Raw genomic sequence first — 114485 nt, 5'->3', positions numbered from 1 at the left:
GCCGCCACCCGGTACGATCATGTGCACGTGGGGATGATGGGTTATGGCGGAGCCCCAGGTGTGCAGCACGGAGGTGATGCCAATGCGGGCGCCGAGGTGCTTCGGATCGGCGGTGATCGTCAGCATGGTCTCGGCCGAGACCTTGAACAGCAGATCGTACACCACGGCCTTGTTCTGGTAGGCGATGTCGGCGATCGGCGCTGGCAGCGTGAACACCACGTGATAGTACGGCACCGGCAACAGCTCGGCCGCGCGCTCGGCAAGCCACTGCTTCGCCGCGGCGCCCTGGCACTTCGGGCAGTGCCGATTGCGGCAGGAGTTGTAGGCGATCGTCGTATAGGCGCAGTCCTCGCAGCGCGCGACATGGCCGCCGAGGGCCGCCGTGCGACAGCTCTCGATCGCCGACATCACCTTCAACTGCTGGAGGCTGACATGGCCGGCATTGGTTTGACGCCACGCCGGACCATGGTCGCGGAAGATATCCGCGACCTCCAGTGCCGGACGCGCCACCCGCGTCGTGCTCAGGCGAGTGGCGCGCCTCTGGGCTCATTCTTCTTGGGTGTCAGCGGCGTGAGGCGATCCAGCGGGCTCATGACCTCGCGGATGGTGTTGGTGGCGACGCGGGTGTAGAGCGCCGTTGTCTCGAGCTTGGCGTGACCCAACAGGACCTGGATCACCCGAATATCGATGTTCTGCTCGAGCAGGTGGGTGGCGAAGCTGTGGCGCAATGTGTGCGGCGTCACCCGCTTGGTAATCTCGGCCATGTGGGCTGCCGCGTGGCAGGCGCGCGTGAGCTGGCGTGTCGTCATCGGGCTGGCCGGCTTCAGTCCCGGAAACAGCCAGCCCTGCGGGCGGGAAATACGATACCAATCGCGCAGAAGTTCGAGCAGCACCGGAGAAAGCATCGCGTGGCGATCCTTGCGGCCTTTGCCCTGCTCGATGCGCAGCATCATGCGCTCGGAGTCGACATCGGATACCTTCAGTGAGACGACCTCGGAAACACGCAGCCCCGCACCGTAGGCGACACTCAGCGCCGCCTTGTACTTGACGCTCGGCGCCGCCTCCAGAAAGCGTGCAACCTCTTCGGGGCTCAACACCACAGGTACCTTGCGCGGCTCGTGCATGAACGTCAGGTGCTTGGCGAGGTCGGGGCGATCCAGCGTCACATTGAAGAAGAACCGCAGCGCCGAGACGGTGGCGTTGATCTTGGGCGCGCCGGCGCCGCTCGACGCCAGATGCAGCCGAAAGCCGCGCACGTCCTCCGACTGGACCAGGTCGGGAGAGCGGCCGAGAAACGCCGCGAAGTCCTTGACCCTTTGCACGTAGTAAGGCGGCCTTACAGCACGAACCCGGGCCATCTCATCGTACTAGGGTTGACGGGTTCTGCGGCCGAGGAAAGTGTCGTCGGCTTTCCCGTACTTGATGACATGCTCAAGCTGGCCCGCCAGCACCCTGAAGTGCTCAGCCATCCTGCTGAATGTGTCGCGCTTTAGGGGATCAGTAGCAAGATCGCGGATCAATTCGCATTCCGCGATTTGGGCGCGCAATTTTTCTAAGTGCGCTTGTACGTCTTTCATCAAACGCCTCCCGCTGTGGTTAGGCGGGAGCGCAACGGTCTCTCAGTCACCGATAGTGGCCACGGTTCGGGCGGTGATGTTAGTACAATGCATCTTCCGGAACTTGGCAGTCAAGCGACGGAATGCCAAAGCCGCCATCCTTACCAGGACCTCGGGGGTAAACACGGACAGTACCCCGCGCACAATCGGAGCATTCCACAACCAACTATTTCTCGGCCTACTTCAGTTTTTCGTCTCGGGGAGCGAGTGGCCCGCCTTTTGGACGGTAGCGTTCAAGAGCTGCGATACTGCCGTGACGAGTTGTGCGGGCGCGAATGGCTTTTGCAACAGCACGCTCTCTGGAACGCCTTGGGACACCCACTGGTCTGCCGCAGCGCCGGTGATGTAGATCACCGGAATTGTCGGATCAATCTGCCGCGCTTGCCTCGCCAAATCCCACCCATTCATTTCACCGTCTATGTGGATGTCGGTTACAAGGGCGCGGTATTTCACCACGCCGCCCCCGAGCAGGGTAAGGGCCTCGCTGGCTGACGTCGATACTGTCAAGTCGTAGCCGCCCTCGTGCAATGCGTCCTTGACGAACTCTTGCACCGATGGCTCGTCCTCAACGAATAGGATCACCGGCATCTCATCCAAGGCGTTACTCCACATCCTCGGCGGGCCTTGCTGCACCGCGCGGAAGCCAGGTTCCGGGAAGGGAACGCGGTGGCTGCCATGTCGTTCCCGCATGTCCGTGCAAAAGTGAACATTGGAAACCGGGAAGAGGGTTTGTGCGTTTGTGGGTTGCTGGGGCGGCGGAGGCGCCTCGTGGGCAGCGCACTAGATCCGAAACACAATCAGGCTATTCGGCGAGAGGTAGGGGAGCGCCTGAGCTTCATTCTATCGTCGATGCCAAATGAGCTGCCCATTCGGCTGCGCAATCTGGTTCAGCAGATCGAGCGGCAGGAGCATCGGGCAAAAGGGTTCATTCCCAATCACCCGATAGCATCGGCATACTTTACCGTTGGGCTCGCGCTATTTCATCGAAGATCCAGGGTGACTACGGCCAAGCGGCTTCTTGCACAAAAGCAGCAGATCATTGAGCGGCTACACCAGCTTTATCTCGTCGCGCTGCCAGCCGCAGAACCGAAGGATCGCCCTTCTTTCCGTCCATGTCGCGAATCAGGAGATTGGCCGCGCATAGACTGACTAAACAGTCGATGCGCCATTCTTCTCTCGGATTCTCCCTGATGGTCCGGACGAGTTCCTCGGGATTGAAAGGCTTCTTCACGATGCGGCTGCCCGGGACCGGGCGTGGCGTCGTTGGCGAGAAGCCGGTTGCGTAGATGACCGGCAGCCCCGGATCCTGCTCCCGGTATCGCTCCGCGATCTGCCACCCGTCGATCTGTCCCGGCAGCGTGACGTCCGTGACCAGCACATCCGCGACGCGGCGCTTGCACCAGGCCAGTGCCTCCTCGCCATTGCTCGCGTGGATCACGTGATAGCCTGCCTCGCGTAGCGCCTCGACGACGAATTCGCGGATCAAAGGGTCGTCCTCAACAAGAAGTACGCTCACTGCTGGCTCTTGAAATAGCTTGCGTTATCAAGCAATCGAACGGCGCAACATGTGGGTCGTTCCTCAGCCAAGGAGGGCTTGCAGGAGAGCCGCCGGCCCGATGGCTGGACCTGGTCCGCCAAGGCGAGGAACGGCTATCAGGGACAGGCGTTTTTCCGATTTATGAACAGGCTCTATCCGCTCGTTCTGGAGCACCGGCTTTCGACTCCCGCCCGGTACGGCGTCTCGGCGACAATGATGCTGGGCTGTGCCGTACTGCAGATGGTCTTGCAGATGCAGACAGGCTCGCCGGGGTATTTCCTGCTGCTCCCCGGCGTGTTTCTCTCGGGCCTGATCTTCGATCGCGGGTCCGGAATATTCGCCGCGATCATCGCCGTCGCCGTCGGCGCCTATCTCAGCTATGCCGGCAGCAACGGCATCGACTATTTCGCGCCCAATGCGCTCTTCGCGATCACAGCAGCCGGGACCGCCGCTGTCGCCGAATTCCAGCGCGCCGAACTGCGGCGGGTCATGCTGGCGGACAAGACCAAGGCCTTGCTCCTGCAGGAGATGGCCCACCGGACCAAGAACAATTTGGCGATCCTCGGCGGGATGATCAGGATGCAGGCAAGGCACGGCGGTCCCGACGTCGAGGCCGCCCTGGAAGCCACTGCCCGGCGGTTGCAGGTGATGGCGGAGGTCTACGACCACCTTTCGCCCAAACGAGATTCCCGCTCGGTGAACATGCGCTATTTCCTGAACGACGTCGTCGAGAAGGTCTTCCAGTCCCTGGCTCCTTCCGGACCGGTCGCTTTCCAGGTTGTCTGCGAGGACGTCGACCTCGCCAGCAACCACGCGCTCGCGATCGGCATGATCACGAACGAGCTTGTGACGAACGCGATCAAGTATGCCTTTCCCGGCGACAGACCCGGCCACATCGCGGTCGCGTTCTCGACTGGCAGCGGCATCGAGCTCTCCGTCTCCGACAACGGCGTAGGCCTACGGGAGGGGCAAGAGCCGGGCGGATTGGGGTCGCGTATCGTTCAACTGCTGGCCCAACAGCTCGAAGGCGAAACGTCCCACGAACGGCTCGATCCCGGCCTCAGGGTTCGGGTGCGGGCGCATCCTCGATAGTTCGGAACAGAAGCGAGCGTTAGCTCCGCCAGGGCTGGGCGGCGCGTGCGGCCACACTTACGCGCCATCGGCACCAACCCACGACGTCTCCCCCGTTCCTGTTGAGAGAAGCCTCGACGCCGGCAAGCCCAATCCCGATGCGGCAAACCGCCGAGAACCCACTTGCTCTTCGTTCGGTATTTTCCCGGGGGGTGCATTTCATGAGCTTTAATAATTTCTGAGAATGATCGCGCTCATGATGCGGGAATCTGACCAACAAGCCGAAGCCCTCGCTGCAATGAGGAAAGCCATTGCCGCGAGTTGCCCGGCTGAACGCCAGAAGTGACTTCGGATTGCTTTGGCCTGGGCTGACCTCGCCCGACACGCCAAGGGCCACCTGGCCGCTTAGAGACAGCCCTGATCGCGACGGTTTGCCCCGGAAGTCGGAGATTTTTGATGATTGCGCCTGAAGAAGAGAGGATGCTGAAAACGCTCTTGGTCGAGATGTTCGGCCAAATGAGCAGCATGCGACGGGAATTTGCCGCTCTTCAGGGCGACAGCAAGGGCAGTTTCGCGAGGATGACCGACACCCTCGACGCGATCGTCGAGAACACGGAGGCAGCTGGGAACGCGATCCTCGAAAGCATGGAGGCGATCGGCGCCAGCGTCGCGAAGTTGCAGAGCATCAACGATCCAACTGCAGTGTCGGTATGCGATGAGATCGCCAATAGCACAAACAATGTGTTCGAGGCTTGCGCGTTTCAGGACCTCACAGGGCAGCGGATCACGCGCGTGATCAAGTCGCTGCAGTTCATGGAGGACCACATCAACAGGCTGGTCCGCATGTGGGGAAAAGAGGAGCTGGCACGGCTCGCCGCCGAGCTTGCTGTCCAAAGCGTGCCAGATTTGATGCAAGGCCCTCAGCGGCCGGGCGCGGCGATTTCCCAGGAGGATATCGACAAGCTGTTCGCGCAAACTGCCTCGAACCGGATGCCCATATTCGGGTAACGTTGCAGAAGGAACCGCGGCATCCTAACACGTAAAGGATTGATTTGCCGGGCGCGACTTCCGGTTTGGGTCAACAGCGCCGCTTTGACCAGCGATGGGGGAGTCTCCACACGCCCCCGATCCCGGACATCTCGCCGCAACGCCCTAACGGGAGCGAAGGGCCAACAGGTGACGAAAGCTATCCTAGCTGTACTCGGTAGGCTGTACTGGGTAGGTCCTAGCCGCAGCACGCGGATTTGCCATTTTCTTGAATAGGCGGACACGCCACGCTGCCATAGGAGCAAAACACGCAACAGTCCCCCGCGTTAGGCTTCAGCCTAGTGCCGCAGCCCTTGCAGTCGTAGAAGAACTGACAGCCGTCAGTCGGCATGGTCTCTGTGGTCTTGTGGCCACAGGCGGGGCAGGTCAGTGTCGATTGTAATTGCATTGCCGGGTTGTCCTAATGACCTTCAAAAGTAGGCGTTCCAGATGGTCCCATGCTGCCGCTGTCCCTACAAGTACGGTCGCAACGGACAGCGCGCTGATGAGGCTTAACTAGTATGGCGCCCAGCCATGGGCACGGCTCTCTTGGCGCCGCGATTGGGGAGCGTCACCTTGCCCAGCCGGAGCAGCTGATCGCGAAACTGGACCGGAGATGGGCCATGACAACAGGCGCATGAGCGTGCTCGCTAGGTTGAGACGTAGGCAAGAACTGCACGAGCTAGATATGGAGCGCCTGCTAGGTGCATTGGCAAGGTAGAGCCACCTCAGTTGGCCGCCGTAGTTCTTCGCCCAGAGAACAAAACCAGGCCACCCGTGGTTGGGCGATCAAGACCGTTCGTCGCCGTATGGCGAGGCCGCCTTAGTTGGTCCTCTCAATAATTTCAGTGGCCTTTCCGCCACACGCAGAAAGCCCCAGCTCCCGGGCCAATAGGGAGCCAGCGGTCTACCTGTCTTGTGCCTGCGGAGGAAACGCAATGGGAAGACCCAGTAAGTGCACGAAAGTCCCGCAGGGTGGCGGGGCAATGTCCTTTAGCTGCCCCTCTCTAAGTAGAATTGCGGAGTGTCCGAAACCGCCGATTAACCAAGAGATGACACAAGGGGTAAATGAACGATAAGCGGACTCAAGATTGGACGCCTGTAGAGGCCAACCGTCTTTTGCAATTAGCCAAGGGCAGAACAAGTGCCGCACGCGCTGCCAAGCTGCTAGGGCGAAGGGTCTCCTCGGTTAGACGGCAGGCTAAAGCTCTCAGCATCATTCTCTATAAGAAGTAAGTTCGCCTCAATTGGCGGCCTCTTTCATTTGAAGCGATACGGCCGCGCTTTCTCCCGCACCAGCAACGGCCATACCGGGGACGTGCCATCCCAACGTCGCAGCCGTCCATAAAGCGGAACCCTCAGTCCCACCGACACGATGCGCTCCATTACGAGATGCAGCGCGATCACGTCACCCTCCGACAGCTCCGCACATCCACGCTTGCGCGACCACACTGCCTCGGGGAAGTGAAATAGGTTGGCTTTGAGCCAACGTCCGACGCGCCCTGACAGCAGTTGCAAGTCCACCTGTGCGCCCTCCCGCGGCCGCACGCCGATATCGGGTGGGAGGAGAAACGGACGCCGGGCCGCCTAACCGAGACCGCGGCATCGGGCAGTTGCTATCGGTTACGTAGCCGCTCGGACGAAGCCATAACATAATAGACGAGGACTATGTCGCGAAGGCCGAAGTGGAGGCCGAGACGGAAATGTTCAAGGAGGTACTTGATCCTCCCGGTGTGAACGGCGAGGCGAACGTGCTGTGCGCCGAGCCAAGTTATTTCCCTCGGCGCCTCGAGGCGCTGGCTCGATCCAGATTCATCGTCGCGAGGCGCGCTGTTCAGTGCAAAAGTGAACACAATTGACTGATGAAGCCGTCTCAGCACCAGTGCCGCAAACCGATTACTGTTTGGCTGCGTAGTCTGGTCGCAGCAGTCGATAGTTTCGCTTCCGGACGAAGGCGGACAAAGCCCGAAGAGGACTGCGTCTAGGATCACGTCTTAGGCCATGCTGGCTGAAAGAGACCACAGTTACTGGCTTCGTGTGATCCATACCAGATATCTGAGGATGCTTCTTTACCGCCTGGCGACAGGGTTGCGGAACCACGAGCACCTAGGTTGGGTTAATCACGCCCAGAACTGGGATAGTAAAATTTCAATTTCACATCAGACGCAACAAGGATCGAATTCGTCCGAGCGCATGCTATGCTTCGGAACGTAGCCATAGGACGTTTAAGGTCGAGCAGTCATGGGTCAAGCAGGGACCGGTATAGAGGGGCTAAACCACGTACTTGGTGGAGGGTTCGAGCGGGGGCGCGTCTTCCTTCTTGAAGGCGCTCCAGGCACCGGCAAGACAACGTTGGCGATGCAATTCCTGATCGCAGGAGCTGAAGCCGGGGAGCGGTGCCTCTACATCACTCTCTCCGAAACTGAGCAAGAATTGCGCGCTAGCGCCGCATCGCATGAATGGGATCTGACGGGGGTGGAGATTTTTGAGCTTATCCCGCCGGAGAACCTACTTGATGAAGACCAACAGCAGAGCCTGCTCTATTCCTCCGACCTGGAACTAGGCGAGACGACGAAGCGTATCTTCGAGGCGTTCGAGAAAGTGAAGCCGCAGCGCGTCGTTCTTGATAGTCTCTCGGAGATCAGGTTGCTTGCTCAGAGCTCGCTGCGGTACCGCCGACAGATTCTCAGTCTCAAACATTATTTCGCGGTGGCGGGCACCACCGTTGTTTTGCTCGACGACCTCACTGCCGAGCTCAACGACAAGACGGTTCACTCGGTCGCACATGGTGTTATTCGCTTGGAAGAAGTCGCGCCTGAATACGGTGGCGAGCGGCGGCGGCTACGGATCATCAAGTACCGCGGACGACGGTATCGAGGCGGTTTCCACGATTTTACGATTGCGCCCGGAGGCCTTCAGGTTTTCCCGCGACTCGTATCGGCCGAGCACAAAGTGGTCTACTCCCGAGAGGTTGTCAGGACCGAATCCAGTGAACTCGATGCTCTACTTGGCGGTGGGGTCGAACGGGGCTCGAGCGTCCTCATTCTCGGCCCGGCCGGAGCGGGCAAGTCGATACTCGCGTTGACCTTCGTACGAAGCGCCACACAGCGCGGCGAGCGCGCGGCAATGTTCATCTTCGACGAAGAACTTGGGCTCCTGTTCGAGCGCGCGAAAGGCTTGAACATCGACCTGCAAGCGATGGTCAAGGCCGAACAGCTCGTCATCGAGCAGGTGGATGCTGCCGAATTGGCCCCCGGCGAATTTTCTGCTCGTGTGCGGCATTGCGTCGAGACCCACGGCGCACAGACTGTGGTGATCGACAGCCTCAATGGTTACCAGGCTGCCATGCCCGGTGAACACGCGCTGGTGCTCCACATGCATGAGATCCTTCAATACTTGAACCGGCAAGGCGCCACGACTTTCCTGATCGTCGCTCAGCACGGGCTTGTTGGTGACATGCAGGCGCCTGTGGACGTCACTTACCTCGCCGACACGGTCATCCTCTTGCGCTACTTTGAGGCGCTTGGCCGCGTGCGTCGCGCGATTTCGGTCATTAAGAAACGCACCAGCTCGCACGAGGATACAATTCGAGAGTTCCGCATTGGTGGATTGGGCATCAGGCTAGGCGAGCCGCTCACGAACTTTCAAGGGGTCCTACGTGGCGTACCGACCCTCCTTGGCGGCGGTTCGAAGTTGCTTAACGCGGAGGACACGTGAACCGTAGCACGCTCTCTGAGCGAGCCCTTGTACTTGCCCCACGAGGTCGCGACGCAATTCTTGCGTCGGGGATCCTGCGCGAAGCGGATCTCCTTGCTGACCCCTGTTCCTCGCTCTCGGACCTAATTGCAGAACTCAATGCAGGGGCGGCCTTCGTTGTCGTCACTGAGGAGGCGCTCGCCACGGCCGATCTCAGGCCTCTCAGCGCCTGGCTTGCAGAACAGGAAGATTGGTCGGACCTGCCCTTCGTGCTGCTCACGACCCGTGGTGGGGGATTGGAGCGAAATCCCGCTGCTCAGCGTTTTCTCGATGTGCTCGGCAATGTCACGTTCCTGGAGCGCCCTTTCCACCCCACCACCCTTGTAAGCCTCGCACGCTCTGCGCTGCGGAGCCGCCGCCGGCAGTACGAGGCTCGTGCCAGGCTCCAAGCGCTACGGGCGAGCGAACAGGGACTGCGGCTCGTCATTGAGAGTGCCGCCGACTACGCCATCATCACCACTGACCCGGAGCGACGCGTTACTAGCTGGTCAGTTGGGGCTGAGGCGATCTTCGGCTGGACAGCCGCCGAGATGACAGGTCGCTCCGCCGACGCGATTTTCACACCCGCGGACCGTGCATCCGGGCAGCCGGCAGTCGAGGCTTGCAGCGCGCGCGAGAAGGGCTTTGCGCCTGACGAGCGTTGGCATCAGCGTGCCGACGGGTCCCTCGTGTATCTAAGGGGTTCGATGCGGCCCCTACCGCGGAACGACCAGGGTCACGAGCGGGGCTTTATCAAGATCGCGCGTGACGAAACCGATCGCCAATTCGCCGAAACGCGCCGCATAGCGCTTGTCGAACTCTCGGACCGCATCCGCGACATCGACGATCCCGCCACACTCTCCTATGCAGCAGCCGAAATACTCGGGCGCACATTGGGGGTTAGCCGTGCGGGCTACGGCACGATCGACAAAGCGGCCGAAACGATCACCATCGAGCGGGATTGGAACGCGCCCGGCATCAAGAGTTTGGCCGGCGTCCTGCACTTTCGCGACTACGGGACGTACATCGAGGATTTAAAGCGAGGCGAAACTGTCGTGTTTGCGGATGCAGAAAATGATCCTCGCACGGCCGCGACCGCGAATGCCCTAAAGGCGATAAGCGCCCAATCCGTTGTGAATATGCCGGTCACGGAACAGGGCGGCTTTGTCGCGTTGCTCTACCTCAATCATGCGACTGCTCGGGAGTGGGCGCCGGCAGAGCTCGACCTGATCCGAGAGGTTGCGGATTGCACCCGTACCGCGGTCGAACGAAGACGTGCGGAACGCGAAATTCGAGAACTCGCCGCGACTCTAGAACAGCGCGTCATGGAGCGTACGGCCGAGTTGATGAGGGCAGAGGAAGCGCTGCGTCAGGCACAGAAAATAGAGGCGGTGGGCCAGCTGACCGGAGGCGTAGCACACGATTTCAACAATCTGCTTACAATCATCAAAAGCTCGACGGACCTCCTCCTTCGACCGGGAATTAGCGAAGAGCGCCGACGGCGCTACGTGGATGCCATCTCGGCCACCGTGGACCGCGCCTCCAAGCTAACCGGCCAGCTTCTAGCGTTCGCACGGCGGCAAGCGCTTAAGCCTGAAGTGTTCGATGCGGCCGATCGTGTTCAGGCTATTATCGATATGCTGATCACGATCGTAGGATCTCGAATCCGGATCGAGACAGAAGTCGCGTGCGAGAATTGCTTTGTCGAGGCGGACGTCAGCCAGTTCGAGACGGCGCTTGTCAACATGGCTGTGAATGCCCGCGATGCGATGAATGGCGAGGGGGCGCTGCTCATCAAGATAGAGGAGCTCGCAGGCATGCCAGCCGTTCGCGGGCAAGCCGGCAGCGATCCCTGCGTTGCCGTATCGCTCACCGACACCGGCGCAGGCATCTCGCCGGATAAGCTGACGCATGTCTTCGAACCGTTTTTCACTACGAAAGAGGTAGGCAAGGGTACCGGCCTAGGACTTAGCCAAGTCTACGGCTTCGCTAAGCAATCGGGCGGCGACGTCACGGTTGAGAGCGAGGTAGGCCTGGGCACCACATTTACACTCTATTTGCCCCGAGCCGAGCGTGAGACCATTTCTGATGAAGCTGCCGGCGCGGCGACGCTCGAAAGTCCGCGATCCGATCACGGCCGCGGACGCCGCGTTCTTGTGGTAGAGGACAACGTGGAGGTCGGACGATCTTCGACCCAGATTCTGGAGGACCTCGGCTATGAGACGACACTTGCCGCGAACGCGGACGAGGCGTTGAAGCTCTTAGATGAGGCAAACAGTTATGACGTCGTCTTTTCCGACGTGATCATGCCGGGGATGAATGGGGTGGACCTTGGAAGGGAGATCAGGCGCCGCTACCCCGGCATTCCGGTCGTCCTGACCTCTGGCTATAGTGAAGTCCTTGCTGAAGATGGTCGCCATGGTTTCGATCTCATCCAGAAGCCCTACGCGGCTGAGGAACTTTCGCGCGTGCTGCGGCGGGTGTCGTAAACACGCTTGCTCCTTGAAGCGAGCGTGGCTCGCACTGAACGACCAAGGACCTCTCGGGAAGCGGACAAAGCGGCGCTCTGGCACGTGAGCTACGGGGTGGGGCGAGATAACGACCCCCTCAGGACTGCGCACGTTGCCGCCTGATTGCCCTCTCTACCTCGTCCGCAAGATTGCACAGGTGTTCCGCCAGGAGGGCGTAAAGGGCTTTCTTGTCGGGCTCGGTCGCGAGGTCACGGACCAGAGCCGCTTCTGCTGCATCGGTGCGAAGCTTCTCAAGGCTGGCTTGCATGTCTTTCATCGCGTGTCCTCCGGACTGTGGACGCCTTTATAGAAAGGGGCTCCATGGACGTTAACGAGAAGTCGTCTGCCATCAGAGCTGACCGCAGCGATGATGAGAGATCACACCGTTTTTCGCGTCGAATGTGAGGATCGCCTTTACGACGCCAACAGCGGTTCGGTAAGTGACAGCCACGACATCGTAGCCGCGGTCGGAAGATCGACCACATCTCCGGCGAGCCCGTCGACAAGCCTTGCACCCCAATAGGACTTTCGATCCTGCGAGCCCCATACGGCCTTTTCACCACTGCACCCGCATAGTATCGGCGCATCATCAGTGTACAGATCATCGAGCGAACGACCATTTGCGCGATAAGCATCAAGTCAATCGACCGCAGGAGCCATCGGATCAAAGGAACTCATCGTCCTACCTACTTGCTGGAAAGCAGGCGGATTAAGGCTAGGCCTATGAACCGTTTGTGAATGGCAGGTCGCTCGTCGGGTTAAAGCTGTTAACATGCAGTGCCGAACCCCGCCATTTCGCCCACCCTACTAACCCGTGACGTTCGGCCGTACGCTAATCTGCGAATGCGCGCAGGCTCTATCGGCCTTCGAGCCAGTAGCATCGACCGCCGACATATCGACGTCTTACCCACTTCGTCTTAAAGCCGTTGGTCGGTTAGTGCGGCGCGACGCAGTTAGCCTTGATTGAACTCTGCTATGAATTCCCGCTCGGCACGCTCGAGCAGCTCCAGCGTTTAACTTTGCCGGTCTGTCAATCGGCTTCCAAATTAAATTGACTCCTCGCCGCGTCCAATTTTCCCCCCTCCGTACGGTCGGGGGTTGGCGGTAGCTCTGTCTCGTCGGAGCTCGCCGGGATAGCGGAGGCGAGAGAGCGGGGATGATGTGATCCTCGTCTCGGCTTTCGAACCGCCAACTGTCTTTGCCCGTCTCGACGATGCCACAGTGGTGGGTCAGCCGATCGAGCCGCGCGGTGGCCATCTTTCGCATCGCCGAACACGCTCGGCCATTCGCCGAAGCGGAGATTCGTGGTGACGATGACGGAAGCGTGCTCGTAGAGGCGGCTGACCAGATAGAACAGAAGCTGGCCTCCGGACTGGGCGAAGTGCAGATTTCCGCGCTGCTTCGGGACGACGAAGTCCATCCTCGTCAAATGCTCGGCATGCCGGCGCTGCCGACCGCTGCGGGACTCGGTCTCGAGGCGGTTACGAGGTCGATCACATTATACGAGCGGCCACGGGCCCTCGGATGCAGCTTCTGGCGATGGCAATGGCCAAGTGGGTCGCCGGTGCTCGTGCCGCCGACCAGCACGAAGTTGCGCTCCTGTGCGATGAAGCCACTGCCAGCAAGATCATTAACCAAAGTCTACTTGATCGGCGTACGTTCGGCGCTGCATCCGCTGCGACTATGCAGCCGATATAAAGCCATCGAACTGCAGCATTCGGACAGCGCGCTTACGTGGGGTGCGGAGGCTAGAGAGCCTTTACGCAGAAAAGTATTTCCAACTTCGGAGCAAATAAGTCGCGGGCAACATTCTCTTGTGTGCACTTTGGTACTGTAAGTTCCGGGGCCGGAACGTAAAGCAGGCGCTCACTAGCGGATTAGCGGGTGCAGGTGGATGATTTCTGTGCAAAGAAAAACGGATGGCACGCCAGCAAATGATCTGCTGCGTTCTCTTGCCCCTGAGGACCTCGATATCCTTCGATCGCACCTCGAGGAAATCGTTGGGAGAGCGGGGCAAGCGCTCTATCATCCAGGCGACACAGTCGACAATGTCTATTTCCCTTGTGGTCCCACCTTGGTCTCCTTTGCCGTCGAGGCTGGTGATGATCGAGAGATCGAAGTCCTCCTGATCGGACGCGAAGGCGCCGCGGGCGGCGCAGTCAGTCGCGGGCTTTTGCCAGCCTACTCTCGGATCAAAGTAAAAATGGCCGGTCCATTGGTCAGGCTGCCCGCCCGCAAGCTGCATGAGGCGCGGCAAGAATCTCATGGGCTGCGACAACTGCTCACAAAATATGCCGACTGCTTCGTGGCGCAGTCATTTCAATCAACTGCCTGCAACGCGGCGCATTCCATCGAGCAACGCGCGGCGAAATGGCTAATCGAGCTCGTCGAACATACCGGCGAACTTTTCGTCCCGCTCACCCATGAGCAGTTTGCCGGCATACTTGGAGTGGGTCGAAGCTACGCGAGCCGCGTCCTTCAGGACTTCAAAGCTGCCGACATTCTCGAGACTGCTCGCGGGAGCATTACCGTTCGCAACCTCGAAGCGCTTCATCGCAGATCGTGCTCGTGCAACAGATGGGTCAAAAAGCACTTTGCTGAAGTTTTTGCGGGAGCCAAAAGATGACCCCTCTTGCTAATGGCGGCAGCGTTCTGTTGTCATCCTGAGGATAAACACGGGTCTCTCCTCGCTGAACACGCAAAGTGTCCACTGATCACCTGGTCGTAACCCATTCTCAACATCGCGCACCAGCCGGAGTGCGGCATCCCAGGCCGCTTCATCGCTCTTCAGGAGCTCGCCAGCCTCATCCGTATGGGGGCGACTCCCCTCAAAATGAAAGTAGTACCTCTGCATTGGCCGGCAATGCACTACCGCCGGAGATGTTCCGCAGCAACCGTCGCAGCCCCTCTCTCGGTTCGGTTTGGGAGCTACGGCACCTAAGTCGCCATTGCTCGAGCCATTAGCTCCGGAACAGTTAGGCTGACCTTGGCGTGTTCTTCAGGTGAACGAGGCCGCGACGGCCGACGTAGGTCAGCTCGCCGAGAGAGGTCTTCCCCGCACGCGCCGCCCGGATCAGTTGCTCGGCGATATACTTTCGGCTTTCGTGATCGCCGCCGTTCGGCAATTCAGCGCAGACCTCTTCCAAGACGACGTCCATGTTTGCTTGAACTCGTTCCTCAAACTCGCCCATGCCTGCCTCTCCAGCGACCAGCGGAGAGACGCTATGCCGGTATTCAGCGCGGGTACAGTGCATTGGCTTAAAGGGGTTAAGAGCCTCTTGTGTACAAAAGTGAACACTACGCTCAACATTTGTAGAAGTAAGCCCTGCCAGCGAAACAAGTGGGCGCCATCGTCGTCTTCAACAAAGTAGGACGGGAGCGGCTCAGATGGACGAGCGGGCGAAGCTGGAGCACCAAATCGAGTTGGCCACGAAGGCGGCCGCCTACATTCGGGACGAGAGAACTGCCAGCCGTCTGAGACGGTTTGCCGACGAACTTAGGCAGAGGCTGTTCCCGTCCACTCAAGATCGACAGATCAAGATACGGGCACGTGAGCTCTGGGAGCAGGCCGGGCGCCCTGCGGGGCGTGACCTTGACTTCTGGCTGCAGGCGGAGCGGGAAATCAGGGGGCGATCCGACGAGACATCTGATTAGAGGACCGCGCGCATGGAAGCGTAGAGCTCGAACCCGTGAACGTCTCCGGATCCCAATCTCGCGATGGCCCACCGACCCGATAGATTAACCGCTTTTAACGACCCGTACGTCGAAATTCACAGCACGTTCATCGCCGAGGCACTAACCCTCCTGCTTCCCTACGCAGTGAGGATAACGGGCGCTCTTGACCAAACGGCGTTGGCGCCCGATCCGATGACGAGAAAGCCATGTCTAGTTCGCAATCTCGTCGACGATATTTGACAGCCTTGTCGATCTCATTTGCCCTCGCAGCAAGCTCATTACAGACCAGAGCCGATACAGCGGCGCAATCAGAATGCCTCGCAGCGGCCATCAAGCATTACAAGAGACAGAGCGTTGAACTCTCGAAAAGCCTTGAACAGCAGTCTTCCTTGGAAACGATCGGAAGTGTCCTTATTCGAAGGCGGCTGGAAGAAGCTTACTGCACACGTCTAGTGGAATGCATTGAACCGTCTCCCGCATGGCGGGGGCCGCGATTTTCACGCTGCCTAGATCTTGAGGCAGAAGAACGATTGAGGCATGTCACGAAATAGGTTGTCAGGCTCGTTCGTCTCTCGACCATCATTCGGTACAAGCCTGGCCGAAAGCTCTACGATCTCTTGATGCAAGCACCGCCGTCGAGTCGTCCGTCATGGACAAGGCATCATTGGCCAAGCTCAAGGACACGGTCGGGGTCAAGCCTCGCAAGGTGGGCTCAACGCATGCCACCTGGATCTTGTTGTTCTTAAAAAAAAGGCTCGCGTCAGCCACCAACACCACAGTGGAACGATCGCCAGGGGAGTACGGATCGGCGGACGCGCTGGAGCCGGTGAGTTTTACCATATCTCGCCTTTTCCCAAGATGAGTGAGCCTTAACACTTAGAAGGAAAGTTCGCTGCTACCCTCGCGGTTCATCGACCCCCTTTAACGCCTTCATCGTCGACCAGGCGCCGGAACGCTCTTCACAGCTCGCAAGTTGATGCTGGCGAGGAAGTGCCGTGGTTTTGTCTGACGCAGATCGTTTCAAAAAGAGAGCTGAGGAGTGCGGTCGCTTGGCCGAACAATCTGCGAGTGAGGAGGACAAAGAAGGCTGGCTGCGCCTCGCTCGAGAATGGGAGAAGCTCGCAGCCAGCGCCGCGAAGAAGGACGGCATTTTTCGCCGGCATGAGTGAGTGTACAAACCGAGAAGCCTATCCCTCAGGCTAAGCTCTTCATCCGTTCCCGAAAGGCGGAACCCATAGTGCCTAGCTGCTCCGGACTTCGCAACAGTAACAGTCCGGAGTGTGCACTCATGCCGCCAGCTCCGATTATAGCTTATAGCCGCCGGGCCGGTTCTCCCGAGTCAGGTCATCTTCGCATGGTGAATCGGAGGCGCTTTTGCGCAACGCCTCGCGCTCCGGCGCAGATCGTCCACTCAAGCCGATTTGCGTCAGCGGGCCAGGCTGCATTTTACGGCGCTGGACTCCAAGCAACTTCCCCACCTTTGTGCAAGCCTCCATGGATTCAAGGAACGACCGGCCCGTTTCGCCGTTCGACTGCTTAATTAACGCAAGCGATTTTAAGAGCGAACAGTGAGCATACTTCTTGTCGAGGACGACCCTCTGATCCGCGAATTCCTTTTCGAGGCCTTGCGCGATGCAGGCCATCACGTGATCCACGCGAGCACGGGAGAGGAGGCGCTCGCCTGGTGCAAACGTCGGGTCGCAGACGCGCTAGTCACCGATGTCAGGTTGCCCGGGCAGGTCGATGGATGGCAGATCGCAGAACGATACCGGGAACAGTATCCCGATTTGCCGGTCATCTACGCCACCGGCTTCTCACCCGTCACCCCGCGCCCCGTCCCGGGCAGCCGCATCGTGAAGAAACCCTTCCATCCCGAAGAGATCGTGCGGGCGGTCAAGGAGCTCGTCGAAATCAAGGGGCCAGCCCAGCCCACAGCTCCTCTGGCGGCTGCGCCGCACCGATCGGATCGAAAGCCTCCGCTGCGCTCTTCCTCGGAGGCCGACTAAACCTCTCAGTGACTAGGAACGAGAGCGCCTTTTCCAAGTTTTCCCAGTGCCCCTGCCCCAAGGGGCGACCCCGACTGGTCCCAGCTCATAGCCCCCCTAGCCCCAGAGCTGGGGCCTTCGTCCCCAGCGCAAATTCCTTCAGGACTAGCTTAGAAATCGCTCGCTGTGCGCTATTCGTCGGCTTTGGAAGCGGCGGAATCCTAGGCGCCGAGCAGCTTTAGCGCGGCCTCGATCTTGGCGAGAAGCGCCTGGATTGGCACGCGCTCGCCGGTCCGGATCTCGGTCCGAACGGTGCTGCCGGTCGTGCGACTTTCGCGTTCAACTGGGCGCGCCTTGACATGTTTGCGGACGACCTCGCGATCGCGGTCGCTAAACGTTACCTTGCGCTGCTCAGTGCGCAGCGGGGCCGATGCGGTCGAGCGGACAGAGTACGGTAGGACCGTCACGACCTTCTGGATCGCGGCTCCACGATGACGATTTCGTCCTTCACCAGGGCGAACTTGTAGCCTCGATACTGGGGCACGATCTCGACGACCTCGGCCGGCAACGGCTGCAAGCGTACGTCGCGCGGCTCGACCGTTCCCACCGACAGGGAGAAGTTCACGTTGGTCAGCGGCTGGGCGTTCAAGTGCGAATCGACGCGCTGATGCGCGTCCGCTGCTGATCGTTGATGTTCACCGCGGCTTTCACGTTGGTGTTCGACCAACGATCGGCGGCATTCTGCTAATTGTTCGGCTGCTGCGCGGTGTTGGTCGATCCGCCGCCCGTGGGCGATTCGCTTGGTTGGTGCCCGAGGAGGAGTTGGCGCTCTGCGTCTGATTGTTCGTGCTCGACGGCGAGTTAGTCTGCGCCTGGTTCGAAGGCGTCGCGCTCTGGTTGGAGGGATTCCGAGCCTGGGCGGTCGAATTGTTCGAAGCAGGCGCCTGCAACGTATTGGTGCCGTTGCCGGAATTGAGCGACGAGCCCGCCGCGGTCTGACCGGTCGAGGAGGGAGGCTGGTCTGAGCGGAATTAGTCGGAGGATTGGTCTGCGCGGATCCAGGCGACGTGCCGGTTGACGTGGTCAATGCCGATGGCGACGTGTTCGATGTGGAATCCTGCTGACGCTGCGTCGCCGACGGGTTTGAGCTTGACGTGCTCGGAGAAGACTGCGCGAGCGCCGAAGTCGACGCGGCCTCCGGTTCCAAATCGGGGAATCTCGGCAATTACCTGGGATTGACGCTGGGATTATTTCCAGCGAGCAGGGAATGCTGCTTCGCGGAATGGCAAGCGCGGGTTAATCAACAGGCCGGCTTTGAGTCGCAGCCTGAGTCGAACGGGATAGAGTGCAGTGCCCTACCTGTTGCATGACATCGCGTTCCACCACAGCTTCGGACTGACCGTCGTCGCCGCGTCCCTTCGAAATCCAGCGCATGACTGAAGCTTGTGTATCTTTTGATACGTTCCGGGACTCTGCGAGCTGCTAATGTCGCAACAAACGGGCGGCCCGCGGCGATGAAACGACTAAAGGATTCCTTGGGGCACTTGGACAATCCGAGCTGTCTAAATTGTCGCATAGCCATGAGATGGTTTCGATCCGAACTCGTGCGTGACAATCGTACAACGACGATCGCCCATCTCTTCGTCTGCTCGAATTGCAAGCGCGCGCACCGACAGGACACGGATTTCACGCCGGTTATCGTGCCGCCCGATAAGCTGGCCGGCTCCCGACTTCAGGTAATCGACGGTGGAAAGTGCACGACCTGAAAGCTCGGCGTTTCATCTGGTCGAGCAGCGAGTAACCGCCGGGAAGAAGTGGAACTTTGGCCGACCCCGCCTCGTTAGCAGTGCTACTTACGAACTGCTTTGAGGAGGACACCATGAAGAAGCTGATCGTGTGCGGCGCTCTGGCCGCTTTTGCCCTCGGTACCCAGGCCGCGAGTGCAGCCGAGTTCTACATTGTCCGCGACGCCACTACCAAGAAGTGCACTGTCGTGGACAGCAAGCCGACGACCACGACCACGACCGTCGTCGGGGATGGCGTTTACAAGACCAAGGTGGAAGCCGAATCAGCCGTGAAGACCACCAAGGTCTGCACCGAGCAGTAGTTGCTTAGTAAGACAAGCTACTGGAGGAGAGCATGCCTGTCTTGGTTTTGTGGGCCGTTCCCGCCGTCATGGTAGTCGGTGGCGTCGGCTATTTCCTGGTTCACATGCACTGACCGAATAGATTTTGCAGAATGGCTCGTCCGGCACGCCGGGCGGGTCGCTTGCGTTTCCGGCCCTCCCACTACACGGCCTTCAACTTCGCCCGCGAGCGACCAGCTCGTGATAGCAGCTTTCATACTCTCTCGTCATGCGACTGGCAACGAAACGCTCCTCGAACCGGGTGCGGACCGTTCTTCTCTCCAGCCGCACCGCTTCCTTGACGGCTTCGATTGCCTGCTCCTCACCGTCCACGATGAAGCCGGTGACACCGTCCTCCACGACCTCCGGCACCGATCCGGAGCGATAGGCGATCACGGGCGTTCCGCACGCCATCGCCTCGATCATGACGAGGCCGAAGGGCTCGGGCCAATCGATCGGAAACAGCAAGGCGGCGGCACCCGCGAGGAATGGTTGCTTGCGGACTTCATCAACCTCGCCGACCAGCATGACGTTCTCTCCGTCGATCTCAGGCTCGAGCCTCTTCTTAAAATAGGTCGCCTCCGCGCGGGGAATCTTGGCTGCGATCCGTAGCGGCATCCCGACCGCGCGCGCGATGCGTATGGCGTCTTCAGGTCCCTTCTCTGCCGTTAACCGCCCCAGAAAAGCGAGGTACGAACCGGGTTCGTAGGACGGCCTAAACAGCTCCTGTGGCAGCCCGTGCGCAATAGTCGCGATCCAGTTCGCTTCCGGAAGGGGACGGCGCTGGTTGTCCGAGATGGAGACGAAGGGGGCTTCCGGAAACGCGCCAATCACGTTGGATAATCCCGGAAGGTCGAGCCGGCCGTGCATGGTCGTCAGAAACGGAACGCCGGTCCGGCTCAGCACCGGCAGCGGCAGCCAGTCGACGTGTGAATGAATCACGTCGAATTCGCGTGCGCGCTCTGCGATGACTTCAATCAGCAGCGCGCAGGCGGCATTTGGATCGACTCCCTTCCGTCCCAGCCGCAACGCGCGCGGCCAGACGGCATGGAGCTTCCCCTTCGTCCTGGAATCCCCGCTCGCGAACAAGGTGACGTCGTGCCCGAGTTCGACCAGCTCGTCCACCAGCCAGGCGATCACCCGTTCCGTGCCACCGTACAGCTTCGGAGGAACGCTCTCGGCCAACGGGGCAAGCTGGGCGATCCGCATTGATCAGTCACCAAAGACGGTCCGCCAGCCGATCACGGCGACCGCGGAGATGATAAATGAGATCGCGAGCAGCGTCCAAGAGGGCCTTGTGCTTCCGCGGGCTACGCGCGCGACGAGCATTCTCAGGCTCCTCAACATTCGTCTTGGGGGAGCCGGTCCAGGTAGGCAATCCCGAAGCCGGCGAGTTCTTCGGTATCGCTCTCTCGCTCTTCCCCTCTCATTTGCAGATGGCGTTCGAGAAGGCAGCGTCGGCTGTCCTGCGGGCCAACGTCGGGGTGGCGCGCCCGGTAAACTGTCCAGGCGGTCTCCGTGGCATTCTTCAAGACGGCATCATTGACCATCGTCACGCTCCCGGCGACCGATCCAATCGCTGGCAACTCAAGACGGTCGGCAAAGTTTCCGGTTTCCTGGGCAGGCGAAGTCAGCGGAGACCACGCGCATTCAGCACGCTTTGGCACGGCCCCGCTCACGTGCCGCACGACGACGCTGCAGGCGCCGGCTTCTGCCAGATCGCCTGGCCGCAAGAAGCGGCGACGCCAACGGGGCGGAAGCCGAAGGCTCCGCCCCGGGTGCAGCGTTCTGCGTCCCTATCTCGGCAGGCCTTGCTTCCATCAATTCGAGCACAGCTCGCCCCTTCTCGGTGATACGCCAGCCGCCGTTCAGACGCTCGACCAAACCTTGCGAGAAGATGTCAAGTGCGGGCACGCGAGCGGCGAGTCGCTTGGTCCGCTCGGCCCAGTCGCGCCCGCTCGTTGCCAGGATCGCCATATCGCGCTTGAGGTCCGCCATTATGGCGAACCCGTCGGGATAGCTCACCAGGATCTTGAGCACAGTGACTTGGAAGTTCACCCCGCCCCCCTTTACCTAGCCTTGCATCACCGAAGCGTTTTGAAGAGCCTCGCGTCCAACCTGCTTCAGCCTCTTGGGCGAGGTACCGCCGTTCGTAGCCGCCCCTAGCATCCTTGAGGCCAAGTGGGTGCATGCTCCGGTTTCGTAGCGCGAGACGTTTTCACATACTTCGTGGAAAACGGCGCGCAAGAGCGCGGCTGTGGTCGGATCGAACATGGGCCCCCCAGGCAAGAAGAGTTAACGTACTGCGGAAAGCGGCCCCGCGAATTCAAAAAAGTTAACTCGCCACATCTGGCGATGACATCGAGCGCTTTGGCGGCGCACCATGAACTGAACTAAACCGAACCAGACCTTCCCCAGTAGTCAGATCGATTCTCTCGAGCGAAGCTGCCCCGCGGTGCCGAACATCACTTGCCCGCTCGCCGCCGGGACAGCAGAAACATTTGCTACCTATTCCCGTTGTCGGCGGGGCGCTCGAACTACGAAAGGATACTCGATGAAGAAGATTGTTATGTCGGCGCTGATGGTCGGCGCCCTTGGTCTCGCCTCGGTAGCCACTACGGCTCCTGCCGAAGCTCACTGGCGAGGCGGATGGGGACCAGGCATCGCCGGCGGCTTGGTTGCGGGTGCTGTGATCGGCGGTCTCGCCTCTTCGGCGTACGGCTGGGGACCGGGCTATGGTTACTATGAGGGCCCGGGTTACTATAGCGCCGGCTATTATGGCGGTCCCTACGCCTACGATTACGGGTACGACGAGCCGTATCGGTGGGGCGGAGGCTACACGACGACGTACTACACGGCTCCGGCCTCCTACGGTTATCGCTATCGTCGGGTCGTCCGCCCCGCTTACGCCTATTACCGCGGCTCCTATCCGGTCGTTCGGCACCACTGGCATCGGCACTACCAGCATTGGTGAGAGCATTCGATCCGAATGCAGCAGGGCCGCGCTATCGAACGCGCGGCCTTTTCATTTTCATCACGCGGCAGCATTCCGTCACCACCATCTGCCAGCAAATGGGCCGGGCCCCTCGAAGGCGAGACGTCGGTCAGGTGCCCTTTTCTGTAGTTTTGCCCAGCGCTTCGGATGCGGACGGGGGCCTGAGCGGGCGGGCGCCTCTTTCTTGACCTCGACGGCAGGCGCTGCAGGCATTGCGGCCAGGGCTTCCCGCACTTGCTGCTTGGGTTCTTCGGGGAGCGGATCGGCCTGCGCCATTGTCGGCAAATCGGCGCGCGGACTCGTGTCGAACACGATCTTCTCCGGCAGGCTCCTCGCCGAGGCGATCCGGATGATGGTCCTGTCCGGCTCGGACGGGCCCGCCTGCTCAACCGGCGCCGGCAGATACCGGTCCGCAGCGAAGAGCAGCGCTAACAGCAGTCCGCCGACGAAGACGAAATAACGAATGATCGGCATGAATGGCCGCTCGCAAAAGAGAAATCAGGTATCGGCAGGGGATTGGGGTGGCGGGTCGATTCGTTTAGCGCCCCTACTGCAAGGATTAGTCGATCTCCTGGATAACCGTGCGGGTCGACGGATCGACCAGCATCACGCGCTCGCCCGAGTAGACATAGCGGTACTTGGAGAGCGAGGGGCCCCAGTCGGCAGGCACCGCCTCGAGTTCGACTTCGCGCGGCACCGGCCGGCCGACGACGATCTTCTCGCGGGTCTCCACTGGACGGACCTTGTGCTCGGCGACGTAGGTGTGGATCTTCGTGCGGTATTCGGGCTCTATCTGTAGGGCGGCGGCATGTCCCGTGCCGGTGGTGGTGACGACGGTGGACTGCGCCATGGCGCCCGTCGAGATCATCGCCGCCATCGCAGCCCTCAGCAGAAGCTTGTTCATCATTCTCTCCTCGCCGCCATGTGCGGCATGCAAGAACCCATGAATGATGGCAAGGTTCCGGAAGCGGCAGGATAATTGCCTAGTTTTCCCGAATTTCGGAGGCAAGTGCCGCTGGCTCGGTCAAGAAGGCCTGGTACGAGCCCGAGCGAACTGCGCCAAGCTTTCGGTGCGCGTTCACCCCTTCTGCAACACGGTCGCGAGCGCCGAGCCTTAGTTCAAGATCGAGAAGGCCTCCCCAGAAGATAGATGCCCGGTGGCCCCGCCAGCGGCCCCCGCAAACGGACCGCGGCATCGACCCTGGCGCGTCAGAGGTTTGCGTCGCCCGTGTCGGACCGGGCGCCGCTCTCAGCCGACCGCCGAACTCGCGAGCTCACCCGTTCTGCAACTTGCAACGTGCAACCTGCCTTAGTGGGATGGAATTAAATTGCCGTTTTTTCCCGGAACTTCAGAAGCCTTTCACATTTGACTACTTCGATCGCATGTTGCGTCGATTCGGAGGGAATACGAGATGAACCGACAATTGTTTTATGGGTTTGCTGTCACCGCTCTTTTTCTTTCTTCAGTAGTGTCAGGGTCAGCGATGCCAGTAGCCTCTCCAAGTGCGCTCGGAAGCTCGGACAATGGTGTAATCCAGGTCAAAGGTGGCCATGGTCATGGCGGCGGCCACGGCTGGGGGCATCATGGCGGGCGGGGTCATCACTACGGATGGAGTAGAGGTCGCGGTCATCATTACGGCTGGCGGCATCACCGCTAATACGTAACCAACCGCACCATTCGACGCCGCCTCAGTTGGCGGCGTTTTCTATGAACAAGCCTGCTTTGGGCTCAAGCCCATGGTTTTCAAGCGTGTCCCCTGCATGTCGGCCTGCAGCGCCTGACTGGAATTTGAGTCGCTCCTCTCCCGCAATCCGAGATCCACCAGATACGCCCGCCGGTCGCCTTAACATTTGTTTTGGTCATCAAGCCAAGTCGCCGTGCTTGCCTTCGACAGCCCTCCGAATATTCTGGCGGCATGACGATTTGGACTAGGCATGGATACCGCTCGGCTGTTTTTTTTCGTCCTTTTTTCCTGCTCATGGCTCGCCCTCGGCTCTGCTCAGGCGGAGCATAGAGTTGCGCTGGTGCTCGGCAACTCCGCCTACAAGAGCGTGCCACAGCTAATCAATCCTGTGAACGATGCCGCTCTGGTCGGCGACATGCTCAAGAAGGCCGGATTCGAGTCCGTCGACATCAGGACTGACCTGAACGCTACCGAGATGCGGAAGGCCTTTCGCGATTTTGGTGGACGGGCCCGGGAGGCCGACGTTGCGGTCATCTACTACGCTGGTCATGGCATCGAGCTCGACGGGACCAATTATCTGATCCCGACCGACGCCGCGCTGGAGACCGATAGCGATGTTTTAGACGAGACCGTTGCACTTGATCGTGCTCTGTTTGCCGTCGAACCTGCCAAACAGCTGCGGCTTGTCATCCTTGATGCCTGCCGAGACAATCCATTCGCCAGGTCTATGAAACGGACGGTGGCCTCCCGCGCGATCGGGCGGGGCCTTGCCAAGGTCGAGCCGACCAGCCCGAACACCATGATCGCCTTCGCCGCCAAGGCGGGATCAACCGCATCAGACGGAGATTCAAAGAACAGTCCGTTTGCAACGGCCATAGTCCAACGACTCCCAACGCCTGGCCTCGACTTGCGCAAGGCATTTGGATTTGTCCGCGACGACGTCCTAAAGAAAACCGGCTACAAGCAGGAGCCCTACGTCTATGGCTCCCTCGGGGGCGATGATGTTTCCTTGGTACCGCCAAGTTCCGGGGCTGCACCGCAGCAGGACAATCCACAGACTGCCGCCCGGCGGGACTATGAGCTGGCGCTCCAGGTGGGGACCCGAGCAGTCTGGACTGCGTTTTTAGCTCAATACCCCGACGGCTTTTACGCCAGCCTTGCTCAGGGACAGTTGGATCGGATCGCTGCCGAAGAGGCGCGCGCAACGGCTTCGGAACGAGCCCGGATCGCTGAGCAGAAGAAGGCTCGACTCGCTGCCGACCAAGCCAAGCAGACAGTGCAAGACAAAGCGGAGGCCGCGGCTAAGGCCGCCGAGGATGCCCGGATCGCTGCCGAGAAATTGAAGCAGGAGGTCGAGGCGAAGGCGGCAGCAGCCGAACGAAAGCGGAAGGAAACGGAAGCTGCGGCTGAACAGGGGGTTGCCAAGTCGGACGAGAAGCAGGCAATTAACCAGCAGCTTACCGCCGACGACCAGCAGAAGATGGCCGCTCTTTCGCCGGCAACAGGTCAACCTGACCGCTCTGCCCAGGAGATCAACAAGCTGGTGCAGCAGGAGCTGCGCCGCGTCGGCTGCCTCACTGCGACATCAGATGACGACTGGAGCGTTACGTCACAGCAATCGGTTTCCAACTTCAACAAGTTTGCCGGGACGAAATTCGACATCAAGTCTGCCAGCCTGGACCTGCTCGACGCCATCAAGGCGAGGCGGGACCGCGTCTGCTCGCAGGTTTGCGAGCGCGGTTTTGAGCCGATCGGCGATCACTGCGTCAGGCGCTCATGCCGGCGCGGACTGGCTCTCAACGAAAAGGGCGAGTGCGTCCAAAGCGATAAGACGCCTGCGCGAAAGCCCGAGCGCCCGCTGGCCTCCAGACCGGAGGCAATTGATTCCAAACCGGCCGAACGGCGCTCTTTGAGCGGCGGCCGCTGCATCAGCATCAGTCAGCGGTGCGCGCTCGAAATCGGCGGACGCTGCGATCCCGCGAGCGGAAAATGGGAGTATGGCCGGAATGGCGCCGGAGGGAATACCCAGGCATTCAACGCCTGCCTCGGCCGAATGATGGCGGGAAGGAAGTAAGGGTTGCGCGGGCCCGAGGCGATTTGGTTGAGATCCTGCTCAATGCCGCTACGCCTGGCCCGCGGTTCACCGCTGATCTGCTCTTCGCGATAAAGGGCGGCGTGCAGGGGTGGAGCGGCTCTCACAACTGCTTGGCCTTTTCCTTGGCGGCTTGGCGGCATGTTCCCGCATGTTAGAGCGCTCGCTCTGGACTGGGCATATTGGCTTTTCCGAACCTTCTCGGATTGAAACCTTGAGTCGCTGCGCGCGAAAACCGCCAGAGCTTTGACCCAGCCGCACCTCCTCGGGATGGCTCAAGCACTCGCTCAACGGATCCATCGCACTGTGACAGCGAACCAGATCTGGTGCGCGCGACTGTTACTCCCGCATGCTGTTTCGCAGGACAGCAGCGAAATTTTCCAGACCAGGAAAACTTGGCAGAGACACGAGCGTTATTGAGAATGGGAAAGCCATGGCATCAGAGGTGAGGAGATGAGAAATTTCCCAATTTCCACCATTTTGGGCGCCGGCCTTTTCGTGCTTCTAATCTTTGGCTTTGTCACCTCGGGCCAATGGAAGACCGAAACTCCGAATGCAATCCCCATTCGCAGGATATGCGAGGCGGAAAACGTGACTGATGTCCAAATTCGGGAATGCACGATCAGGCAAAGAATGCAGAGTGCAGTTGAAGCGCGATTAGATCAAAGGTGAGCTTCGCCAGCGTGCCATCGAAGATCGATGTGCCGCTCGCGGATTGGCTAAACCGGGCTTCCTGGTGCGGCGAACCCCGCCACACTTTTACGGTCGTAAAATCGCTGTACTTGAACGTCAGTTATTAGCGCCGGAAAATTTGGCCGCGTTCGGCCGCGAGGGCGAGTTCGGCCCATTCTTTCGCAAGCCTCATCCAGCTATCCCGATCGGCTTGGTTCGAACATCGCTCTGCTTGTGCGCGGCAGGCCGCCGCTTCGTTGTAGAACTGTTGAGCCGACGAGATCATGTTGGCATATCGGAGAATGCTGTCAGGTAACTTATTGCTCATTTCTCTGTCCAACATCTCTATGTTGCTGATGTTCCTGCAGAGGCCTGGCCGCCCTAACTCTCCAAGAACGGAGTTCGGAAGAGCTCTTCTCCTGGCCGCCCCTGGGCTTGAAGCTGACAGGGCTCCGGAAGAGAAGCGGCTTGTCGCTTGAGACATCGGCAAGAGCGACTACGCTCCCGGGGTGAGCAGCGCCTCTCGTGGCTCCGTCGGGTAGCATCAACCCCCAAAAATCAGAGTGTCTTATCGTTGTCGGTCGCAGGAACTCGCGGCCTTAAAAACGATTGGCGTGCCAAAGAGGACTTTAAAGAGGATTTTATGGCCGATACCGAACTCGCTCGCTCTCGTAGGTCGGACTTTGGCGGCTGGAGTTTGGCAGCCGCCCTCGGGCTGGTCGCGGCTGCGTTTCTTTGGGAACGCATTTCACCGCCGGAGAGCGATGGTCTTCCGAGGAGGCGGGAAGAAGGGCGCGACGCATCAGCGAACAGTCTGGCCACCGAACGAGAGGATCGCGGGCGCGATGCCTCGGCGCCTTCCGAGATTCCGGCAAGGGGCTGGAAGGACATCTTACTGCGCGTCTATGACAACATCGGCAAGCATCGTATTCTCGCTTTGGCCGCTGGCATGACCTACTACAGCATACTGGCGATATTCCCCGCGCTGGCGGCGCTGGTTGCCATCTACGGCCTGTTTTCCGACCCAAGCAGCATCGCCAAGCATCTGGACCAGATCTCCGGCTTCGTTCCGGGAGGCGCCATCGAAGTAGCGCGCGAACAGCTCACGCGCGTGTCTTCGCACGGAAACCACGCACTTGGCGTGACGTTCGTCATCGGCCTTGCCGTCTCGCTTTGGAGCGCGAACGCCGCGATGAAATCTCTTTTTGACACCCTGAACATCGTCTACGGCGAGGAAGAGAAGCGCGGTTTCATCAAACTGAATCTTGTATCTCTGTCGTTCACGATAGCGGGTATCGTCTTCGTGCTCGTGGCAATCGGCTCCGTCGTCGCGATACCGGTCGTCCTGAATTATCTCTATCTCTCGAACTTCGCCGATCTCCTCATCCGCATCGCACGATGGCCGGCCATGTTCGTGGCCATCGCGCTTGCGCTCGCCTGCATCTACAGGTTCGGTCCGAGCCGCGAGGCTCCGCGCTGGCGCTGGATCACATGGGGTAGCGTGGTTGCCACCCTGCTCTGGCTGGCGGCCTCCGGGCTGTTCTCCTGGTACGCTGCAAGCTTCGGCAAGTTCAACGAAACCTACGGTTCGCTTGGAGCCATCATAGGTTTCATGACGTGGCTTTGGATCTCCGCCATCGTGATCCTGCTCGGCGCGGAACTGGATGCGGAGATGGAGCACCAAACCTCGCGCGATACCACCACGGGGTCGCCCAAGCCGCTCGGCGCACGAGGAGCCACCATGGCCGACACCGTGGGTGGCCCTCCCGCTTCCTAATCCCGATAGTTTAGGCGGCACCAATGCAGGAAGAGCAGCCAGCCTTGCTTCTGCTTTTAGGTGGGACGCGACAGGCGCTTGTTGATCTTCCTTAAGCGCTACGACTTCCATCGGCCGAGGTCTTTCATATAGATCGCGATAGCTCCTCCCCTCATTGTTGGTCCGCAGGCCAGGAGACAATCATGATCGCTGCGCGGCTCGCCCTGAGCTTCGTTGAGTGGTCCGCCTCAATCGCGAGCAATAGGGGAAGCGGACGAAGTTTGCCGCCTACCGCTGATCTGATTGGGCCAGCGACCACGTCACCCGACGGGAAAAAGCCGCTCTTGGATTCGGCTCCGCATAAGCAAGCTGAGACCTGCATCAATTTACATGGTTCCCAAGGCAACATTTGTTAATCCGAAATGCGTCTTGCAGTGTGTCGTTGCCGCTACAGCGGGTGTGCCGCATGCGAGCTAGGGTGCTCTCAGGGTGGGGACTCTCTAAGGACTTAGGGGACTATTGAGATGAACAAGTTGTTGGCTTCGGCCGCTTTCGGCGCTTTGTTTTTGGGAGCGGCGTCTGCGTCAGCTGCGGATTTGGCTGCGCGCCCGTACACCAAGGCGCCTCCGCAGGCGGTCGTCGCGACCGTGTTTGACTGGAGCGGCTTCTACATCGGCGTCAACGGCGGTTGGGCACAGAGCCATGATCGCCGCGTGTTCGATGCGACCTCAACGCTCTTCGGCAGCTACGATGCGGACGGCGGCACTGTCGGTGGCCAGATCGGCTATCGCTGGCAAACGGCGGGATGGGTTTTCGGCCTCGAGGCTCAAGGCAACTGGGCCGATGTGTCTGGTAGCACCCCCAATCTGGTTGTTCCCGGCGGCGTTGTCCGGTCCCGGATGGACGCGTTCGGCCTATTCACCGGTCAGCTCGGCTACGCCTGGAACAGCGTGCTGCTCTATGTGAAGGGCGGCGCTGCGATCACAGATCGCAACTATCAGTTCCTTGCAGCAAGCGGTGCGCTCGCCTCCGAGACCGGCTACGGCACGCGACTGGGCGGCACAGTCGGTGCTGGGCTCGAGTTCTCGTTCGCTCAGAATTGGTCGCTCGGCGTCGAATACGACCACATCTTCGAGAACCGCCACGGGGCAACGTTTAACGTGCCTGGCGGCGTGGCCGTAACGGGTTTCACGACGGGCGGCGACACCGATATGATCCTCGGCCGCTTGAACTATCGCTTCGGCGGGCCGGTCGTCGCGCGTTATTGATCGACGACCTCACGTTCCAGTCAACTATAGAGCCCCGCGCAAGCGGGGCTTTTTTTGTGCCAGATTCCCAAGCGAGGCTGCTTGGCTGCATGAGAGGGGCCAGCACCCGACCGCCTTTATGCCAGTGGTCGATCGGAGCGCTATCGAGGCTTAGGCCCGATCTCATTCCGAAAAGGCCAAGAAGTCCCGGCGCAATCTGAGGCGAAGACTAAGCCGGCCCGATCAGGAACGCGGGCCCTTGTGGCATTTCGGCCTGCAACATTACCCCTTAGGGTCGGCGTCCGAAATTTGCAAAGCCGAATGACAGCCTTGACGCTTTGATGCGCAAATTGAACCTGCAGCAGACATGCACCCGTTGATTCTTATTGCTGAGGATGCCGAGCGGCGGGGCCGTTTGGCTTGCACTGTGAGGGCGCGTCGACGGGCGATGACAAGCATCATCCCGCTCCCGCTTTGAAGACCTCAGCCGACCGCAAGGCTCCTGTCTGAACTTGTAACAGAGGCCAGAGACATGAGCGCCGGTTTGGCAAAATAGTATCCCTGGAAGAGCGTGATGCCGGCAGCGCGGAGCACAGTGAGTTCGGCTTCGCTTTCGACGCCCTCCGCCAGCACTGTAATGCTAAGCTGGCGCGCAATGGACACCAGACCGGACACGATCACCTGCCTAGACGAACTGAGATGGATGTCTCTCAGGAGCTCCATGTCGATTTTGATCAGATCCGGCTGCAAGCGCGCGAGGAGATTCAGCCCGGCATATCCCGCTCCAAAGTCATCCAGGGCAGTAAGAAACCCAAGCTTCTTGTACGTCGCGACAATATTTTCCACGTGAGCGGGGATCGTTCATCCGCTCATTCTCAGTGAATTCGAACATCAGATTTTGCGATGGAAAGTTTGCCCGCCGCGCCGCCTCCAGCGACTTCTGGATGCAAGCTTTGGGCTCGTACACCGCATTTGGCATGAAGTTGTGATGTGCGGCCATGCCGTGACCGAGCGTCACCGCACGCTGGAAGCCGCGATGAGTTCGGTTGAACACGCCGCCGACCCCCAAACCGACGCGGCCATCAAGATCGTGGCTTGGCTGCAGCATGTTGAAATCGTCGGCAGCCGGTTTCAAGTTGCCGGCAGAGAGCGCCTCCCTGTCTCAGTCGAAGCAACGGTCGGAATCCGGTCGGATTATCGTGGATTCCGTAGTTGCAAGCGCATAAGAGCGTTCAGCCACAGCGAGAGCGTTGAAATCGTTCACTCGGCCTTAACCAACGAGCAGCGGCTGGCACGAGAAATGACGCACATCAGGAGACATGGCGATCACGCCCCCCTGAATGGATCTCGTATTGCTCGTGGTCTAGCTAAGAAGGGCGTTGGCGCCAGCCTGCGCCTGCTTCTCTAATTCGCTGCGCATCAGCCAATACACGAGCGGCAGCACCAAGGGGTTGGCAACCCGGCGCTGGAAAATAGCGTCCTGAAGTTCTCGGGACCGCTTCTCACATTCGGCATCGTCGCAACCGCCCGTCTGCACCGAATCCAGGAACTTTTCGGCTTCGACTTTCAAAATCTGGTTCGTCGTCGCGGAATCCGATTGCCTGAACTGCTCGCGGATGGCCCAGAAGATCGCCGGCGAAATCGTGGCTGCGACCGCTGCGAAATCGATCAGCTTGAGATCTTTCGCCACCGCGCCGACTATCAAGGCCACGAACGAGATGCCGGCGCCGCAGATCAGATAGGTGCCGTACTTCTTCCGAAGCGAGGCATCGTACTGCAGGTTCATCCGTTGGCAGACTAGACGGGCCATCGCATGCCTGGCGGTTGGAACGATCCCCGTGTACCAGCCCGCAATGCTCGATGCATCGTCGTTCCATCGGCGCGCAGCCGCATCGACGACTTCGGCATCTTCGCGCTTGCCGGCGACGAACGAATTCCAAGGCATCTTCAGAAGACCGCAATCGAATTCCTCGCTGATCTTCGCGGCGACCTTCAGCAGCCGGCGCTGCATCCGATCGATCCACATCACGTCCATTGCCGTCGCGATCAGGCCGTAGAGCGCCACGTAGGGCCTGGTCTCCTGATGGGTGAACGCCAGCACTGCGCCAAGGACCGGCAGCGCGACCGTCAGGATGATCTGCAGGATCTGGTAGCGCGTCGCGTCGGAGTAGACGCGCTGGCGGGCTTTGAGCAGCCGCTGGAGCTCTGGCGTGTCCTGATCCTGCGCGATCGTGTTCATCCGCTATTCCCCGCTCATTCGATTACGACGTAGAACGGCTTGCTGAGGCCGACCAGCACGTCGTCGCTGCGTCGGACGACGAACGCCTCGGCCATGTGGATGCCGCGATAAGCCAGCGTTTCCCCTCGGCCGTCCGCCTTGTTCGGAACCTCGAATCCGCCGCGTCCAGCCTTCGCCGACATCGCCACTGCTCCGGTGTTCGTGATCCGCCACTCGACGTAGTATTCCGGCGGCACGGGCGTGCCGTCGACGAGGGTCGCGCGGAAATATAGGCCTCCTTGCGGCTTCAACATCTGGCCGGCGACGACAGGCCGTCCCACCTGCGCGTGACTGGCGGAGCGCCATTCGGCGGAGACCGCGATGTCCGCGGGTTGGGATACGCTGCGCCACCGAGGCGTCTGCATGTGTGCAGGCCGCGCGAAGCTGGCCGGCAGGATCGATATTCCATAGTCCCTGACCATGTCCACAATCCCGTTGAGATGGGCCGCGGTGGAATCGAGGAAGCGGGCGACCAGCGAATTGCCCGTGCTTTCCATCGCTCCGTCCGCTGCGACCTTCACCAGATCGCCTTTGGCGAATTCGGATCCGAACACCTTCTGCCATGCCTTGATGGACTCCTGTCGCCCCTCCGTCGCGTGCGCCTCGTCGATCCATTTCCGATAGCGGGCGATCACCGTGCGGAAGTTCGAATACTGCTCGTCGGTACCGAAGAGCTGCGAGAAATCCTCGCTCGGAAGTTTCGGGTTCGTCACCGCAGGCCTGGAGGGATACATCCGGAGCCAATCGTCCAGACGCCCCATCAGGGTCTTGAGCGTCGTCGGCACGTCCGCAAAGGCATCGTTGCCTTTTTCGAACCATTGGATCTGGTTGCCGAGCAGGGTCGTGAGCAGGACGGAGGGGCAGGTAAAGGTCTCCTTGATGTCGCGCAGATATTTGACCAGGCGCGTCACCTTGCGGAACGAGTTGTTGCCAGAATACGCGTTCCTCTCCTTCATCCATTCGGTGTATTCGACCGGCGCCGTCAGTTCGAAACCGCCCTTCCGGTTGCAGACTTCCATGCTGCCCTCCCAACGCCTGCCGACGACGCAAGGTGCCAGGTCGATCTTGCGGTCGCCGGCATAGGTGATCGTGACGCAGTAGTCCCACGTCTTCGTCTTGTCTTCGTAGGTCTTGCTGCCGGAGAACGCGCGGCCGAGGCTCTCGACGTATTCGGCGGCGGTCCACCCCTCGACGGGATCCACGACGACCAAGAGGTCGGCGTCGAATTCCTTGTTGTCGACGGGACGGATGATCGTCTCGTGCGCCCAGGAGCCCTGCTCTACGAAGGTGCGGACCTTCGGCTTCCAGTCGGACTCGCGCACGAACGACTTGAGCGCAGGAATGCTGGCCTCCAGAAGGTCGATCCTCGTCTTGTTGAGGTTTACCGTCTCCTTCAGGAAGTCGTCGAACAGCGATACTAGCTTCATGACGCGTCCGCCTTCATCGGATAGTACCTCTTGAAATCGTCGTGATGGGCGAGAGGTTCGGGACGGTAGGCCGCCGTTCCCTTCGCGCACTGCACGACGGCCGGTAGCTCGAAGCGTTGGGCGACCGTCGGATGGATCTTGGACTGGGCGCCGACGTCGCGAAGCTTGACCGGCCAGTTCTGACGGGCAAGCAGGCCGCGCAACCACGACCAGTTCGGGAGTGCGTCGGCCAAGGCGTCGATCGTATCCCGCATGCCGGCGACTTCGCAGTGCTGCACGCCGCCGGCATCGGGATTGACGTTCAGCGCCTGCCCAACCTCGCCCGTCCCTTCCATCTTCTTGCCGGCGACGACGATCGGGCCCGTGAGCAGGCCGTCCGGGACGGAAACGGCTTCGCGGCACATCCATTCAAGTGCGATGTCGGACAGGCGGGATTCGGGCTCCGGGTAGGAGCCGCCGACGTCCGAATGGTTGCCGGCGAACCACCATTGGCGGAGCCGTTCGTGCCCGGGAAAATGCGGCGCGCCCTCGTCGCTGCCGCCCCAGCCGACGCGGTCGAAATCCTTCCGCGTCTCGTCGATCGCGTTCGCCGAGCGCGCGAACGCGACGTGACGGCTCAACAGGCGATCAAAGTTCTCGCCCTTCCACACCGCCTTGTGGGAGCGCGATTCTCCGGGCTTGGGGTAATCGAGGATCGTTTTGGTCGTCGACTTGTTCTGCCAGTACCAGAAGGCGCCGAGCGCGCCTGCGACGATGGCGATCTGCGCCAGAAACCCGGTCAGCATGAAGCCTGTACCGAACCACCAGGAGCAGACAAGTGCGATCAGCACCGCGGGAAGGAACCCGCCGACGAATGCCGCGGCCGAGACGCCTGCGGCGAGGCCGGCTTGTATGATGAAATAGCGCAGGCCTCTGGCGCCCAGGGCGGCCACGGTGTCGAAGACGCCGATGAAGTAGGGCGCGACGTTGGAATCGGATCCGTCGCCCGACTCGTACTTGAGCTGGAAGCGCCTGGCCAGTTCAAGTCGCTCGTCCTCGAATTCGGCTCGCGGGTGACCCGCCCCATATTCGAGCACGGTATCGACTGCCTCTTTAGCGATGTCCTTCGCGGCCTTCCGGAACCGTATCGGCAGGCCGGTGGGGTGCTTGGTGGGCACGCCGCAGAGCATCAACAAGTTCGCCAGGCTGCGGACCGTGTAGGCGCCGCGGCTGAAGCCGAACAGGAATATCCTGTCGCCGGGTTCATAGTGGTTCACGATGAATTCGTAGCAGTCGGCGATGTTGCGCTTGATGCCGGCGCCCGTCACGGACCCGAGCAGCTTCTGGACGAAGCGAACTGGTGCGGTTAGCGCCGTGGCGCCGATGTCAGTGCCCAGACCCGCGTCGTAGAACGCCACCTGCCTCGAGGGATCGATGCCCGTCTCGGCATGGTCGCGCGAGACGCGGTACATCTTGTAGATGTTGCTGATGCGTTGCTCTGGCCGGGCGCCGCCGTCCTGGCCGGTTCCGTCCGAGAACACCACGATATTCTTCGCCATGTCGAATCTCCTTGTCGGCAGTCGAAGAATCGCCTTGCATGCACCGACAGATGGTATATACCTAGATTTGGGTATAAAATCAAGTATGGGTTCATGAAGACTGATTTCACCGCATCCGAAACGTCCCGGTTAGACGCGATCTTCAAGGCGCTCTCGAAGTACCAGGCGGAGATCAGCCTGCCGCAGGCACTCGCCTTGATCGCCATCGCCAGAACTCCGGGCCTCTCAGTCAATGAGCTCGCCGAGAGGCTGGACCAGCCGCAGCAGACGGTGAGCCGCCACGTGGCTGTCCTTCTCGGTCGTTATCAGATTTCCGAGACCGTCGTGCCGCGCGCGTTCATCCGGCAGGAGGTCAACGTCAAAGACCCGAGAAGTCGGGCGCTGTTTCTTTCGCCGGAGGGGCAATCGCTCCTCAAAGCGCTCGTCGCGGATTCCAGGACAACGTAGGGTTAGGAGAGGTCTGATGAACGCAGCGGAACAGCTTGTGGGGATGACGCTCGACGGCGGCTGGAAGGTCGTCAGCAAGATCGCGCACGTCCCGAGCTCCGGCGGCATGTTTTCCGTGCCCTATATTGTCGAGGACAAGGAGGGGAAGGAGCATTTCCTCAAGGCCCTCGACTTCTCGGACGCGTTCAACGACCCAGATCCCGCGCGCGCGCTCCAGAACATGACGTCGGCATACAATCATGAGCGGGATGTCCTGGAGCACTGCAAGGATCGCAGGCTCTCGCGGGTCGTTCTCGCCGTGACCCACGGCTACGCGCAGGTTCCGGGATTTAGCACTATCGAGGGGCGGGTCGCCTACCTGATATTCGAACTCGCGGAGAGTGACGTGCGCAAGCAGGTCGATCTCAAAAAGCGCCTCGACTGCCTGATCAGCCTCAGCATCCTGAACGACGTGACCCTCGGCATGATGCAACTGCACAAGGAGACGATCGCGCATCAGGATCTGAAGCCTTCGAACGTCTTGACGTACGGAGATGGTGGCTGCCGCGTCGGTGATTTCGGGCGGTCGTCGCGACGGGGCTATCAGGTGTGGATGGACAATCTCGTCGTGGCCGGCGACCGCACCTATGCTCCGCCGGAGCAGCTATATTCCAATCTCCACGCCGATTTCGTGGTGCGGCGGATCGGTTGCGACCTCTACCTGCTCGGGAATCTCGCTGCATTCCTGTTCTCCGGGATCAACATCACCGCGGCTTTGTTCTCGCGGCTCGACGCGGCCTTCCATCCCAGCAACTGGAGCGGCACCTATGACCAGGTGTTGCCGCATCTCCAGCACGCCTTTTCGCAGGTGCTCGCCGACCTCGACGCCGTGGTCGATCCGCTGGTCCGCACCGAGATATCCACGATCGTGCGGGAGTTGTGCAATCCCGATCTGGCCAAACGCGGCCATCGCAAGGGCATCGGATCGGCAAACCAATATTCTCTCGAACGCTATAAATCCTATACCGACCTTCTGCTGAAACGGACCACCGTCGCGGCGCGCGCGCGAAAAGTCGCATGACAGCACAGGCCTTTCCGAAGAAGAGGGATATCGTTCCCCGGTGGAGACCAGCCGCGCGGGTGGCCGCTTCCGGCGAGTTGGCCATGCCCGGCAGACCCGCGCAGGACTCCAGGATTCCAGAGGAGCTCAAGGCGCGGCTGGAAGCTTGGCGCAGCGGCAACGACGTCATCGCGGCCGCGGAGTTGGTCGAAACCGCCATCGTCGAAGGGCGGGAGAAGGAAGCCGAACGCGCGGCACGCAGCTTGGTACGGGAAGGATCCGAAGCGACCCCGCTCGTCAAGAAGCAGGCGGCTCTCCTGCTCGAAAGGCTGGAGCCGGATGCGTCGAGCCAGACCGGCATCGAGATCGGTCCGCTGCGGCGACACGTGTACCGGTATCCGGAAGATGCGTTGTCGTGGGTCGATTTGGCACTCGGATACGTGACTCATGGCGAGAAGGACAAGGCGAAGCGGGCCATGACCGTCGCGTTGCAACTGGCGCCTGCGGATCGACATGTCCTGCGCAGCGCCGCGCGAATGCACCTGCATCTCGACGACCCCGAGCAGGCGCACGACGTCCTCAAGCGGAACCCAGCGACGAAATTCGATCCGTGGCTGGTCGCCGGCGAGATCGCGCTGTCTTCCGCCGCTGGTCGAAAGCCCCAATTCTTCAAGGTCGGGATCGACATGGTGGAAGACGGTGGATTCCAGCCGCTGCACCTCTCCGAACTCGCATCGGCCATCGGAACCGTTCATCTCCGCGATGGCAACCGCCGCGCGCGCAAGCTGTTCCGGACGAGCCTCGTCGATCCTACAGGGAACTCGCTCGCCCAGGCCGAGTGGGCCAATCCCCATCTGGGCGGTGAACTGGTCACCTCGAAGCAGATTGATCGGGTGCTCGATTCCGGGGAAGCGCGCGCGTTTCACGCGTACTGGCGAGGGGACTTCAATGGCGTGATCAAGGTCTGCGAGCAATGGACGATGGAGGAGCCCTTCGCCTCGAAGCCGTATGCGGTCGGCTCCTCGACGGCGATCACCATCGGCGATTTCGACCTCGGTCTCCGCCTTGCCCAGCGCGGACTGAAGCTGGAGCCGGACTCGCTTCTGTTCCGCAACCACCTCGCCTACGCTCTCATCGAGAAGGGAGAATATCCGCGCGCAGCCCAGATTCTCCGCCAGGCGCTAGTCAAGAAACAAACGGTCGATGAGCCGGCCGAGTACCTCGTCGCGACCGCCAGTATGCTCTCCATGCGGATTGGCGATATCGACGATGGAATCGCGGGGTACAAGGCCGTGATCGCAACGTTCAAGCGGCAGGGAAACAGGAATATGGAAGCGTCGGCGGCTGCCTATCTCGCCCTCGAGGCGGCACGGGCCGGAACCGCGACCGCTTCCGAGTTCATCAAGCAGGCGGAAGACTTGGCGAAGGACCTGCATTACGCGCCGGACTGCAAGGTGGTGCTACAGCGAGCCAAGCGGTGGCAGGCGGCGGTAGAGCATAGACTTCGCGTGACCCGTGGCGAATAGCGGCTGATGCTGTAGCCTCGCCCCGGGGCCGCGATCACGCGTCGCCTCGCTCCCTCTCACCCCACCCGCGCGACAGCCTCTGCTTCACGTCGTGGCGCGCCAGGACTTTCTCGCAGAGATCCCACCGGTCCCCCTTCGGGGTCACGTCGCCGGCGTACCTGAGGTCGAAGGCGTTCGCGCGCTTTCGCCGCTCAGTGTATTCCCTCAGGCGTTCGTCGAGCTTCTCCTCGTCCTCGATCCAGTCGTCCTCGATCACGTCGGGCAGCGTGCCGAAGATGTCGAAGCGGTTTCGCATGCGCTCAGACAGCTTGGCGTACACCTTTTCGTCGACCGTCTGCTGGGCGACGCCGTGAAAGAGCAGGTTCAGCATGTCGACCCGGTCGCGGCGCTGCCCGAAGCGCTTGATCCGGCCGATCCGCTGTTCCAGGCGTGACGGATTCCACGGCAGGTCGATGTTGATCAGGGTGCCCAAGGTCTGGAGGTTCAGGCCCTCATCCATGACAACACTCTTCACTTGACGCGCTCGAACAGCGGAAGCGTCGGACGATCCTCGGGGCGACGGGGATTCTTGGCGCGGATCGCCCCGACCTCATCGCCCGTCGGATTCTCCGTCATGGCGATGCGGATCGCCTTGCGCCAGCCGACATCCACGTCATCGGAGGTGCCGGTCGCCGCCAGGTACCCGAGCGCGAGCATCGAGTGGGTCTTGCCGCCGCCCATCGCCTGTTTGAGCTCGAACACCGCCTGACTGGAGGTGCCGGCGAGCCGTTGCAGGCCTTGCCGCAGCAGGGTCTTCATGCCGCCCGTGATGTAGGTCTTATCGAAGAAGGCCTTCCCGGCCTTCGCGTCGTGGCCGATCAGGTCCTCGAGTTTCTCGATCTGGTCGCTCAGTGCGTAGTCGATCGCCTTCGGGTCGAACTTGCACGCGTCTTTCACCGTCTGAAGCATTTTCGCCAGCCTGCCCCTTATTTCTTCCCCGCGTGATGCCGCTCGAGCCACTCTTTGGCGGCTTCTTCCATAACTTCGGAGGCAGTCCTGTCCTGTCCGATTGCCGCCTGCTTGATCCGTCGAATGACCTCGGGATCCATGGACGTCAGGAATTGCTTTTTGTTGCCTGAAGACGGCTTTCGCCCCTTCCCCGGAGACGGTTTCGCGTCCGCCATCGCCCTGCCCGCGCGTTGTGCAATCCCGAGAACCGTCCCATGGGTTGCAGGCGACGGCAAGGGATCGGGGCGGCCGCCTGGCGATTTTCCCCCACAATCGGCCGCGATTCATCGATTTCAGATCTTTACCATCCCATTGAAACCACGCCAATTTCGGCGGTCGAGATTCTCATATAGATATCTATTTGAAATAGGTCGATATAAGCCTATTGACTCCGAATATTGTTCCTGATTTGTTCTGTTCCTGCCTCCCCGAGAGAGCGACCCGCCCAGCTACGCTGCGGCGCGCACGGTTCGGGGTAGACCTGCTCCGCTATCCGGCACGTCAGCAAAGGAATAGCGATGGCCAGATTTTCGCTGCCGCGCATGCGGCCGGGAAGGCGAGTTCACCTACGATCCGACGCGGCACGAATGCCCGCGCTGCGGCTCGCCCGACGTGCAGTTCGCACTCGGCATAGACGAGATGCCTGAAGAAACTCATCGACCGGATCGTGCAGGCGCTGAGCCAGGCCGAGCCGCTGGACGACCATCCAACCGACGAGGACTAAACTGTGTTGTTATGGATCCTATCAGATCTGCATGTCGAGCTGACCCGCGGCTGGGACCTACCGTCCGGCACCGCGCGTCCGCAATTCGACGTCCTGGTCGTCGCCGGTGATCTCATTCCGCGTGCGGAGCGCGGGGTGAAGTGGCTTCGCGAACGCGTGCCGGATCGACCTGTCATTTATGTCGTCGGCAACCATGAGGCTTATGGCTGCGACATCGACCGCACGGTCGAGAAGGCCAAGGCAGCATCAGTCGGCACGAACATCCACGTGCTGCAGCACAACTCCATCCGAATCGGTGACGTCGCCTTCGCCGGTGCGACACTATGGACAGACTTCGATCTCTTCGGTGACCAGCGTCGCGCAATGGTGGTCGCCAGCGAACGGATGAACGACTTCCGAAAGATCAGGATCAACCGCTATCTTCATCGCTTCCGGCCGGGACACGCCCTGGCTCGGCACCTCCAAGCCCGCGCCTTCCTCGAAGCCGAAATGCGCAAGCCGCGCAGCGGGCGCCTAGTAATCGTCACGCATCATGCGCCAATCCCGAGCCAAGCGCGCCGCCTAGGCCCATATGATCCCGGTGCGCGGCTGTCCGACGAAGAGGTCTTGACCGCAGCATATCGGAGCGCCCTTGGCTCGCTGATGTGGCCGGAGCCGGTTGCAAACGGCAGACCTGAACTGCGGCCTGCGGACCTCTGGATCTACGGGCATACCCACGAGTCCGAGGACACTGTGATCGGCGCAACGCGCGTGGTGTCTAACGCCAAGGGCTATGGGCCTTGGCCGCCGCAGCAGCGTGCCTGGGACAACCTCCGGTTCGATCCAAATTTCACGATCGAAATCTGACCTCCGCTGAACAGCACGCATATTCAGACCTGGTGGAAGCTATTGCCGTGGAGCGCCACTCGAATCCTTGTGACGGTAATCGGCTTCCCCTTTTCTTGCTAGCGCTCAGTCGCAAAACGTGCCAATCTTCCTCTTCGGAATTTCCGGTATACGCCGCCCGGACCACGCACTAAACGCTGGCAATCGAGTCCTTGAATGGCGAGAAGCGCAAGAGCTGACATCAAGAGGAGTTTAGGTCAGAGAGTCAGAGACCGACGACTTTCGCTCAACATGTCTCAAGAAGACCTCGCCAGTGAGGCAGATATTCGTCGTGCGCTAATTAGCGAGATCGAGCGAGGCGAAGCCAATCCAACTCTTGAGTCTGTCATTAGGCTTGCGGCCGCTCTGCGCATCGATCTCTCTGAACTCTTCGATTAACAACGGTAGCTGGGCGCTCGCATCATCAGAATAGGTAAGGTTGTAGTACGCTTCATACTCTCGCCCGAATTATCCTGTACGTTATTCCGTACTGCACTTCGGTCGAACGCAGACTTGAGCTCTTAATTTTTCCGTTCGGCGCTGCAAAGTGCGCTTTCTGATCTCGTCGAATAGGAGTGCGGGATGTCCATCGACAATGACTGTCGTCCGAATGCCATCGCTATGTGCAACGTCAACAGGATATCCAGTTATGCGTACGACACAGTTCATCTACCGAGCGACCGGCTCAGTCTTCTTTGATAGCCCCAAGTGCAGGGCTGCAGTTCCAGCTCGAGACCCGCTTCTCAAGTACGCGCTACAGCAGGCCAGTCTGGATTACGCAGTTCGGTCAATCAGGCACCAAGTGGGCCCGCAGCTCGATTGCCCGCGACTTTCGCTCGCAGGCGTCGTACTGGATCGAATGGATGGCCTCTTCCTGCTGAAGGTGCACAACATCAAGCCACAGCGATCTGAACGTGACCGGGCCGCGCTTGAATTTGCACTGCGATGCAATGGTCTCAGGCTTTTGGAACGAGATGCTCGGGAGATTAGGGCCGATCCGCTTTTCTCAAACGCCCGGCAAGTTTGGGAGCACGAGCGGTATGATGTCTCGCTGCTGGACAGACTTAGAATATCGGCAGCCCTCGCAGAATACGGTCCGCAGTCAATTCGAGACTTGGAAGCCCGTTCGCGACCTGAGGGAAACGTTCTTGCGGCAGCGTGTGCGTTAGCCTGCCAGAACCTATTGACGCTGAATATCCAAGATTCCCCGTTGGGACCACTCACCGTGGTCGCCGCGAATAGCCAATGGTAGGGGCGCGATGATTGTAGTCACCCAGCCAACCTCACGTTAGCCGTTCAGGCCGAACACGCGGCCGGCGATCCGCATCCTGGCTGAGTGCCTCAGCCCGGACTGTCGTCGCCTGCGATAACAACCTCGGCTTCGCGCTTTCGTACCCGCGGGATAGCCGTCGCTCGACTCCGATTTCAAATGAAGAGAGGCATCCATGATTGGCGTCCATCTCGGCTCGAAGCAACAGAACGCGCAACACGCTCTCGCATCGGTTTCGGGCTCTCGATCATGTTCAAGCGGCAAGCCTTTCAGGGCCGACAAGGTCTGTTCGTTTCCGCCAAGACGGCAACCCCGATCCCGGCGCGACATCCGGCGCTTCGAGATGCGCTCGTTCAGGCGTCCCTCGATCCGAAGGTGCGTTCGATCGCTTATCTTGCGTCGGCGAATGTTGCGTCCGAGCAGGTAGAACTTGATGCCGTCATCGTCCAGCGCGAGGACGGTCCCTTCCTGCTCGACGTCATCCCGGCGCGAAAAATCCGGGATCTCGAGCAGGAAGGGCTCGCGCTCATTGCACTGTCTAGGCTGGGCCTCGCGCCGCTTACGTTGACGGTCGAGGAAATCCGGCTTGAGCCGCGCTTTACGAACGCAAGGCTCGTCTGGTCTTACCGCGGCGCTCATGTCCCGATCGGGTTGCGCCTCAGCATCCTGCAGACCCTGCTGGACGAAGGGCCCATGCCGCTTGGCGAACTTCTGAAGTCGATCCGCAGCGACCGCGATCCGGCTCCTGCGGTGATGGCGCTTGCCTGCGTTGATCTCATCATCCTCGATTTAGTGTCCCACCCGTTGGGACCATGCACCATGGTTAGGAGCCGCTCATGACCAGAAGGACGGTCGGAAAAGTGCAAGGGCACCGCAGAGTGCCAAGGTCGGCAAGCGTGCCGGTTAGGCATTTTGGGTTTTCGCGGGCGCTGGGCGTCCCCGAAAATGTAGTTGCCGATGCATTTCGGTCCTGCTTCCCGAACCACGTCATCGATGACATGGATGGCAGTGTCGTGCCCCATTCATCTACGCTTGCGGCGAAGGGGGAATTTCCTTCGGCGCGACGAGCGATTGTGGCAGCCGCGTTTGGCGAGGCTATGAACGGAGCCGTTCGGCGGCAGCTCAAAGGTAGATCCGGACTCGCAGTAATTGTGCTGGTGCCAGGGCCGAGCTGGATTCGGCCCGTGCGGGACCTTTTCCTCGAACGTTTCGGCGCGCAATGGCAGACGATAACGGCGGACTCGATCAAGACGCCACAGCAGAAGTCCGACCAGAACAGAGAGGTTGCCTCCAATCTCACTCATGGGCAACCGGTGGTCGGCTTCGCCGTGGAACGCGACGGGCTCCCGGCTGCGCTAACGGCTGCCGCCGACTTAACGATACGTATTGACCCGCCCGGAAGAACTATCATTCGGCGAGCAATCCGTATGTTCACCGGCCGCGTGGCACCCGCCGGCATGGACGAGAACATCGCAGTTGGGCTCGAGTTCGATGATCTGGTTGCAGCCTTTCGAACCGACTCGTCGCCAGATGAAATCATCGTTCGCATTCGCAAGGCGTCCGCAGTTGTAAGCGGTTCTGCTTCGACTGAGCGACTGCCGCAACTTGAGGACGCGATCGAATACGGCGCCGCGCGAACATGGGGTTTGGCGCTAGCGCGGGATTTCGCCGATTACAGGGAGGGGCTCATCGACTGGCAGGACATCGATCGCGGCGCGGTATTGCATTCAGAGCCTGGCCTCGGAAAGTCATTGTTTGCGCGGGTCCTGGCGAAAGCTTGCGGAGTGCCTTTGGTTGCTTTTTCGATCGCCGACTTGTTCGCGAGCTCTCCTGGATACTTGGATTCTGTGATCAAAGCCTCTCGCGCGATGTTCCAAAAGGCGGCAGCTGTTGCGCCGTGCATCCTTTTTCTTGACGAGATCGACGCGCTACCAAATCGAGCCACGATGTCACCACGCGGTGCCGACTGGTGGACGCCTGTGGTGACAGACTTCCTGCTTAGCTTGGACAATGCAGTCGCCGGGAAGCGCGCTGGAATTGTGGTATGCGCCGCAACAAACAATATAAAGGGCGTCGATGCGGCCTTGCTGCGGCCGGGCAGGCTCGAGCGTGCGATAGAAATCACACGCCCAAACCATGCAGGCGCTGTCAACATCCTTCGATATCACTTGAACGGCGACTTGGCGAACGCGGATCTCACCGACATCGGCCATCTCCTAGACGGCTGCACCGGCGCGGATATCATGATGGCGGTGCGTGGGGCGCGCAGGATCGCTCGTCACGCAAAACGCAACCTTGAGCTTGATGATCTCATTCAGGCTATCACGCCGGAGGAGGAGATCGCTCCCGCCGCGCTCAATCGAATCTGCACGCACGAAGCCGGGCATGCCGTGGCATCTATTGTCGTCTCTTCGGGAGATCTCAAGCGTTGCGTCATCGGGCGCAGCGTCGCCGAGTCGGCTGGGCGAACGCTGATCGCGAATGAGACGGAGGGAGACTTGATGACGCGCGACACAGTGGAACGACGCGCCATCGTGTTGTTCGCCGGACGCACCGCGGAGCGCATTCTGATCGGGGACGTTAGTGTGGGAGCAGGAGGTGGCGACGATTCCGACTTGGCTCAGGCCACCCAGATCATCGCTGCGCTGCACGCTTCTGCAGGCCTGGGAGACACGCTGACTTATACGGCGTCGCTGCAAGAAGCGCTCACCGCGGTGCGTAGCGATCCAGAATTACGATCGAAAGTCGAACAGCACCTCCGGATTTTGCAAGCCCGGACCGAGAATCTCGTTCGGCAGCATCGCGACGAGATACTGGCAGTCGTCGATCGTCTCCGCATTCGTCGCCAACTGTCGGGCGAGGAGATCCGGCGGATCGTAAGCGTTGCGGCACTCTCGCGGAGTGCTCCAGAAACAGCGATCGTTCAGTCACAAGGAGGGAGCGATGGTTTGTGACCAAGCTGAATTGCAGAAGCGAATCGTTCGAAGTTTAGCGATTGCGAGCAGGAAGCCTTCAAGGATTCCCTTTAGCGATAAGGTCATGAGCACCATGACCCACATCCTTATTGCGCGCCTCGGGGCGATGCACACCGTCCGTCCGGTAGTTTGACCGGCCGAAGGTCTTAAGGACCGTCGGCCTAAGCCGGCGGAGAGGTCGTCTCCTCGAAATCGCGGTTAACCCGACGACCGGTCAGTCCAGACCGGAGAGGAGCTGTAGCCGATGATTTCCCCCGTTCCCAAAGGCGGTTTCGCGTCAGTCGCGTAGCGGAATCACGAGATCCGCGCTTCGACAGGTGCCGAAAGCGCCAGCGGCGAAAACCCCGTCGAGAACATTCGGCGGGATCCACCCATATCCGAAACTGAGGAAAGGCCGTGGCGCGCGAGCGCTCCGGTCTCGGGAGAGCTTTGCCATGAACTAGCGACATCGAGACCGCTGCCGATGCGGCGGAGGAAGTCGTCGACATCGCCTGAAAGCGAAACGCCCCTCGCGTCGACGGGAAGACCAGCGTGTTGGCCGCACCTGGTCCCTGCCGACGGGGAGCGTCGAAGACGGCAACCGAAGATCACCCGGAGAAGGGCGAACGAGCGCCGCGGTAGAAGCTCAAGCTCATAGCCCCTCTCCGACTTGGAAGCAACTTGCAGGTTTTTCGCCTGCGGGAACGGCGGAGCCTTGCTCCGGACATGGTGAACGAATCCCGACCACGAAGTCGGCTCGTCCGAGAGGTCCCGGGTGGCTCCGCCTCAGTCGGAGTAACGCGTATGCGTAACAACGAAGCTGCGCCCCATACCGGGGTGCATTTGAACTACGGAGGCTTGGTCCTCGATCTCGTCGTCCTTGTCGACCCCGAGCCGGAGCTCGTGACGTCCTATCGCGTCACGTGCACGGAGCGGCAGACCGGGTGGGTGCTCGGCAGCACGTCGCTGCCGGCGGCTCCCGAGGGCGGTCCGCCGACGGTCACGCTTTCCGACGTGACGCCGTTGCTTGGCAGTTCCTATCGCCTCGCTTCGGTGCTCGTCGAAGTGGAGTCCGAGCGGCTGGCCCGCTTGAGCCGGCGGACGGCGGATCGCCTGCGGCATCGCGACCGTAGCTGGTTGCGTCGTGCCAAGCACCTGCTGTCAGCGCCTGAGCGGCCCATTCCCTACGAGTCCTTGCTCGAGAGGGACTGGCTCGCTCGGACCGATGCGACCGAAGCTCACCTGGAGCCGGCTGCATGACGTTCGAGTCGCTCCGGGATCTCCGGAGGTATTTCGGGCCCGGCATCGGGTCCGTGAATATCTCCCGGGACCGCTACAGGTCAGTCCCTTTCGAGTCGGAGCTCGAGAGGGACTGGCTGCTCCTTAGCGACGCTTTCGACCTCTCTCTGAGGTCGATCGTGCCACAGCCGAGGGTAGATGTCGGCCAGAACGGAGGTCTACCGTACCGCTTCGATGGTCACCTGCGGCACTGGATTCCGGATTTCGTCCGGGTTCGTAAGGGCCGCAACGGACTGCAGGATCCTTCGCCTGACCTGGTCGAGGTCAAGCCGCTCATCGAGCTCTACCCGGAGTATCCGGATGATGAGCGGCGGCAGGAGTCCGAGCGGGCTTGGGTGAAGGCGAAGTGGGAGGCGGTGCGCACGCACTGTCAAGCTCGCGGCTTCGGCTTCGAGCTCGCCACGGAGAACGAGATCCGGGTCCAGCCGGGTCTCGCCAACGCGGAAACGATGCGAACCTGCGCGGGTCCGCACTTTCCGTCGCACTGGGAGAAGCTCGGGCGGTTGGCCGTGTTGCGCCTGCCGCGCGAGAGCAGCATCCGCGACCTGCAGCGGGTTCTGCCGAACGAGGTCGACGCTTTCTCGGTGGCGTTGCGCCTGACATGGCGGGGCGAGCTTCTGCTCGACCCGGCCGAAGAGTGGACGCGGACGACGAAATTCGCCCGCGCCTGAGACGGGTCCAGCAAGGACTCGTTTGCGATGAATCGATCGTAAACGCGCGCAGAACGCGTGCGTTTACGATTTGATTCCCGTTGACGTGGAATCGATGAAACGGGGGCGTAACGAAAATGAGCGTACAGGTACCCGTAAGAATCCAGACCGGGGCACCGGTCAGGATCGACGGCAAAGAGTATTCCGCCGGCCCGGTCATCAGCGGCGGGCGCGTCTTCTATGACAAGGAGGCGGGCACCCAGATCGTGCTGAGCGAGATCGCGCAGATGCAGATGGCACTGGCCTATCGGCTCCGCGACGACACTCCGTATCAAAAGCTCAGCACCGCCAGGAGGCACACCCTCCGCATCGATTGGGGCACCTTCACTCCGGTCGAGCGCAAGACCGCGCTCACACGCGCATTGTTCGTGCGCAAGCTCGACAAGGTCCAGCCGGCGAACCTGCGGGCAAAGAAAAAGATCATCCGCCGGATCATCGAGGACATTTGCGGGCGATGGAAGATCCCGCTGGAGAATGCGCCGTCCGCGCGCCAGGTGCGAACCTGGTACCGGATCTTCGTGACCGCAGGGCGCGACGTGCGCGCATTGGTGCCGTGCAATTGGGCCAAGGGCCGCCGCGAGCAGCGATATCCGGAATGGGCGATCGACGAGATTAACCGCCTGATCAACGAAAAGATCGCGGTTCCAACACCGTCGAGCTTTCGCAAGGTTCGGCTTCTCGCCAACGAGCGGCTGAAGAAGGCGGCCGCGGAGCGCGGCGAGGCGCCGGTGCTGCTTGGCAGGGGCAATCGGATCGGAAGTAATCTGCTTTCGCGCATGCTGCGTGAGCGCAACAAGTTCGAGGTCTTGGTGGCGACTACGAACGTGCGGGAGGCCAATCGCCAGGCGCAGTCAGTGCAGCTTGGGCCCCAGGGCAACCTCGTCAATCGCCAGTGGGAGGTCGACCACACCCCGCTGGACATCCTGGTGATCGACGAGAACACGATGCAAATCGCCGGCCGGCCGTGGATGACCGCGATTCTCGATCGCTACTCGCGCTGCATCGTCGGTTTTTCCCTGAGCTTCGCGCCGCCATCGTGGGCCAGTGTAATGGACGCCTTGCGCGTGGCTGTGATGAAGAAGGACTGGATCATCGCAGGTTTGGGCGGGATCGAGCGAACATGGGATTGTTTCGGCGTCCCGGGACGGTTGATCACTGACCACGGTCGGGATTTCAAATCCAATTCCATGGAGCAGGCGAAAGTCGCTCTAGATTTCGAGCTGAAGCACGCGCCGCCTCGCAAGCCGTGGTTCAAGGGCAAGATCGAGCGCTGGTTCCGAACGCTTGAAGAGCAAATCATCCACACCATTCCTGGCACCGTGCTGTCGAAGTGGGAGGACCGCAAGTTCTACAACTCCGAGGAATTCGCGGTACTTACGATCTACGAGTTGAACTGGATCGTCGCCAAATGGGTGATCGACGTCTACCACCACACCAAGCACGGCAAGCTCGAGCGCACACCAGCAAGGGCCTGGCAGGAAGGCTTGCAGGAAATACCGCTGATCCGGGAGCCGCCCGCCGAGCTGCTGATTCCGATGACTGGGCTGGTGGTGCCTCGCTCGCTGCAGCAGAGCGGGATCCGCTACATGGGTCTACGCTGGGATTCTCCAGAGTTCGCCAAGGCCCGTGCCTTCCTACCGGACTCCGCGAACGTGCAGGTAAGGATAGATCCGACTGATATCTCGACCGCCTACGTCTACGACGAGCATAGAGAGATGTGGGTCGAGGGCGAGCTCGTCGAGCCGACCGACGCCCGCGGCTTAACGCTCAACCAATGGTGCACCATCGCCAAGCTCCGACGGCGTATCGCGGAGGACGACGAACTGAGCGAAGAAGCGGCGCTCGCCCGCGCCATGGAGGAAATCGGGCAGTACGTGAAGGAACGTGTTCTCGAGCGCCATAAAGGCAAGGCGCCGAAGCGCTTCAAGCGCTTCGTGAGCGCCGGATCCGCATGGAGCGCGATCCGGCCGGAACGGCTCGATCCCAGCATGAAACCTCCGGGCTCGCATACGGTCGGCATCACTCAGGTGAAGTCGCCACCGTTGCAGCCGCACGCCCCATTCACGGACCCGAAGCGCCGACGGAAGACCGTGAAAGAGAAGGTGCCCGCCGGTGGCGACAAAAAAGCCGTGACCAGCGACGGGAGTGGCGTCGGAGACGCCTCCGTCGACGGTCCGGAGCAAGCCGACCAGGCGTCGTCTACCACCACGGCTCGGCACGAAGCAGTCGAGCCGGCGGCCACACCGAAGCCCGCCCCGAAGGCAAAACTCAAGATGAGGCCGATGAACTACGGCGGCACAACAGAAGAGGACTGAGCTAAATGGACAAGTCGAAGAAATTCGCCGATTGGAAGCCAAGAGATCGCGTTGCGCACCTGAAGCGTCGCATGTTCGAGACCGCGGACTCGCAGCGGATCGATCAGCGGCTGTTTCGGCTATTCGATACCGCCGGGACCGGCCCCGAAGGTGACGGGGCCTTTGTCGTGGGCGAGACGGGCGTAGGGAAGACCACGGGAGTGCGCCTGTTGACAGATAGGATCTACGAGGAGCTTCGTGCCGAGGATCCTTCCGGGAAGTGGTCGCGGCCCGAGATTGCCGGCACCGATCTGCGGCCGATCCTTCATGAGACGGCCAACGGATTCAAGCGGCCGATCGCGGTCGTCTTGGTGGGCAAAAACACAACCTTCAGTTCGTTTCTCGGCGATACGGCGGACGCCATCCAAGTGAACTTGCCCGTGGGCTACAAGTTCGGAGAGGCGCAGCTTCGCGTCAACAAGGCCGTGAAGAAGCAGGGTATCAAGATGGTCATCTTCGACGAGACACAGCACATCGTCGAAGGCAACATGAACACCTACGACGCCGGCGACGTCTTCAAGTTGCTGATCAAGTCGCGGGTTCAGGTGGTTTGTGTCGGCCTCACTCATGCGCTGGATCTGGCGACCGCGAACGACCAGCTCGATCGCCTCGTGAAGAAGAAGATCGTGCTCGAGCCGTTTCGATGCACGGTCGGCGATTTCCCGGAACTCGACAAGAAGGGCAATATGGTCGGCGACGAGGTCCAGGAGCCGACGGAATTCCGCCAGCTGATGGCTCTGATCGACTATAGGGAAGGCACCGATAGCGTTTTGCCATTCGATAAGCCCTCGAAGCTCTCCGCGCCAGACATGGCGCTGCGCATCCATCAGGCTGGTGGCGGCTACATCGGCAGGATCATGCCCCTCATATATGAGGCGGCGACTTTGGCGATCTACGATGGATCCGCGTGGATCACTAAGAGCCATTTCGCCGAGGCCTATCGCGAATCCAGTCGGTGCGATGACAAGGACAACTGGTTTGTGATGGACTTCCCGTCAGTCATGGACCGGTTCGGTTCGATCAGGGAGAAGAAACTGATCTCAACGGGAATTGCCAAAAAGCAACTGGAGCGACACATGAGCAAGCGCTCGCGCCGTCGTGTGGCCGATGTGATCGCAGGACGCGATTGATGTTCGGAACGTCGCATCGGCGGCCGATCGGGCTTTATGCGTGGGATGAAGTGCGCCCGGAGGAGAGCGCGCTCGGTTTTCTCCTGCGCATGGCCGAGGAGAACGGCCATCCGTCGACCGACAGCACCGTCATGGACGTCGGCGTCCGGCGTGCCGGCATCGCGCGCGGAGTCCCGGAGCACATCAACCGGCTGGCTGCGGAAGGGAGGACGACGCCGGCCGCGCTTCTTGCGAACAGCCCGCTGCTTCGGGACGACGACAAGCTAGTTCTCCGCGGCCACGTGGTCGACAAGTACCTGCATTTCGGCGTGCGCAGGCTCTGTCCCGGGTGCATCGCGGAATCCGATCACCATCGTTTCTGGTGGGACCTTGTCCCGGTGTCCACGTGTCCAAGGCACCAGTTGGAATTAGTTGGGACGTGTCCGTGCGGGGCCGAGTTGAGTTGGCGAGATGGCGGCGTGTCGATCTGTACGGATTGCGGCGCGCAGGACCGCTATCGGTTCGAGCGTCGGCCGGCCGATGCGAAAGTGCTGCGGTCGGACGCCTACATCTTGTCGCGTTTCGGCGTCGGATCGGGCGAGGCCGTCCCGGTCCTCGATGCGCTTCCAATGCCCGACGTATTCAAGATGTTAGAACGCATCGGTTCGGCTTGCGAGGGCTACAGCCGCACATGGCGTTCAGCGAAGACTCTGGGCGTTCCGCTCGGGATCGTACAAGCGGGCGGGTTTGAGGTCTTGGCTGACAACAAGGTCGAAGAGCTGCTTACCCGCATCTACGACGGCTACCTCGCGCAGGGCGGCAAGCCGGACGACGGCTTCGGACGTTGTTACGGGTGGCTCTATCATTGGTTCAATCACAAGCGGAGCGCGCAATTTTCGCCCTCGTTGGCGCAGGCCATCCTTCTTCACGGCGCTGCACGCTTTCCCGTGGTGCCGGGGGTACGTCTCGGCAAGTTGCCCGACCGGGCCAGACGCAAACTATCGCTCAAGGCGGCTGCAGCAAAGGCCGGAACGTCTGTGTTTGCGATGCGGAACATCGGCTTGGCGCTCGGCCTGATTTCGCCAGACCGTCGTTCGGGTCGCCATTTGTCGTTCCCGGTCGATGAAGTTGCGCGGATCGCACGTGATTTAAAAGGAGCATTGTCGCTGGAGGAGACGCAGGCGCGTCTCGGCATCGGCCTGCAGGCGATTCGCGAGATCATGAGCAACGGTTCGTTGGTGCCAGCGCTAAAGGGCGGCGGTCCACGTCATGTCTTCGTGTTTCGGCCGGCCGACGTGGATGACCTCCTCAGGAAGCTGACCGGAGGCGCGAAGATCGTCAACAAGTCGTCGGAGGGCTTGCTCGCGATGTCGCGGCTTGGGCGCGGTCGGGCTGCGACGATCGGAGGCTGCGTACGTCTGATCCTCGACGGCAAGCTACGCATACGTGAACGGCTGAAAGAGGGTGTCGGCCTTCAGGGGATGTTCATTGATAAATTAGAGCTTGACGCGGCGGTGAAGCCCACGACCGGCGAGATGGTGTCGTTCGCTGCGGCTGCGCGTCTCATGCGTTTGAACGCCCGCGGACTCAGGCTTGCGATCGGCCTAAGCATGTTTCCGGGCGTTGAGCCGAGCGCGAAAGCCTTGCCCGCGAGGCACGTTGAGGCGTTCGCGAGAAAGTTCATCATGATGGGCGAGATCAAGGAGCGGATCGGCGGTTACTTCCGGACGCTGAAGGAACAGATCGAACGCGCTGGCTTCAAGCCGGATAGAAAGCTCGAGAAGTGCCTCAGCTCAGGTTACTTGCGTGCCGAGGTCGCCCCTTTCCTGGAGAAGCTGGAGCACGGCGAGGTCTCGCTGGACATGCCGCCGCCACCTCGAAACGCCGTCATCGAGGAAACGCGGCGGATTCTCGAAGAGGCCGACCGTCCGATCGGAACCAAGGAACTCCTCCTACTGCTGCGCGAGAACAATGTGCGGCTGGGCCCCTCCGACACGGATCGGTTCTTCTACGCTACCATGAACGAGGAGAAGCTCGAGTTCGCGTACATTGTCGGTGCCGGGTGGTGGTTACGGCGGCGAGCGTTCATGGGCCGCATATTCCTCGCCGATCGCAAGATCCCGAGTTATCACGACATGGTGGACGACGAGATCGTTGCGAGCGTCCGACAGGCAAAATCTCCTATGATGCCAGACGACATCATAGCCGGCCTCGCAAAGAAGCGGATCGCCATCGCGTCTTCTGACCCGATCTCATATCTGCGCCGCATGGCGATCAGGCGGCCCGAAGTCGTGCGCTTTCACGGCAAGGGTTATTGGGATGCCGCAAGGCCGTGGCAGCCGGCAGGTTACATACCGATGGCAAAGAAGCGGGCAGCTTGAGACGCACGAGATCACAAAAGAGCACAGTTAGGTGGTGCCTCTCAGCGCTCTGGGGCTGCCGCAGGTGGCGATCGGGGATCAACGGACCGGCTTGCAACGTGCAACGTGCCGCAATGAGGCTGTATTGGAGACGACGCATCTCTGCGTGCGCCGAACTGCTCATAAATATACGCACGTCTGCATCGACTTGTTTCGAAGTCGCACTCCGCCAGCACTGAAAGATTGCTTGAAAGTCTGCATTTGTCGTCTTTGCCGGACAGTTGATTGGCACGCGTCCGGGCAAGACCCTGGTCCCGCAAGCTCGCCGTTAACTCGGTGGTTTGGCAACCAGATCGAGCGAGAAACGACGGCATTGAGTTTATTGCTGCGGCATTTGTATCTTATAAGATACGGCGTGGCGTAGGTTAGAGAAAGGCCAAACGCCCCATGATACCAGACGACATCGTGGCAGGCCTTGCAAAGAAGCAAATCGCGATCGCGTTATCAGATCCGATCGTCTATTTGCGCCGCATGGCGATCAGGAGACCCGAAGTCGTGAGATTTCACGGCAAGGGCTATTGGGACGCTGCGTGCGCCTGGGCTCCTGCTGAATCCCTGCCCAACCGCAAGAAAGTGGCCGCTTGAAAAGGATAAGATGAGGGAGACCGCAGTAGCTGTTGCGATGCTCTTGCTGTTCCATGGCCGCGAGTGGGCTGGGAGCTGGCAAGTCTTTGGTGGTCGGATGCAGTATGGTCGCCGGTTAACGGATATGCACCGACGTGCTTTGAAGTCGCACTCCGCGAGCACTGAAAGCTTGCTTGAAAGTATGCATTTGTCGTCCTTGCCGGACAGTTGATTGGGCTCAAGCAGCATGAGCGACGTTCTGCTGACGCCAGTTCTAGGGGAGGAGTTCGTGAATGCGGTTGCAGAGTGATCCGGTAGGCGGGCTAGAACATCGGCGAGCCAAGCTTGCGGATCGATGCTATTGAGCTTGGCAGTAGCGATCAGACGGTGTAGTTGACGTCCTCTCAACACAAGAATGGAAGCGCGACAGTCGAGAATATCATCGCCATACTGACTTCGATGTGAGCCTCTTCACTTTCTCGGAGGCATTTTGTCTCCCATAGGCACTGCGCTCAGCTCTCGATGGACCGTCTCGACCGTGCAAGCGGGGGCGGCATAGCTTTCGGGCGAGCTGGCTCCGCGGATTTTATCACACAAGGCGCGGTCGCCGCTCTGGGTCCGCATCAGCATGCGCGTCATTTGCGACAGTCTCCAGCCGAGCGGAAGCGGGTATCCAACGTCCCTCAACTCAACTTTGCGAACTGATTGCGGCCCATCCACATTCGGAACGCCAGTTTCGCCGTGGCCATCAAAGCCGTGCAGCGCTTCCTCGACCGTCGCTCGTCCGGCAGCGATGCGGGCCGCAAGCAGCGCTTGCACGGGTGCTGAAACTTCAGTGGCATGCGCGGGCGGTTCGTCTGGACCAACCGCGGAGGTCAGGACGAGGAGGTTTATCCGGATGGAATTGGAAAGCCCCGCTTCACTCGCGGCAGCCTTGATGGATCTTATTAATTCCAGCGCCGTGAATACGCCCGAGTTGTCAAAGTATCCGCCGTCCACTAGCTGAATCTCTTCCAGGAGGGGCTTACCGTCATGTAAGATCGGTTGCCTCCTTCCGGACTCGAAGGGGACGTCATAGAACCATCCAGCGGGCGTCACCCAAGGAAATCGCGCGCTCACGATGGCTGCGGTGCTCAGTGGAATATCGCGTACAAGCTTGTCAGATTTGAGAGTGACTGCCCAAGGCTCATTCCATATAGGTAGAAACCGTAATTTATCTTCAGCGAATACAAACGGCGAAATGACGCGACGCCGACCCGTAGCAATTTCGGTAGTATTTAGTAACAGCGCCGGCGAACTGCCGTCGGCGCGCCAATGCGATCTATAGGGTTGGCTGAGAATATTTACTTTGTCCTGCCAGAAGCCCAGACTTTTCTTTCTTAATTTATCCAGCGTGTCGTCCCAAGCCCCTTCGAACGCATCCTCGATCGACCGAGCCCGATCGAAGCCGTTGATCGGATACGGCAGAAAGCGTTGGAGAAAATCCGGAAAGAGCATGCTGGCGACTAGGGGTGACAACAGGTCGTGTCCAAAAACCTGATCCGCCATGATATCGAAAAAGCGGTCACTATTCTCGTCGATCTGGCCGGGCTTCAAATGCGCCGGCTTATCACCTCGGCAGGGGTTTCCGGCCGTGCTTTGCATCTTTGCAGCGCCCGCTTGGGACGCAATGGCTGCGAACAAAGACGCGCCCAAGCTACCGCCGGAAACTGAGCTGATCGCAAAGAGGTGATGTGCGAAGCTCGGACATTGGTCCTGAAGCGCACCCAGGAAGCTCGCCGCATGGTAGGCGGCGTAGATGCCGCCACCTTCAGCCGAAACTACATAAATGGGGTATGGTGATTTTTTCGCTTCGTAATATGCGCGGTCAGCACGCGAAGCGTACCATCGAGCAAACTCGGCCTTCAGAGTTGGTGCGGGTGCGGCCGCCGCTTCCGTCCCAGAATGAACGGTTGCACTTACGGCTCGTAGCTTGTGATCATCATTGAGGCCGACGAATTCGAAGGTGAGGCCGAGGACAACGAGTATGCCCAGAAACGGGAAGTTCATTTTCTGCGACCAGAAACTGAGCTGTCCCATGACGAGTGTAAGGAATATCATAAAAATCGAGAATATGAATATGACGCCTAGAATTTGTGATAACGCCACCGGAAAGAGATAAATCGAGACAATCAGGGTCAAGAGTGCGGCGTAGAGCACGAAGCGCTGACGTCGAACGAGAAAGTGATCCTTGCTGCTAAGAGTCTCCTTGTTCGAAAGACGTTCCAAGAAAACGAACAAGATCGACAAGGCTGCGGCGACCCCAATCAAAGCCACGGAGATCTCCGAAAAAAAAGCCCGGTAGCTGTCAATTCGGTTACCGATATGGCCGGACACGATCCGCCATATAGTTTCCGGCATCGCCCCGTAGAAATCCTTCATCCAGCTGAGAATCACGCCTTTTGCGGACGTTGCGCTCGAAGGAGCCGTCCGAGCATGCCAAACGCCCCAAGAAGCGCAGAGCAGCGGAAGCACCGCCAGCAAGATTGGTACCCACCGCCCAGCCATCCGTGCTAGCAGCGAGTCATTCGTCGCAGCATCCGAAAACTTCAGGCTCAACAGCCGCGCAACTAACCAGAAAGTCGCGCCTAACAACGAAAGGCCAGAAGCGGCTAGTACTACCTCCCGATAATCCAAAAGTACTTCCAACCCGCCGCCCTCCGAGAATGCCAGGTCCTGCGCAATAGCGCGGTACACTTCCTTCATCTGATCGGGATACAAAAGGAGAAGAGCGGTAACCGCGCAAAGTAGAATAGGAGCAAGCATCACACTCAAGACGTGCAGCAAACTGCGGAAGGCAGCAAACGGTGCTAAGACCGGTTCATTCGCCCAGCGCTTCTTCATCCAATTCTATCCTGCTTAGCGCGTACAGCGATGCACCACTTTCGGGCAGTCCCGCGCTTCCTCATAGAGTGACTCGCAGTTTGCCTCGCATGCAGGAGTGCACTTGTTATATTCAGACTTCAAAGCCGTACACACGACTTCATCAACGTCGGTGGTCTGCCTATCAGGATCATCTTTTTTGACCGCCGAGGGATTCTCTGCCGAAGGCTGTTTTGCCGTAATCGAGTTCTGAGCTAGGCGCCAGGTCGGCTGATCGCTACTAGTCCCATCCGTTGGCAATGATAGCGCGGAATGGCTCGGGCCGGCACTGCGCGGAGCGTGATCGGGTGGAGAAACAATTACAGTCAGTTCTTTCTCGCGTAACTCCACGAATTCAGAACTGCTGACTGCACCCGCTTGCAGCGGGAAGACGGCGAACTGCAGATGCATCGAGATGAGGATAGCGCATCTTCGCCACGAAAACATGAAGGCCTCATAAGGTGCACAAAAACTATTTGGCAATTCCTAATTGTATGACACTGATCTAACGAAGGCAAGGCCGCACTGCTATGGCGATCCTTCACCTACAAGGATGAAAGGAGCCCAGACGGAAGGATGGGAGGTGCCGGGCTGCGTCTCATCATCAATCATCGCAATCATAGAGCGCCTCAATGCCTCAGCCCGGCCTATGGCAGGTGCGGTCCGCAGCTCTCCGAACGCCTTTGTCGTCAAGCTTACGGCGGCGCTGCTTTTGACTGCCCAGTGCGAGACGAGAATAGCGCGCGCGCGAGCGTAGAAGAACGCCTTGGCGAGCCCGGACAGAGCCTCGGCGTTGCCATTCGCGCCGGCGGCGGTGTTGCAGGCTGATAGCACCACCCATTCTGCATTGAGTTGAAGGGCGGCAATCTCAGAGGCGCTTAGATATCCATCGTCGTCGCTGTGATCCGTGTTCTCCGCCGGAGGAGTCAGAATGAGCCCAGGCTCGGCAAGGCCGCGCCACGCGCCTGCAAGCACACCGTGTGTGGCGAATTGCACGACGCGATACTGTTCGAGCTCGTGCTTCTCGTTAAGGTTCTTGATGGTCGTCTCGGTCGCGCGTCCGCCCAGATATACTGCACGATCAAGGTTCTCATGATCGAGGCCCATCTCCCGCCCGACCGCGCAAAGCTCTCGCGCGGTCTCCGGCAGCGGCGCCTGTGCCCGAATGGCCGATCGATTTATTAGATTTGAGTACGCCCCACGGAAAACGCCATAATCGGCCGAGCTGACGGATAACGACTTGTCGGCATAAACTGTCTCCCTCGGCAATTCTTCGAAATCTTCGCAGTGCTGCCATCTTCGGGCGAGATCGGCGCGCTGCACATCCGTCGGCTTGTCCGGGCTACCCACTAGAAGTGGATTGCCAAATGCAATGTAAGGCTGATCTGCGATGGTTTCGTTTGTCCTAGCGCGCAGAGCTGCAAGCGACGCAATAGAGGGCAAAACCGACAATGCATGGTCTCGTATGAGCCAAGCGGCATCGCGGTAGTCCGCATCTGACGGCGGGTATCTGCGCCGAGGCTCCTCGGTCACAAGGACCGCAAACGGCAGAACAGTAAGAGGTGGCGAGGGGACGATGATCAAACTTTTATTTCTGATCAATTCTTCGATTTGACCGAATAGAGTGACGTAAAGCTGACGCGCGCGCGCTAAATCGAACGGCGGCAAACTGCCCTCCATGATCCCCTGTCCTAAAAGCAGCTGACATTGCGCCTTTTTTTGCTCTTGCGCGGCTTTACGCTCCTTTTCAAAGTTGTTGTCTTCCGGCCATCCGCTCGCATCGACCCAATTCGACTCGTCGAGCCCGCAGCGCAGCGCGCCGACGTCGCGTCGAAGGTCGGACTTGTCGGAGCCGATCCGTATCCAAGTGAACTGGGTTTTGGTTATCGCCCAGACGAAAGTCTCGGCCTCGCCTTCGGAGCGATCGGTAGGTAGAATTGCAACGATGGCCTCGTTTTCTTTAAGCAACTTCTGAGCGTTCTGTACACTTAACGGCTGCGGGTGCACGAACGCGGAGTACTCAGAAAAACCCCTACCGAGAAGCGAGTCGATCTCAGCAATACGGGTCGATATCTCCGTCATGCGAGAGTAGCGCCGCTGCTCAGCTTCCGGTTTGCGACTCGCTGTCGCGCCAGCGGCGGCGCCGATCAAATCCCTGTTCAACGACTGCCACTCTAGAACACTGTCTTGCCTTTCTCTAACGAGCTTGGCGAGTTCTGGAGAGCCACTGGCCGCGCGCGCTGCCATTTGGGAAAGTGACAGTGCCGTCGAGGAAAATGTTAGGCGTTGTGCCATCATGAAGGCTTCTTCCGCGAGCGACGAAGCCTCCCCGTTCGCGTTACCGTTTATTCGGTGGGCCACCTTGATGAATCGTTCGAATGTCGAGTTTCCCACTAACGCATCCGGACCGCGGTCACTTGCGACAGGATTGCCTATGGTATTACCCTCCAAGCGAAGAATGGAGACCTCAATCGCAGCGGCTCGTCTGAAATAGCCCAACGCCGAATTGAAGTCTTTTTGAGCGAATTTCACCCTTCCAATATTTTCCAGAGCGTCGGCAGTAAGCGGATGTTCGGCCCCCAGTATGGTCGTTTTGATCGACAGCTCATGTTGGAAGCAGTCTTCCGCTTTGTCATATTGATCCTGATCGAGGTACAAAGACCCAAGGTTGTTCCAAACGAGTGCCGCGTGTTCATTCTCAGGACCCAAAACGGAAGAAGTCATCTGCAGCGAGCGCCGCAAGAGGGATTCCGCTTCTTTATAGCGCCGTTGAGATTCGTACATTCGGCCAAGATTCTTGAGCGAAATAGCCAAGTTTTTGCTGTTTGGGTTGAGCTTCTCATCGATCGCTATGCTGCGTTTATAAAGCGGTTCCGCCTCGGCGAACTTCCTTTCGCGTTCGTATGTGAACGCGAGGTCGTTGAGAGAAGCAGACACTCCTTCCGGATCGTTACCTGGAATTGTTTCTCTGATCCGCAGAGCACGCTCCATGAGCGGCTCGGCATCGGACGATCTGTCTTCCAGTTGATATAGCCAGCCGAGCAAATCAAGAACTGTAGCGAGATCGTCCGTTTCAGTGCCCCCGCCGGAATCAAAGATGTGCAACGCACGGAGCAAAAACGACTCAGCTTCCGTATATTTCCCGAGTTCTGTGTAAGCGTCACCGATTGCCTTCAGGGCGTGCCCAATCTTCGAATCCTCGCTCTTAGCGTTGTGCTCGAGAAGCGCCAATTCTCGTTTGGATAGAGCCAAGGCATCAGCGTATCGACCGAGCTGATTGTAATCCGACGCTAGATCGTCGAGCGCGTCCGCGAGACTGGTGTCGGCAGGACCGTCGTTCTTCTCGCGGATGACCAAGGCACGCTTGTGGAGGGGTTCAGCGTCTGCGTAGCGATCGAGCTGGTAGTAATCGTCGCCAAGATCTTTTAGAGCCACAGCGAGTTCTGCGTCACCAGGCTTTGAAATCTTTTCACGGACGACTAGGGCGCGCTTGTGGAGAGGCTCAGCGTCTGCGTAGCGATCGAGCTGGTAGTAATCGTCGCCAAGATCTTTTAGAGCCACAGCGAGTTCTGGGTCATCAGGCTTTGAACTCTTCTCGCGGACGGCTAGGGCGCGCTTGTGGAAGAGCTCAGCGTCTTCGTAACGGTCGAGCTGGTAGTAGTCGTCGCCAAGATCTTTTAGAGCCACAGCGAGTTCTGGGTCACTCGGTTTTGAAATCTTCTCGCGAATGACGAGAGCTCGCTTGTGGAGGGGCTCAGCGTTGGCATAGCGGTCGAGCTGCCAGTAGTCGTCGGCGAGATCCTTGAGAGCCACAGCAAGTGCAGAGTCGTTCGGTTTCGAAATCTTCTCCCGGATGATTAGGGCGCGCTTGTGGAGCGGCTCGGCGTCTGCATTGCGGTTTAGCTGCCAGTAATCGTCGGCTAGATCCTTGAGGGCCACAGCGAGATCGGGATCGTCCGGCTTTGAAATCCTCTCGCGGATGGCAAGGGCGCGCTCATGGAGCGGCGTAGCGTCTGCATAGCGGTTTAGCTGCCAGTAGTCGTCAGCGAGATCTTTGAGGGCCACAGCAAATGTAGAGTCGTCCGGGTTCGAAATCTTCTCCCGGATGGCAAGGGCGCGCTCGTGGAGTGGCGCAGCGTCTACGGCGCGGTCGAGCCACCGGTAGCTGTTGGCAAGCCCCCTGAGTGCCACAGCAAGGTCTAAACTTTCTGGCTTAGAGAGCTTCTCGTAGATGATAAGGGCGCGCCTGTAGAGCGGTTCAGCATCGACATGGCGGTTAAGCTGCGAGTAATCGTCGGCGAGGCTCTTAAGAGCGATTGCAACTTCTTGTTGATTTCCCTCTGATCGCTTTTCTCGGATTGCCAGCGAACGCAAAAAAAGCGGTTCGGCCGATTCGAAACGCCGTTGCGACCAGTACAGCATAGCGAGAGATGTAAGTGCAGAATCTACTTCGCGAGAACTAGGGCCGTAACACCGTTCCGCTAGGGCCAGATTGCGCTGGGCAAATATTACGGCGTCAGCGTACCTTCCGGCCTTCCTCAACTGAGTGACTCGTCCGCGGAGTTCATCGACGTCGCAACCCCGCGCAGCGGCGGCGTGGGGGAAGCCCAATAGAAATGTGAAGGAAAGCAGCAGGAGCCAGCGTAGGGGAATGACTTGAATTTTCGAAACCAAGTCAACGGAGGCCGGTAGCATTCGACTTCTCATAGTTGAGGTCGACTGGTTGACTGCAGTGCTTCAGAGGAGCGTTATCGTGATCTCGTCGGGGCTTGCCTTTCCAAGAGAACCCGGTTCTTGGCGGAATTGCAAGAAGGAAGCGAAATGCATCGTACAACTTTAGATAGGACGGCAATTCCTTCGGCGGCATAATCATTGGGGTGCGCTGGCGACGGGTGCGTTTGGGCTTCGAACATTGCCCCCTTTCGGCACCCAAGGTTGACCCCTGCAGAGGCTTTTCGACGGCTAGGCCTCTCCGCCCGGGTCTTCCCTCTCGCCGGTGGCGACGATCTCCAACGCCCCGTCGGGCAGCGGTCGCTGCAGCCCCTTCGCCTCCTCCCATGGACCGCGGAGCCAGACGTCGTGCTCCTCGGTCGTCGTCAGGATCACCGGCATGGCCTTGGGATGCACGCGCTTCACCTCGGCGTTCGGCTCTGTGGTCAGAAATCCGAAGATGTCTGCAGTCACTTCGCCTTCTTTGGCCTTGCGGACCGACGTCCAGTTCGTCCAGAGGCCGGCGAACGCGAGCAACGGCCGGCTCGCGTCCGGAGCGAACCAGACCGGCACCTTCTTGCCGTCGATGGTGTCGTACTCGCTGAAGGAGGTGAACGGCACAAGGCAGCGATGCTCCGGACCCAGCCACCGCTTCCAGTGCGCGCTGTTCACCTTGCGGATGTTGGTGGTTCCGGAATCCGGCTCCATCCGGAGCAGTTCCTTGAAGTCGACGGTCTTGCCCTTCGCCTGCAGCTTTTCGGCGCGCTTCTTGGTCGCGTCCATCAGCGCTCGCTGGGAGCTCGGCATGCCCCAGCGCGCCATTGCGATCTCGCGCCCGTCCGCAGCGTTGCGAACGATCGGCGCTGGCTAATCCGGGAAGATGCCCGGCATCGACGGCAGGTTTCCGACGCGGCTGTTCAGCGCCCCGAACAAGCGGCGGATCGCGTCGACGTTTTTCGTCATCGAGTAGAGATTGCACACGATCAGGTCTCCGGAACGGCCCGGCGGGAGCGCGATGCCAATTGCAGAAGGGTAGCTGAAGGCCGGCGACCCGCCTTGCTACATTTGCTGCAGCGGAGGCGGCTCGCCAAGTCGTGGACGAATGTGATCGGTGGATGGCGCAGCGCCGCTAGGTCGACGTCTCGCCGGGTCTTGCACCGCGAGCACTCGATCTCAAGCCAGGCATAACCGCCGTTGATGGCCTGATCGACGATCGGTGATGGGTCGATCGGTCCTCCGTCAGCCCACATTCTCTCATTCCACGATTCGCAAAGCAGCTTGTCAGCCTGTCGAATGAGGGTCTCGCCTTTGGCGCGGGCTTCGGCAGACTGGCCAGCGAGAATCGTCGTCATGGTGCGCGCTCTCCCCAACTCCTTGGTGAGCGCCTTTCGGTCGCCGCCGCTGAGCGGCGTCGGGTGATGCTTCGGTGCCATGGCAGCATCCAGTTCTGGCCGCGCTGGCGACTAATCGAACGCAGGCCAGCAGCCGTCTTCCTCGTGGCGCCCGGTCCGCTGCGTGCAGGTATTGTCCAAGAGCCGCCGCCCGACATCCTGCCAGAGCGCCTCACGACCATAGAGGCGGACGGCATCGACCTTCTGAATCTCGATGACCCTGGCGCAGCGCCGGCACCCCACCCTCAGAATATGTTGAGGAATCTGGCTCAACTGCAGCGCCCCTCCGGAGGGGCCCGACCTGCTCTCTGCGCGAGGGTCGTCCAGAAGCGCCTGCCAGTATTCCGGCGGCAGATCAGCTTCCGGAGCCAATCCGGGCTCCCGAGGCACGTTTCTGCCGACGAGAGCGGCCATCTTATCCATCTCCTTTGGGTTCGGCATGCGCCAGCTCGCGGGTCGGTCTGTCATGCCCCAATAGAACATAACAAGAACAAAAGAGTCGATAGCCGGCGTGGAAAAATATCCTTTTGAGGGCCCGTCCATGCTGTCGGAACCATGCCCTGCCGTTCGTCTTGAATCTGTGGATCGGCGCCGCTTTTGCCCCCCCCAACCGGCGCCCAACATAATATTCGGAGCCGCGACACATCGTGGGAGCCTCAAACGGCGCCCACTCCTTGGCGCTCTTGCGCCGGTGGAGGAGCCGTCTACAGCATCAATATCAGACTCAGCCGGGTTTTGGTCGTTCAAGCCGCGCAACCGGTTCTTCAGCTAATTGTCGGCGTATTTTTTTCGCGTACGAGGTCGATATGAGCTCGCAGAGAGTACAGCATATCCGCATAAGCAATCGGAACCTTTACTCGGTTTGCTTGCTCCTCGAGGCCATTGAGCTGCAAGATCATTTCACTCGTATCACGCTTGGTGCGTCGGGCGTCCGCGATCTCGTCTTCCAGAAGCCGCAGTTCTCCGTACATGCGCAATATCTTCGATCGCATCGCCCAGTCATATAGGCGAGGCAGATATTGCGTCATTGGGTAGAGCACGCCCAGGATCGGAATGAGTAGGATAAACAGCTTGCCAGTCAGCTCCGCGACCCAGAACGGAAGATAATCGTGCAGGAAAGGCTGCCCCGATTTGTAGAATCGCAGTGCCTCGTTGCTCAGTGGAACATCGACGGCTTCGCCAGCGGGAAATTCATTGGCGCGTTGAAAAATACTCGGTGACGAGTGGATATGCTCCGCCGCGCCGAGCAGCAGGTACTGAAGGGCCGAATGCAGATCGTTTCGCACTATCAAGTTGGCCTTCACTGCGATCAAGGTCACATCCGTTGGCGGCAGATCCTTTGCTAAGCTTCTGACTCCCCTTGGCACCACCACCTTGCTCAAAAATGGAAGGCGCGCGATAAGGGCATTCAAGCGCCGATAACCCGTGAGGGTGACGCGCTCGTCGCCGAGAAGTTGCTGCACCTCGGGTGCGTCCCATGCAGCCACCATCGATACTGCATCGATCTGACCGGCCAAGAGACTTTCTCCAGCAGCTTGCGTAGGCAGGGCTAGCCATTCACCGACCTGCTGGTCAAATCCGAGGATTTTGAAGTATTCGAGCGATAACGCTCGAGTCCCGCTGCCCTCGGGCCCAATCGACAGTCTCTTGCCCACGAGATTGGCGGCTCCATCAACTTGGATCTCGCGCCTGCGGAACCACCACAAGGGCTCGTAGTAGAGCGTTCCGAGTGAGGCAAGCTTCGAACGATCTTCCTGGCTCATAGTGCCACCCTGGATCAGCGCGACGCTTACTCCCGAATGCTGGTCGAGCAGCAGCGCCCGGTTTTCGGGCGAACCTGCAGTCGGCATCAGTCGCACCTCTACGCCTTCCTTCGCAAGTTCCGCGCGATAGCGCTTACCAAGCTCTTGGTAGGCGCCTCCCTCGGGACCGGTCGCCATGACGACCGTGCGTGGGGGCATATTGATCAGCATCACAATAGCCGCCAACGCGATTGCGGCGGCGGTCGCACCTATCGTGATCGCAGGCCAATTGTTTCGCAGAAATTCCTTGGCAGCCATGAAACCTTCCCTCGATATTCATGCCAGCCCCAACGCGCTGAACGTGGGATATTACTGTCCGGGGGTACGCTGCGTAAGGAACTAAGGCGGCCTTACCGAACTGATATTTCGGGACCATGCGAAGTCCGGTTCAAATCATTCGCGCCGTTTTGGGTAGCCGCGGAGCATTTCCGATCCTCCCCGCAGAACCGACATTTCGGAGCCGGTCGGTGTGTCTCAAAGGAGCGTAAAAGTCGACATCGACCGATATCCAAGCTTGATCTGCAACTATACATTCTGCGAATAGCGAACCCGTCGACCTATCTTGCAGGTAGGGAGAGGCTATCGAACCCGCTCAATCTTCGCTGCAAGATCGGGATAGCGGCTGACCCTGTAAGTCGCGTTTTCGCATGTCAGTATCCAGACATCATGATCCGGCTTTGACCGCTTTGCGTCCCGGATTGCTTGCCGGGGTTTGTCGCATACGACTCCCTGACTGCGAACCTGGGCCGCCAGCATGTCCTTGACTGTTTCGGCAACCACCCTCGCGATAAGCCTGGAACGCCCCAACGGCATGGCAGCAAGGAGCAAAAACAGGAGAATCGCAAGATAGCGAGGCGGGCTCATGACTCGCTCCACTGCAAGATCGGGACACCGTTCAGGAGTTCAGGCAGGCCAAGGAGACGTTGGGTGCCGCGCTACCCATCTTCGGCAAAAGGGCAAGCCTTGGCAATGAAACAATGCATGCAGCTTGCCGGGCAAGAGATCAGGGTCCGTGGCTGTTGTGCGCGAGACACAGTCTCGCAGCAACAAAGCAACCGAGGGAAGCTTTGCCGATTTTGCATAGACGAACCGGCGCGTGCTCGCTTTCCTAACCCGTGCGCCCCCACGCCGGGTTGTCCTTTGGCACGGCTAGTGGGGCAGGAAAGTGAGGACGGCAGATGCAGCGTAGTCGATCGTGGCCGGTCCCTGGTTCTTGGCAGCAATTGAGTGTCTGCGCGCTTGCCGTCTTCCTGACGCTTGCCGCTCAACCTGCCAGGGCCGACGAAACCGGCAATTCATTCTGGTTCCCCGGACAGTTCGGCAGCCTCGCTGCCGTCCCGACGACCCCAGGCTGGTCGCTGGGGACTGTCTACTATCACGCGTCGGTTGCTGCGTCCGGCGGCGTCGCCGCCGCCAGGGAAATCGAGATCGGTCGCTTCACGCCAAATGTCAACGTCAGCTTGAACGCGAATCTGAATGCGCGGGCCGATGTGGTGTTCCTGGCGCCGACCTACACCTTTGCCTCTCCGGTGCTGGGCGGCCAATTCGCCGCTGGAGTGACGGGAGTGTTCGGCAGGCTCGACACCAGCATTGCGGGGACGCTGACGGCCGCGGCTGGTCCGATCGTGGCGCAGCGCACGGGAACCATATCAGACTCGCTCACATCGGTGGGTGATCTAATTCCGATGCTGACGCTCAAATGGAATGATGGCGTCAACAACTGGATGACCTACGCGACAGGGGACATTCCGGTCGGAGCGTATGACCCGAACCGGCTCTCCAACATTGGCCTCGGTCACGGCGCAATCGATGTCGGCGGCGGATATACTTACCTCAACCCCGCGACGGGGCATGAATTTTCAGGAGTGGCCGGCTTCACCTACAATTTCAAAAACCCGGACACGCAATATACGAGCGGTATTGATTTTCATTTTGACTGGGGTGCGTCGCAGTTTCTCTCAAAACAGTTTTTTGTGGGCCTCGTCGGCTACGCCTATCAGCAGGTGACGGCCGATTCCGGCCAACATCCAATTCTGGGACCTTTCAAGTCCCGGGTTATCGGGATCGGCCCGCAAGTGGGGTACATTTTCCCGATCGGAAAGATGCAGGGATATTTGAACCTGAAGGGCTACGGCGAATTCGATGCGGCAAACCGGCCGTCGGGCTGGAATACTTGGCTGACGTTCGCGATCTCAGAGGCGCCGCCCGAAAGTACCGTGACGCCGACCAGGCATTTGGTGACCAAGTGAGTGGCCATTTGACCTCTTGAACCTAGCCGGCCGCTTGGCACGTCATACGAGGCGAATGCCGCAACACTGCTGTTGCAACGCATGAAGCAAATTGCAGGCAGGCAACGATGGTGGCTCATTCTGGTGGGCGTGCTCGTCGCCTATCTGGTGCTTGCCTATCTGTTGCTTCCTTCCCTGTGGAGGCATCACGAACATGAGCCGGGACTTGCGTCGCTGCCCATGGTGACGCGTACGGCAAGCGACATCCCGGGTGACGCGCTCAATGTCGGCCTCGTCGGCAGCAAGCAAGATGTCCTCTTTGCCATGCATTCTGCAGGTTGGTATCCGGCTGACCCAATTACCTTGCGCACCAGCATCGAAATCATCGGCAGCGTTGTGCTCGACAGGCCGTACCACGATGCGCCGGTCAGCCCGCTCTACTACATGGGCAAGAAAGAAGAGCTCGCATTCGAAAAGCCTGACGGTCGAAGCGCCGACAAGCGACATCACGTCCGCTTCTGGATGGTCCTCGAAAAAGGCAGCGACGGCCGCCCGGTCTGGCTCGGCTCAGTCACCTTCGATCGTGGCGTGGGCTTGAGCCGTGACACCGGGCAGGTCACCCACCACATTGCGCCCGACATTGATGCCGAACGAGATCTTTTGATGCGCGATCTTGGTGACGCGGGCATGGTTCAAAACTTCTTCCAGATTTCCGGAACGGGCCCGACCCTGTTTGGTCGAAATGGCGAAGGCGATCCCTACTATACGGACGGTGAGATCGACGTTGCCAGTCTCGTCATCGACGGCATCAAGCGGACAGAGGCGCCGGTAACGCTGCCACCACCTCCCTTGATCGCGCTGAAGGACGAAGTATGGCACGGCGTCAAGAGTGCGATCAGCCAATAACCATCGCGATGACCGTTGACCTCTATCGGCCCAGGCGCGCGCGAAGCTCGTTGGTCAGTTGGGTCAAATCACGATCGTTCGGTCTAAGGCGGGAGAGCTGCTGGGCATATTCGAGGGCAGCACTGATGTCTCCGGCGTCGCGGCTGAAAGCGACGAGCGCCAACATGGTGTCCCGATCGTCCGGATGCCGGACCAGGTTTGCCTTCAGGACCTTGATCGCTTCGTCGATCCGACCCGACGAATGCAGCGCGACGGCGTAAACATAGGTGTAGCGCGATCGGCCAGGTTCAAGCTCCGTGGCCATGCGAAATTCGTTCAGCGCATCATCGGGCCGTTTTTGTCTGGTCAGGGTCAGCCCGAGCGCGTGATGCAAGCCGGCGTCCGGGCGTGATGACGCAATCGTTGTCCTCAGCAGGCTCTCTCCATCGCCATCCCGGCCGAGGTGCCGATACAAATCGGCGAGATTGATCGCTGCGGGCCCGAACTGAGGACTAAGTCTCAGTGCGGCCTTATATTCTTTTTCCGCTTCGCCCGTAGAGCCGCGACGCGCATAGAAATTTCCGAGCGTTGTGCGAGCTTCGGGGCGATCCGCGTTGAGCCGCTGTGCGGCAATGAACTCGGCCGCGGCCCGCTCGAAGGCCGCGCGGTCACTAAAGGGTTGGCTGGCAGTCGGCGCGGCCGCCAGCACCGACACCGCCCGAACGCGAACGCCACGGCTGGAATCGGAGAGGAGCGGCGAGACGAAGCGCCAGATCTGAGCGCCCGGCAGGTCGTCGAGCATATCAAGTGCTCCAACGCGCACCATCGGATCGGGATCGGACAAGCCCTTGCGAGCGAGTTCGATGTTGGCTGCCGAAACCCGCGAGCGAAGTTCGCTAAGCGCGCTCGCACGCGCAATCGGAGGGGTTGTTGGACTGGCCGCAACCAGGGCCAGAAGCGAAGCGGCATCAGCTTGGTCGTTCCACGAAGCCTGGAATGCCTCGACGTAATTCTGCAAGCCGTGGCGGACCGGGCCGTGCCAACGTTCGATGGCATCCGCAGCCCATTGTGCCGATTTATCGGCGTGGCAATTGTTGCAGGCGTTGGGGGTACCAAGCTTCACGGAGATATCCGGCCTTGGGATCCGGAGGCTATGGTCGTGCCGCCGGTCGATCAGCATGTAGGTCTTGACCGACATGTGGCACGACGCGCAGGTGACCTTCGGCGCTACGCCTTCGTGGTGGCTGTGCGCGGCGACCTCATATTTGTCGGCGGTGTGGCACTGTAGGCATACGCCGTCACCTGGTGCCCGCAACTTGGCGGCGTGGGGTTCGTGGCAATCGCTGCAGGTGACGCCCGCCGCAAACATCTTGCTCTGCTTGAACGAGCCATAGTTGTAGACCTCGTCGAGCATTTGCCCATCGGAGTGGTAAAGTCCGCGGGCAAGCATCGAGACCAGGTGGGTGTCGGACAATGGTTGTCCCGGTATCCAGTCTTCGGAAAGTTGGGCACGTCGCGCATGGCAAAGGCCGCAAGTCTCAACCTCTTTGCGCATCACTGCAGGAATAGCGCTGCGTCGCGGATCGCCGGTCTTGACATCGGGCCGCCAGGTGACGCCGTTGCGTTCGTCGAGGAAGACCGCCAGCCCCTTCAAGGGGTGTTCGTCCTTATCAAAAGGCCACCAGCTCCGCCGGCTGCGCGCCCACTCGATGTGGCGAGAGCCTTTGCCATGGCACGCTTCACAACCGATACTGATTTCCGCCCATGTTGTGTGGAAGCGATCCGTGTCCGCGTCGTAGTTCTTCCGCACGCCGGTGGAATGACACTCCGCGCACATGAAATTCCAGTTCTGATTGAGTCTTGTCCAATGCAGCACGTCGTCGTGCTTGATCTCTTCATTGGGATAAAGGTGAAACCAGCGTTGGCCGCCCTGGTCCTTTGGCCGGCTGTCCCAGGCGATCGACAGCGCCTGTATGCGGCCATCCGGGAATTCGATCAGGTATTGCTGAAGGGGATCGATTCCGAACGTGTATTTGACCTCGAAGGTTGCGAGCTTGCCGTCTGGACCATCCGTCTCGACGAAGAATCTGTTGTTCTTTTTGAAAAACCGGGAATCGACGCCGTAATACTCGAAGGTTGCGTTGTCGAAATCGCCAAGCACAGAAGTGCTCGTCGCGTGCTGCATGGCATGCTTGTGCTGTGACTCCTTCCACAACGCAGTTTCCGCCTGGTGGCAATCGCCGCAAGCTTCGCTCCCGACGAAGGCAAGGACAGGGGCTGCATTGTGAGCGCGTAGTCCTTCGAGCAGGAGAAATCCGCCGTTGAAGGCGAGCAACGCGACCGCGCCAACGGCGATGGCGCCGAGAACGGCTAACAGCGCGGCCCGTGTCTTCGAGCGGGCGGGCGCGTTGTGGGCATCCGTCGTGCCGGCGATCGGCATCGAAATGCCTCCGCGCCGAGGGTGCTTGTCAGTTTTGCCGGACTTGCGCTTGTTGGCCGACATCACGTCCTCGATTGCTTTTGCTCCTTGCGATGGAACAACTGAGCAATGAAGATCCGCCCAAGCTAGGCGGATGCAAGATATTGACCCTCATGTCTCTGGGATGCTCATCGCGAAATGACAGAAATCGACCATGCAATACTGGGTGAAGCCCTCCCTTGCGGCTATGCACTTTCGGCAAGTTCGGCATTCCGCTCAGGCTCGGGGATCCCGCTGCAGCGTGACGGAAGGCGATTCACCAAAGGTGATGCGATACGTCACCGCAAAGCGCCCGAGCTCCAGGAATTGATGGTCCCGGGCGATCTCCGCAACGCTCGTTGTCGAAGGGTTGGCTCGTTGTAGCGCGACACGGGCCCTGTTCAGGCGCTGAAGCAGAAGGTAGCGCGTGGGGCTGATGCCGAGAAATTCGGCGCAACACATCCGGAGAGTTCGCTCTGCCACGCCGATCTCTGCGCAAAGCCTGGACATGCTAGGCCGGTCATCAGCAAGTTTGCTGAGCGCTTCCTCGAAACGAGCCATGACGGCTGCGTGATGGCTTCTCGCCTTGTGTGTTTTGACCACGTCATGCTCGCTTGGGAGACAATGAACGATGGCGTGAAGCATGTCCTGTTCCAGTGCTCTCGCGACCTCGGGGAGTTCAGCGATTTGCGTTCTGCTTTCGGCGAGACGGCAGGCCTGTCCGAACAGACGCCGAAACCTCACTATTTCCGTTCGCGAAGGGTGACAGAGGCCGCTCGCGCCGGGTGAGACCAACGATCTCCCGACCAATGCCCGGCTGCAATCAGCGAAATGCTGTGCCGATAGGACGATCAGACCCCATTGGCATCCACCGTCGAATCGTTGGTGCACGCGCTCGCCCGGACTGTAAAAAATGATGTCGCCTTTTTGAACGGAAAGTCCACCGCATATGGCTGATGTCGCCTTGATGGGAAACGACAGGAAAGCCAGTCCGGGAGAGAGCGAGATATAGCCAATGCGCGGGAGGCTTTCGCAACATCGATAGATTTTCAGATGTTGCAATCGCAGCCACGTGAGCTGGGCCTTGAAATCCCCTGCTCCCGTTATCGTGAGGTTGAGCCGGGCGTCGCTGATGGCGGCCGCGTAGCCGTCCGGATGCGTAAAGGTGAGTGTACCACCATCTGCCATTTTCTCGCCCTGTCGAGCCGGCGGACAGTTCTTGCGACCTGTTTGAACCGCTCTGGCCTCGCCGCGGATACAGCATCAGGCAGTTAGCGACTTTCGACTATGCGGTTTCGGAACTTCGATGGTGGATGGCAGATGCGGTGGAGCGCCGGCTGCCCGTCGGATGGCTTTAGTGTGCTATATCGCCGAGCGAGTTCGCTAGGCTCTCAAGATTTTGCGGCCTCACCTCAATCAGGCCATGGCGAGGTGCATCGATATCGGCGATCAGGAGGAAGGCAAACGAAACGATCAGCGGCAGCACGAACAGCAGCCTTGGTCCGGCCTTGCCGCTTCGGTAGCCCATCAACGCATTCGAACATAGCGCAATGATCGCCATGAAAAACCATGCGGCAGTGGGGATCCGATTCCAAAACGCTGCCTGTGTATAGCCTTGCGAATTAATTACATCGTTCATTCCGGCGATTGCCAGCGCCTCCACGGGCGTCGGCTGTGCAGCCGAGGATTGTCGGACTGCAGACCAAAGAGCGGCTTGCAACCGGGTCGTCCGTTCGGCCATCTGCTTGCGTTGGTTGTCATCCTTGTTGAGATAAAACTGGATGCGCAGGCCCGTGTACTCGGCAAGGAGCTTGCGGACGTTTGCGGCATCGGCGGGAAGAAAATCGGCACGTAATATTTCGGTTCCAATGGCGTTGGCTTCCGCCTCCTCGAAATTCTTGCGCTGATCATAACGATTGGCAGCCATCGAAAAGCTGAAACCGATGATCAGGCCGAGCAACGTCAGGGTAGCCGCAAGGATGACACCAAGATGTTCGCTCTGCTCGTGGTTGGCGGTCGGATAATGCCTGCGTAGCCAGGATCCTGCGACCGCAACGACTGAAAGCGCCACAAGGGAAACAACGAACAAAAGCGGAGGGTAGTGCGTCAGATTTTCCATGGCTGAGTCGCCAAAAATACGACCCCGACCTGCGCATTCCGGCCGGGGAAGGAGCAACTACGATGTATTTTTCCGGCCGCGCCACGGACGACCTTCTCTTGGCAGCGCGGCTGCTCAGGGTCAAACTGAGAAAAACTCAGCGCGCGCATCTGCCCTCCGCTTCGCCTTCGAACTCGGACATTGCTCGACGCAGTCGCACACGTCTCAAACGGGCCGCTAGCAGACAAGTGCAGTATAAAGATTAACCACGGCCACCATGGAACTGCGTGATGTTCGGCGCGGGCGGATTGGGATATTTCTTGACCGTCTCCAAATACTCAAAGACCGGCTTGAGCGCAGGGTCCGATACCCAGGCAAACACTCCTCCCACGATGAGGTCCTCGTGCGGGTCCATCTCGATGTTGTAGACCTTCGGGTAGCCCGCCATCGGAGCACTGGCCGAGAAAACGCCGGGCTCCCGCTGAGGTCCGTCGCCGGTCGGATGAATATCGGTGAAGTAAATGCGCCACTGCTTCCATCGGGCAGCGACCAGATCGGCACCAATGAAGCTCAGGAGACTTTCGCGATGTCCCGCCGCGCTGTTGCCTAGCAGCACGTCGGTCTGGTCCACGCCGTCGATAGGCCGATCAGTTGGCATCGTGCCACCGACAATGTGGGCGAAAGTCGGCATGAAATCCATGATCGAGAACATCGCGTATGAGGTGGTGTTCGGCTGGACCTTTCCGGGCCAGCGGACGAAGGCCGCCGTCCGTATTGCGCCCTCCGTCACTTCCCCCAGCTCGCCACGGAAGGGACCGGAATTGCCCATATCGGGCGTCCCATCATTGCCAAACTCCCGTCCGGCCTGACCAAACGGCCCGTTGTCGGAGGCGAAGACGACAATAGTGCTGTCGTCAACGCCAAGTTCTTTCAACGTGTCGAGGATTTGGCCGACGTGATAGTCCCCCTCCATGATCTTGTCGCCGTAGTTGCCGATCCGCGACTTGCCCTTAAACTGTGCTGACGGCAAGTTCGGCACGTGGCCCATAGAAAACGGCAAATAGAGAAAGAACGGTTTACCTGCCGCCTTCTGCCGCCGCATGAAGTCAATCGACTTGTCGACCAGTTCGTAGTCGATGTTTGCGCGAACCTCTGGTGTGAATGGCTTTACGGCTCGCAGCGCTCCCCCGGCCGTCGCTTCAACGATTTGCGGCCCACGAGCTAGAAGCTCAGCCGGAGTGGCCGCGACTGAATGCGTCAGATCCATACTGCTGACGTAGGTTGCCGAGTCCCAAGAAATATTCGGAGGGATGCCGTAGAACTCGTCGAAACCGTGCGCAGTCGGCAAGCTCTGCGGTTCGCCGCCGAGATGCCACTTGCCGAAAATTGCCGTGGCATAGCCCGCGCCCTTGAACAGCTCGCCCATGGTGAAGGCACGGGCGGAAAGCGTATTGGGGGTCCCCTCGAGAGCGACAAGTGATAAGCCACTCCGGATCGAGTATTGGCCGGTCATAAGAGCGGCCCGTGACGGCGTGCAGCCTGGTTCGACCAGATACTGGGTTAGCCGTAATCCCTCGCGGGCCAATTGGTCCAGACGCGGCGTTGGCGCGCCACGCAACTCTCCGCCGCCATAGGACCCCAAATCGCCGTACCCGACATTATCGGCGAGAATGAAAACAACGTTTGGCTTTTGGGGTTGTTGTGCGGATGCCGGAGCAGTCGCCGTCACCGCCAAAAGCAATGCCAGCAAGCCAACGGATAGGTCTCTGCTCATTCCCAACCTCCATCGTCTTCGGATAACGAGAGATGCGGCGACCTGATTTCGTGTGGCCACGATTTCGCTAAGGCAGTCCGGCGAAAACTACATCAACGCCGGCGTGCCGTACTATGCACATTCGGCAGGATTTGATCACTGCCGCGGCGCGAAGAGCTGCTGACCGCTTGCCGGAGAGCCGCTGATCGTGTGCTAATCGCGCGATTTCTGGGCCCGGGCTGGGGACTATGCAGGTTCGTCAGGGAGGCTTCAGCGGCAGGCGAGAGCTTGAGCGGCCGGCAGCGATGATGGACGATTGAGGTCGATTGCGGCCGGCTCAGCACGCCTCAATGTCTCTGATGGCGTCTCCCCAAAAAGCGTGCGGTAGGCAACCGAAAACCTTCCAAGCTCCCAAAAGCCATGATTCGTCACAATGCGAGTGACGGTCGAATTCGATGGATCAGCGCTCAACAATGCGTGGCGCACGAGATGCATTCGGCGCAACGTCAGATAACGGATCGGTCCCATGCCGAGGTGTTCTTCGCAGGAGGCGCGAAGTGTACGCTCCGCGACACCGATGGCTGCGCAGATTTCGGTAAGGTAAAGAGGCCGGTCAGGATTCGCGGCCAGAAATTCCTCGAACCGCGTGACGATCGCGTCATGGCGACGGCCACCTGCTGTCGCTTCGATGCTGGCGCCGTCGGCAAGGCACCGAACCATGATGTGAATCAGTTGTTCTTCCAATGCCCGGCGCACATCGGGCAGGTCCAGTATGTCGGGCGTGTCGAGGGCAAGTTGCCCGACGGTCCTGTGCAGCTTTAGCAGTCGCGACATCAAGGCGGGATCCGGACGAACAATCACGGCGTGCGGTTCTTCGAGAAACTCGCGGCCAATGATCGTTCTGCACAACTGAGGAAAATCCTCCACCGGAACAGACATGGTTCCATAGTGAAGGTCGGACGAAGATCGCTGATGCCGCACATCGAAGCCCGCAACGATAATGTCGTTTGGGGTGACCTCCATGCCGCAGTGCTGCAGCTCCGATGCGTTGGAATCAATGAGAAAGCCAATGCCCTTGCGGTCGCGAGCAGTCGTGGCTGTGGCGACTTGCGGCAGAGCCACGTTGAAGCGCTGCATCCACACCCTGTCTATGCCGATTTGCGTCATCTCGACGTCGAAACGCCCCCTTGCCATGGGGACGATTTCGACTTGACCGCCCTGAACGGCGGCCTGACTTGCCTGAGGATCGGCAAACCTGAGAACTCTGCTCCAATGCATTTCTGTCCTCCCCCGGGCAGAAAAGTCGGCAGCTAGTCAGTGCAAAGCCACTGCGCACCAGCAGACTGCGTGCTTCCAAAAACATCAATTAAAACAACGGTGGTATCCTATGTCGATCACTACTCCCGATCAATGCAGGAATTGTGACGTTACGGCGGCGGATGGTGGGGTGCAGAGGGAGCGGTATGTGCCGTTTCCGCGCCGCCTTGGGGGCCATTCCGGATACAAGGGCAACTCGCGAACGCTTGGATTTCTCTGCAACTACCAATCGCCTGTCCTGGTTCTGTCACGCGATCTGCCTGCAGAATGCTTCATGCTCATCAGTAAGCTTGGTGCCTATGTCTCGGCGCGCTGCGACAAATGGCGCGACGCAACATAAAGCTTGCCGATACTGCATAGCCAAAATCCGTGATCCGGCGGCAGATTTGGCTCACAATACGCGCGCAGACGCAGGCAGCTGGAATTCCGTCATGGACCTCGGAACTTTGCTGCGGAACAACGGTCTCGAGCGCTTCGAGGCGGCGTTTCGCGACAACGCGATCGATGAATCGGTCCTGCCGCATCTGACCCAGGATCACTTGCGCGAGCTCGGTCTTCCGCTCGGCGCCCGGATCAAGCTTCTCGCGGCCATTGCAGGGCTTGCAAAGGAACCCCTGGGACAGCCGCCGTCGCCTGCAGCGGTTGCAGAGACCTCGGCCGAACGGCGGCAAGTCACGGTGCTGTTTAGTGATCTCGTGGGCTCGACGGTTCTGTCGACGCGGATGGACCCCGAAGACCTGCGCAAGCTGATCTCGGCCTACCAGAAATGCGTCACGGAAGTTGTTCAGCGCTACGGCGGCTTCGTCGCAAAATACATGGGCGACGGCGTGCTTGTCTATTTTGGCTATCCCGAAGCTCATGAGGATGATGCCGAAAGGGCCGTACAATCAGGATTGGAGCTGGTCTCGGAAGTCACGAAACTGAAGACCGGCACGCCGTTGCAGACCCGCGTGGGCATCGCCACGGGTCTGGTTGTGGTCGGTGATCTCGTTGGCTCCGGACAGGCGCAAGAGCGCGGCATTGTCGGCGAGACGCCGAACCTCGCGGCGCGGCTGCAAGGGCTCGCTGAGCCGGACATGGTCGTAATCGCGGACGCAACGAGACAGCTTCTCGGCAATCTCTTCGAACTAAGAGATCTCGGTCTCAATGAATTGAAGGGCATTGCTGGTGCGGTGCAGGTTTGGGCCGCGGTTCGACCAACGTCCGTGGAAGGTCGGTTCGAAGCATTTCACCGCAGCGACCTCACGTCGCTTGTCGGAAGGGACGAGGAATCGCAATTATTATTGCGGCGCTGGTCGAGAGCAAAGAATGGCGAAGGTCAGGCAGTGCTGGTCTGCGGTGAACCCGGCATCGGCAAATCTCGCCTGACGGCAGCGTTGCTGGAAGAGGTCAGCAAGGAACAGCATGCACGGCTACGCTGCTTCTGTTCGCCGCAGCGCACGAACAGTGCCCTTTCGCCGGTCATCGGTCACTTTGAGCGCGCCGCCGGATTGAAGCACGACGACACCATAAAGACGAAGCTCGATCGGCTTGATGCGTTGCTTTTGCAGAGCGCGACTTCGCCAATGGATTCAGCGCTGCTGGCCGAAATGCTGTCTCTTTCGAACGACGGCCGCTATCCGGCGCTGACCTTTGACCCGCAGCAACGTCGACAAAAGACCCTAGAGGCGCTTCTCAAGCAAATCGAGGCGCTCTCACGATCCGCGCCTGTATTGATGATCTTCGAAGATGCTCACTGGACTGATCCGACCAGTCTCGAACTGTTTGGCCGCATCGTGGATCGAATCGAGGCGCTTCGCGTTCTGCTCGTCATTACCTTCCGGCCAGAATTCCAGCCGCCCTGGATTAGCCTTCCACACGTGACAGCCGTCACCATCAATCGGCTCGGTCGGCGCGACATCGATGCCGTTATTGACCGAATTGTCGGCAATAAATTTCTCTCGCCTGATATCCGCGAAGACCTGATCGATCGGACTGATGGCATTCCATTGTTCATCGAGGAAATGACCAAGGCGATACTGGAGGCGGAGAGCGAGGAAGACGCGCGACGAACGACGGCTGCGATTCCGTCACCGAAACTCGAAATTCCCGCAACACTTCACGCCTCGTTGATGGCGCGTCTCGATCGGCTTGGTTCCGCAAAAGAGCTTGCGCAAATTGGAGCGGCGATCGGCCGCGAGTTCTCACATGCGCTCATCGAGGCGGTGGCCCGCAAGCCGCCGGCAGACCTTGATAGTGCTCTGCATCGGCTCATCAGTGCCGGCTTGTTGTTCCGTCAGGGCGTCCCGCCGCACGCGCACTACCTCTTCAAGCACGCCTTGGTGCAGGACGCGGCTTACAGCACCCTGTTGCGCGAACACCGCCGCGCGTTGCACAAAAAGATCGTGGAGGCGCTCGAAGGCCGATTTGCCGATATCGTGGAGCGTCAGCCGGAGCTATTGGCACGCCATTGCTCTGATGCCGGGCTGATCGAGAAGGCGGCGGGGCTTTGGGCGAAGGCCGGACAACGATCGTTGGAGCGGGCCGCCCTGCCCGAAGCCGCCGAGCAACTCAACCGGGCCCTGACCTTGATTGCATCCTTGCCATCGACACCGGCTCTCAGGCGAGAGGAAATCAAGTTGCAGGTCGCGCTGATCACCCCGCTCATGCACTTCCGGGGCTATGGCGCACCGGAAACCAAAGCGGCCGCACTTCGTGCGCGTACGCTCATTGAACAGGCACAGACGCGCGGCGAGGCTCCAGAGGACCCATTTCTGCTGTTCTCGGTGCTTTATAGCTTCTGGGTTGCGAACTTTAACGGTTTTCACGCGAGCACTGTGACCGAGCTCGCTGCGCAATTTCTGGAGCGCGCCGAAGAGCAGAAGGAAGCTACGCTGCAGATGCTTGGGCAACGGCTCGTTGGCGTATCTCAGGCGACGATAGGAAATCTTCCGGAAGCGCTCACACAGTTCGATCGCGCGATCGCGTCTTATAATCCCGCGGAACATCGCCAGCTTTCGGCGCGATTTGGTCAGGACATCCGGGTCGCCGCGCTCTGTTATCGTTCGTGGATCCGCTGGATGCTCGGATATCCCCGAGCCGCGCTCGCTGATGCGAAAAGTGCGGTCGCAGAAGCGCGCGAGGTCGGTCAGGGCGTACCCTTGATGTATTCGCTCTATTTCACGTCATATGCTTTTATCCATTGCGGGGATTACCAAGCCGCCGACGCGCATCTCGACGAGCTCATTCCGATGGCGACAGAGAAGAACGCCGCGCAATGGAGAGGCGGCGGCATGATGCACCGTGGCGCCATACGGGCGCTGACCGGTCAAGCCTCGGATGCGATCGCCATGATCCCGTCAGGCATAGCGGCCTGGCGATCGAGCGGCTCTGTCGTTTTCGTTCCCTGGTATGTAGCGCATATGGCAAAATCGATGGCGGAACTCGGCCGGTTCGACGATGCAGGGCGATACATGGCCGAAGCTTTGGCGACGATTGAAGGGACAGGAGAAAGGTGGTGTGAATCCGATGTTCGTCGAATCGCCGGGGAAATCGCATTGCTTGCGCCCGAGCGCGATATCCGCAACGCGGAAGCGCATTTCGAGCGCGCGCTCTCGGTTGCGCGGGAACAGCAGGCTAAATCCTGGGAGCTTCGGGCAGCCATGAGCCTGGCGCGGCTTTGGCGCGATCGAGGCGAGCGCGCCAGGGCCCGAGGATTACTCGGGGAGGCGTATGATTGGTTTAGAGAGGGCTTCGAAACGCTTGATCTAAAACTGGCGAAAATGTTGCTCGATGAGCTCGGCTGATTCATTGTTGATGCGATCCCATTTTCCGATGAATGCGTCACGCGGCTCGCCGGCAGCTGCGCAAGAATCTCCTACCAGGGCCTTGCCGCGGGCGCGCCAAAAAGCATCAACCAGGTTTCTGACATTGAAGACGAGACTTCCGGAGATGGCGCCATTGGAAATTATGTCGAAATTTCAATTACATAAGAGTTCGCAATTTCATTCTGAATGGCGCGCCGCAGCATTGTTTTCGATCCACACCGTATCCGTCTCCTTCGGGTTCGGCATGCGCCAGCTCGCAGGTCGGCCCGTGATGCCTCAATAGAACATAACAAGAACAAAAGAGTCGATAGCCGGCGTGAAAAATCGTCTTGTGGGCCCGTGCATGCTGTCGGAACCATGCCCTGTCGTTCGTCTTGAGTCCGAGCCGTCCCGAACTGGAGTTCTGCGTACCATGAGAGCCAACTGGAAAGGCTTCTTGCGTCTGTCGCTCGTCACCTGCCCGGTGGCTCTCTACCCGGCGACATCGGAATCCGAAAAGATCTCGTTCAATCAGCTCAATCGAGCGACCGGTCACCGGATCAAGTACGTGAAGGTCGACGTCGATACCGGTGACGAGGTGCCTAACGAGGACATCGTCAAGGGGTACGAACTCGAGAAGGGCCAATTCATCGAGGTCACAAAGGAGGAGCTCGAGGAGCTGGCGCTCGAGTCGACGCGGACCATCGAGATCGACGAGTTCGTCGACAAGGCAGAAATCGACCCGCGCTATCTGATCCGTCCGTACTACCTGCGCCCCGACGGCAAGATCGGTCACGATGCCTTCGCGGTGATTAGGGAGACCATCCGGGAGATGGACAAGGTGGCGATCGGCCGCGTGGTTCTCACCAACCGCGAGCACATTATCGCGCTCGAGCCGCTGGAGAAGGGTCTCGTCGGTACGCTGCTGCGCTACCCCTACGAGGTCCGCTCCGAGCAGGAGTACTTCGACGAGATCCAGGACGTCAAAGTCACCAAGGACATGCTCGACCTCGCAAGACACATCGTCAACCAGAAGACGGGCACGTTCGACCCCGAGAAATTCGAGGATCACTACGAGACCGCGCTGGTCGACCTGATCAACCAGAAGCGCGCAGGCAAGACCATCCGCCCGAAGGAGCGGCCCAAAGGCGAAAACGTGGTCGATCTGATGGAGGCGCTGCGGCAGAGCGTCGGTCGAGAGGCTGCGCCGGCTAAGGCAGCAAAGCCCGCCAAGAAGGCGCGCAAGGCCGCGGCGGGCCAGAAAGAGATGTTGATGCCGATCCAAGGCAAGAAGCCGGCGAAGGAAGCAGTGGCGAAGAAACCCGTGACGGGCCAGCGGCGGAAGTCGGCTTAGGCAGTTGATGTCCGGGGTACCGCGGTGCATCTGGAGGCCGCGGCACGACGCGCGATAGAGTGCTTCAACCGGACGCTTCGATGACCCTCACCATCGGCATCATCTCGGATACGCATGGCCTGCTCAGGCCAGAGGCGCTGCGCGTGCTGGCCCATGTCGACCACATCATTCACGGCGGCGACATCGGCGATCCCGATATCATCACCGCGCTGCGGAGAATTGCCCCCGTCACGGCGATTAGGGGGAACGTGGACACGGGCGATTGGGCCACCGAATTTGCCGGGACCGAGTTCGTGCGGCTCGCCGGACGGCTGTTCTACGTTCTGCACGACCTCAACATGCTGCAGGTCGATCCCGTATCTGAGGGCATCGATGTCATCGTTTCCGGCCACTCACACGTGCCGAAGATCAACACCGTAAACGGCGTGCTCTACCTGAATCCCGGCAGTGCTGGGCGCCGACGCTTCAAGCTACCGATCACGCTTGCGCGCCTCGAAATCGCGCCCGACGGTCTGAAACCGATCATCCACGATCTTGAGGTTGGATAGGTCGCGCCGCAAAAGACCAATTGAAAGCTTCCTCGTCAGGGATGGCGTTGGATAAGAGGATGCTCGTTGATGCGGGCGTACTATTCCCGGACGAGGAGTGAAACCAGACACTGCCCCCAAGCCGATCTGGAAGGAAACATACCTGAGGACCGAGCGGGCTGCGAGAACCGAGAAGCTCGACTAGATCCGCAATGAGATCGCTTAGGCGATCGCCTTTGCGATTGCCGCAAGAGATTTTAGGTCGATAGCCCGAATGGTCAAAAGCTGACCTTCGGCCTGCAATCGGCGCAGATCCCAAACCTGTACTCCGTCCGACAGGAGCGAACCGTATACGGCCTCGACTTCAATTCTCCCTCGGATACCGAACATAATGGCGGCGGCGTTCGTCGGAAAAAAAAGGTGTACGAAGAGATATTCGGTCGGCTGCGTAGCATGTATATGGCGCTCACTACGATAGAACTGGTCGCGCAGGCCCGGCGTGAAGAAGTCGGCATCACGCAGCAGTATAAGCACCTCCCGAAGCGCGTCCGAGAAGGCGTGGTGCGTTGGCAAGTTGGCTAGCGGAATGTCGGCCATCCACTGCGACTCGTGCTGAGGCCGTTCGTTGCTGCGCATTCGAATTGATGTCCGAGGAAGGGGTCGGAAGCATTCAACCGTCTTGACGCTATCCTTGACTCTGTCGCTGCCAGCAACAGCGAGAAAAAGGTTGAGCGCATCGTCCGGGCTCATATCAGCAGCGCCGCCGCCTTTCTTGGCTTTCGTAATATGACCTGCCTCACGCAAATTGCGAAGATGTACGTCGACGGACTCCAACTGGTCTTGCAGGCCCAGCGCTTCGGCAACCGCTTTTCTCAATTGTCCGGGTTTTGCCATGGGAAGAAGTTGACCGTTCAAAGATAATAGCGCGTTAACCATTCGTTCGGGATAATACACCGAATGATTGATTGCAAGCGGGTTCGGGATATTATCCCGAACCAATGATGACTTTAGATATTTCGACCAAGGACATCGACGATCCCGCCGCGAAGGTACTGAATGCCGAGACGATGGTTAGCCGTCCAGACGTGACCATTCCCACGGCTGACGCCTGGCTCCGTTGCAATAAGGCTCGCGCCCCTGACAGCGGCCCAGAAAGCAGTTCTAGCAAGCTCAAGGTTGGAGTGGCCTCAAATGCTTGAGGATAGCACTGCATTGACTCCCCCCAAGAACCAAACCCGCCGGTCCAAAACGCCGGCCGAACGGCAGCGCGCCTGTCGGCAGCGCAAGAAGCTAAAACGCCAGATTGCGCTGCTTGCTGCCTCGTCTGCTGTTCCGGCAGAAGTCCTGCGCGAGGGCCTAACTGTCATCCCCGAATCCGCGTCACCAGTCACGGCGGATGTCACGCTCGTCACGCCTGCCGCCGCTTTGGCAGTCACGCCAAACGTCGCCCCCGTGACTGACGTCGCCGCGTTGGCAGTCACGGCCAATGTCACGTCGACCACTCCCGACCCCGCGCTACCAGTCACGGCGAATGTCACGCTCGTCACCTCTGCCGCCGCTTTACCAGCCACAGCAAGCGTCACCCCCGTGACTGCCGGAGCCGCATCACCAGTCACGGCGAACGTCACGACCTACACGAAGTCACACAATCACGTGACCGTCGGGCGACGGATCAGCTCGCACGTACTGACCGCAGCTGCTCTCGCCCTCTGTGGCGTTGCCATCACAACGAATGGTTGGTTTGCTCGCTCGTTGGGTTCGTCTGATCTCGCCGGGTGGTTGTTTTTCGCTGTTGGTGCCGCCGCCGACCTCGTTCTCCTCGCCGTGCCCGAGGCTGCCACCCAGCTTTGGCAGGCAGGCAAGCGGCCCACGGCTGCGGCGGCTTGGGCGATATGGTCGATTGTCTCAGTGTTTGCCTTGACTGGCGGCATCGGGTTCGCTTCCGCAAACATCGCCGACGTGACGCTCGCGCGCGCGGCCCGCATCACTCCTGCGGTGACGGCAGCGCGAGCTGCGTTGAATGACGCCGTGACGGCACGCGACCGGGAGTGCGCGAGCGGGGAGGGCCGAATCTGTCGCGCACGCGACCAAGTTGTAACCGAGCGTCACCGCGCGCTGGAAGCCGCGATGAGTTCGGTTGAACACGCCGCCGACCCCCAAGCCGACGCGGCCATCAAGATCGTAACTTGGCTCTCTGCCGGCAACTTGAAACCGACTGCCGACGATTTCAATATGCTGCGCGTGGTGCTTTTGGCTCTTTTGCCGCAGCTCGGCGGCCTCTTGCTGATGATCGCTGGGCGCGCAAGAAGAAGCAGCTAGGCTGCCCGACACTGATGTGCGGCCCCTTGCCACCCCTGTCTGAAGTCGAAGCAGAACCCTGCGTGCCCACTGGCGCTGCGGCGCGGAACCCGGAAGATCGGCATATCCAACTACGTAGTCCGGATCGCCGTCCTCTAGCGCATGTCGGAGGTGCACATCGTCGATGTCCCGCGGTGTGACGTTTATCTCGACTGTTTCATCGAGCAGGCAGTCCTCCGAGCGCAGCATCCTCTCCTTACCTGACCAAGCCGCTGGGCCGACCAGATTGTGCGGGCATTTCGGGAGAAGTACGCGGCAAGGTCCGCGCCGGTGCGGGCGCGCCGCGGGACCGGCGGCCGCCGGGCAGCCAAGTCACAGCTGAAATTGGGTCGAAATCGCTCGTTTGCGTGGATTGAAGGCGCAACCTGATGTTGTGCCGTCGCCGTGTCGGCGATTCCGATACACTCTTTTGGGTCGCACCCCCCCGTCCGATACGATCTTATGAGTCGCAGGCGACAATCTTATGTGTCGCACGCGCTCCGAAATCATTGGAGTTTTTTGGTTAATTTGACACTCTTATAAGTCGCAGCACAGACTTCCACCCGCCGCGATCTCGATCCGGCGCAGCGGTCGCGGCAAGGCGCGCCCCAAATCCTTCTTGATTCGTTACCGTCCCTTAAAGCTCTGATGGCAGTTTGGCCGGGATCTGCGGGGCCTGCACGCCGCCGATCGGTCAGGTCGGGTCGTCGCTCATGTTTGCCGAGGCGCTGGAAGCGGTTCAATTTTCGCCATCGAAACGGATCGCCTATGTCCGCTTCGTGCTGGCGGCACTGGCCGTGATGGTGCTGTTCAAGACGTTGAGGTTTGGGCGCTGGGGCGTCTTCCAGATCCGCGAGCTCTCCGATTTCGACGCCTTTTACATCGCCGCGCAACAGGTGTGGCGCGGCCAGGTCGAACTGGTCTACCGGTTCGAAACGCTGATGCAGTTCCAGGCCGAGGCTGCGCATGGAGCAACCGGCTTCATGCCCTGGACCTACCCGCCGCAGTTCGACCTGCTCGTCGCACCGCTGGCGCTGCTGCCGATTGGCATCGCCTATCTCGTGTTCATCGTCGCAACGCTCGCGACCTACCTGCTGATGCTTCGCGCCATTGCGGGCGCGAATTTCGCCCATGTCCTGGTCGCACTGTTTCCTGCGCTTGCGATCACGATCGGCGGCGGACAGAACGGCTTTCTCACCGGCACCCTGATTGGCCTGGTCTGCCTCAACGTGGAGCGGCGCCAGCTTGTCGCCGGCCTCGCGCTGGGTGCGATGGTGATCAAGCCGCATCTCGCCATCGCGGTCGGCGTCTACATGCTGGCGACACGCCGCTGGGTGGCGCTCGCGACCGCCGCGACCGTCGTGCTGGCAAGCTCCATGGTCTGCACACTGGTGTTCGGCTGGCAGATCTGGACCGCATGGCTTGGCGCGATCGGGGAATCGGCGCGTTTTCTCGATCAGGGCATTTACCCGCTGCTGCGAATGATCTCGACCTACGCGGCGCTTTCCCGTGCGGGCGTTCCGCCAACTCTTGCCTTCTGGACGCAGGCAGCGGTCGCGAGCCTTGCGCTCTGCGCGGTGGTGCTTGCCGTTTGGCTCGGCGCGGCGCGCAAGATGTCGCCTCGATTCGCCCTCGGCATCACCGCCATGGTCTCGGTGATGATCAGCCCCTACGCCTATGACTATGATCTGCCCATGATCGGCATCGGCCTCGCCTTGCTGCTTCCCGATCTGGCGCTTCTGGCGAGCGCGCGCGAACGCGGCGTCATCTACGGGCTGATCCTGCTGGCCGGCGCCTACGGCATGCTTCAATCGGCGCGGCTGGCGGCGCAGTTCGGCGAGGAACAGGCCTATCTCGCCGGACTGACCGACAGGTTTGCGCCGGCCCTCGGCGGCTTCGCGATGATGGCCTTGCTGGCCGTGCTGCTGCGGCTGCTCTGGCGCGGAATGCAGTCCGCATCCGTCCTACCGCGAGCCGCCCAGGCTGCGGAATAGCGCCATTACGTTCGCGACAGAACCAGCGTCACGCCGCCGCGCGAGGGAACCGGAACGTCCGGTACCCGTTCAATCGGAGCCCATGCGGAGGCGAAGGCTGCCGCGCAACCAGGGAGGCTCACCATGCCCACCGCCGAGAAGGATCATGTCTACAAGATCCTGGAACTGGTCGGATCGTCCGAGACCTCGATCGACGACGCCATAAAAAATGCTGTCAGCCGCGCGTCCAAGACCATCCGCGAGATGAAATGGTTCGAGGTGGTGCAGACCCGTGGCCACATCGAGAACGGTGCGGTGCGCCACTACCAGGTGACGCTGCGCGTCGGCTTTACGCTGGAAGGGTGAGGCGGGCTTGCGTCGATAAAGCTCGCTCGTCAGCGCACCGTAGCCGCCGAGAATGCCAACCGCGCAACTTTAAGCCAGGTGACTTTAAGCCAGGTGACACGCCACGTAATGTCCGCCCGCGCCTTCCTTCAGCTCCGGCGCGGCTTCCGCGCAGCGGGGCTGGGCGATCGGGCAGCGGGTGTGGAAGTGACAGCCTGACGGCGGCTTCATCGGGCTCGGCACGTCGCCCTTGAGGCGGATGCGGTTGCGCTTGAGCTTGGGATCCGGCACCGGCACCGCGGAGAGCAGTGCCTTGGTGTAGGGATGCTGCGGATTGCGATAGAGATCGCTCGCCTTCGCCAGCTCGACGATGCGGCCGAGATACATCACCGCGACACGGTCGGAGATGTGCTCGACCACCGACAAATCGTGCGCCACGAACAGATAGGTGAGGTTCAGCTCGGCCTGGAGATCTTCCAGCAGGTTGATGACCTGCGCCTGGATCGAGACGTCGAGCGCGGATACCGGCTCGTCGCAGACGATCAGCTTCGGCTCGACCGCAAGGGCGCGTGCGATCACGATGCGCTGGCGCTGGCCGCCGGAGAATTCATGCGGATAACGTCGCATGTGCTCGGCCTTGAGGCCGACCTTGACCAGCAAGCCCGCGACGCGTTCCTCACGCTCCCTGGCGTTGGCTGCGAGATTGTGGATGGTGAAGGCTTCGCCGAGGATCGAGCCGACCGTCATGCGCGGATTGAGCGAGGCGAACGGATCCTGGAACACGAGCTGCATGTTCCGCCGCATCGCCCGCAGATCGTTGCCGCCGAGGTTGCGCACGTTCTGACCGTCGAAGGTGACTTCGCCATCGGTCGGCTCGATCAGGCGCAACACGCAGCGTCCCGTGGTCGACTTGCCGCAACCGGACTCGCCGACCAGACCAAGCGTCTCGCCGCGATTGACCGAGAACGACACGCCGTCGACCGCATAGACGGTGCCGACCTGGCGCGACAGCAGGCCGCCGAGCACGGGGAAATATTTCTTCAGGCCGCTGACGCGGAGCAAGGGCTCGCTCATGCCGCGCCTCCCAATTGCGGATCGCCGAGATGACAGGCCATGCGGTGGCCGGGCGCGATCTCGCGCAGCAACGGCTCCTTCGCGGTGCAGACGTTCATGGCGAACTTGCAGCGCGGCGCGAAGCGGCAGCCGACCGGCGGATTGATCAGGATCGGCACCGAGCCGCCGATCGCCTCGAGCCGCGTCTTGTGCTCGCTGTCGAGATCGATGCGCGGAATCGAGCGGATCAGGCCTTGCGTGTAGGGATGGCGCGGATCGGCGAAAAGAGCGTCGACGCCGGCTTCCTCCACCACCTTGCCGGCATACATCACGACAACCCGCTGCGCCGTTTCGGCGACCACGCCCATGGCATGGGTGATCAGCATCACCGCCATGCCGAAGCGCTCCTTCATGTCCTGGAGCAGGTCGAGGATCTGCGCCTGGATGGTGACGTCGAGCGCAGTGGTCGGCTCGTCGGCGATGATCAGCTTGGGCTTGCAGGCCAGCGCCATCGCGATCATCACGCGCTGGCGCATGCCGCCGGAGAACTGGTGCGGATAGTTGTGCACACGGCCTTCGGCGTTCGGGATCTGCACCAGCTTCAGCATCTCGATGGTGCGCTCGAGCGCCTGCTTCCTGGTGACGTTCTCGTGCCGGCGCAGGCTCTCGGCGATCTGTTCGCCGACGGTGAGCACCGGATTGAGCGAGGTCATCGGCTCCTGGAAGATGAAGCCGATCTCCTTGGCGCGGATTTCGTCGAGCTGGCTGCTCGTCAACGGCACCAGATCGCGGCCTTCGAAGATGATCTCCCCTGCGGCGATGCGGCCCGGCGGCATCGCGATCAGCTTCAGGATCGACATTGCGGTAACGGTCTTGCCGCAGCCGGATTCGCCGACGACGCAGAGCGTCTCGCCCTTGTTGATGGTGATGTCGACGCCGTCGACGGCCTGGAGGATGCCGTCATCGGTAGAGAAGTGGGTCTTGAGGCCTTTGATCTCGAGCAGCGGCGCCATCAGATCACCCGTCGCGCATCGAGCGCGTCGCGCAGACCGTCGCCGATGAAGTTGATGGCGACGACCGCGATGAAGATCGCGCCACCCGGGAACAGGGCCCAGTGCGGGCCGATATCGAGGAAGTCCTTGGCGTCGAACAGCAGCCGGCCCCAGGTCGGGGTATCAGGCGGGAAGCCGAGACCGAGAAAGGACAGCGTCGATTCCGCAATGATGGCGGCGGCAACATCGATGGTGCCGGCGATGATCACCGGGCCGAGCGCATTGGGCAGGATGTGCTTCACCACCTGCCGCACGGGGCTCGCACCAAGCGCACGCGCGGCCTCGACGAACTCCTTCTCTCGGATCGACAGGAACTGGGCGCGGACGAGGCGCGCCACCGGCATCCAGCGCAGGCCGCCGATCACGAGCACGATCAGGATGAAGATGCCGCCCTCGGGACCGAACATCGCTTTCAACGCGTCGCGGAACAGATAGATGAGCATCAAGAGCAGCGGCAGTGCCGGCAGCGACAGAAAGAGGTCGGTGAGCCACATCAGACCGTGCCCAAGCGCGCCGCGCGACATGCCGGCCAGCGCGCCGATCAAGGTCCCGATGAAGACCGAGACCAGCATCGCGGCGAGCCCGACGGCAAGCGAGATGCGCCCGCCATAGATCATGCGCGCCAGGATGTCCTGGCCGAGATCGTCGGTGCCGAAAGGATGGGTGAGCGATGGCCCCTGCAGGCCGGCGACGATGTCGATGTCGTTGATCTTGACGCGCCAGATGAAGGGACCGAAGACGACCGCCAGGATCAGAACGAGAAGCAGGACGGCGCTGACCACGGCGAGCTTGTGGCGGCTATAGCGCCGCCACGTCTCGCGCCAGGGCGAATAGACGCCCCGCTCAGCGGAGGGAGATGCGAGGGTCAAGCCAGCCATACAGGACGTCCGCGATGAGATTGAACAGCACAACGAGGCACGCGAAAACGAAGGTGACGGCCATCACCACCGGCGTGTCGTTGGAAAGGATGGAGGAGATCAGCAGCGATCCGATGCCGGGAATACGGAAGATCTGCTCGGTGACGAGGGCGCCGCCGAACACTGCAGGCATCTGCAACGCGATCAGCGTGACCACCGGGATCATGGCATTGCGCATCACGTGCTTGACGATGACCTTGGCCTGGCCGAGCCCCTTGGCGCGCGCCGTGGTGACATAGTCGAGCCTGATGACGTCGAGCATCGCCGAACGGACGAAGCGCGTCATCGACGCCGCCTGGAACAGGCCGAGCACCGCCACGGGCATGATGGCCTGACGAATCATCTCCAGCACATAGTGGATGCCGGTGGCCTTGATGTCGGTGGTGTAGACAAAGGGCAGCCAGTCCAGCGTGACCGAGAAGATCAGGATGAACAGGAGACCGGTGAAGAAGGTCGGCAGCGAGAAGCCGATGAAGGCGAGCGTGTTCGCGATCTGGTCGAACAACGAATAGGGCTTGGTGGCGGCATAGACCCCGACGGGGATGGCGATCAGGAGTGCCAGGACCTGCGCCGAGCCGATCACGTAGAGCGTGGCCGGCAGGCGCTGGAGGATGAGCCTGTCGACGTCCATCCTGCTGACGAAGGAGAAGCCCCAATCGCCGTGCGCCATGGCAAAGAGCCAGTGCAGGTAGCGGAGATAGATCGGATCGTCGAGGCCGAACCTGGCCCGAAGTGCGGCCTGCACTTCGGGTGGCACGTTCGGATTGGTCGCCAACTCCGAAAAGGGATCGCCGGGCGCGAGCGCCAGCACGAAGAACAGCACCGCCGAAATGCCGAGCAGGCTCGGAATGGCGATCAGAAGGCGACGCAGGACATACTGGCTCATGGGGAAGAATCCCGTCTATGTCCGCGCGATCATGCCCCCCGATACCAGTCCTGGATGTTGTCGGTCCGGTTGGCCCAGCCCGAGACGACCGGCTGCAGCGCGGTGGCGCAGGCATCCACCGTCAGGCGGTGCATCACCGGGATGAACACGACATCCTGCCACAGCATGTCGTTGCACTTGATGTAGAGCGCGGCGCGCTTGACCGGGTCGATCTCGGTCTCCGCAGCCTCGATCGCGGCGTCGTAGTCCTTGTTGACCCAGCGCGGGAAATTCTGCCCCTGCCATTTGTTGTCTTTGCTGGCGACCTGACTCGAGATGTAGCGCTTCATGTGCAGGGCAGGATCGGGCTGCGTCATCGGGATCTGGAATTCCTCGATGTCGGTGTAGAACTTCGAATAGGTGTCGGGATTGGCGACGTCGGAGGAGAAGAACACCGAGGCGACGACCGATTTCAGCTCGACGTCGATGCCCGCCTTCTGGCAGGCCTGCTTGACGATCGCCTGTGTCTTCTGGCGCGGACCGTTGATCGAGGTCTGGTAGACGAACTTCAGCTTCTTGCCGTCCTTCTCGCGGATGCCGTCGGCACCGGCCTTCCATCCGGCCTTCTCGAGCAGCGCGATCGCCTTCTCGACGCTGAACTCCCATTTGGTGTTCTTGGACACGAAGTCCTCGGGACCATTGAGGTAGTTCGAGGTGGTGCGACCGGCGCGGCCGTAGATCGCCTTCTTCACGGATTCGCGGTCGACGAGCAAAGCGAGCGCCTGACGCACCGCGAGGTCCGACAGGATCGGATGCTTGGTCTTTATCGAGGACCGTTCCCCATCGACCTCGGTGTTCGGATCGGTGAAGTTGATCGCAATGAACTCGATGTCGCCGCCCACGGCATAGGTGGTCTTGCCCTTGCCACCCTTCTCGAGGCGCAGCAGCACTTCGTCCTCGACCTGCATGTTCCAGGCGAAATCGAATTCGCCGGTCTGGATCACGGCTCGCGCCGCGGAGACGGCATCGCCGCCCCCCTTCATCTCGATGGTGTCGAAATGCGGACGGTTGGGCATGTGGTACTCGGGATTGAGCTCACCGCGGATCAGGTCGCCCGGCTTGAACTCGACGAATTTGTAGGGGCCGGTGCCGACCGGGGCCAGATTGGTCGGCGCTTCGCGGGACTTCGAACCCTTGTAGTCCGCAAACAGATGTTTCGGGAGAATGCATCCATAGGCGCCGACGAACGCATTGGCCCAGAACGGCGTCGGCTTGTTGAACACAAGCCGGATGGTGAGGTCATCGACCTTTTCGACCGACATGTCGGCATAGGTGCTGATCGAGACGGCCGCCGTGGCGGGGTCGCTGGCATAGGCCCAGGTAAAGACGAGATCGTCGGCCGTCAGGGGTTTGCCGTCGTGCCATTTGACCCCGGGCTTGATCTTCCAGGTCACCGACTTGCCGTCAGCGGCAAGACCGCCATTCTTGATCGACGGGATCTCGGCGGCGAGGATCGGATTGAGGTGGCCGTCGACGTCCCAGCTGGCGAGCGGCTCATAGAACAGACGCGAGCCGTCCTGATCCTTGGTGCCGGTGGCGAAATGCGGATTGAGCAGGGTCGGTCCCTGCCACCACAGCAGCTTGAGCGGGCCACCGCCGCCGCGCTTGGTCGGCGGATAGGGCGACGGGCTCTGCGCCATGGCAACGCCGCCGATGGCGAGGATCTGGTTCGCCATGGGGGCAGTGAGACCGACAGCGGCCAGGCGCTGAATGAAGGCGCGGCGATCCATCCGCCCGTCCTTCACGTCACCGATCATCGAACGCAGTTCTTTGTCCAGCATGGTTATCCCCCGTCTGGTTCCCATATGCTTGCGGGCGGCCGCGGAACGGCCACCTGGGTTTTGGCTGGCGGTAGATGGCACACCGAATAGGTCGCACGTCAACTGCAGCCGTGTGTGTGCAAACGATGTTCTGGCTGTCGGTTGGGCAAAATTTCATTCCGCAGCCCAACGGTTCGGCATTCCAGCGTCAAAATCCGCTGGAAACCTAGTTGCACTGCGAAAAATTTGTTCGCGAGATCAGACGAAGTATCGAGATCGAATTCTACGCGACGGACATATTGAGCGGCGGCGCGACATGGTCCGGCAGCGGGCAGACATAAGGCGTCTTGGCCGTCCGCTTCGTCAGATCGGCCTTCGCAGCCTTGATCAGTTCCGGTTCGCTCAACGCCTTGATGCCGAGGCCGGCCATGGCCTTGGCCGCCTGTACCATCGCCTTGTGCGCGTGGGGACTCTTGCCCTGCGCCACTACCTGCCAGGTGTGGAACGGCGTGCCGATTGCAACCGTTGGTGCGTGAACCTGCACGGTCGGCACCACCCAGCTGACGTCGCCCACGTCGGTCGAGCCGACCAGCGGGTTGCGCTTGGCATCCAGCGGCACCAGGAAGTCGGCCAGCGGCCGGTCGGTCGGCTCCATGCCGATCGCGTAATACACCGACGCGATGTCCTTGTCGGTCAGCGTCGCGCGGATCTGGCTGGCAAAGCCCTTGTCGGTGTCGTCGAAATGCGGCGGTCCGAGCTCCTCCATGACCCGATGCAGCGCCTGTTCCAGCGGCGTGTTCGGCAGGATGTTGGAGACTGCAGAGATGATCTTCATCTCGACCTTGGTCTCGGTCATCAAGGCCGCGCCCTCTGCGATCTTGCTGACGCGCCCGACCAGCTCGTTCATACCGGGAAGGTCCCGGGCGCGAATGGAATAGCGCACCCGGGCGTGAGCCTGCACCACGTTGGGCGCAATGCCGCCGGTGTCCAGCAGCGCGTAATGCACGCGCGCATCGCTCGGCATGTGCTCGCGCATGTAGTTCACGCCAACATTCATCAGCTCGACCGCGTCGAGCGCGGAACGGCCGAGATGGGGCGAAGCCGCCGCATGCGAGGTGCGGCCGGTGAAGACGAAGTCGGCGCGGGTGTTGGCGAGCGACGGCGTCACCGCGACTTCCCAGAAACTATGCGGATGCCACGTAATGGCGATATCGGCGTCCTCGAACGCGCCCGAGCGCACCATGAACGCTTTGGCTGCGCCGCCTTCTTCCGCCGGGCAACCGTAATAGCGCACGCGGCCTGGCACCTTGTTCTCGGCGAGCCAGTCCTTGACCGCGGTCGCGGCGAGCAGGGCGGCGGAGCCGAGCAGATTGTGACCGCAACCATGGCCGTGACCGCCGGTTTCGACCGGACGGTGTTCGGCAACGCCGGCCTCCTGGCTGAGGCCTGGCAGCGCATCGTATTCACCCATGAAGGCGATGACCGGGCCGCCCTCGCCCCATTCCCCCATCACCGCTGTCGGAATGCCCGCGACCTTCTCGGTGATGCGGAAACCCTGGTGGCGCAGCTCAGCGAGATGCTCGGCGCAGGAGCGCGCTTCGGTGTAGCAGACCTCGGGCATGCCCCAGACCTTGTCGCTGAGGTCGATGAAGCGTCCCTTGATCGTGTCGATGCCACGCCAGATGTCGCTGCGATTGTCCATGGTTCTGTCCGTGATCTCTTGGCCAACGAAGCGGCAATGGTTAGCAGCTTCATTGCACCCCGCCTAGCATCTCGCGGGACAGCAGCCATGCGACCGGTGCCGGAAGGGGCAACCGCCGGGCGAATTTGGGCGAACAATTTCTGTCATCCTCCGAAATCGGCGTCACGACATCTGGAATAGTTGCGGTCAAGTCTTTCAAGACGGCCTCCTGCGGCCTAAATTATGCTTGCTTCGTGCGTTGTTCCGCAGCCTCGGCGGAGCGATGCTCTCAGCCAGGAGAACTCCATGACTGTTCTGACCGAATGGAGAGTGCCGCCGGCCTATCAGCCGCGTGCGAGCGACTACGGCTTCGATCTTGACCGTGCGCTCGGTTCCGTTGTCGGCCTCCACGCCATCATTCCGCCAGACGCCTTCAGCGCGGAAACGCTCGGCACCGAGCGCGCTGGCAATGGCGTCGTGATCGACGACGGGCTGGTGCTCACGATCGGCTATCTCATCACGGAGGCGGAATCCGTCTGGCTTCATCGCGGCGACGGACACGTGGTGGAGGGACATGTGCTCGGCTTCGACGCCGTCACCGGCTTCGGCCTGGTGCAGGCGCTCGGACGGCTCGACATCGAGCCGCTGCCGCTCGGCTCCTCGGCGGACGTCAGGCTCGGCGACCGCGTCGTGGTCGGCGGCGCCGGAGGGCGGACGCGCTCGGTCGCGAGCCAGATCGTCGCCAAGCAGGAATTCGCCGGGTATTGGGAGTATCTGCTCGACGAGGCCTTGTTCACCTATCCCGCCCATCCGAATTGGGGCGGCACGGGATTGATCAACGAGCGCGGTGAATTGATCGGCATCGGCTCGCTCCAGCTCGATCGTGAGCGCGACGGCAAGGCCGAGCACGTAAACATGGTCGTGCCGATCGACCTGTTGAAACCGATCCTCGACGACCTGCGCAAGTTTGGCCGCGTCAACAAGCCAGCGCGGCCATGGCTCGGGCTCTATTCGACCGAGATCGACAACCGCGTCGTGGTGATCGGGATCTCCGCCAATGGTCCGGCTGCTCGCGCCGAGCTCAAGACCGGCGACGTGATCCTGGCCGTGGATGGTGAGAAGGTCACGAGCCAGACGAGCTTCTACAAGAAGATGTGGGCGCTCGGCCCTGCCGGCGTCGACGTGCCTCTCACCGTGCATCATCAGGGCAGCGCGCATCATGAGGGCGTCACCTTCGACGTCACGGTGACGTCGACCGATCGCTTCAAGCTTCTGAAGGCGCCGAAGCTGCACTAGTCCAGCCAAGGGAAGCAGCAATGACCGAGGCCGTCGTCGACGACATCGTGGCCGTGCTGCCGCCGCTGCTCAACGCGCTGGAAGCGCTCGGCTACTTCGCCCGGCATTTGCATCCGCCGGCCTTCGGCTCGGTCATGAACGCGATCGGCGCGCCCGACGATGCGCTGCAAGGCGCGCGCGCTGCGATCGGAGAATGGCCGGAGCAATTTGCCGGGCTTCGCGAGCGGCTCGATCTCGCCTGCAACGAGACGCTATCAGCCTTTGCCGGCATCCGTGACGTCGAGCGCGGCAATGGCGATCTCGTCTCCGTCTTCCGCGCGCTGCGCCACCTGCCGCGCGCGCAAGAGGTGCTCTATCCGCTGTCGGTGCAATTCCCGCCAGTGAGCAATTTCTTCCTCAACACCGCCAAGCGCGAGAATGAGGAACTGCTATCGCGGCTAGAGGTCGGCGCGAGCGAGCGCACCGGCATCTTCCATGATCACAACGAGCCCGGCAGCCGTGGCGGCTTCTCGGTCTATGTACCCGAATATTACACGCCGGACCGCGCCTGGCCGCTGGTGATGGCGCTGCATGGCGGCAGCGGCAATGGTCGCGGCTTCCTGTGGAGCTGGCTGCGCGATGCGCGCAGCTTGGGCGCGATCCTGGTGGCGCCGACGGCGACGGGGCAGACCTGGGCGCTGATGGGCGACGACACCGACACGCCCAACCTGATGCGCATTCTCGAGACCGTCCGCGGCCGCTGGACCATCGACGCCTCACGCATGTTGCTGTCAGGCATGAGCGACGGCGGCACCTTCTGCTATGTCAGCGGGCTTGACGGCGCCTCGCCCTTCACCCATCTCGCGCCGGTGTCGGCGACTTTCCATCCGCTGATGGCGGAGATGGCCGACGCTACGCGGCTTCAGGGCCTGCCTGTCTTTATCACTCACGGAAAGCTCGACTGGATGTTTCCGGTGCAGACCGCGCGGCAAACGCAAGCAGCCCTCACGGCCGCGGGCGCCAAGGTCACCTACCGTGAGATCGATGATCTCAGTCACACCTATCCGCGCGAGATCAACGCGGAGCTGCTGCAATGGCTGAACGGGGCGTGAACGAGGCGTCCTTACCCGCGCCCTACTGTCGCGGAACCATTCACTCCGGGCCGACGTTATCCGCCCGACACACCGGAGGGTTCTCCATGCAGACTTTTTTCGGAATGATCCTGGGCGCGCTGCTGCTTGCTTGCAGCGTCTATGTCTATGATTCCATGCAGACGTCGTCAGTCGCCAATGGCGAGGTCGCGATCACCAATCGCACCATCGTGAACTGGGACGTTGCAAAGGCCGATTGGGACCTGCTGCGCGATCGCGCGCACAAGGACTGGGTCAAGATCTCGTCCAAGTAATTCGATCAACCTGATATGAACAAGGCGCCGTCGCGGATCCGCGGCGGCGCCTTTGTCTTGACTGCGACCAGCACGGCGATATTCAGTTCATCTTGGCTTTGCGGGCGTCGGCGATGACCTGCTCGAATTCGTTCATGCTGAGCACGCCGGGGACGCGATACTTGCCGACGATGAAGGACGGCGTGCCGTTGAAGCCGAAAGCTTCGGCCTGCTCGTTGTTGCGCTTGAGGATCGCGTCGATGTCCTTGGCGTGCGCGGTGAGGTCGCCCTTGAGACGATCCATGTCGACTCCGACCGAGGCGAGCAGCTCGTTGATGCGTGATTCGGTCAGGCGCGAGCTGACGCCCATCATGGCGTCATGGGCCTTGTGATACTTGTCCTGGTATTTCGCGGCGAGTGCGATACGGGCGGCCGCCACCGAGACCGACCCGAGGATCGGCCAGTCCTTCAAAACCAGCCTGACCTTGCCGTCGTCCTGGACGACCTGGCGCAGCTCCGGCTCGAGCTTGCGGCAATAGGGGCAATTGTAGTCGGACCATTCGATGATGCTGATGTTGCCATCGGGATTGCCGGCAACGGGAACATCGGGATCGCGCAGCACCTTGGCTTCGGTCAGCACCTCGTCATCACCGGTGGCCGCGCGTGCCAAGGTCATCCCGCCAGCCGCAAGGGCGCCCGCGCCCATCAGCGTCAGCGCCGTTCGGCGCGTCGGCATAAGTCCCCTATTCCGATATCCAGCCATATCTTGTCCCGTTTCGGTCCCATCGCAGCAAATACGCGTCAGGACCGGGAGTTGTTACAGACAATATAGAGTGTTGCGGAGGCGATGTCATCGCAGCAGCAGAGTCACCACCAAAGGGACCAGAAACGAGGTCACCAGAGCGTTCAGGCTCATGGCGATACCGGAGAACACGCCGGCGATCTCGTCGACCTGGAACGCTCGGGCAGTCCCGATGCCGTGCGCGGCAAGTCCGGCGGCAAAACCGCGGGCGCGAAAATCGGTCACACCGGTACGATTCATCAGCGGCGTGACGATAATGGCACCCATAATCCCCGTAAGGATCACCGCAACCGCCGTCAGTGATGGGTCCGCATGCAGGGATTCCGCGATGCCCATGGCAACGCCCGCCGTGACCGATTTCGGCGCCAACGACAGCACCACATCGCGCGGCAGGCCAGCGAACTCCGCCAGCAGCACGACAGAAACCACGGCCGTCACCGAGCCCGCCACCAGCGCCACCAGCATCGGCACAATGGATGAGACCACGCGCCTGCGGTTCTCGTAGAGGGGCACGGCGAGCGCGACGGTGGCGGGCCCGAGCAGGAAGTGCACGAACTGCGCGCCGGCGAAATAGGTGGTGTAGGAGGTGCCCGTTACGAGCAGGAACGCTCCGATGATCCACATTGCATGCAGCACGGGATTGGCGAATGGATGGCGCCGCGTCGCCAGCGATACGGCATCCGTGGTGGCATAGACCAGCAGCGTCACCGTCAGCCAGAGCAGCGGTGATTGCGACAGATAGACCCAGAGCGAGAACGGATTGTCCTTCATGGGACGTCCTGCTGTCGCAACAGACGGCTGACCAGGCGGAAGGTCAGGACGGTCACCAGCAAAGTCACGACCACCGAGGCTGCCAGGATCAGAATGATGGCAACGCCATGAGAGGCGAGCAGATCGAGCTTTTGCACGACGCCGACGGCGGCGGGCACGAACAGCAGCGACAGATGCGCCAGCAGCCCCTTGCTCGCGGTCTCCACGCCGTCGTTCCGCAATGGCCCACGCGCGAGCAGTGCAAACCGGTCGCGGGCGAGCAGCAGGATCAGAAGCAGGAGCAGGCCGAGCACAGGCCCAGGCAGCGGCAGGCCGAGGCCGCGGACCACGGCTTCGCCGATCAATTGGCAGAGCAGGATGAGGCTGAGACTCGCGAGCATGACGCATCAAGGGATGCGCTGCAGGGCTTGTCAATTGCCGCTAGGCGTGGGAGGGGCGCGGCTCGTGCGAAGCGGTTGCGCGGGGCAGCATTGCCATCAGCGTGCCGGTCATGGTCGCGATCAGTGTGGTCTTGCCCTCGTGTTCGGCAAAAGCCTTGGCTTCGCAGAAGGTAAGTGTACGGCCGGGCTTGACGACCTCGGCCTTGAAGACAAAGCGTTCGCCGCGGGCCGGCGCGAGCAGCGTGGTCTTGAACTCGACCGTGAGGATATCGGCCTCTGATGGCATCAGCGTGAAGGCGGCGACGCCGCAGGCATTGTCGAGCCCGGCGGTGATGATGCCGGCATGGACAAAGCCGTTCTGCTGTGTGAAGGCGGCCGAATGCAGCATGGCGAGCTCGACCTCGCCTGGCGCGAGGCGGACGATCACGATGCCGAGCGTGTGCATCGCCGGCTGCCGCTCGAACATCGCGATGGCCGCCGCACGATAGCCGGGGTTATTCGGCTCGAACGCAGCCATGGCTCAGGCCTCGACCGGTTCGACAAGATGCCTCAGAGCGAGCTCGCGGATCACAGCCTCGAATGGCACCGATTTGCGCTGGCTGCGGTCCATGTGCACACCGATGATTTCGCAAGTTGCGGCGAGTTCGCCGGTCTCGGCATTGGTCAAGTCGTGCCGAAAGCGGATCGACTTGTCGCCAACTTCGAGCAGATGGCTGCGGATCTCGACGATGTCGCCGGCGAGCAACTCGCGCCTGTAGCTGATGTTCTGCTGCACCGCTGCCATGCCGCGGCCGGAGATGCGCAGATAGCTCGGCGTCAGCCCGAGCCGGGCGAACAGATTCCAATTGGCCTCGTCGAACTTGCCGACATACCACATGATGTTCATGTGGCCGACATGATCGCAGTGCCAGGGATAGACCGTGCCGCGGTAGGTTGCCTCCTGCTCCATCGTCATTCCCCGCCCTTGCCGTGTCTTGATTTTGATACGCTAGCGTATCAAGCGCCGAACGCGTTAGCAATACGGCACCGTATCAAGAACCGGTGAGGGCTTCATTTATGAACGACGGCAAGGGCGACGTCTGGGTCGAGGCAGGATTCAAGGAGCTTGCCCGTGCAGGCGTCGAGGGTGTCAGGGTGGAGGTGCTCGCCAAGAATCTCGGCGTCACCAAAGGCGGCTTCTACCGCCGCTTCGCCGACCGCGCCGCGCTGCTGGAGGCCATGCTGGTGCACTGGCGCGAGGGCCGTTCGGCCTCGATCGCGCAGCAGACCAGCCTTGACGGCGAAGCACCCCGCGATCGGCTGAAGGCGGTGATCCAGCTCTACTCCGAGCGGCTCAATCCGGAAGGCATGGCGATCGAGCTCGCGATCAGGCAATGGGCGCGTTCAGAAGAGAGCGCCGCGGCGGCGGTCGCAAGTGTCGATGCGGCGCGGCTGAAGCACGTCGCCGAACTCTATCGCGCGACCGGCCTTGAAGCCGAAGAAGCTGAAGCACAGGCCTTCCTGTTCTACTGCTTCATCTTCGGCCAGAGCCTGTTGTTCGTCGAGCGCGGCCCGCGCAAGCGATCGCAGCTCGTGGCGAAGTCGGCCGAAAAACTGCTGGACTGAAACAAGAGGCCGGAGTCTGGCTCCGGCCTCGACGTGATCTCGAAGCCTCAGGCGGCGCCTTTCAGCTTCTTGTTGCATTCGCTGTAATAGCCGCCGCCCTTTGCGATCCACTTCATGCCGCCATTGCCGTTGGTGGTCTTGTTGGCATTGTATTGGTCGACACAGGTGTGAAGGCGGGCCTTGCCGGCGGTCTCCTTGGCGTATTTCGGATCGACGGCGTTCGGGAAGATCGCCGGACCGGCCGGCAGGGTCGGCGCCGGAGCAGCTGCGGGCGCAGCTTCCTTCTTCGCCGTCGTTGTCGCCGCCGGGGCGGACGGAGGTGCGGCGGGGGCAGCTGCGGTCGGCGCAGCCGCAGGCGTCGCGTCGGCGCCGCACTGGGCCTTGCGGAAGTCATTCCACTTCATGGTGCCGAGCGAGCCGTCCTTTTTGGCGGCTTGATACTTCGCGCTGCACTCCTGCGCGGTCAATGCCCGGGCCGGCGCACTCGCCACCAGCGCGGCAACGCCCGTTACCGCAATGGCACACAACAATTTCGCTTGAATGGTCATCCTTGGTCTCCCTCAGGGAAGCAAAACGAGGATTGCTATCCTAGCGTGTCGGCGACTTCGGACAAGAAAGCGATGGTGGCTGAGGCCAAAATATAGTGGCCGCTCCGGTCGTGTTATTCATGTGGCGTTCAGCAACGTGGGTCGACGTTCGCGGCCTCCGCAACTCTCGCAAGAAGAGCCACATCATGACCCTCGCCTCCCGCCTTGCCGTCGTCGCGATCGCCTCCCTGTTCGCCACCGGCACCGCCTTCGCCCAGACCGCGGCGCCAGCTGCCAAGTCCGATATGAAGACCGATGCTGCTACCACCACTGACAAGAAGGCGCCAAAGGAGCACTCGGCCGAGTCGCTGGAATGCTCCAAGCAGGCGGACGCCAAGGGCCTGCATGGCAAGGAGCGCAAGAAATTCCGCTCCGAATGCATCAAGACTGCGAAGGCCGGTGGCGCTGCCACGCCAGCGCCGGCCGCTGACAAGAAGTAACTCCGTCACAATCCTCGCCTCGCCTTTGGCGAGAGGCGCACGCATTGCGGCATGACGAGCCTGCAATTGTGCCCCTCTCGCCGATTTGCGATAAGGCGGCGTGAAGCAAATCACCGCCTCCCTTCCGTTCGAATGGCCGAGCCGTGCCAAGGTTTTAGGCACCGCGGAGACACTTATCATCGGCGCGGCCGGTGGATTGATGTTCCTTGCCCTGGGCTTGCCGGGCGGGTTGATCTCGGGATCGATGATCGCGGTCGGAATCGCCGCGATTGCCGGACGTCAGCTCTCGGTGCCGCCGCTCCTGACCCAGACCGTGCTGGTGCTGCTCGGAATTTCGCTGGGCTCGGTCGTATCGCGCCATCTGATCCAGCAGGTCAGTGCCTATCCGCTGACCATCGGGCTTCTGGCGCTCGCCACCTTCTGCTCGACCTTCGGCTCCAGCTATTACTTGCAGCGCGTCCATGGCTGGGACCGCACCTCGGCCTTCCTGGCCGGCAGCCCCGGTGCGCTCTCGCAGATCACCATCCTGGCGGTTGAGCGCGGGGCCGATTTGCCTGGTATCGCGGTGGTGCAGACCATGCGCGTGATCATCCTGACCGCGGCGCTGCCAATGGTGCTGGCTATCGCGGGAGTCGCCCCCTCGGTCTCGCCATCTCTGACGACCGCGATCGCCTCGCCGCTCGATCTTCTGGAACTGGTTGCCGCTTCGCTGGCGGCGTCACTCGTGCTGCGGCTGATGAAATTTCCGGCGAGCTGGATGTTCGGCGCCATGATCGCCTCCAGCGTGCTGCACGGCGCGGGTTGGGTCGACGGCGGCCTGCCGAACTGGGTGCGCGGCGTGTCGCTGGTCGGCATCGGCGCGCTGATCGGCGGCCGCTTCGCCCGGATGCGCATCAAGACGCTGGCCGGCCACATCAACGCCGCGCTCGGCTCATTTGCCGTAGCCGTCGCCGTCTCCGCCATCTTCGTCGGCATCGTCGCACTCACCACGCAGGTGAAATTCTCGGACGTCGTCGTCGCCTACGCGCCCGGTGCGATGGACGCGATGCTGGCGCTGGCGCTGACGTTGCACATCGATCCGATCTTCGTCGGCGCCCATCACCTGTCGCGCTTCGTGTTCGTGACAATTGCGACGCCTGGCATCGTGCACCTGTTCGGCCGCACGCAGGACGACGTGGACGACTAGCCGCCCTCCGCAGCCGCTGGTCCCCTCAGCGCGGCAATTTCCGCCTCGAGCTCCGCAATCCGCTGATCCCTCGCGGCTAGCGCCGCCGCCACATCCGGGGCGTCGAACTTTTGCGGAATGTGCTGGGGGCAGTTGGTGTCCCAGGCCACGATCTTGAAGAGAATCACCTGCTCGGGCCGGGCGCGATAGCCCTTCGGCATCAGCGCATCCGTCAGCGCATCGTCATCCTCGACAACGCGCGCCTCGCCCCAGATCTTCACGCGGCGGCGATGGGCATAGTCCATCACGAAAATGTAGGCCTTGGGGTTCTCGGAGAGATTTCCTTGAGACAGATATTGCTGATTGCCGGCATAGTCGGCGAAAGCAAGCGTCTGCTTGTCCAGCACCTTCAGAAATCCCTTCGGGCCGCCGCGATGCTGGATATAGGGCTGGCCGTCCGCCGATGCCGTGGCAAAGTAGAAGCTGTTGGCCTCAGCGAGGAAGGCCTCGAGGTTCTCGTCGACCTCGGTGCGCCAGCCGCGCTGCTCGACGCGGCCATAGGCTTCGCGCGAGCCCTTGCGTGCCTGGATCGCCTTCACAGCGGGGGTGAAGGCGACATCGCTGGCATAGGTACGAACTGCGGTCATCGGAACATCTCCTGAAAATTCCGGCGCATGTCTGCGGTCTTTCACGACCCAAGATGGACCTTCTGCCGTCTAGAACAATCAGGTGGCTTGACACTTCATCGTTGCGACATATGCAATAATGTCCATGGACCGCCTTGACGCCATGCGCGTTTTCATCACGGTCGCCGATCTGCGCGGCTTTGCGCCGGCGGCGCGCAAGCTAAGGCTATCGCCTTCGGCGGTGACGCGGCTGATTGCAGCGCTGGAGGAGCATCTTGGCGCGCGGCTGCTGCAGCGGACCACGCGACAGGTGCGGCTCACCGATGTCGGCAGGCGCTATCTGGAGCGCGCCCGGCGGATCCTCGCCGACGTCGATGAGGCCGACGGCGCGGCGCGGGAAGAGCGCAACCGGCCGAGCGGGCGGCTGGTGGTCTCGGCCCCGGTGGGTTTCGGCCGGCTCCATGTCGGGCCTGTCATGACCGACTATCTCAAGCGCTATCCCGAGGTGGCGGCCGAGCTCAGGCTGTCGGACAATCTCGTCAACCTTGTCGAGGACGCCGTCGATGCCGCGGTGCGGATCGGCCATCTTGCCGATTCCTCGCTGGTCGCGCGTCAGGTCGGCGAGATGCGGCGGATCACGGTGGCAACGCCAGGCTATCTCAAGCGCCACGGCGAGCCGAGGACGCCGCAGGCGCTGTCTGAGCACCAGACGATCCAATTTGGTCCGTCCGCGAGCTGGCAGTTCATGCAGGACGGCCGGGGCATCGAGGTGACGCCAACTCCGCGCTTCATCAGCAACAGTGCCGACGCCGCCCTGCAATATGCCGAAGCCGGCGGCGGCATCACGCGCGTGCTGGCCTATCAGGCCGCCGAGGGCCTGAAGCGCGGACGCCTGAAGGTCCTGCTGGCGAAATACGAGCAGCCGGCGTTGCCGATCCACATCGTCTACCCGACCTCGCGGCTGCTCTCGGCCAAGGTGCGGGCGTTCATCGATCTCGTGGTGGAGACGACGGATTGGAAGTTTGGGTGAAGTCGTCATTCCGGGGCTCGCGAAGCGAGAACCCGGAATCTCGAGATTCCGGGTTCGGTGCTTCGCACCGCCCCGGAATGACGGCTACCCCGGCTTCGGCACGACGCGAAACGTGCCGCTGGCCCGCGCGATCACGATGCCGTCGGCCTTGACCAGGCTCTGCGCGAAGCAGATCGTCTTGCCGGTCTTGATCACGTCGCTCTCGATCGAGCACCATTGGCCGGTCTCGGCCGAGCCGACGAAATCGATCGACAGCGAAACCGTCACGAATGAGGTGGTCCAGTTCGTCAGCTGGGCGCAGCTGTAGCCCATCGCGTTGTCGGCGAGCGCGGTGATAAGGCCGCCGTGGATCAAGCCACGCCCGTTGGTGTGCGGCCTTGCCAGCCGCAGGCCGATGATGACGGCACGGTCGGTCTTCTTCGCGTAGAGCGGCTCCCACGGTTCGGTCATCGGACTCTTGCGGGCGAGCGGCTCGAAGCCTTCGGGGATGTCGATGGAGGTCATGCGCGTCTCGCGTTGTTGATTGACAGCATTGAACGCGATGGACGAGACGAACGCATCAATTACAAAGTTTTAAACGGGATTTGCGCAGATGTTTGAAACGTGTGGTGTCGCATTGACAGTGCCGTAGGGTAGGTTAGCCGTAGGCGTAACCCACCACTTCTGTCTCCGCGGAAATCAAAGAGGCGGGTTACGCCGAGCAGATGCGCTTCGCGCACTGCTTAGCCAACCCCACCCTACGGCACCTTCTTAGAACGGCAGCCCGACATAATTCTCCGACAGTGACGTCATCGCGGCCGGCGACTGCGTGACGTAGTCGAGCTCGGCGAGCTGGATGCGCGCGCCGATGCTGCCGGTGTCGGGGAATTTGTGCAGCATCGAGGTCATCCACCAGGAGAAGCGCACGGCCTTCCAGACGCGCGCCAGCGCCTTTGCGGAATAGGTATCGATGCCGGCACTCGATTTCTCGTCGTAGAACTCGCGAAGTGCGCCTGACAGATAATGCGCATCGCTGGCGGCGAGGTTCAGCCCCTTGGCGCCGGTCGGCGGCACGATGTGGGCAGCGTCGCCGCACAGGAACATCTTGCCGAAACGCATCGGCTCGGCGACGAAGCTGCGCAAGGGCGCAATGCTCTTCTCGATCGAGGGGCCGGTGATGAGACTGTCGGCCGCCTCCTGGTCGAGCCGGCGCTTCAGCTCGTCCCAGAAGCGATCGTCCGGCCACTGATCGACATGGTCATCGAGCGAGCATTGCACGTAATGCCGGCTGCGCTTCATCGAGCGCATGGTGCAAAGCGCAAAGCCGCGCGCATGGTTGGAATAGATCAGCTCGTGGCTGACCGGCGGCGTCTCGGACAAGATGCCGAGCCAGCCGAACGGATAAACCCGCTCGAACTCCTCGATCGCCGTATCAGGCACGCTCGCGCGGCTGACGCCGTGGAAGCCGTCGCACCCGGCGATGAAATCGCAATCGAGCGTGTGGGTGACGCCATCCTTGACCCAGGTTACACGCGGGTGACTGCCGTCGAAATCATGCGGCTGCACATCCTTGGCCTCATAGACGGTGGTGAGACCGGCGGCTTTGCGCGCATTCATCAGGTCGAGCGTGACCTCGGTCTGGCCATAGATCATTACTGTCTTGCCGGTGGCGGCCTTCATGTCGATGCGGTGGCGGCTCCCGGAAAATGCCAGTTCGATACCCTCGTGCACCAGGCCTTCGGCATGCGCCCGCTTGCCGGCACCGACCTGATCGAGCAGCGCGACGGTGCCCTCCTCCAGCAGGCCGGCGCGGATGCGTCCGAGCACGTAGTCGGGGCTCTGCCGTTCCAGGATGACGTTGTCGATGCCGTAAATGTGCAGCAATTGCCCAAGCAACAATCCCGCCGGCCCGGCCCCGATGATTGCGACTTTTGTCCGCAATACTTGCTCCTCCCGATCCTGTAGGCTTCGTCGCGGCTCGCTTGTCGCGTTGATCCACGCAGGATAATTATATCATATAACGGTTTGGCAAAAAGGGAGGTTGGTCGCTCGGACAGCGACAAATCCGTGCAACAGCGCTGACGTAGATGACGCAGCAGTTCCGGCTTGAACGCGCCGGCCGATTAGATAACATGTTAATTAACAAGACCAGGCCATCGAAGCCTGCCGTCACGAAAGGGGAGAGATACGAAATGAGGAAGGCCTGTCTGGCTTTGCTGCTGGCAGCAAGCGTGACGCCTGCGTTCGCGCAGGACAAAACCGTCGACCTGAAGGTCTCGCACTGGGTGCCGGCGTCGCATCCGCTGCAAAAGTCTCTTGAAGACTGGGTGGCCGCAGTGAACAAGGATTCCGGCGGCACCATCACCGGCAAGGTGTTTCCGGCCCAGCAGCTCGGCAAGGCGTTCGACCATTACGACATGGCACGCGACGGCATCGCTGACGTCACCTATGTCAATCCCGGCTACCAGCCCGGCCGCTTCCCGGTCATCGGCGCCGGCGAATTGCCGTTCCTGATCTCTGACGCCAAGGGCGGCTCGATGGGGCTGGACGCCTGGTACCGCAAATATGCCGAGAAGGAGATGAAGGACGTCAAATACTGCCTCGCCTTCGTCCACTCGCCTTCGTCCTTCCACTCGCGCAGCAAGAAGATCGCCATGCCGGAGGACGTGAAGGGCATGAAGATCCGTCCCGCGCATGCGACCATGGCGAACTTCGTCACCGCGCTCGGCGGCACCAATGTGCAGTCCTCCGCCCCTGAAGTGCGCGACATTATCGAGCGCGGCGTCGCCGACGGCGTCACCTTTCCCTGGGGCTCGCTGGTGCTGTTCGGCATCGACAAGGTCACCAAGTTCCACATGGAAGCGCCGCTCTACACCACGACCTTCGTGTTCGTGATCAACAAGGACAAGTACAATGCGATGTCCGACAAGCAGAAGGCCGCGGTCGACAAGAACTGCTCGACCGAGATGGCCGGGGTGGTTGGCGAGCACTGGGGCAAGTTCGAAGATGCCGGCGTCGACAAGGTGAAGGCGGAAGAAGGTCACGAGGTCTACAAGCTATCCCCGGACCAGACCGCCGCCTGGAAGAAGGCCGCCGAACCGCTGGTCAAGACCTGGGGCGATGGCGTCAAGAAGACCGGCATCGATCCGAACGCTGCGCTGGCGGAATTGAAGGCGTCGTTGAAGAAGTACAACGCACTGGCGGAGTGAGACTACACCTCTCCCGCTTGCTTGCGGGAGAGGTCGGCGCGTTCCGGGCGATGCGAAGCATCGTCCCGAGTGCCGGGTGGGGGCTCTCTCCTCTTGGGGGTTCTCGATTGTGGAGACACCCTCTCCCCACCCCTCCCCCGCAAGCGGGGGAGGGAGCGCGGCTCCATCGCGGGGACACCTCGAACTGGTCGAAAGGACTCTCTCCCCATGAAGCGCGCCTGGATGGACCGCATCATCGACACGATCGAATGGATCGCCGCCGCGTTCGTCGGCATCGTCGCGCTCGACATTTTTTTGTCGGTGCTGCTGCGCAACACGCTGAATTATTCGATCCCTGACAGTTTCGACATCGGTCGCATGCTGCTCGGCATCCTGATCTTCTGGGGCATCGCGGCAACCTCCTACCGCGGCACGCACATCACGGTCGATCTGGTCTGGGGCAATGTCGGGCCACGCTACCAGCGCTGGATCGACGTGTTCGCGACGCTGGTGCTGCTGTTCGTCGTCACGGTGCAGACCTGGACGCTGTTCGACAAGGTGCGCGGCACCTACAACGACAACGTCCAGACCTTCGACATGCACATGCCGACCTGGCCGTTCTTCGCGATCGCCTGGATCGGCGACGTCTCGGCCGTTCTGCTGATCGCGATCCGCACCTACCGATTGATCTTCCATCCTGAAGAGATGCACGACCCCAAGCTGAAGGCGACGGAATAATCATGAGCACAGATGCCGTCGCCGTAATCGGCTTCATCTCCCTGTTTGCCTTGATGCTGCTGCGCGTGCCCGTCGGCATGGCCATGGGGCTCGTCGGCGTCTCCGGCTTCTCCTATCTGGTCGGCGCGACGCCGGCGCTGAAACTGGTCGGCCAGACCTCGATGCGCACGGTCACCGACTACACCTTCGGCGTCATCCCGATGTTCCTGCTGATGGGCTCGTTCGTCAGCAATTCCGGCATGAGCCGGGAGCTGTTCCGCGCCGCCAACGGCTTTGTCGGACATTTGCGCGGCGGGCTCGGCATCGCGACCGTGGGCGCCTGCGGCGGCTTTGCCGCGATCTGCGGTTCATCGGTGGCGACGGCAGCCACCTTCTCCGCCGTTGCCTATCCCGAGATGCGCCGCTTCGGCTATCCGCAGTCCTTTGCGACAGGGGTGATCGCGGCCGGCGGCACGCTTGGCGCGATGCTGCCGCCCTCCACCGTGCTCGCGGTCTACGGCATCATCACCGAGCAGGACATCGGCAAACTCTTCATCGCCGGCATCATTCCGGGCGTGCTGGCGATGACCATGTATATGATCACGATCTTCCTGATCGGCTATCTCCGCCCCGACTTCCTGCCCAAGGGCAAGGTGCTGCCCTGGCGCGAGCGTTTCGCCGGACTGAAGGACATCTGGGCGCCGGTGCTGCTGTTCGTGTTCGTGATCGGCGGTCTCTACGGTCTGCCCTTCCTGCCGCGCTTTACGCCGACTGAAGCTGGCGGCGTCGGCGCCACCGGCGCCTTCATCATCGGCATGGTCACGGGACGGCTCGACCGCGAGAAGGTGCTGGCCTCGCTGCTGCAGGCGACGCGCACCGCGGCCGCGGTGTTCACCGTGCTGATCGGCGCTTTGATCTTCGGTTATTTCCTCACGGTGACGCAGACGCCGCAGAAGGTGACGGAATTTCTCACCGGCCTCGGCCTCGGCCCTTACGGCGTGCTGGCGCTGATCATGGTGATGTATCTCATGCTCGGCTGCCTGATGGACGCCATGGCGATGATCATCCTGACCGTGCCGATCATCTTCCCCGTGATCACACATCTCGGCTTCGACCCGATCTGGTTCGGCGTCATCATCGTCATGACCGTCGAGCTCGGGCTGATCCATCCGCCTGTCGGCATGAACGTGTTTGTCATCAAGAGCGTGGTGAAGGACGTCTCCTTCTCCACGATCTTCAAGGGTGTGATTCCATTCGTGGCGACCGACCTCGTGCGCCTGGTGATCCTGATCGCGTTCCCGCTGCTGGCGACATGGCTGCCGACGCGGATGATGGCGCACTAGCGAGGCGAAGCAATGACCACACCGACGCTCGCGACAAATTATGTCTTCACGATCACTGCAAAAATCGGCGACGTCATCACCGCTGGCGAGACCGGCATCGGCGTCCGCCGCATCATCCCGATCATCGGCGGTGAGGTGACGGGCGCGATCACTGGAAAAGTGCTGCCGTACGGCGCCGACTTCCAAACCATCCGCCCCAACGAGCTGATCGACTTGGAGGCCAAATACGCCTTCGAGACCGACGACGGCGCCACCATCTATGTCGAGAACAAGGGCATCCGCTTTGGCCCGATCGAACTCCTGCAAAAGCTCAAGCGTGGCGAACCTGTTGATCCGAAGCTGATCTATTTTCGGACCGTGCCGAAATTCGAGACGGGGCACGAGAAATATCGCTGGCTGATGGAGTACATCTTTATCGGCTCAGCCGCGCGGCACGCCGATCGCGTGGTGATCGACGTGCATCAGGTGGTGTGAGCGCACACTCAACTGTCGTCCCGGCGAAAGCCGGGACCCATACCGCGTGATCTATCCGCTGCAGGCGGTCGGAGTACCGAACGACCAATCTTCGCCAAATGCCTCCCTGGGGTTATGGGTCCGGCCTCCGCCGGGACGACACCAAATTGGAGGACGGCTTTTGCCTACCGGCCCCCTCCTTGACTCCTCCCAAATTCGTTATACAACATAACTATTCTGATAAGGACGCAAATGACACAGGGAAACGCCGAGACCGCTGGCGCGGGCACCTCCGGGCTGCTTCAGATCGAGAGGGTGGACCGGGTTCTGACCGTGGGGCTGAACCGGCCGGCCAAGCGCAATGCGCTCAATGACGGCATCATTCTCGAAATCGGCCAATGCTTTACGTCCCTGCCCGAGGATGTCGGTGCGGTGGTCATTCACGGCATCGGCGACCATTTCTCCAGCGGTCTCGACCTGTCCGAGCTCCAGGACCACGACGCCACCGGCGGCCTTCTCCATTCCCAAATGTGGCATCGGGTGTTCGACCGTATCCAGTATAGCCGCGTCCCCGTCATCGCCGCGCTGAAGGGTGCCGTGATCGGCGGCGGGCTGGAGCTTGCCTGCGCGGCGCATATCCGTGTCGCCGAGCCCTCGACCTATTTTGCCCTGCCAGAGGGGCAGCGCGGCATCTTCGTCGGCGGCGGCGGCTCGGTGCGGCTGCCGCGGCTGATCGGCGTTGCCAGGATGATGGACATGATGCTGACCGGCCGCGTCTATAGCGCGACCGAGGGCGCGTCCTACGGCTTTGCGCAATATGTCACCGAGGCCGGCAACGGCTTGCCCAAGGCGCTGGAGCTTGCGGCCAAGATTGCGTCCAACGCGCCGTTGACGAATTTCGCCGTGCTTCAAGCACTCCCGATGATCGCGGAGGCCAATCCGCAGACCGGCCTTTTGATGGAATCGCTGATGGCCACCGTTGCGCAGAGCGACAAGGAAGCAAAACGCAGGATCCGCGAGTTCCTCGAGCACAAGACCGCCAAGGTAAAGCCGAAGTCATGAGCGCACAGCCGTCCTCTTCCAGCACAGAGCGCGGCGTGAGCAATTCTCCGCTGCGGCCGATCTCGTTCGGAGATCCCGTCGTCGATGTCGAGCGTCGCGCCGATGGCACGATCTATCTGCGGCCGAAGCAGCCCCTCGGCGACTATCCCGTCCGCATCACCGATCGTCTGCATCACTGGGCGACGGCGACGCCGGACCGCGTCTTCATGGCCGAACGCGAGGGTGGCCGGGGCTGGCGCAAGATCACTTATGCCGAGCTGCTCACCGCGAGCCGGCATATCGCCTCAGGCCTGATCCAGCGCGGCCTGTCGGCGGAGCGGCCGGTCGTCATCCTCTCCGGCAATTCGATCGACCACGCTTTGCTCGCCTTCGGCGCCTTCTATGCCGGCATTCCCTTCTGCCCGGTGTCACCGGCCTATTCGCTGGTGTCGAAGGATTACGGCAAGCTCGCATATTTGATGAAGCTGCTGACGCCCGGCCTCGTTTTCGCAGAGGATGCCGACAAGTTCGCGGACGCGCTCGCCGCCAATGTCTCCCTCGGTACCGAGATCGCTGCCTCCTATGGCCATGTGCCGGGCCGCGACGTCACCCTGCTCGCCGACCTCATCGCAACCCCGATCCGTAGCGATCTTGACGAGCTCCATGAGAAGATCGGCCCCGACACAATCGCAAAATTCCTGCTGACCTCGGGCTCAACAGGCAATCCCAAGGCCGTCATCAACACGCAGCGCATGATCTGCGCCAACCAAGTGATGCTGCGCGAGACGCTCGCCTTCCTCAAGGACGAGCCGCCCGTCATCATCGACTGGTTGCCGTGGAACCACACCTTTGGCGGCAACCACAATATCGGGCTGACGCTGTACAATGGCGGCTCGATGTATCTGGACGCCGGCAAGCCGGTGCCCGGCGGCATCGAGGAGACCGTGCGCAATCTCCAGGAGATTTCGCCGACGGTCTATTTCAACGTGCCCAAGGGCTATGAATCGCTGCTGCCCTATTTGCGGGACGACCAGGGCCTGCGCGCAAAGTTCTTCGATCGCCTGCATGCGATGTTCTTCTCCGGCGCTGCGCTGTCGCCGTTCGTCTGGAACAGTCTTGACGAGCTCGCGGTCAAGGAGAAGGGATATCGCGTACCGATGCTCACGGGCCTCGGTGCCACCGAGACCGCACCGTTCTTCATGTCGGTCAATCCGCGTACCAGCCGCTCCGGCCATGTCGGCCTTCCCGTTTCCGGCAACGAGGCCAAGCTGGTGCCAAACAACGGCAAGCTCGAGGTCCGCGCCAAGGGGCCGAACGTGATGCCCGGCTACTGGCGCCAGCCTGACATCACCGCAAAATCCTTCGATGAGGAAGGATTTTACAAGATGGGCGATGCGCTCAAGCCTGCCGATCCCGACGATCTCAACGCTGGCTTCGATTTCGACGGCCGCGTCAGCGAGGATTTCAAGCTCGCCAGCGGCACCTGGGTCAGCGTCGGTCCCTTGCGCGCGCGCCTCATCGCAGCCTGCGCGCCGCTGGTGCGCGACGTCGTCATCGCCGGCATCAACCGTGACGAGATCTCCGCTCTCATCGTGCTCGATCTCGACGGCTGCCGCCTGATCAACCCGACGCTGCCGCCGGACGACGTGGTGGTCGCAACGCGCGACCGGCTGGTCCGCGAGGCGTTCCGCGAGCGCTTGACCCAGTTTCTCGGTTCGGCGACCGGCTCCTCGACCCGGATTACCCGTGCGATCCTGATGGACACGCCGCTCTCGATCGACAAGGGCGAGGTCACCGACAAGGGCTCGATCAACCAGCGCGCGGTGCTGGAGCATCGCGGCGCGTTGATTGAAGAGCTCTACGCTGCCAATCCGTCTGACCGCGTGATATCGGTCGGCTAAAGAAACTCATCGAAGGAGAACGCCATGTTGTTGAAGGATCAGGCAGCCATCGTCACCGGCGGCGCATCGGGTCTGGGTGCTGCCACAGCACGAAAACTGGCGGCGCAGGGCGCCAAGGTCGCGGTGTGCGATCTCAATACCAAGCTTGCAGAGACCGTTGCCGCCGAGATCAAGGGCGTCGCCGTCACCTGCGACGTCTCAGACGCGGCCTCCGCCGAAGCTGCGATCGCACAGGCGGCCAAGGCCCACGGTCCGGCCCGCGTACTGGTCAACTGCGCCGGCATCGGCGTTGCAAAACGCGTCGTCGGGCGCGACGGCCCGATGGCGCTTGCCGATTTCGACAAGGTGATCAAGATCAACCTGATCGGCACCTTCAACATGTTGCGCCTCGCGGCGACGGAGATGTCCAAGCTCGAGCCGCAGGCGAGCGGCGAGCGCGGCGTCATCATCAACACGGCCTCGGTCGCCGCCTATGACGGCCAGATCGGCCAGTCGGCCTACTCGGCCTCGAAGGGCGGCATCGTCGGCATGACCTTGCCGATCGCGCGCGAGCTCGCCCAGTTCGGCGTCCGCGTGCTGACCATCGCGCCCGGGCTGTTCCTGACGCCGCTGCTGGCAAATCTGCCGCAGGAAGCGCAGGACTCGCTCGCCGCCGCCATCCCCTTCCCGCGCCGTCTTGGCAATGCCGACGAGTTCGCCGCGCTCGCGCTGCACATGGTCGAGAACTCCTATCTCAACGGCGAAGTGGTGCGCCTCGACGGCTCGCTGCGCATGGCGCCGAAATAAGGCACTCAACGCATGTTCGTGAACCGGCGCGACGTCCAGATCCAGTGGGGCGACTGCGACCCCGCCAACATCGTCTACTATCCGCGCTATTTCGCGATGTTCGACGATTCGACGTCGACCCTGTTCGAGGTCGCCGGCTTCTCCAAGCAGGACCTGGTTCGCAAATACGGCCTGGTGGGCATCCCCATGGTCGATACGCGGTCCAGGTTCTACATTCCCTCGACCTATGGCGACTGGATCACCATCGAAACGAAGATCGAGAGCATCAAGCGCTCGAGCTTCGAGGTGAAGCACAACGTCTACAAGGGCGAGGCGCTCGCCATCGAAGGCTTCGAGACGCGCGTCCTGGTCGGCCGCGACCCCGACAACCCCGATAGACTGAAATCGGCACCATTCCCCCCGGAAATGGTGGCCAAATTCACAGGGAGCTAATCCGGAACCAAATCGCCGCATCGCCAAAAGACGGGGCTGAATTCATCCCCGATTTCTGCTTTCAAAGAAAACGTCAAGGGAGGAATTGATGAAACGCTTTTACCTGACTGCCATCGCGGCGGCGACGCTGGCGTTGCCGGCCTTGCCCGTGCATGCCCAGACCAACGAAATCACCATCGGCATCACCACCACCACCACCGGCCCGGGCGCCGCGCTCGGAATCCCCGAGCGCAACGCGCTGGAATTCGTGCCGAAGGAAATCGGCGGCGTTCCATTGAAGGTGATCGTGCTCGACGACGGCGGCGATCCCACCACCGCGACCACCAACGCCCGCCGTTTCGTCACCGAATCCAAAGCCGACATCATCATGGGCTCGGCGCTGACGCCGCCGACCATCGCAGTCTCCAACGTCGCCAACGAAGCCGGCATTCCGCACTTTGGTCTGGCTCCCTTCCCGATCACGCCGGAACGCATGAAGTGGTCGGTGGCGATGCCGCAGCCGATCCCGATCGTCGGCAAGGTGCTGTACGATCACATGAAGTCCAAGGGCATCAAGACCCTCGGCTATATCGGCTACTCCGACTCCTATGGCGACCTCTGGTTCAACGACCTGAAGGCGCAGGCCGTGCCGATGGGCATGACCATCGTCGACGAGGAGCGCTTCGCCCGTCCGGATACCTCGGTGACCGGCCAGGTGCTGAAGCTCGTGGCCGCCAATCCCGATGCGATCCTGGTCGGCGCCTCCGGCACCGCGGCCGCGCTGCCGCAGACCGAGCTGCGTGAGCGCGGCTATCAGGGCCTGATCTACCAGACCCACGGCGCTGCCAGCATGGACTTCATCCGCATCGCCGGCCAAGCGGCCGAAGGCGTGCTGATGGCATCCGGTCCTGTCATGGACCCCGAGGACCAGCCGGAGGAAGCCGCCACCAAGAAGCCAGGCCTTGCGCTCAACTCAGCCTATGAAGCCAAGTACGGCCCGAACAGCCGCAGCCAGTTCGCCGGCCATTCCTACGATGCCTTCGAGATCCTCAAGCGTATCATCCCGACGGCGCTGAAGACCGCAAAACCCGGCACACCTGAGTTCCGCGAAGCGATCCGTCAGGCGTTGCTGTCCGAGAAGGAGCTGGCCGCCAGCCAGGGCGTCTACAACTTCACCGAAAAGGACCGCTACGGCCTCGACGAGCGCTCGCGCATCCTGCTCACCGTGAAGAACGGCAAGTACACGCTGGTGAGGTAGGCGGCGTCGGTCTCCGAAATGACGAGAGCCGGCCCATCAGGCCGGCTCTTTTCTTTTATACGTCCGGCGCGCTTGCCTCACGCCGCCTGGCGCAGGGGCGTCCAGGCAAACTCCGGATAGTAGGTGTCCATCATCCGGTCGACATAGGCGGTGAGGTTCGGAAACCCTTCCGCGCGGTCGCGCAGGCTGGACTCGAAGAACGGCGTCAAAATGCCAGCGAGCGCGCCGAACGCAGTCGCGTCGACACCGCTGGGCTTGTTGCCCATCAGATAGGATTTGTCACCAAGCTGCACCGACAGCGCAAACAGCGAACGCACTGCGAGATCGACATCATCATCGGGGGCGTGGCGGCCGAGGCCGGAGAGCAGATAGTTCTCGGCGACGCGGAACTGGGCATCCTCGCGCAGTTTCTCCCGATTGTGCTCCGGCGCACCGTCGAAGAAATGCGCAGGTCCCTTGGCGAAATTGACTGGATCAACCCAGCGGGCGCCGATCAGCGCCCAGTAGACGTGATGCTCGATCATGCGCTCGAAGGCCCAGGCCTGTGCACGCTCCTGCAACGAGAGGCCGGCATCGAAGTCGAAGCCGTAGCGGCGCTCGATATGGGCGCGGATGAAGGTCGAATCGGCCACCGCCTCGCCGCCATCGTCGATAAAAGGCAGCTGCCCCTTGGGTGAGGCCGGCGGCATCGCCCGCTCCTTCCGGTAGGGCAGCCCCGCCATCTTGAGCTGCACCTCGGTCTTGGTGACGAAGGGGCTGATTTCCGGCAGGCCGAAGCCGGTGCCAAAGCCGTAAAGCGTGATCATGTGAGCTCTCCTGAACCTGCCGAAAGAGTTGACGGAACCTAGTGCCGG

General features: G+C 60.9%; 102 protein-coding genes and 4 pseudogenes (1 of these 106 only partly in view). 51 read left to right on the top strand and 55 right to left on the bottom strand.

Annotated features, from left to right (window positions below):
- From AOQ71_RS12570 to AOQ71_RS12550, 5 genes are all read right to left on the bottom strand, one after another.
- Positions 1-510: the 5' portion of an IS91 family transposase gene (locus AOQ71_RS12570; RefSeq protein WP_057746643.1), read on the bottom strand. The gene continues 690 nt to the left of window position 1, outside the view; only the first 510 of its 1200 coding nucleotides appear in the window; the start codon lies at positions 508-510; its stop codon lies off the left edge, out of view.
- Positions 511-521: 11 nt separating this feature from the next.
- On the bottom strand, positions 522-1358 hold the full coding sequence (locus tag AOQ71_RS12565) for a tyrosine-type recombinase/integrase (protein WP_057746640.1): 837 nt from the start codon (positions 1356-1358) through the stop codon (positions 522-524).
- Between the two features lie 9 nt (positions 1359-1367).
- Positions 1368-1577: a hypothetical protein gene (locus tag AOQ71_RS12560; protein ID WP_057746638.1), complete on the bottom strand. Its 210-nt coding sequence runs from the start codon at positions 1575-1577 to the stop codon at positions 1368-1370.
- A gap of 222 nt (positions 1578-1799) precedes the next feature.
- Complete coding sequence (locus AOQ71_RS12555) at positions 1800-2204, bottom strand: response regulator (RefSeq protein ID WP_057746896.1); 405 nt, start codon at positions 2202-2204, stop codon at positions 1800-1802.
- 448 nt (positions 2205-2652) lie between these two features.
- Positions 2653-3102: a response regulator transcription factor gene (locus tag AOQ71_RS12550; protein ID WP_245316856.1), complete on the bottom strand. Its 450-nt coding sequence runs from the start codon at positions 3100-3102 to the stop codon at positions 2653-2655.
- A gap of 81 nt (positions 3103-3183) precedes the next feature.
- Here AOQ71_RS12550 and AOQ71_RS47695 point away from each other — a divergent pair, with 81 nt between their 5' ends.
- Both AOQ71_RS47695 and AOQ71_RS12540 read left to right on the top strand, forming a co-directional pair.
- Positions 3184-4245, top strand: coding sequence for a sensor histidine kinase (locus tag AOQ71_RS47695; RefSeq protein ID WP_083514150.1), 1062 nt, complete (start codon positions 3184-3186; stop codon positions 4243-4245).
- Between the two features lie 435 nt (positions 4246-4680).
- The gene (locus AOQ71_RS12540; protein ID WP_057746635.1) at positions 4681-5232 is read left to right on the top strand and encodes a protein phosphatase CheZ; all 552 of its coding nucleotides are present in this window, start codon (positions 4681-4683) and stop codon (positions 5230-5232) included.
- Positions 5233-5449: 217 nt separating this feature from the next.
- On the opposite strand, the gene AOQ71_RS47690 is transcribed toward AOQ71_RS12540, so the two are convergent.
- Together AOQ71_RS47690 and AOQ71_RS43120 are read right to left on the bottom strand one after the other, a co-directional pair.
- The gene (locus AOQ71_RS47690; RefSeq protein WP_083514149.1) at positions 5450-5659 is read right to left on the bottom strand and encodes a GDCCVxC domain-containing (seleno)protein; all 210 of its coding nucleotides are present in this window, start codon (positions 5657-5659) and stop codon (positions 5450-5452) included.
- Between the two features lie 851 nt (positions 5660-6510).
- The gene (locus tag AOQ71_RS43120; RefSeq protein WP_245316855.1) at positions 6511-6774 is read right to left on the bottom strand and encodes a hypothetical protein; all 264 of its coding nucleotides are present in this window, start codon (positions 6772-6774) and stop codon (positions 6511-6513) included.
- A gap of 717 nt (positions 6775-7491) precedes the next feature.
- Between AOQ71_RS43120 and AOQ71_RS12530 the strand changes: the two genes are divergently transcribed.
- Both AOQ71_RS12530 and AOQ71_RS12525 read left to right on the top strand, forming a co-directional pair.
- Positions 7492-8967, top strand: coding sequence for an ATPase domain-containing protein (locus AOQ71_RS12530; protein ID WP_083514147.1), 1476 nt, complete (start codon positions 7492-7494; stop codon positions 8965-8967).
- Positions 8964-11474, top strand: coding sequence for a response regulator (locus AOQ71_RS12525; RefSeq protein WP_057746628.1), 2511 nt, complete (start codon positions 8964-8966; stop codon positions 11472-11474). Before AOQ71_RS12530 ends, AOQ71_RS12525 begins: the two co-directional genes overlap by 4 nt.
- A 118-nt stretch (positions 11475-11592) precedes the next feature.
- On the opposite strand, the gene AOQ71_RS12520 is transcribed toward AOQ71_RS12525, so the two are convergent.
- Both AOQ71_RS12520 and AOQ71_RS12515 read right to left on the bottom strand, forming a co-directional pair.
- The gene (locus tag AOQ71_RS12520) at positions 11593-11772 is read right to left on the bottom strand and encodes a hypothetical protein (RefSeq protein ID WP_057746625.1); all 180 of its coding nucleotides are present in this window, start codon (positions 11770-11772) and stop codon (positions 11593-11595) included.
- A gap of 893 nt (positions 11773-12665) precedes the next feature.
- A pseudogene (locus AOQ71_RS12515) lies at positions 12666-13133 on the bottom strand (ATP-binding protein); the annotation flags it as partial.
- Positions 13134-13389: 256 nt separating this feature from the next.
- Here AOQ71_RS12515 and AOQ71_RS43115 point away from each other — a divergent pair.
- Complete coding sequence (locus AOQ71_RS43115) at positions 13390-14121, top strand: Crp/Fnr family transcriptional regulator (protein WP_083514146.1); 732 nt, start codon at positions 13390-13392, stop codon at positions 14119-14121.
- A gap of 9 nt (positions 14122-14130) precedes the next feature.
- On the opposite strand, the gene AOQ71_RS50230 is transcribed toward AOQ71_RS43115, so the two are convergent.
- Both AOQ71_RS50230 and AOQ71_RS12495 read right to left on the bottom strand, forming a co-directional pair.
- Entirely contained in the window at positions 14131-14349 is a 219-nt protein-coding gene (locus AOQ71_RS50230; RefSeq protein ID WP_057746615.1) for a DUF6894 family protein, read from the bottom strand.
- 121 nt (positions 14350-14470) lie between these two features.
- On the bottom strand, positions 14471-14686 hold the full coding sequence (locus AOQ71_RS12495) for a hypothetical protein (protein ID WP_057746892.1): 216 nt from the start codon (positions 14684-14686) through the stop codon (positions 14471-14473).
- A 196-nt stretch (positions 14687-14882) separates the two neighbouring features.
- Here AOQ71_RS12495 and AOQ71_RS12490 point away from each other — a divergent pair, with 196 nt between their 5' ends.
- Complete coding sequence (locus AOQ71_RS12490) at positions 14883-15149, top strand: DUF2934 domain-containing protein (RefSeq protein ID WP_057746612.1); 267 nt, start codon at positions 14883-14885, stop codon at positions 15147-15149.
- A 600-nt stretch (positions 15150-15749) separates the two neighbouring features.
- Here the strand turns inward: AOQ71_RS12490 and AOQ71_RS45940 are convergent.
- A complete protein-coding gene (locus AOQ71_RS45940; protein ID WP_057746606.1) occupies positions 15750-16010 on the bottom strand; it encodes a hypothetical protein in 261 nt (86 codons plus the stop codon).
- Between the two features lie 155 nt (positions 16011-16165).
- On the opposite strand from AOQ71_RS45940, the gene AOQ71_RS45935 reads away from it, so the two are divergent.
- Positions 16166-16339: a hypothetical protein gene (locus AOQ71_RS45935; protein ID WP_162268351.1), complete on the top strand. Its 174-nt coding sequence runs from the start codon at positions 16166-16168 to the stop codon at positions 16337-16339.
- Positions 16340-16738: 399 nt separating this feature from the next.
- The gene (locus AOQ71_RS12475) at positions 16739-17176 is read left to right on the top strand and encodes a response regulator transcription factor (protein WP_063958228.1); all 438 of its coding nucleotides are present in this window, start codon (positions 16739-16741) and stop codon (positions 17174-17176) included.
- Between the two features lie 200 nt (positions 17177-17376).
- Here AOQ71_RS12475 and AOQ71_RS47685 read toward each other — a convergent pair whose 3' ends face one another.
- Both AOQ71_RS47685 and AOQ71_RS47680 read right to left on the bottom strand, forming a co-directional pair.
- On the bottom strand, positions 17377-17622 hold the full coding sequence (locus AOQ71_RS47685; RefSeq protein WP_057746603.1) for a hypothetical protein: 246 nt from the start codon (positions 17620-17622) through the stop codon (positions 17377-17379).
- Positions 17619-17804 carry a DUF1236 domain-containing protein gene (locus AOQ71_RS47680; protein WP_057746598.1) on the bottom strand — a complete coding sequence of 62 codons (186 nt, stop codon included), beginning with the start codon at positions 17802-17804 and terminating at the stop codon, positions 17619-17621. Before AOQ71_RS47680 ends, AOQ71_RS47685 begins: the two co-directional genes overlap by 4 nt.
- A gap of 191 nt (positions 17805-17995) precedes the next feature.
- Between AOQ71_RS47680 and AOQ71_RS47675 the strand changes: the two genes are divergently transcribed.
- Positions 17996-18154 (top strand): hypothetical protein, encoded by a 159-nt coding sequence (locus AOQ71_RS47675; RefSeq protein ID WP_245316854.1) that lies wholly within the window; start codon positions 17996-17998, stop codon positions 18152-18154.
- 880 nt (positions 18155-19034) lie between these two features.
- Entirely contained in the window at positions 19035-19262 is a 228-nt protein-coding gene (locus AOQ71_RS12460; RefSeq protein WP_057746595.1) for a hypothetical protein, read from the top strand.
- Positions 19263-19454: 192 nt separating this feature from the next.
- Here the strand turns inward: AOQ71_RS12460 and AOQ71_RS12455 are convergent, their stop codons facing one another.
- The 3 genes from AOQ71_RS12455 to AOQ71_RS45035 all read right to left on the bottom strand — a co-directional run bounded on the left by AOQ71_RS12455 (position 19455) and on the right by AOQ71_RS45035 (position 21338).
- Entirely contained in the window at positions 19455-20489 is a 1035-nt protein-coding gene (locus AOQ71_RS12455; protein WP_057746592.1) for a glycosyltransferase family 4 protein, read from the bottom strand.
- A gap of 131 nt (positions 20490-20620) precedes the next feature.
- Complete coding sequence (locus tag AOQ71_RS12450; protein WP_057746589.1) at positions 20621-20830, bottom strand: hypothetical protein; 210 nt, start codon at positions 20828-20830, stop codon at positions 20621-20623.
- Between the two features lie 100 nt (positions 20831-20930).
- Positions 20931-21338 carry a hypothetical protein gene (locus AOQ71_RS45035; RefSeq protein ID WP_057746586.1) on the bottom strand — a complete coding sequence of 136 codons (408 nt, stop codon included), beginning with the start codon at positions 21336-21338 and terminating at the stop codon, positions 20931-20933.
- A 496-nt stretch (positions 21339-21834) separates the two neighbouring features.
- On the opposite strand from AOQ71_RS45035, the gene AOQ71_RS12440 reads away from it, so the two are divergent.
- Positions 21835-22254, top strand: coding sequence for a hypothetical protein (locus tag AOQ71_RS12440; protein ID WP_063958227.1), 420 nt, complete (start codon positions 21835-21837; stop codon positions 22252-22254).
- 78 nt (positions 22255-22332) lie between these two features.
- On the opposite strand, the gene AOQ71_RS12435 is transcribed toward AOQ71_RS12440, so the two are convergent.
- Both AOQ71_RS12435 and AOQ71_RS12430 read right to left on the bottom strand, forming a co-directional pair.
- Complete coding sequence (locus AOQ71_RS12435) at positions 22333-22749, bottom strand: hypothetical protein (RefSeq protein WP_057746583.1); 417 nt, start codon at positions 22747-22749, stop codon at positions 22333-22335.
- 85 nt (positions 22750-22834) lie between these two features.
- Positions 22835-23179, bottom strand: coding sequence for a DUF1236 domain-containing protein (locus AOQ71_RS12430; protein WP_057746888.1), 345 nt, complete (start codon positions 23177-23179; stop codon positions 22835-22837).
- Positions 23180-24210: 1031 nt separating this feature from the next.
- Here AOQ71_RS12430 and AOQ71_RS12425 point away from each other — a divergent pair.
- Complete coding sequence (locus AOQ71_RS12425) at positions 24211-26034, top strand: caspase family protein (protein WP_057746581.1); 1824 nt, start codon at positions 24211-24213, stop codon at positions 26032-26034.
- Between the two features lie 814 nt (positions 26035-26848).
- Here the strand turns inward: AOQ71_RS12425 and AOQ71_RS12420 are convergent.
- Positions 26849-27052: a hypothetical protein gene (locus AOQ71_RS12420; RefSeq protein ID WP_157083495.1), complete on the bottom strand. Its 204-nt coding sequence runs from the start codon at positions 27050-27052 to the stop codon at positions 26849-26851.
- Positions 27053-27367: 315 nt separating this feature from the next.
- Here AOQ71_RS12420 and AOQ71_RS12415 point away from each other — a divergent pair, with 315 nt between their 5' ends.
- Both AOQ71_RS12415 and AOQ71_RS12410 read left to right on the top strand, forming a co-directional pair.
- Entirely contained in the window at positions 27368-28501 is a 1134-nt protein-coding gene (locus AOQ71_RS12415; RefSeq protein WP_057746575.1) for a YihY/virulence factor BrkB family protein, read from the top strand.
- Between the two features lie 503 nt (positions 28502-29004).
- On the top strand, positions 29005-29748 hold the full coding sequence (locus AOQ71_RS12410; protein WP_057746572.1) for an outer membrane protein: 744 nt from the start codon (positions 29005-29007) through the stop codon (positions 29746-29748).
- A 462-nt stretch (positions 29749-30210) separates the two neighbouring features.
- On the opposite strand, the pseudogene AOQ71_RS12405 reads toward AOQ71_RS12410, so the two are convergent.
- The 4 genes and pseudogenes from AOQ71_RS12405 to AOQ71_RS12390 form a co-directional block, all read right to left on the bottom strand.
- Positions 30211-30712, bottom strand: a pseudogene (locus tag AOQ71_RS12405) (EAL domain-containing protein); the annotation flags it as partial.
- A 378-nt stretch (positions 30713-31090) separates the two neighbouring features.
- Positions 31091-31966, bottom strand: coding sequence for an S-4TM family putative pore-forming effector (locus tag AOQ71_RS12400; RefSeq protein ID WP_057746570.1), 876 nt, complete (start codon positions 31964-31966; stop codon positions 31091-31093).
- Between the two features lie 14 nt (positions 31967-31980).
- On the bottom strand, positions 31981-33432 hold the full coding sequence (locus tag AOQ71_RS12395) for an SMODS domain-containing nucleotidyltransferase (RefSeq protein WP_057746567.1): 1452 nt from the start codon (positions 33430-33432) through the stop codon (positions 31981-31983).
- The gene (locus AOQ71_RS12390; protein WP_057746563.1) at positions 33429-34970 is read right to left on the bottom strand and encodes a T6SS phospholipase effector Tle1-like catalytic domain-containing protein; all 1542 of its coding nucleotides are present in this window, start codon (positions 34968-34970) and stop codon (positions 33429-33431) included. Before AOQ71_RS12390 ends, AOQ71_RS12395 begins: the two co-directional genes overlap by 4 nt.
- A 93-nt stretch (positions 34971-35063) precedes the next feature.
- Here AOQ71_RS12390 and AOQ71_RS45930 point away from each other — a divergent pair, with 93 nt between their 5' ends.
- From AOQ71_RS45930 to AOQ71_RS12375, 3 genes are read left to right on the top strand one after another with little or no spacing between them, the layout of a single operon-like run.
- Positions 35064-35417 (top strand): MarR family winged helix-turn-helix transcriptional regulator, encoded by a 354-nt coding sequence (locus AOQ71_RS45930; protein WP_057746560.1) that lies wholly within the window; start codon positions 35064-35066, stop codon positions 35415-35417.
- A gap of 16 nt (positions 35418-35433) precedes the next feature.
- The gene (locus AOQ71_RS12380) at positions 35434-36477 is read left to right on the top strand and encodes a protein kinase domain-containing protein (RefSeq protein WP_057746558.1); all 1044 of its coding nucleotides are present in this window, start codon (positions 35434-35436) and stop codon (positions 36475-36477) included.
- Positions 36474-37982, top strand: coding sequence for a tetratricopeptide repeat protein (locus tag AOQ71_RS12375; protein ID WP_157083494.1), 1509 nt, complete (start codon positions 36474-36476; stop codon positions 37980-37982). Before AOQ71_RS12380 ends, AOQ71_RS12375 begins: the two co-directional genes overlap by 4 nt.
- Before the next feature lie 34 nt (positions 37983-38016).
- Here AOQ71_RS12375 and AOQ71_RS12370 read toward each other — a convergent pair whose 3' ends face one another.
- Both AOQ71_RS12370 and AOQ71_RS12365 read right to left on the bottom strand, forming a co-directional pair.
- Positions 38017-38481, bottom strand: a complete 465-nt coding sequence (locus tag AOQ71_RS12370; RefSeq protein ID WP_057746550.1) for a helicase-related protein — start codon at positions 38479-38481, stop codon at positions 38017-38019.
- An 11-nt stretch (positions 38482-38492) separates the two neighbouring features.
- Positions 38493-38981 (bottom strand): DUF3780 domain-containing protein, encoded by a 489-nt coding sequence (locus AOQ71_RS12365; protein WP_245316852.1) that lies wholly within the window; start codon positions 38979-38981, stop codon positions 38493-38495.
- Positions 38982-39696: 715 nt separating this feature from the next.
- Between AOQ71_RS12365 and AOQ71_RS12355 the strand changes: the two genes are divergently transcribed.
- The 10 genes from AOQ71_RS12355 (at position 39697) to AOQ71_RS12310 (ending at position 53258) form a co-directional block, all read left to right on the top strand.
- On the top strand, positions 39697-40539 hold the full coding sequence (locus AOQ71_RS12355; RefSeq protein ID WP_057746542.1) for a metallophosphoesterase: 843 nt from the start codon (positions 39697-39699) through the stop codon (positions 40537-40539).
- Positions 40540-40734: 195 nt separating this feature from the next.
- Complete coding sequence (locus AOQ71_RS43085) at positions 40735-40956, top strand: helix-turn-helix transcriptional regulator (protein ID WP_083514143.1); 222 nt, start codon at positions 40735-40737, stop codon at positions 40954-40956.
- Positions 40957-42076: 1120 nt separating this feature from the next.
- The gene (locus AOQ71_RS12345) at positions 42077-42667 is read left to right on the top strand and encodes a hypothetical protein (RefSeq protein ID WP_057746886.1); all 591 of its coding nucleotides are present in this window, start codon (positions 42077-42079) and stop codon (positions 42665-42667) included.
- A 344-nt stretch (positions 42668-43011) separates the two neighbouring features.
- Positions 43012-44781, top strand: coding sequence for an AAA family ATPase (locus AOQ71_RS12340; RefSeq protein ID WP_245316850.1), 1770 nt, complete (start codon positions 43012-43014; stop codon positions 44779-44781).
- A gap of 804 nt (positions 44782-45585) precedes the next feature.
- On the top strand, positions 45586-46041 hold the full coding sequence (locus tag AOQ71_RS12335) for a hypothetical protein (protein WP_157083493.1): 456 nt from the start codon (positions 45586-45588) through the stop codon (positions 46039-46041).
- Positions 46038-46751 (top strand): TnsA endonuclease N-terminal domain-containing protein, encoded by a 714-nt coding sequence (locus tag AOQ71_RS12330; RefSeq protein ID WP_057746529.1) that lies wholly within the window; start codon positions 46038-46040, stop codon positions 46749-46751. Before AOQ71_RS12335 ends, AOQ71_RS12330 begins: the two co-directional genes overlap by 4 nt.
- Before the next feature lie 407 nt (positions 46752-47158).
- Positions 47159-49105, top strand: a complete 1947-nt coding sequence (locus tag AOQ71_RS12325) for a Mu transposase C-terminal domain-containing protein (protein ID WP_162268350.1) — start codon at positions 47159-47161, stop codon at positions 49103-49105.
- Positions 49106-49110: 5 nt separating this feature from the next.
- Positions 49111-50274: a DEAD/DEAH box helicase family protein gene (locus tag AOQ71_RS12320; protein ID WP_057746522.1), complete on the top strand. Its 1164-nt coding sequence runs from the start codon at positions 49111-49113 to the stop codon at positions 50272-50274.
- Complete coding sequence (locus AOQ71_RS12315) at positions 50274-52634, top strand: TniQ family protein (protein ID WP_057746519.1); 2361 nt, start codon at positions 50274-50276, stop codon at positions 52632-52634. The genes AOQ71_RS12320 and AOQ71_RS12315 overlap by 1 nt, the downstream gene beginning before the upstream one ends.
- A gap of 426 nt (positions 52635-53060) precedes the next feature.
- Positions 53061-53258: a hypothetical protein gene (locus AOQ71_RS12310; protein ID WP_057746516.1), complete on the top strand. Its 198-nt coding sequence runs from the start codon at positions 53061-53063 to the stop codon at positions 53256-53258.
- 253 nt (positions 53259-53511) lie between these two features.
- Here the strand turns inward: AOQ71_RS12310 and AOQ71_RS43080 are convergent.
- From AOQ71_RS43080 to AOQ71_RS12280, 7 genes and pseudogenes are all read right to left on the bottom strand, one after another.
- Positions 53512-53621, bottom strand: a pseudogene (locus AOQ71_RS43080) (transposase domain-containing protein); the annotation flags it as partial.
- An 87-nt stretch (positions 53622-53708) separates the two neighbouring features.
- Complete coding sequence (locus AOQ71_RS12305) at positions 53709-56120, bottom strand: hypothetical protein (RefSeq protein WP_057746512.1); 2412 nt, start codon at positions 56118-56120, stop codon at positions 53709-53711.
- A 546-nt stretch (positions 56121-56666) separates the two neighbouring features.
- Positions 56667-60833 (bottom strand): CHAT domain-containing protein, encoded by a 4167-nt coding sequence (locus AOQ71_RS12300; RefSeq protein WP_245316849.1) that lies wholly within the window; start codon positions 60831-60833, stop codon positions 56667-56669.
- A gap of 267 nt (positions 60834-61100) precedes the next feature.
- Positions 61101-61829 (bottom strand): annotated as a pseudogene (locus AOQ71_RS12295) (SOS response-associated peptidase).
- A 2-nt stretch (positions 61830-61831) separates the two neighbouring features.
- A complete protein-coding gene (locus AOQ71_RS12290; protein ID WP_057746506.1) occupies positions 61832-62281 on the bottom strand; it encodes a hypothetical protein in 450 nt (149 codons plus the stop codon).
- A gap of 30 nt (positions 62282-62311) precedes the next feature.
- On the bottom strand, positions 62312-62707 hold the full coding sequence (locus tag AOQ71_RS12285; protein WP_057746884.1) for a hypothetical protein: 396 nt from the start codon (positions 62705-62707) through the stop codon (positions 62312-62314).
- Between the two features lie 296 nt (positions 62708-63003).
- A complete protein-coding gene (locus AOQ71_RS12280) occupies positions 63004-64299 on the bottom strand; it encodes a TAXI family TRAP transporter solute-binding subunit (RefSeq protein WP_057746502.1) in 1296 nt (431 codons plus the stop codon).
- Positions 64300-65219: 920 nt separating this feature from the next.
- Between AOQ71_RS12280 and AOQ71_RS12270 the strand changes: the two genes are divergently transcribed.
- A complete protein-coding gene (locus AOQ71_RS12270) occupies positions 65220-66290 on the top strand; it encodes a SphA family protein (RefSeq protein ID WP_083514140.1) in 1071 nt (356 codons plus the stop codon).
- An 81-nt stretch (positions 66291-66371) separates the two neighbouring features.
- Positions 66372-67175 carry an LssY C-terminal domain-containing protein gene (locus tag AOQ71_RS12265; RefSeq protein ID WP_057746496.1) on the top strand — a complete coding sequence of 268 codons (804 nt, stop codon included), beginning with the start codon at positions 66372-66374 and terminating at the stop codon, positions 67173-67175.
- Positions 67176-67197: 22 nt separating this feature from the next.
- Here the strand turns inward: AOQ71_RS12265 and AOQ71_RS12260 are convergent, their stop codons facing one another.
- From AOQ71_RS12260 to AOQ71_RS12240, 5 genes are all read right to left on the bottom strand, one after another.
- Positions 67198-69657, bottom strand: coding sequence for a tetratricopeptide repeat protein (locus AOQ71_RS12260; RefSeq protein WP_083514139.1), 2460 nt, complete (start codon positions 69655-69657; stop codon positions 67198-67200).
- A 192-nt stretch (positions 69658-69849) separates the two neighbouring features.
- On the bottom strand, positions 69850-70800 hold the full coding sequence (locus AOQ71_RS49690; RefSeq protein ID WP_057746493.1) for an AraC family transcriptional regulator: 951 nt from the start codon (positions 70798-70800) through the stop codon (positions 69850-69852).
- A gap of 166 nt (positions 70801-70966) precedes the next feature.
- Positions 70967-71731: a bestrophin-like domain gene (locus AOQ71_RS12250; protein ID WP_057746489.1), complete on the bottom strand. Its 765-nt coding sequence runs from the start codon at positions 71729-71731 to the stop codon at positions 70967-70969.
- Positions 71732-71972: 241 nt separating this feature from the next.
- Complete coding sequence (locus AOQ71_RS12245; protein WP_057746486.1) at positions 71973-73484, bottom strand: arylsulfatase; 1512 nt, start codon at positions 73482-73484, stop codon at positions 71973-71975.
- A gap of 249 nt (positions 73485-73733) precedes the next feature.
- Positions 73734-74741, bottom strand: coding sequence for an AraC family transcriptional regulator (locus AOQ71_RS12240; RefSeq protein WP_057746482.1), 1008 nt, complete (start codon positions 74739-74741; stop codon positions 73734-73736).
- 470 nt (positions 74742-75211) lie between these two features.
- Here AOQ71_RS12240 and AOQ71_RS12230 point away from each other — a divergent pair, with 470 nt between their 5' ends.
- The 3 genes from AOQ71_RS12230 (at position 75212) to AOQ71_RS12220 (ending at position 80467) form a co-directional block, all read left to right on the top strand.
- Complete coding sequence (locus tag AOQ71_RS12230) at positions 75212-78565, top strand: adenylate/guanylate cyclase domain-containing protein (protein WP_057746477.1); 3354 nt, start codon at positions 75212-75214, stop codon at positions 78563-78565.
- 433 nt (positions 78566-78998) lie between these two features.
- A complete protein-coding gene (ku, locus tag AOQ71_RS12225) occupies positions 78999-79919 on the top strand; it encodes a non-homologous end joining protein Ku (protein WP_057746474.1) in 921 nt (306 codons plus the stop codon).
- Positions 79920-79999: 80 nt separating this feature from the next.
- Entirely contained in the window at positions 80000-80467 is a 468-nt protein-coding gene (locus tag AOQ71_RS12220) for a metallophosphoesterase family protein (protein WP_057746472.1), read from the top strand.
- 201 nt (positions 80468-80668) lie between these two features.
- On the opposite strand, the gene AOQ71_RS12215 is transcribed toward AOQ71_RS12220, so the two are convergent.
- Positions 80669-81445, bottom strand: a complete 777-nt coding sequence (locus AOQ71_RS12215) for a hypothetical protein (protein WP_157083492.1) — start codon at positions 81443-81445, stop codon at positions 80669-80671.
- A 192-nt stretch (positions 81446-81637) separates the two neighbouring features.
- Between AOQ71_RS12215 and AOQ71_RS12205 the strand changes: the two genes are divergently transcribed.
- The 3 genes from AOQ71_RS12205 (at position 81638) to AOQ71_RS12195 (ending at position 85122) form a co-directional block, all read left to right on the top strand.
- On the top strand, positions 81638-82765 hold the full coding sequence (locus AOQ71_RS12205) for a hypothetical protein (RefSeq protein WP_057746464.1): 1128 nt from the start codon (positions 81638-81640) through the stop codon (positions 82763-82765).
- Positions 82766-83439: 674 nt separating this feature from the next.
- The gene (locus tag AOQ71_RS12200; RefSeq protein WP_245316848.1) at positions 83440-84777 is read left to right on the top strand and encodes a glycosyltransferase family 87 protein; all 1338 of its coding nucleotides are present in this window, start codon (positions 83440-83442) and stop codon (positions 84775-84777) included.
- Between the two features lie 123 nt (positions 84778-84900).
- Positions 84901-85122 carry a dodecin gene (locus AOQ71_RS12195; RefSeq protein ID WP_057746461.1) on the top strand — a complete coding sequence of 74 codons (222 nt, stop codon included), beginning with the start codon at positions 84901-84903 and terminating at the stop codon, positions 85120-85122.
- A gap of 84 nt (positions 85123-85206) precedes the next feature.
- Here the strand turns inward: AOQ71_RS12195 and AOQ71_RS12190 are convergent, their stop codons facing one another.
- From AOQ71_RS12190 to AOQ71_RS12165, 6 genes are all read right to left on the bottom strand, one after another.
- Positions 85207-86175, bottom strand: a complete 969-nt coding sequence (locus tag AOQ71_RS12190) for an ABC transporter ATP-binding protein (protein WP_057746458.1) — start codon at positions 86173-86175, stop codon at positions 85207-85209.
- The gene (locus tag AOQ71_RS12185; protein ID WP_057746456.1) at positions 86172-87167 is read right to left on the bottom strand and encodes an ABC transporter ATP-binding protein; all 996 of its coding nucleotides are present in this window, start codon (positions 87165-87167) and stop codon (positions 86172-86174) included. The genes AOQ71_RS12190 and AOQ71_RS12185 overlap by 4 nt, the downstream gene beginning before the upstream one ends.
- Complete coding sequence (locus AOQ71_RS12180; protein ID WP_057746874.1) at positions 87167-88084, bottom strand: ABC transporter permease; 918 nt, start codon at positions 88082-88084, stop codon at positions 87167-87169. The genes AOQ71_RS12185 and AOQ71_RS12180 overlap by 1 nt, the downstream gene beginning before the upstream one ends.
- A complete protein-coding gene (locus tag AOQ71_RS12175) occupies positions 88050-89009 on the bottom strand; it encodes an ABC transporter permease (RefSeq protein ID WP_057746454.1) in 960 nt (319 codons plus the stop codon). Before AOQ71_RS12175 ends, AOQ71_RS12180 begins: the two co-directional genes overlap by 35 nt.
- Positions 89010-89038: 29 nt before the next feature.
- Positions 89039-90829, bottom strand: a complete 1791-nt coding sequence (locus AOQ71_RS12170) for a peptide ABC transporter substrate-binding protein (protein ID WP_057746451.1) — start codon at positions 90827-90829, stop codon at positions 89039-89041.
- Positions 90830-91091: 262 nt separating this feature from the next.
- On the bottom strand, positions 91092-92510 hold the full coding sequence (locus AOQ71_RS12165) for a M20 family metallopeptidase (protein WP_057746448.1): 1419 nt from the start codon (positions 92508-92510) through the stop codon (positions 91092-91094).
- Positions 92511-92795: 285 nt separating this feature from the next.
- Between AOQ71_RS12165 and AOQ71_RS12160 the strand changes: the two genes are divergently transcribed.
- From AOQ71_RS12160 to AOQ71_RS12150, 3 genes are all read left to right on the top strand, one after another.
- Positions 92796-93785 (top strand): S1C family serine protease, encoded by a 990-nt coding sequence (locus tag AOQ71_RS12160; RefSeq protein WP_057746445.1) that lies wholly within the window; start codon positions 92796-92798, stop codon positions 93783-93785.
- Between the two features lie 20 nt (positions 93786-93805).
- Entirely contained in the window at positions 93806-94876 is a 1071-nt protein-coding gene (locus AOQ71_RS12155; RefSeq protein WP_057746442.1) for a carboxylesterase family protein, read from the top strand.
- Positions 94877-94962: 86 nt separating this feature from the next.
- Positions 94963-95169 carry a hypothetical protein gene (locus AOQ71_RS12150; protein WP_057746439.1) on the top strand — a complete coding sequence of 69 codons (207 nt, stop codon included), beginning with the start codon at positions 94963-94965 and terminating at the stop codon, positions 95167-95169.
- Positions 95170-95251: 82 nt separating this feature from the next.
- Here the strand turns inward: AOQ71_RS12150 and AOQ71_RS12145 are convergent, their stop codons facing one another.
- The 5 genes from AOQ71_RS12145 to AOQ71_RS12125 form a co-directional block, all read right to left on the bottom strand.
- A complete protein-coding gene (locus AOQ71_RS12145) occupies positions 95252-95911 on the bottom strand; it encodes a DsbA family protein (protein WP_057746436.1) in 660 nt (219 codons plus the stop codon).
- A gap of 87 nt (positions 95912-95998) precedes the next feature.
- Positions 95999-96721: an LrgB family protein gene (locus AOQ71_RS12140; RefSeq protein WP_057746433.1), complete on the bottom strand. Its 723-nt coding sequence runs from the start codon at positions 96719-96721 to the stop codon at positions 95999-96001.
- Positions 96718-97101 carry a CidA/LrgA family protein gene (locus tag AOQ71_RS12135; protein WP_057746429.1) on the bottom strand — a complete coding sequence of 128 codons (384 nt, stop codon included), beginning with the start codon at positions 97099-97101 and terminating at the stop codon, positions 96718-96720. Before AOQ71_RS12135 ends, AOQ71_RS12140 begins: the two co-directional genes overlap by 4 nt.
- 40 nt (positions 97102-97141) lie before the next feature.
- Positions 97142-97618 (bottom strand): PaaI family thioesterase, encoded by a 477-nt coding sequence (locus AOQ71_RS12130; protein ID WP_057746426.1) that lies wholly within the window; start codon positions 97616-97618, stop codon positions 97142-97144.
- A 3-nt stretch (positions 97619-97621) separates the two neighbouring features.
- A complete protein-coding gene (locus tag AOQ71_RS12125) occupies positions 97622-98050 on the bottom strand; it encodes an acyl-CoA thioesterase (RefSeq protein ID WP_057746423.1) in 429 nt (142 codons plus the stop codon).
- A 107-nt stretch (positions 98051-98157) separates the two neighbouring features.
- Here AOQ71_RS12125 and AOQ71_RS12120 point away from each other — a divergent pair, with 107 nt between their 5' ends.
- Positions 98158-98706 carry a TetR/AcrR family transcriptional regulator gene (locus AOQ71_RS12120; protein WP_057746420.1) on the top strand — a complete coding sequence of 183 codons (549 nt, stop codon included), beginning with the start codon at positions 98158-98160 and terminating at the stop codon, positions 98704-98706.
- Positions 98707-98753: 47 nt separating this feature from the next.
- On the opposite strand, the gene AOQ71_RS12115 is transcribed toward AOQ71_RS12120, so the two are convergent.
- The gene (locus tag AOQ71_RS12115; RefSeq protein WP_057746418.1) at positions 98754-99254 is read right to left on the bottom strand and encodes a hypothetical protein; all 501 of its coding nucleotides are present in this window, start codon (positions 99252-99254) and stop codon (positions 98754-98756) included.
- A gap of 185 nt (positions 99255-99439) precedes the next feature.
- Between AOQ71_RS12115 and AOQ71_RS12110 the strand changes: the two genes are divergently transcribed.
- Complete coding sequence (locus tag AOQ71_RS12110; RefSeq protein ID WP_057746872.1) at positions 99440-99733, top strand: PsiF family protein; 294 nt, start codon at positions 99440-99442, stop codon at positions 99731-99733.
- 100 nt (positions 99734-99833) lie between these two features.
- Positions 99834-100919: an AbrB family transcriptional regulator gene (locus AOQ71_RS12105; protein WP_057746415.1), complete on the top strand. Its 1086-nt coding sequence runs from the start codon at positions 99834-99836 to the stop codon at positions 100917-100919.
- On the opposite strand, the gene AOQ71_RS12100 is transcribed toward AOQ71_RS12105, so the two are convergent.
- Positions 100916-101545, bottom strand: a complete 630-nt coding sequence (locus tag AOQ71_RS12100; RefSeq protein ID WP_057746411.1) for a pyridoxamine 5'-phosphate oxidase family protein — start codon at positions 101543-101545, stop codon at positions 100916-100918. The two genes, AOQ71_RS12105 and AOQ71_RS12100, sit on opposite strands and share 4 nt — an antisense overlap.
- A gap of 124 nt (positions 101546-101669) precedes the next feature.
- Between AOQ71_RS12100 and AOQ71_RS12095 the strand changes: the two genes are divergently transcribed.
- Positions 101670-102554, top strand: a complete 885-nt coding sequence (locus AOQ71_RS12095; RefSeq protein ID WP_057746408.1) for a LysR family transcriptional regulator — start codon at positions 101670-101672, stop codon at positions 102552-102554.
- 84 nt (positions 102555-102638) lie between these two features.
- Here the strand turns inward: AOQ71_RS12095 and AOQ71_RS12090 are convergent, their stop codons facing one another.
- Both AOQ71_RS12090 and pobA read right to left on the bottom strand, forming a co-directional pair.
- Complete coding sequence (locus tag AOQ71_RS12090) at positions 102639-103058, bottom strand: PaaI family thioesterase (RefSeq protein ID WP_057746404.1); 420 nt, start codon at positions 103056-103058, stop codon at positions 102639-102641.
- A gap of 246 nt (positions 103059-103304) precedes the next feature.
- Complete coding sequence (gene pobA / locus AOQ71_RS12085) at positions 103305-104474, bottom strand: 4-hydroxybenzoate 3-monooxygenase (protein ID WP_057746401.1); 1170 nt, start codon at positions 104472-104474, stop codon at positions 103305-103307.
- A 251-nt stretch (positions 104475-104725) separates the two neighbouring features.
- Between pobA and AOQ71_RS12080 the strand changes: the two genes are divergently transcribed.
- The 9 genes from AOQ71_RS12080 (at position 104726) to AOQ71_RS12040 (ending at position 113631) form a co-directional block, all read left to right on the top strand.
- Complete coding sequence (locus tag AOQ71_RS12080) at positions 104726-105742, top strand: TRAP transporter substrate-binding protein (protein WP_057746396.1); 1017 nt, start codon at positions 104726-104728, stop codon at positions 105740-105742.
- Positions 105743-105949: 207 nt separating this feature from the next.
- Positions 105950-106459 (top strand): TRAP transporter small permease, encoded by a 510-nt coding sequence (locus AOQ71_RS12075; protein WP_057746393.1) that lies wholly within the window; start codon positions 105950-105952, stop codon positions 106457-106459.
- A gap of 2 nt (positions 106460-106461) precedes the next feature.
- A complete protein-coding gene (locus tag AOQ71_RS12070) occupies positions 106462-107781 on the top strand; it encodes a TRAP transporter large permease (RefSeq protein ID WP_057746390.1) in 1320 nt (439 codons plus the stop codon).
- Between the two features lie 12 nt (positions 107782-107793).
- Positions 107794-108255: a DUF3237 domain-containing protein gene (locus AOQ71_RS12065; protein WP_057746386.1), complete on the top strand. Its 462-nt coding sequence runs from the start codon at positions 107794-107796 to the stop codon at positions 108253-108255.
- A 231-nt stretch (positions 108256-108486) separates the two neighbouring features.
- On the top strand, positions 108487-109296 hold the full coding sequence (locus AOQ71_RS12060) for a crotonase/enoyl-CoA hydratase family protein (protein WP_057746381.1): 810 nt from the start codon (positions 108487-108489) through the stop codon (positions 109294-109296).
- A complete protein-coding gene (locus AOQ71_RS12055; protein WP_057746378.1) occupies positions 109293-111176 on the top strand; it encodes a feruloyl-CoA synthase in 1884 nt (627 codons plus the stop codon). Before AOQ71_RS12060 ends, AOQ71_RS12055 begins: the two co-directional genes overlap by 4 nt.
- A gap of 24 nt (positions 111177-111200) precedes the next feature.
- Positions 111201-111962 (top strand): SDR family NAD(P)-dependent oxidoreductase, encoded by a 762-nt coding sequence (locus AOQ71_RS12050; RefSeq protein WP_057746374.1) that lies wholly within the window; start codon positions 111201-111203, stop codon positions 111960-111962.
- 12 nt (positions 111963-111974) lie between these two features.
- On the top strand, positions 111975-112394 hold the full coding sequence (locus AOQ71_RS12045; protein ID WP_057746371.1) for an acyl-CoA thioesterase: 420 nt from the start codon (positions 111975-111977) through the stop codon (positions 112392-112394).
- Between the two features lie 88 nt (positions 112395-112482).
- On the top strand, positions 112483-113631 hold the full coding sequence (locus tag AOQ71_RS12040) for an ABC transporter substrate-binding protein (protein ID WP_057746368.1): 1149 nt from the start codon (positions 112483-112485) through the stop codon (positions 113629-113631).
- Between the two features lie 77 nt (positions 113632-113708).
- Here AOQ71_RS12040 and AOQ71_RS12035 read toward each other — a convergent pair whose 3' ends face one another.
- Positions 113709-114437: a glutathione S-transferase family protein gene (locus AOQ71_RS12035; RefSeq protein ID WP_057746869.1), complete on the bottom strand. Its 729-nt coding sequence runs from the start codon at positions 114435-114437 to the stop codon at positions 113709-113711.
- Between the last annotated feature and the right edge of the window lie 48 nt (positions 114438-114485).

It is taken from the genome of Bradyrhizobium manausense, from assembly GCF_001440035.1.
GTDB lineage: Bacteria > Pseudomonadota > Alphaproteobacteria > Rhizobiales > Xanthobacteraceae > Bradyrhizobium > Bradyrhizobium manausense.
The sequence above is the reverse complement of the archived record's forward strand: the minus strand, read 5'-3'. Positions and strand labels throughout refer to the sequence as shown.

What these genes read in the sequence shown, in the direction of transcription:
- AOQ71_RS12335 (WP_157083493.1), top strand. Translation starts at nt 45,586, where the DNA reads ATGCGTAACAACGAAGCTGCGCCCCATACCGGGGTGCATTTGAACTAC.
- AOQ71_RS12185 (WP_057746456.1), bottom strand. Translation starts at nt 87,167, where the DNA reads ATGGCGCCGCTGCTCGAGATCAAAGGCCTCAAGACCCACTTCTCTACC.
- AOQ71_RS12395 (WP_057746567.1), bottom strand. Translation starts at nt 33,432, where the DNA reads ATGAAGCTAGTATCGCTGTTCGACGACTTCCTGAAGGAGACGGTAAAC.
- AOQ71_RS12055 (WP_057746378.1), top strand. Translation starts at nt 109,293, where the DNA reads ATGAGCGCACAGCCGTCCTCTTCCAGCACAGAGCGCGGCGTGAGCAAT.
- AOQ71_RS12080 (WP_057746396.1), top strand. Translation starts at nt 104,726, where the DNA reads ATGAGGAAGGCCTGTCTGGCTTTGCTGCTGGCAGCAAGCGTGACGCCT.
- AOQ71_RS12165 (WP_057746448.1), bottom strand. Translation starts at nt 92,510, where the DNA reads ATGGACAATCGCAGCGACATCTGGCGTGGCATCGACACGATCAAGGGA.
- AOQ71_RS12345 (WP_057746886.1), top strand. Translation starts at nt 42,077, where the DNA reads ATGTTCAAGCGGCAAGCCTTTCAGGGCCGACAAGGTCTGTTCGTTTCC.
- AOQ71_RS12240 (WP_057746482.1), bottom strand. Translation starts at nt 74,741, where the DNA reads ATGCATTGGAGCAGAGTTCTCAGGTTTGCCGATCCTCAGGCAAGTCAG.
- AOQ71_RS12250 (WP_057746489.1), bottom strand. Translation starts at nt 71,731, where the DNA reads ATGGAAAATCTGACGCACTACCCTCCGCTTTTGTTCGTTGTTTCCCTT.
- AOQ71_RS12260 (WP_083514139.1), bottom strand. Translation starts at nt 69,657, where the DNA reads ATGTCGGCCAACAAGCGCAAGTCCGGCAAAACTGACAAGCACCCTCGG.
- AOQ71_RS12560 (WP_057746638.1), bottom strand. Translation starts at nt 1,577, where the DNA reads ATGAAAGACGTACAAGCGCACTTAGAAAAATTGCGCGCCCAAATCGCG.
- AOQ71_RS12565 (WP_057746640.1), bottom strand. Translation starts at nt 1,358, where the DNA reads ATGGCCCGGGTTCGTGCTGTAAGGCCGCCTTACTACGTGCAAAGGGTC.
- AOQ71_RS12065 (WP_057746386.1), top strand. Translation starts at nt 107,794, where the DNA reads ATGACCACACCGACGCTCGCGACAAATTATGTCTTCACGATCACTGCA.
- AOQ71_RS12150 (WP_057746439.1), top strand. Translation starts at nt 94,963, where the DNA reads ATGCAGACTTTTTTCGGAATGATCCTGGGCGCGCTGCTGCTTGCTTGC.
- AOQ71_RS12425 (WP_057746581.1), top strand. Translation starts at nt 24,211, where the DNA reads ATGGATACCGCTCGGCTGTTTTTTTTCGTCCTTTTTTCCTGCTCATGG.
- AOQ71_RS12220 (WP_057746472.1), top strand. Translation starts at nt 80,000, where the DNA reads ATGACCCTCACCATCGGCATCATCTCGGATACGCATGGCCTGCTCAGG.
- AOQ71_RS43085 (WP_083514143.1), top strand. Translation starts at nt 40,735, where the DNA reads ATGGCGAGAAGCGCAAGAGCTGACATCAAGAGGAGTTTAGGTCAGAGA.
- AOQ71_RS12160 (WP_057746445.1), top strand. Translation starts at nt 92,796, where the DNA reads ATGACTGTTCTGACCGAATGGAGAGTGCCGCCGGCCTATCAGCCGCGT.
- AOQ71_RS12495 (WP_057746892.1), bottom strand. Translation starts at nt 14,686, where the DNA reads ATGGGCGAGTTTGAGGAACGAGTTCAAGCAAACATGGACGTCGTCTTG.
- AOQ71_RS12530 (WP_083514147.1), top strand. Translation starts at nt 7,492, where the DNA reads ATGGGTCAAGCAGGGACCGGTATAGAGGGGCTAAACCACGTACTTGGT.
- AOQ71_RS12035 (WP_057746869.1), bottom strand. Translation starts at nt 114,437, where the DNA reads ATGATCACGCTTTACGGCTTTGGCACCGGCTTCGGCCTGCCGGAAATC.
- AOQ71_RS12170 (WP_057746451.1), bottom strand. Translation starts at nt 90,829, where the DNA reads ATGCTGGACAAAGAACTGCGTTCGATGATCGGTGACGTGAAGGACGGG.
- AOQ71_RS12125 (WP_057746423.1), bottom strand. Translation starts at nt 98,050, where the DNA reads ATGGAGCAGGAGGCAACCTACCGCGGCACGGTCTATCCCTGGCACTGC.
- AOQ71_RS12555 (WP_057746896.1), bottom strand. Translation starts at nt 2,204, where the DNA reads ATGCCGGTGATCCTATTCGTTGAGGACGAGCCATCGGTGCAAGAGTTC.
- AOQ71_RS12300 (WP_245316849.1), bottom strand. Translation starts at nt 60,833, where the DNA reads ATGCTACCGGCCTCCGTTGACTTGGTTTCGAAAATTCAAGTCATTCCC.
- AOQ71_RS12230 (WP_057746477.1), top strand. Translation starts at nt 75,212, where the DNA reads ATGGACCTCGGAACTTTGCTGCGGAACAACGGTCTCGAGCGCTTCGAG.
- AOQ71_RS12135 (WP_057746429.1), bottom strand. Translation starts at nt 97,101, where the DNA reads ATGCTCGCGAGTCTCAGCCTCATCCTGCTCTGCCAATTGATCGGCGAA.
- AOQ71_RS12175 (WP_057746454.1), bottom strand. Translation starts at nt 89,009, where the DNA reads ATGAGCCAGTATGTCCTGCGTCGCCTTCTGATCGCCATTCCGAGCCTG.
- AOQ71_RS12155 (WP_057746442.1), top strand. Translation starts at nt 93,806, where the DNA reads ATGACCGAGGCCGTCGTCGACGACATCGTGGCCGTGCTGCCGCCGCTG.
- AOQ71_RS12490 (WP_057746612.1), top strand. Translation starts at nt 14,883, where the DNA reads ATGGACGAGCGGGCGAAGCTGGAGCACCAAATCGAGTTGGCCACGAAG.
- AOQ71_RS45940 (WP_057746606.1), bottom strand. Translation starts at nt 16,010, where the DNA reads ATGGTAAAACTCACCGGCTCCAGCGCGTCCGCCGATCCGTACTCCCCT.
- AOQ71_RS12075 (WP_057746393.1), top strand. Translation starts at nt 105,950, where the DNA reads ATGAAGCGCGCCTGGATGGACCGCATCATCGACACGATCGAATGGATC.
- AOQ71_RS12205 (WP_057746464.1), top strand. Translation starts at nt 81,638, where the DNA reads ATGCTTGAGGATAGCACTGCATTGACTCCCCCCAAGAACCAAACCCGC.
- AOQ71_RS12140 (WP_057746433.1), bottom strand. Translation starts at nt 96,721, where the DNA reads ATGAAGGACAATCCGTTCTCGCTCTGGGTCTATCTGTCGCAATCACCG.
- AOQ71_RS12100 (WP_057746411.1), bottom strand. Translation starts at nt 101,545, where the DNA reads ATGACCGCAGTTCGTACCTATGCCAGCGATGTCGCCTTCACCCCCGCT.
- AOQ71_RS12090 (WP_057746404.1), bottom strand. Translation starts at nt 103,058, where the DNA reads ATGACCTCCATCGACATCCCCGAAGGCTTCGAGCCGCTCGCCCGCAAG.
- AOQ71_RS12410 (WP_057746572.1), top strand. Translation starts at nt 29,005, where the DNA reads ATGAACAAGTTGTTGGCTTCGGCCGCTTTCGGCGCTTTGTTTTTGGGA.
- AOQ71_RS12145 (WP_057746436.1), bottom strand. Translation starts at nt 95,911, where the DNA reads ATGGCTGGATATCGGAATAGGGGACTTATGCCGACGCGCCGAACGGCG.
- AOQ71_RS12375 (WP_157083494.1), top strand. Translation starts at nt 36,474, where the DNA reads ATGACAGCACAGGCCTTTCCGAAGAAGAGGGATATCGTTCCCCGGTGG.
- AOQ71_RS12400 (WP_057746570.1), bottom strand. Translation starts at nt 31,966, where the DNA reads ATGAACACGATCGCGCAGGATCAGGACACGCCAGAGCTCCAGCGGCTG.
- AOQ71_RS12265 (WP_057746496.1), top strand. Translation starts at nt 66,372, where the DNA reads ATGAAGCAAATTGCAGGCAGGCAACGATGGTGGCTCATTCTGGTGGGC.
- AOQ71_RS12110 (WP_057746872.1), top strand. Translation starts at nt 99,440, where the DNA reads ATGACCCTCGCCTCCCGCCTTGCCGTCGTCGCGATCGCCTCCCTGTTC.
- AOQ71_RS12270 (WP_083514140.1), top strand. Translation starts at nt 65,220, where the DNA reads ATGCAGCGTAGTCGATCGTGGCCGGTCCCTGGTTCTTGGCAGCAATTG.
- AOQ71_RS12195 (WP_057746461.1), top strand. Translation starts at nt 84,901, where the DNA reads ATGCCCACCGCCGAGAAGGATCATGTCTACAAGATCCTGGAACTGGTC.
- AOQ71_RS12310 (WP_057746516.1), top strand. Translation starts at nt 53,061, where the DNA reads ATGATACCAGACGACATCGTGGCAGGCCTTGCAAAGAAGCAAATCGCG.
- AOQ71_RS12120 (WP_057746420.1), top strand. Translation starts at nt 98,158, where the DNA reads ATGAACGACGGCAAGGGCGACGTCTGGGTCGAGGCAGGATTCAAGGAG.
- AOQ71_RS12520 (WP_057746625.1), bottom strand. Translation starts at nt 11,772, where the DNA reads ATGAAAGACATGCAAGCCAGCCTTGAGAAGCTTCGCACCGATGCAGCA.
- AOQ71_RS12190 (WP_057746458.1), bottom strand. Translation starts at nt 86,175, where the DNA reads ATGAGCGAGCCCTTGCTCCGCGTCAGCGGCCTGAAGAAATATTTCCCC.
- AOQ71_RS49690 (WP_057746493.1), bottom strand. Translation starts at nt 70,800, where the DNA reads ATGGCAGATGGTGGTACACTCACCTTTACGCATCCGGACGGCTACGCG.
- AOQ71_RS12415 (WP_057746575.1), top strand. Translation starts at nt 27,368, where the DNA reads ATGGCCGATACCGAACTCGCTCGCTCTCGTAGGTCGGACTTTGGCGGC.
- AOQ71_RS50230 (WP_057746615.1), bottom strand. Translation starts at nt 14,349, where the DNA reads ATGCAGAGGTACTACTTTCATTTTGAGGGGAGTCGCCCCCATACGGAT.
- AOQ71_RS12115 (WP_057746418.1), bottom strand. Translation starts at nt 99,254, where the DNA reads ATGACCATTCAAGCGAAATTGTTGTGTGCCATTGCGGTAACGGGCGTT.
- AOQ71_RS12380 (WP_057746558.1), top strand. Translation starts at nt 35,434, where the DNA reads ATGAACGCAGCGGAACAGCTTGTGGGGATGACGCTCGACGGCGGCTGG.
- AOQ71_RS12040 (WP_057746368.1), top strand. Translation starts at nt 112,483, where the DNA reads ATGAAACGCTTTTACCTGACTGCCATCGCGGCGGCGACGCTGGCGTTG.
- AOQ71_RS45930 (WP_057746560.1), top strand. Translation starts at nt 35,064, where the DNA reads ATGAAGACTGATTTCACCGCATCCGAAACGTCCCGGTTAGACGCGATC.
- AOQ71_RS12420 (WP_157083495.1), bottom strand. Translation starts at nt 27,052, where the DNA reads ATGAGCAATAAGTTACCTGACAGCATTCTCCGATATGCCAACATGATC.
- AOQ71_RS12390 (WP_057746563.1), bottom strand. Translation starts at nt 34,970, where the DNA reads ATGGCGAAGAATATCGTGGTGTTCTCGGACGGAACCGGCCAGGACGGC.
- ku (WP_057746474.1), top strand. Translation starts at nt 78,999, where the DNA reads ATGAGAGCCAACTGGAAAGGCTTCTTGCGTCTGTCGCTCGTCACCTGC.
- AOQ71_RS12130 (WP_057746426.1), bottom strand. Translation starts at nt 97,618, where the DNA reads ATGGCTGCGTTCGAGCCGAATAACCCCGGCTATCGTGCGGCGGCCATC.
- AOQ71_RS12315 (WP_057746519.1), top strand. Translation starts at nt 50,274, where the DNA reads ATGTTCGGAACGTCGCATCGGCGGCCGATCGGGCTTTATGCGTGGGAT.
- AOQ71_RS12540 (WP_057746635.1), top strand. Translation starts at nt 4,681, where the DNA reads ATGATTGCGCCTGAAGAAGAGAGGATGCTGAAAACGCTCTTGGTCGAG.
- AOQ71_RS12430 (WP_057746888.1), bottom strand. Translation starts at nt 23,179, where the DNA reads ATGAACAAGCTTCTGCTGAGGGCTGCGATGGCGGCGATGATCTCGACG.
- AOQ71_RS12305 (WP_057746512.1), bottom strand. Translation starts at nt 56,120, where the DNA reads ATGAAGAAGCGCTGGGCGAATGAACCGGTCTTAGCACCGTTTGCTGCC.
- AOQ71_RS12330 (WP_057746529.1), top strand. Translation starts at nt 46,038, where the DNA reads ATGACGTTCGAGTCGCTCCGGGATCTCCGGAGGTATTTCGGGCCCGGC.
- AOQ71_RS12320 (WP_057746522.1), top strand. Translation starts at nt 49,111, where the DNA reads ATGGACAAGTCGAAGAAATTCGCCGATTGGAAGCCAAGAGATCGCGTT.
- AOQ71_RS12435 (WP_057746583.1), bottom strand. Translation starts at nt 22,749, where the DNA reads ATGCCGATCATTCGTTATTTCGTCTTCGTCGGCGGACTGCTGTTAGCG.
- AOQ71_RS12180 (WP_057746874.1), bottom strand. Translation starts at nt 88,084, where the DNA reads ATGGCTGGCTTGACCCTCGCATCTCCCTCCGCTGAGCGGGGCGTCTAT.
- AOQ71_RS12095 (WP_057746408.1), top strand. Translation starts at nt 101,670, where the DNA reads ATGGACCGCCTTGACGCCATGCGCGTTTTCATCACGGTCGCCGATCTG.
- AOQ71_RS12245 (WP_057746486.1), bottom strand. Translation starts at nt 73,484, where the DNA reads ATGAGCAGAGACCTATCCGTTGGCTTGCTGGCATTGCTTTTGGCGGTG.
- AOQ71_RS12285 (WP_057746884.1), bottom strand. Translation starts at nt 62,707, where the DNA reads ATGACAGACCGACCCGCGAGCTGGCGCATGCCGAACCCAAAGGAGATG.
- AOQ71_RS12450 (WP_057746589.1), bottom strand. Translation starts at nt 20,830, where the DNA reads ATGGTCAATGATGCCGTCTTGAAGAATGCCACGGAGACCGCCTGGACA.
- AOQ71_RS12460 (WP_057746595.1), top strand. Translation starts at nt 19,035, where the DNA reads ATGAAGAAGCTGATCGTGTGCGGCGCTCTGGCCGCTTTTGCCCTCGGT.
- AOQ71_RS12070 (WP_057746390.1), top strand. Translation starts at nt 106,462, where the DNA reads ATGAGCACAGATGCCGTCGCCGTAATCGGCTTCATCTCCCTGTTTGCC.
- AOQ71_RS43115 (WP_083514146.1), top strand. Translation starts at nt 13,390, where the DNA reads ATGATTTCTGTGCAAAGAAAAACGGATGGCACGCCAGCAAATGATCTG.
- AOQ71_RS12280 (WP_057746502.1), bottom strand. Translation starts at nt 64,299, where the DNA reads ATGGCTGCCAAGGAATTTCTGCGAAACAATTGGCCTGCGATCACGATA.
- AOQ71_RS47690 (WP_083514149.1), bottom strand. Translation starts at nt 5,659, where the DNA reads ATGCAATTACAATCGACACTGACCTGCCCCGCCTGTGGCCACAAGACC.
- AOQ71_RS12290 (WP_057746506.1), bottom strand. Translation starts at nt 62,281, where the DNA reads ATGGCACCGAAGCATCACCCGACGCCGCTCAGCGGCGGCGACCGAAAG.
- AOQ71_RS12050 (WP_057746374.1), top strand. Translation starts at nt 111,201, where the DNA reads ATGTTGTTGAAGGATCAGGCAGCCATCGTCACCGGCGGCGCATCGGGT.
- AOQ71_RS12045 (WP_057746371.1), top strand. Translation starts at nt 111,975, where the DNA reads ATGTTCGTGAACCGGCGCGACGTCCAGATCCAGTGGGGCGACTGCGAC.
- AOQ71_RS12060 (WP_057746381.1), top strand. Translation starts at nt 108,487, where the DNA reads ATGACACAGGGAAACGCCGAGACCGCTGGCGCGGGCACCTCCGGGCTG.
- AOQ71_RS12455 (WP_057746592.1), bottom strand. Translation starts at nt 20,489, where the DNA reads ATGCGGATCGCCCAGCTTGCCCCGTTGGCCGAGAGCGTTCCTCCGAAG.
- AOQ71_RS12440 (WP_063958227.1), top strand. Translation starts at nt 21,835, where the DNA reads ATGAAGAAGATTGTTATGTCGGCGCTGATGGTCGGCGCCCTTGGTCTC.
- AOQ71_RS12370 (WP_057746550.1), bottom strand. Translation starts at nt 38,481, where the DNA reads ATGGATGAGGGCCTGAACCTCCAGACCTTGGGCACCCTGATCAACATC.